The 86285-nt window shown below is 57.3% G+C and carries 74 protein-coding genes and 1 other RNA gene (1 of these 75 cut by a window edge); 11 read left to right on the plus strand and 64 right to left on the minus strand.

The window, feature by feature from the left end; genetic code table 11:
* The 19 genes from serS to leuC form a co-directional block, all read right to left on the minus strand.
* Positions 1-77 carry the beginning of a serine--tRNA ligase gene (serS, locus tag QZ534_RS03195; protein ID WP_296931372.1) on the minus strand. 1198 nt of this gene lie to the left of the window's left edge, so 77 of the gene's 1275 nt are visible here — the first part of the coding sequence; the start codon lies at positions 75-77; its stop codon lies beyond the left edge, outside the window.
* 87 nt (positions 78-164) lie between these two features.
* Positions 165-1502: a replication-associated recombination protein A gene (locus QZ534_RS03200; protein ID WP_296931374.1), complete on the minus strand. Its 1338-nt coding sequence runs from the start codon at positions 1500-1502 to the stop codon at positions 165-167.
* The gene (gene lolA / locus QZ534_RS03205) at positions 1502-2110 is read right to left on the minus strand and encodes an outer membrane lipoprotein chaperone LolA (RefSeq protein WP_296931492.1); all 609 of its coding nucleotides are present in this window, start codon (positions 2108-2110) and stop codon (positions 1502-1504) included. Before lolA ends, QZ534_RS03200 begins: the two co-directional genes overlap by 1 nt.
* 51 nt (positions 2111-2161) lie before the next feature.
* Complete coding sequence (locus tag QZ534_RS03210) at positions 2162-4744, minus strand: DNA translocase FtsK (protein WP_296931376.1); 2583 nt, start codon at positions 4742-4744, stop codon at positions 2162-2164.
* 6 nt (positions 4745-4750) lie between these two features.
* On the minus strand, positions 4751-5992 hold the full coding sequence (locus QZ534_RS03215) for an O-succinylhomoserine sulfhydrylase (RefSeq protein WP_296931378.1): 1242 nt from the start codon (positions 5990-5992) through the stop codon (positions 4751-4753).
* 27 nt (positions 5993-6019) lie between these two features.
* Positions 6020-7546, minus strand: a complete 1527-nt coding sequence (gene purF, locus QZ534_RS03220) for an amidophosphoribosyltransferase (RefSeq protein ID WP_296931380.1) — start codon at positions 7544-7546, stop codon at positions 6020-6022.
* A 34-nt stretch (positions 7547-7580) separates the two neighbouring features.
* Positions 7581-8150 (minus strand): CvpA family protein, encoded by a 570-nt coding sequence (locus tag QZ534_RS03225; protein ID WP_296931382.1) that lies wholly within the window; start codon positions 8148-8150, stop codon positions 7581-7583.
* A gap of 91 nt (positions 8151-8241) precedes the next feature.
* Complete coding sequence (locus QZ534_RS03230) at positions 8242-8913, minus strand: SPOR domain-containing protein (protein WP_296931384.1); 672 nt, start codon at positions 8911-8913, stop codon at positions 8242-8244.
* A 123-nt stretch (positions 8914-9036) separates the two neighbouring features.
* Positions 9037-10362 (minus strand): bifunctional tetrahydrofolate synthase/dihydrofolate synthase, encoded by a 1326-nt coding sequence (gene folC / locus QZ534_RS03235; RefSeq protein ID WP_296931386.1) that lies wholly within the window; start codon positions 10360-10362, stop codon positions 9037-9039.
* The gene (accD, locus tag QZ534_RS03240; protein ID WP_296931388.1) at positions 10346-11272 is read right to left on the minus strand and encodes an acetyl-CoA carboxylase, carboxyltransferase subunit beta; all 927 of its coding nucleotides are present in this window, start codon (positions 11270-11272) and stop codon (positions 10346-10348) included. The genes folC and accD overlap by 17 nt, the downstream gene beginning before the upstream one ends.
* Positions 11273-11317: 45 nt before the next feature.
* Entirely contained in the window at positions 11318-12130 is an 813-nt protein-coding gene (gene trpA, locus QZ534_RS03245; protein ID WP_296931389.1) for a tryptophan synthase subunit alpha, read from the minus strand.
* Between the two features lie 19 nt (positions 12131-12149).
* On the minus strand, positions 12150-13346 hold the full coding sequence (trpB, locus tag QZ534_RS03250) for a tryptophan synthase subunit beta (RefSeq protein WP_296931494.1): 1197 nt from the start codon (positions 13344-13346) through the stop codon (positions 12150-12152).
* A gap of 4 nt (positions 13347-13350) precedes the next feature.
* Positions 13351-13980 (minus strand): phosphoribosylanthranilate isomerase, encoded by a 630-nt coding sequence (locus QZ534_RS03255; protein ID WP_296931391.1) that lies wholly within the window; start codon positions 13978-13980, stop codon positions 13351-13353.
* Positions 13977-14885 (minus strand): tRNA pseudouridine(38-40) synthase TruA, encoded by a 909-nt coding sequence (gene truA, locus QZ534_RS03260; protein WP_296931393.1) that lies wholly within the window; start codon positions 14883-14885, stop codon positions 13977-13979. The genes QZ534_RS03255 and truA overlap by 4 nt, the downstream gene beginning before the upstream one ends.
* A 106-nt stretch (positions 14886-14991) precedes the next feature.
* On the minus strand, positions 14992-18294 hold the full coding sequence (locus tag QZ534_RS03265; RefSeq protein ID WP_296931395.1) for a FimV/HubP family polar landmark protein: 3303 nt from the start codon (positions 18292-18294) through the stop codon (positions 14992-14994).
* A gap of 314 nt (positions 18295-18608) precedes the next feature.
* A complete protein-coding gene (asd, locus tag QZ534_RS03270; protein WP_296931397.1) occupies positions 18609-19724 on the minus strand; it encodes an aspartate-semialdehyde dehydrogenase in 1116 nt (371 codons plus the stop codon).
* A gap of 129 nt (positions 19725-19853) precedes the next feature.
* A complete protein-coding gene (gene leuB / locus QZ534_RS03275; RefSeq protein ID WP_296931399.1) occupies positions 19854-20927 on the minus strand; it encodes a 3-isopropylmalate dehydrogenase in 1074 nt (357 codons plus the stop codon).
* Between the two features lie 125 nt (positions 20928-21052).
* Complete coding sequence (leuD, locus tag QZ534_RS03280; RefSeq protein ID WP_296931400.1) at positions 21053-21700, minus strand: 3-isopropylmalate dehydratase small subunit; 648 nt, start codon at positions 21698-21700, stop codon at positions 21053-21055.
* 16 nt (positions 21701-21716) lie between these two features.
* The gene (gene leuC / locus QZ534_RS03285) at positions 21717-23135 is read right to left on the minus strand and encodes a 3-isopropylmalate dehydratase large subunit (RefSeq protein ID WP_296931402.1); all 1419 of its coding nucleotides are present in this window, start codon (positions 23133-23135) and stop codon (positions 21717-21719) included.
* Between the two features lie 420 nt (positions 23136-23555).
* Between leuC and QZ534_RS03290 the strand changes: the two genes are divergently transcribed.
* Entirely contained in the window at positions 23556-24428 is an 873-nt protein-coding gene (locus tag QZ534_RS03290; protein WP_296931403.1) for a LysR family transcriptional regulator, read from the plus strand.
* 3 nt (positions 24429-24431) lie between these two features.
* Here QZ534_RS03290 and QZ534_RS03295 read toward each other — a convergent pair whose 3' ends face one another.
* The 10 genes from QZ534_RS03295 to QZ534_RS03340 all read right to left on the minus strand — a co-directional run bounded on the left by QZ534_RS03295 (position 24432) and on the right by QZ534_RS03340 (position 35755).
* Complete coding sequence (locus QZ534_RS03295) at positions 24432-25646, minus strand: MFS transporter (RefSeq protein WP_366935808.1); 1215 nt, start codon at positions 25644-25646, stop codon at positions 24432-24434.
* A gap of 269 nt (positions 25647-25915) precedes the next feature.
* Positions 25916-27010 carry a chorismate synthase gene (gene aroC, locus QZ534_RS03300; protein ID WP_296931405.1) on the minus strand — a complete coding sequence of 365 codons (1095 nt, stop codon included), beginning with the start codon at positions 27008-27010 and terminating at the stop codon, positions 25916-25918.
* Between the two features lie 37 nt (positions 27011-27047).
* A complete protein-coding gene (gene prmB / locus QZ534_RS03305) occupies positions 27048-27950 on the minus strand; it encodes a 50S ribosomal protein L3 N(5)-glutamine methyltransferase (protein WP_296931406.1) in 903 nt (300 codons plus the stop codon).
* Positions 27951-28045: 95 nt separating this feature from the next.
* The gene (locus QZ534_RS03310; protein ID WP_296931407.1) at positions 28046-29260 is read right to left on the minus strand and encodes a patatin-like phospholipase family protein; all 1215 of its coding nucleotides are present in this window, start codon (positions 29258-29260) and stop codon (positions 28046-28048) included.
* A 5-nt stretch (positions 29261-29265) separates the two neighbouring features.
* Positions 29266-30168 (minus strand): DUF4892 domain-containing protein, encoded by a 903-nt coding sequence (locus QZ534_RS03315; RefSeq protein WP_296931409.1) that lies wholly within the window; start codon positions 30166-30168, stop codon positions 29266-29268.
* 4 nt (positions 30169-30172) lie between these two features.
* Positions 30173-31123 carry an alpha/beta hydrolase gene (locus tag QZ534_RS03320; RefSeq protein ID WP_296931411.1) on the minus strand — a complete coding sequence of 317 codons (951 nt, stop codon included), beginning with the start codon at positions 31121-31123 and terminating at the stop codon, positions 30173-30175.
* A 13-nt stretch (positions 31124-31136) separates the two neighbouring features.
* Positions 31137-31487: a PilZ domain-containing protein gene (locus QZ534_RS03325; protein WP_008171779.1), complete on the minus strand. Its 351-nt coding sequence runs from the start codon at positions 31485-31487 to the stop codon at positions 31137-31139.
* 122 nt (positions 31488-31609) lie between these two features.
* Positions 31610-32641: a DNA polymerase III subunit delta' gene (gene holB, locus QZ534_RS03330; RefSeq protein WP_296931413.1), complete on the minus strand. Its 1032-nt coding sequence runs from the start codon at positions 32639-32641 to the stop codon at positions 31610-31612.
* Complete coding sequence (locus QZ534_RS03335) at positions 32634-34715, minus strand: DUF3488 and DUF4129 domain-containing transglutaminase family protein (RefSeq protein ID WP_296931497.1); 2082 nt, start codon at positions 34713-34715, stop codon at positions 32634-32636. The genes holB and QZ534_RS03335 overlap by 8 nt, the downstream gene beginning before the upstream one ends.
* Before the next feature lie 5 nt (positions 34716-34720).
* Positions 34721-35755 carry a DUF58 domain-containing protein gene (locus QZ534_RS03340; RefSeq protein ID WP_296931415.1) on the minus strand — a complete coding sequence of 345 codons (1035 nt, stop codon included), beginning with the start codon at positions 35753-35755 and terminating at the stop codon, positions 34721-34723.
* Positions 35756-35943: 188 nt separating this feature from the next.
* Here QZ534_RS03340 and QZ534_RS03345 point away from each other — a divergent pair, with 188 nt between their 5' ends.
* The gene (locus QZ534_RS03345; protein ID WP_296931416.1) at positions 35944-36561 is read left to right on the plus strand and encodes a hypothetical protein; all 618 of its coding nucleotides are present in this window, start codon (positions 35944-35946) and stop codon (positions 36559-36561) included.
* Positions 36562-36697: 136 nt separating this feature from the next.
* Here the strand turns inward: QZ534_RS03345 and QZ534_RS03350 are convergent, their stop codons facing one another.
* From QZ534_RS03350 to QZ534_RS03360, 3 genes are all read right to left on the minus strand, one after another.
* On the minus strand, positions 36698-37531 hold the full coding sequence (locus QZ534_RS03350) for a DUF6160 family protein (RefSeq protein ID WP_296931417.1): 834 nt from the start codon (positions 37529-37531) through the stop codon (positions 36698-36700).
* Between the two features lie 160 nt (positions 37532-37691).
* Positions 37692-38246: a hypothetical protein gene (locus tag QZ534_RS03355; protein ID WP_296931418.1), complete on the minus strand. Its 555-nt coding sequence runs from the start codon at positions 38244-38246 to the stop codon at positions 37692-37694.
* A gap of 197 nt (positions 38247-38443) precedes the next feature.
* On the minus strand, positions 38444-38719 hold the full coding sequence (locus QZ534_RS03360) for a hypothetical protein (RefSeq protein WP_296931502.1): 276 nt from the start codon (positions 38717-38719) through the stop codon (positions 38444-38446).
* Between QZ534_RS03360 and pabB the strand changes: the two genes are divergently transcribed.
* Positions 38684-39826 (plus strand): aminodeoxychorismate synthase component I, encoded by a 1143-nt coding sequence (gene pabB, locus QZ534_RS03365; RefSeq protein WP_296931499.1) that lies wholly within the window; start codon positions 38684-38686, stop codon positions 39824-39826. The genes QZ534_RS03360 and pabB overlap by 36 nt on opposite strands.
* Before the next feature lie 56 nt (positions 39827-39882).
* Here the strand turns inward: pabB and thrH are convergent, their stop codons facing one another.
* On the minus strand, positions 39883-40497 hold the full coding sequence (gene thrH / locus QZ534_RS03370; protein WP_366935807.1) for a bifunctional phosphoserine phosphatase/homoserine phosphotransferase ThrH: 615 nt from the start codon (positions 40495-40497) through the stop codon (positions 39883-39885).
* Positions 40498-40669: 172 nt separating this feature from the next.
* Here thrH and QZ534_RS03375 point away from each other — a divergent pair, with 172 nt between their 5' ends.
* Positions 40670-41452: a phosphoadenylyl-sulfate reductase gene (locus QZ534_RS03375; protein ID WP_296931419.1), complete on the plus strand. Its 783-nt coding sequence runs from the start codon at positions 40670-40672 to the stop codon at positions 41450-41452.
* 29 nt (positions 41453-41481) lie between these two features.
* Here QZ534_RS03375 and cysB read toward each other — a convergent pair whose 3' ends face one another.
* Complete coding sequence (gene cysB, locus QZ534_RS03380) at positions 41482-42459, minus strand: HTH-type transcriptional regulator CysB (RefSeq protein WP_296931420.1); 978 nt, start codon at positions 42457-42459, stop codon at positions 41482-41484.
* A gap of 246 nt (positions 42460-42705) precedes the next feature.
* Between cysB and QZ534_RS03385 the strand changes: the two genes are divergently transcribed.
* On the plus strand, positions 42706-45438 hold the full coding sequence (locus QZ534_RS03385) for a LuxR C-terminal-related transcriptional regulator (RefSeq protein ID WP_296931421.1): 2733 nt from the start codon (positions 42706-42708) through the stop codon (positions 45436-45438).
* Between the two features lie 269 nt (positions 45439-45707).
* Here QZ534_RS03385 and dinG read toward each other — a convergent pair whose 3' ends face one another.
* Genes dinG through QZ534_RS03410 form a run of 5 tightly spaced genes read right to left on the minus strand, consistent with a single transcriptional unit; the run spans position 45708 to position 52656 of the window.
* Positions 45708-47912 carry an ATP-dependent DNA helicase DinG gene (dinG, locus tag QZ534_RS03390; RefSeq protein ID WP_296931422.1) on the minus strand — a complete coding sequence of 735 codons (2205 nt, stop codon included), beginning with the start codon at positions 47910-47912 and terminating at the stop codon, positions 45708-45710.
* Positions 47912-48640, minus strand: coding sequence for a general secretion pathway protein GspB (locus QZ534_RS03395; protein WP_296931423.1), 729 nt, complete (start codon positions 48638-48640; stop codon positions 47912-47914). Before QZ534_RS03395 ends, dinG begins: the two co-directional genes overlap by 1 nt.
* Positions 48641-48642: 2 nt before the next feature.
* Positions 48643-50331, minus strand: coding sequence for an AAA family ATPase (locus QZ534_RS03400; protein ID WP_296931425.1), 1689 nt, complete (start codon positions 50329-50331; stop codon positions 48643-48645).
* 1 nt (position 50332) lies between these two features.
* Complete coding sequence (locus QZ534_RS03405; protein ID WP_296931427.1) at positions 50333-51820, minus strand: DUF3336 domain-containing protein; 1488 nt, start codon at positions 51818-51820, stop codon at positions 50333-50335.
* Between the two features lie 29 nt (positions 51821-51849).
* The gene (locus QZ534_RS03410; protein WP_296931429.1) at positions 51850-52656 is read right to left on the minus strand and encodes a VacJ family lipoprotein; all 807 of its coding nucleotides are present in this window, start codon (positions 52654-52656) and stop codon (positions 51850-51852) included.
* A gap of 89 nt (positions 52657-52745) precedes the next feature.
* Here QZ534_RS03410 and QZ534_RS03415 point away from each other — a divergent pair, with 89 nt between their 5' ends.
* The gene (locus QZ534_RS03415) at positions 52746-53153 is read left to right on the plus strand and encodes a thioesterase family protein (RefSeq protein ID WP_296931432.1); all 408 of its coding nucleotides are present in this window, start codon (positions 52746-52748) and stop codon (positions 53151-53153) included.
* Positions 53154-53165: 12 nt separating this feature from the next.
* Here the strand turns inward: QZ534_RS03415 and QZ534_RS03420 are convergent, their stop codons facing one another.
* The 3 genes from QZ534_RS03420 to QZ534_RS03430 form a co-directional block, all read right to left on the minus strand.
* Positions 53166-54287 carry a beta-ketoacyl-ACP synthase III gene (locus QZ534_RS03420; protein WP_296931435.1) on the minus strand — a complete coding sequence of 374 codons (1122 nt, stop codon included), beginning with the start codon at positions 54285-54287 and terminating at the stop codon, positions 53166-53168.
* A gap of 149 nt (positions 54288-54436) precedes the next feature.
* Positions 54437-58372, minus strand: coding sequence for an ATP-dependent RNA helicase HrpA (hrpA, locus tag QZ534_RS03425; protein WP_296931437.1), 3936 nt, complete (start codon positions 58370-58372; stop codon positions 54437-54439).
* A 123-nt stretch (positions 58373-58495) separates the two neighbouring features.
* On the minus strand, positions 58496-60172 hold the full coding sequence (locus tag QZ534_RS03430) for a long-chain fatty acid--CoA ligase (protein ID WP_296931439.1): 1677 nt from the start codon (positions 60170-60172) through the stop codon (positions 58496-58498).
* A 188-nt stretch (positions 60173-60360) separates the two neighbouring features.
* On the opposite strand from QZ534_RS03430, the gene QZ534_RS03435 reads away from it, so the two are divergent.
* Positions 60361-60846 (plus strand): MaoC/PaaZ C-terminal domain-containing protein, encoded by a 486-nt coding sequence (locus QZ534_RS03435; RefSeq protein WP_296931441.1) that lies wholly within the window; start codon positions 60361-60363, stop codon positions 60844-60846.
* Between the two features lie 44 nt (positions 60847-60890).
* Here QZ534_RS03435 and QZ534_RS03440 read toward each other — a convergent pair whose 3' ends face one another.
* The 21 genes from QZ534_RS03440 to QZ534_RS03540 all read right to left on the minus strand — a co-directional run bounded on the left by QZ534_RS03440 (position 60891) and on the right by QZ534_RS03540 (position 80066).
* Positions 60891-61883 (minus strand): AgmX/PglI C-terminal domain-containing protein, encoded by a 993-nt coding sequence (locus tag QZ534_RS03440; RefSeq protein ID WP_296931444.1) that lies wholly within the window; start codon positions 61881-61883, stop codon positions 60891-60893.
* Positions 61876-62364, minus strand: coding sequence for a biopolymer transporter ExbD (locus QZ534_RS03445; RefSeq protein WP_296931445.1), 489 nt, complete (start codon positions 62362-62364; stop codon positions 61876-61878). The genes QZ534_RS03440 and QZ534_RS03445 overlap by 8 nt, the downstream gene beginning before the upstream one ends.
* A complete protein-coding gene (locus QZ534_RS03450; protein WP_296931447.1) occupies positions 62361-62891 on the minus strand; it encodes a biopolymer transporter ExbD in 531 nt (176 codons plus the stop codon). The genes QZ534_RS03445 and QZ534_RS03450 overlap by 4 nt, the downstream gene beginning before the upstream one ends.
* Positions 62892-62900: 9 nt before the next feature.
* On the minus strand, positions 62901-63572 hold the full coding sequence (locus tag QZ534_RS03455) for a MotA/TolQ/ExbB proton channel family protein (protein ID WP_296931448.1): 672 nt from the start codon (positions 63570-63572) through the stop codon (positions 62901-62903).
* Positions 63573-63588: 16 nt separating this feature from the next.
* Positions 63589-63936, minus strand: coding sequence for a hypothetical protein (locus QZ534_RS03460; protein WP_296931452.1), 348 nt, complete (start codon positions 63934-63936; stop codon positions 63589-63591).
* Entirely contained in the window at positions 63937-64407 is a 471-nt protein-coding gene (locus tag QZ534_RS03465; RefSeq protein WP_296931454.1) for a tetratricopeptide repeat protein, read from the minus strand.
* 4 nt (positions 64408-64411) lie between these two features.
* Positions 64412-67219: an outer membrane protein assembly factor BamD gene (bamD, locus tag QZ534_RS03470; protein ID WP_296931456.1), complete on the minus strand. Its 2808-nt coding sequence runs from the start codon at positions 67217-67219 to the stop codon at positions 64412-64414.
* Complete coding sequence (locus QZ534_RS03475) at positions 67216-68631, minus strand: hypothetical protein (RefSeq protein ID WP_296931458.1); 1416 nt, start codon at positions 68629-68631, stop codon at positions 67216-67218. The genes bamD and QZ534_RS03475 overlap by 4 nt, the downstream gene beginning before the upstream one ends.
* A gap of 6 nt (positions 68632-68637) precedes the next feature.
* Positions 68638-69186, minus strand: coding sequence for an AraC family transcriptional regulator (locus QZ534_RS03480; protein ID WP_296931459.1), 549 nt, complete (start codon positions 69184-69186; stop codon positions 68638-68640).
* 345 nt (positions 69187-69531) lie between these two features.
* On the minus strand, positions 69532-70710 hold the full coding sequence (locus QZ534_RS03485; protein WP_296931462.1) for a VWA domain-containing protein: 1179 nt from the start codon (positions 70708-70710) through the stop codon (positions 69532-69534).
* 34 nt (positions 70711-70744) lie between these two features.
* Positions 70745-71587, minus strand: a complete 843-nt coding sequence (locus QZ534_RS03490; RefSeq protein ID WP_153637395.1) for a MoxR family ATPase — start codon at positions 71585-71587, stop codon at positions 70745-70747.
* 17 nt (positions 71588-71604) lie between these two features.
* Positions 71605-73740 carry a vWA domain-containing protein gene (locus QZ534_RS03495; protein WP_296931465.1) on the minus strand — a complete coding sequence of 712 codons (2136 nt, stop codon included), beginning with the start codon at positions 73738-73740 and terminating at the stop codon, positions 71605-71607.
* A gap of 25 nt (positions 73741-73765) precedes the next feature.
* Positions 73766-74110 (minus strand): hypothetical protein, encoded by a 345-nt coding sequence (locus tag QZ534_RS03500; protein WP_296931468.1) that lies wholly within the window; start codon positions 74108-74110, stop codon positions 73766-73768.
* A complete protein-coding gene (locus QZ534_RS03505) occupies positions 74110-74556 on the minus strand; it encodes a YcgN family cysteine cluster protein (protein ID WP_296931469.1) in 447 nt (148 codons plus the stop codon). Before QZ534_RS03505 ends, QZ534_RS03500 begins: the two co-directional genes overlap by 1 nt.
* On the minus strand, positions 74553-74846 hold the full coding sequence (locus tag QZ534_RS03510; RefSeq protein WP_296931471.1) for a YcgL domain-containing protein: 294 nt from the start codon (positions 74844-74846) through the stop codon (positions 74553-74555). Before QZ534_RS03510 ends, QZ534_RS03505 begins: the two co-directional genes overlap by 4 nt.
* The gene (locus tag QZ534_RS03515; RefSeq protein ID WP_296931473.1) at positions 74843-76000 is read right to left on the minus strand and encodes an HRDC domain-containing protein; all 1158 of its coding nucleotides are present in this window, start codon (positions 75998-76000) and stop codon (positions 74843-74845) included. Before QZ534_RS03515 ends, QZ534_RS03510 begins: the two co-directional genes overlap by 4 nt.
* Positions 76001-76031: 31 nt before the next feature.
* Positions 76032-76634 (minus strand): recombination mediator RecR, encoded by a 603-nt coding sequence (gene recR, locus QZ534_RS03520; protein WP_296931475.1) that lies wholly within the window; start codon positions 76632-76634, stop codon positions 76032-76034.
* 31 nt (positions 76635-76665) lie between these two features.
* A complete protein-coding gene (locus QZ534_RS03525; protein WP_053115401.1) occupies positions 76666-76989 on the minus strand; it encodes a YbaB/EbfC family nucleoid-associated protein in 324 nt (107 codons plus the stop codon).
* Between the two features lie 3 nt (positions 76990-76992).
* A complete protein-coding gene (gene dnaX, locus QZ534_RS03530; protein WP_296931477.1) occupies positions 76993-78945 on the minus strand; it encodes a DNA polymerase III subunit gamma/tau in 1953 nt (650 codons plus the stop codon).
* A gap of 167 nt (positions 78946-79112) precedes the next feature.
* Positions 79113-79209: signal recognition particle sRNA small type (ffs, locus tag QZ534_RS03535), an RNA gene on the minus strand.
* A gap of 107 nt (positions 79210-79316) precedes the next feature.
* Complete coding sequence (locus tag QZ534_RS03540; protein WP_296931479.1) at positions 79317-80066, minus strand: 2OG-Fe(II) oxygenase; 750 nt, start codon at positions 80064-80066, stop codon at positions 79317-79319.
* Positions 80067-80184: 118 nt separating this feature from the next.
* On the opposite strand from QZ534_RS03540, the gene QZ534_RS03545 reads away from it, so the two are divergent.
* The 3 genes from QZ534_RS03545 to QZ534_RS03555 are packed head-to-tail and all read left to right on the plus strand — an operon-like array spanning position 80185 to position 82867.
* Positions 80185-81108: a D-hexose-6-phosphate mutarotase gene (locus QZ534_RS03545; RefSeq protein ID WP_296931480.1), complete on the plus strand. Its 924-nt coding sequence runs from the start codon at positions 80185-80187 to the stop codon at positions 81106-81108.
* Entirely contained in the window at positions 81105-81920 is an 816-nt protein-coding gene (locus QZ534_RS03550; protein ID WP_296931481.1) for a lysophospholipid acyltransferase family protein, read from the plus strand. Before QZ534_RS03545 ends, QZ534_RS03550 begins: the two co-directional genes overlap by 4 nt.
* On the plus strand, positions 81920-82867 hold the full coding sequence (locus tag QZ534_RS03555) for an SDR family oxidoreductase (protein ID WP_296931482.1): 948 nt from the start codon (positions 81920-81922) through the stop codon (positions 82865-82867). The genes QZ534_RS03550 and QZ534_RS03555 overlap by 1 nt, the downstream gene beginning before the upstream one ends.
* A gap of 71 nt (positions 82868-82938) precedes the next feature.
* Here QZ534_RS03555 and QZ534_RS03560 read toward each other — a convergent pair whose 3' ends face one another.
* Positions 82939-83640, minus strand: a complete 702-nt coding sequence (locus tag QZ534_RS03560; RefSeq protein WP_296931483.1) for a PEP-CTERM sorting domain-containing protein — start codon at positions 83638-83640, stop codon at positions 82939-82941.
* Positions 83641-83892: 252 nt separating this feature from the next.
* Between QZ534_RS03560 and prsK the strand changes: the two genes are divergently transcribed.
* On the plus strand, positions 83893-86028 hold the full coding sequence (gene prsK, locus QZ534_RS03565; protein WP_296931484.1) for an XrtA/PEP-CTERM system histidine kinase PrsK: 2136 nt from the start codon (positions 83893-83895) through the stop codon (positions 86026-86028).
* The last annotated feature ends 257 nt before the right edge of the window (positions 86029-86285 follow it).

Here is an 86285-nt window from a genome sequence, read left to right on the forward strand (position 1 = left end):
TCGAATTTGAAATTCTTGATGGTCAGCCGACGGGCGATCTCTTCTGTCTGGGTGCGGACACGTTTGGGATCGAGCATGATTATCCTGAATCTTCCGGTTAGCGATGGTTTGAATGACTGGCCATTATACCTGCACTGGCGCTCGTGGCTACCGCAGCAAAAGGCTCAGGTGTAGCGTTTGCGGGGGCTTTCAGCGTTGCGGGAATCCAGACGCTGGCGCTTTTCCGCCAGTTTGATCTCAAGGCCTCGGTTTACGGGCTCATAATAGCGGCGCTGGTGAATGGCCTCGGGCAGGTAGGACTCCCCGGCCGCAAAGGCCTCGGGTTCATCGTGGGCGTACCGGTAGGTATCCCCGTGCCCCATGCTTTTCATCAGTTTGGTGGGCGCGTTACGCAAGTGCACCGGGACCTCGTAGTCCGGATCCTGGCGGATATCTGCCATGCACCGGTTGAAGGCGTTATAGACGGCGTTGCTCTTGGGAGCCAGCGCCAGGTAGGTCACCGCCTGGGCCAGGGCTAACTCCCCTTCGGGCGACCCCAGGCGTTCCTGGGCATCCCAGGCATCCATACTGAGCTGGAGGGCACGGGGGTCGGCATTGCCAATGTCTTCACTGGCAATGCGCACCAGACGCCGGGCCACATACAGCGGATCACAGCCACCGTCGAGCATCCGGCAAAGCCAGTACAGCGAGCCATCCGGATCGGAACCGCGAACGGATTTATGCAGCGCGGAGATCTGGTCGTAAAACACATCACCACCTTTATCGAACCGGCGCAGGCTGGTCTGCATCACCTGCTCGAGCTGATCGGCGGTAACGCGATCCGCTCCGGACTCATCCGGCTCAGCCAGATCGGCTGCCACTTCCAGGATATTCAGCGCACGGCGGGCGTCGCCACCAGACGCCGAGGCCATCATTGTCAGCACGTCCTCGTCAACCAGAAGCCGGCCACCAAAGCCCTCGTCAGCTTTCAGCGCACGGCGTAACAGCTGAAGGATGTCCTCTTCCTCAAGATTCTTGAGCACGTAGACCCGGGTCCGGGACAGCAAGGCGCTGTTCAGCTCAAAGGAAGGATTTTCAGTGGTAGCGCCCACGAAGATGAAGGTACCGTCTTCAATGTGGGGGAGAAACGCGTCCTGCTGGCTTTTATTGAAGCGATGCACCTCATCAACAAACAGCAGCGTGTCCCGGCCCTGGGACTGTTTCCGGTTGCGGGCCCGTTCCACAACAGCCCGAATTTCTTTTACACCGCTCAGTACCGCGGAGACCGTCTCGAAACTGAGGTCGCTGACGTTCGCCAGAAGCTGGGCAAAAGTGGTTTTACCGACTCCGGGAGGCCCCCAGAGGATCATGGAGTGAAGCTGGCCCTGCTCGACCGCCCGTCGCAGCGGTTTGCCAGGCCCGACGAGATGGGCCTGTCCGACATAGTCTTCCAGACTGGCCGGCCGCATCCTCGCGGCAAGCGGCCGGAAGCCGGCGGATTCCGAAAACAGGCTGTCCTGCATCAGGCCCCGTCCCGGATAATATCCACACCCTCCGGGTAGTCGAGAGTGAACGCGCCCGCTTCAACCGGTTCGTTCAGCCTGATCCGGTCAAAACTCAAGACGCTGAGCTGCGCCAGGGAATCCTGCATACGCATTTCCTGCAGCTCACCCTTGAAAAAGGTCAGCCTGAGCGACGTGAACAGCGAATCCGGGCTGCGCGGCTCCAGCGTAAATTCGCGGGTGTTGTCACCGATCTGCCGCCCGGAGACCTTGTAAGTCTCCTCAAGGTTGTCCACTTCCCCGCTCAGCAGAAGCGCTGGTGTCGATTGCACACGATCATCCAGATTGTGGATCGTGACCTGCTCCAGGTCGGGATCGTAGACCTCCACCTTTTCGCCATCACTGACAATAAACTGGGACAGGGGCGCGCTGGTCTCCCAGTAAAACAGCCCCGGCCGCTTGGCCTTGAGGGAGCCCCGGGTTTCCTGAACCTTGTTGCCGTTCTCGTTAACTACAATCTGGATAAAATCGGCCTGGTAGGACTCATAGCCCTTCAGCAACGAGGCCAACTCGTTCGCGCTCTCGCTCCCTTCATTGGCATTTACATGGCCAGCAATCAACACGGCCATTACCAGGGTGGCCAGGCCTTTCAAAAAAGATTGTCCCATTGCTTGTTACTCCTAATCTCTGGGTGGCGGCGGAGCCAGAACTTCCCGGGCACCGTTGTGGCCTGCAGCGCTTACCACGCCGGATGCTTCCATGGCATCAACCAGGTTTGCCGCCCGGTTGTACCCGATCTTGAATTTTCGCTGTACCGAGGAGATCGACACCCGTCGCCCTTCGGTAACGAAGGCAACCGCCTCATCGTAGAGCGCATCACCTTCGCTATCTCCACCGCCTTCTGAAAGGTTCGGTACCCCCGGCAGGCTTTCGCCTTCAGCGCCGTTGAGAACATCGTCCACATACACCGGTTCGCCCCGGGCTTTCCAGGCACTGACCACGCGATGGACCTCGTCGTCGTCAACAAACGCACCGTGCACACGTACCGGCAGGCCCGATCCAGGTGGCAGATAGAGCATGTCGCCATGCCCCAGGAGCTGCTCCGCACCGCCCTGGTCCAATACCGTCCGCGAGTCGATCTTGGACGACACCTGGAACGACATCCGGGTGGGAATATTGGCCTTGATCAGGCCGGTGATCACGTCCACCGAGGGCCGCTGGGTAGCAAGAATCAGGTGAATACCGGCTGCCCGCGCCTTCTGGGCAATCCGGGCAATCAGCTCCTCCACCTTTTTGCCGACAATCATCATCATGTCGGCAAATTCGTCAATCACCACCACGATGAACGGCAGGGTGTCGAGCTCGGGGCGCTCCTGTTCGTCGTTGGCGAGATACTCATCCGGCTTCCAGAACGGATCCAGCAGTGGTTCGCCTGCGGCCACAGCGTCTTTGATCTTGCGGTTGTAACCGGCAAGGTTGCGAACCCCGAGGTTGGCCATCAACTTGTACCGGCGCTCCATTTCAGCCACACACCAGCGCAACGCATTGGCAGCTTCCTTCATATCGGTGACTACCGGCGCCAGAAGGTGCGGAATGCCATCGTAGATGCTCAGTTCCAGCATTTTCGGGTCCACCATGATGAAGCGTACTTCTTCGGGGCCCGCTTTCAGCAACATGCTGAGCAGCATGGCGTTCACGCCGACGGATTTACCGGAACCGGTGGTACCGGCCACCAACAGGTGCGGCATTTTTGCCAGGTTGGCCACCATGGGGTTGCCACCAATGTCGTTACCCAACGCCAGGGTCAACGGGGAGCTGGACTCCTGGAACACCCGCGCGCCAAGCACCTCGCTGAGCCGGACCATCTCCCGTTCTTCATTGGGAATCTCGATACCGACCACAGACTTGCCGGGAATCACCTCGACGACGCGAACGCTCAGTACCGCCAGTGAGCGGGCCAGATCCTTGGCAAGGTTGGAAATCTTGCTGACTTTCACGCCCGGAGCGGGCTTGATCTCGAACCGGGTAATAACCGGGCCGGGATTCACCTCGACAACTTCAACAGAGACTCCGAAGTCGCCCAGCTTTTCCTCGAGCAGCCGGGACATATGTTCGAGGGACTCTTCGGAATAGCCTTTTTCCTTGTGCTCCTCCGGCGGGTCCAGCAGGGATATCGGCGGAATCGGGCTTTCAATATCTTCCAGTAACGAGGGCTGTTTGCTGCCCTTGTCTTTCGGCTGTGACGGCTGCTCATCTTTCTTGAACGGCGAGATCTTCAGCGACCGCCCGGCCGGCTGCGGAGCTGGCTCGGGTTTGGCGGCTCTACTGTCAGCAACCGGCGTATCGTCCCGCGAACTGAAACTTTCGAGCCTCGCCGGCTCCGGATCCACCTCGGCAGAGAGCCCATCCAGTGCCGGCTCCTTTCGCCCGGATTCCTGCTTGGGCGCAGCCTTCGGGGCTTTTGGCTTCTTCGGACCAAAGCCGGGAATTCGTTGCCACCAGCGAGGCTTGTCTGAACCGGCCTTCTTTTGTTTGCTGTTAACCGGCGGCACGCGATCCTTGATTACCGGTGGCTCAGCTTTCGGTTCCGGTTTGGGCTCCGGTTTTTCCGGTTTCGCATTGCCTTTGAAGAGGCTCTTGATGGCAAGACCTGTTCTGAGGGTCAGGCCACCCACCTGGTCCATCAACCAGAACCAGGACAGGCCGGTAGTGACGGTCAACGCAAAGAGGAAGATGGCAATCAGCAGCAGCGTGGTGGCCGGCAGGTTGAAGAACCGCACCATGGCATCGGCCACGGCCGTTCCGAGCACGCCGCCAGAGGAGGCTCCGAGACCAAACACGGAATACAGCGACAACAGGCTGGTTGCCGAGAGAAGGATCAGCAGGAAGCCACCGAAACGCATCATGAACAGCGGCCAGTGCAAATCCAGGGAATCGTTGCGCCGCCGGATGAGCATCAGAGCATAGCCGGCAATCATCACCGGAAACAGATAGGCGACGTGGCCGAAGAAATCCATGAACAGGCTGGCCAGCCACGCGCCGGTGCGGCCGGCATAATTCTGGACACTGGTGTCATGGCCAATGCTGGCCCAGCCGGGGTCTGAGGGGCTGAAGGTGACCAGGGCCATGGAAAGATAGATGCAGAGCGCTATCAGTGCGATAACGGCACCTTCCCGGGCGCCCTGGGCTGCCAGGCGGCGAAAGCGCAGCTGCTTCTCTGTCAGTTCCTGTGGTGCTTTCTTCGCTTTTGCAGATTCGGCCATGAATGCTCAGACGTTATCGGTGCTTGCGTTCCGAAGCGCCTGAAAGCCCCTTTCAAGATCGGTTTTCAGGTCTTCAACAGCTTCGATCCCCACGGAAATCCGGATCAGGTTTTCCGTGATCCCGGCCCGCGTCTTGTCCTCGGGTGATAGTCGCCCGTGAGTGGTCGTGGCCGGGTGTGTGATGGTGGTTTTGACATCACCAAGGTTTGCCGTGATGGAAATCATCCGGGTGCCATCAATGAAGGCCCAGGCCTCTTCCCTTGCACCCTTGAGCTGGAACGACAGCACTCCACCAAACCCGGATTGCTGTTTTTTAGCCAGCTCATGTTGGGGGTGACTCTGTAGCCCGGCATAAAAAACGCGTTCAACCGCCGGCTGTTGCTCCAGCCACAAGGCCAACTCTAACGCATTGTCACAGTGGGCGCGCATACGAATTGGTAAGGTTTCCAATCCCTTCTGGAACACCCAGGCGTTGAAGGGACTCATGGTAGGACCGGCGGACCTCAGGAAGCCGTATATCTCTTCCATCATCTTTTCGGAGCCGACCACAACGCCGCCCACACAGCGGCCCTGACCATCAAGGTATTTGGTGGCCGAGTGGATCACGATATCCGCGCCCTGCTCCAGTGGTCGCTGAAGCACAGGCGTACAGAAACAGTTGTCCACCACGAACAGCGCATCATTATCCCGGGCCAGTTGCCCAAGGGCCGCCATATCCGCTACTTCGCAAAGGGGATTGGACGGTGTTTCGATGAACAGCATTCGGGTTTCTGGACGCACCGACGCCTGCCATTCGTCCATATCCGTCAGACTGACAAACGTGGTTTCCACCCCGAAACGGGCCATGTATTTCTGGAACAACACGTTCGTGGTGCCGAACACACCCCGGGAGCAGATCACATGGTCGCCGCTCTGCAGCAGTGCCATACAGGTACTCAGGATCGCGGACATTCCCGAGGCTGTAGCGACAGCCCGCTCCCCACCTTCCATGGCGGCGATCCGGCCCTCGAAAGCCTGAACCGTCGGGTTGGTAAAGCGAGAATAGATGTTGCCCGGCTCGTCGCCTCCAAATCGCGCCGCTGCCTGGGCTGCGCTGCCATACACAAAGCTGGACGTGGGGAAGATGGCATCGCTGTGCTCGAGTTGCCCGGTGCGGATCTGCCCTGCCCTCACCGCCAGTGTGTCCACGGACATACCTTCAAGATCCGATTCCGGAATCCAGACAGTCTCTTCACGGCGAAAGGTCATCAATTACTCCTGCCTGATACGGCTGCTTCAGTCTTCGTCATTGTACAAATCAATAATACCGTTATCGCCGGATGTGGCGCCGGCGCTCTTGAACCGCTTGTCATCGTTGCGCATTTCTTCCAGGCGGTTCAGGTAGGCTGCATCGACATCGCCGGTCACGTAATTGCCGGTAAACACGGAACATTCCCAGCCCTCAATGTCGTCGTTGACATCACTGACACAGGTTACCAGATCCTCCAGATCCTGATAGAGCAACCAGTCGGCGCCAATCAGCTCCCGGATTTCTTCAACAGATCGGTCATGGGCGATCAGTTCGCTGGCCGAAGGCATATCGATCCCGTATACGTTCGGGTAGCGTACGGGGGGCGCCGCAGAGGAAAAATAGACCTTGCGGGCGCCAGCGTCCCGGGCCATCTGGACGATTTCCTTACAGGTGGTGCCACGAACAATGGAATCGTCCACCAGCATTACATTCTTGCCACGGAATTCCAGGTCGATCGGGTTAAGCTTCTGACGGACCGACTTCTTGCGCATTTTCTGGCCGGGCATAATGAAGGTTCGACCGATGTAGCGATTCTTGATGAAACCTTCGCGGAACTTCACACCCAGACGGTGTGCCATCTGCATGGCTGAGGTACGGCTGGTGTCAGGAATCGGCATCACTACGTCGATGTCATGATCCGGCGTCTCTCGCAGTACCTTCTCGGCCAGGGTCTCACCCATGCGCAGACGGGCCTTGTAGACCGACACCTTGTCAATAATGGAATCCGGGCGGGCGAAATACACGTGCTCAAAGATGCACGGGTACAGATGGGGCTGCTCTGCGCACTGCTGGGTGTAAAGGGTGCCGTCGGTTTCAATGTAGACTGCCTCACCCGGCGCAATGTCCCGCACGAGGGTGTAGCCTGCCGCATTCAGGGCAACGCTTTCCGAGGCAATCATATATTCCTTGCGGCCATCTTCGGCCGTGCGCTCACCGTAGCAGGCCGGCCGGATGCCATTCGGATCACGGAAGCCCACGATACCGTAACCGGTAATCATGGCAATAACGGCGTAGGCGCCCCGGCAACGCTTGTGAACGGCTCTGACTGCGGAAAAAATCTCGTCCTTGGTCGGGTCGAGCTTGCCGAGTTTCTGCAACTCGTGGGCAAACACGTTCAACAGAACTTCCGAGTCGGAGTTGGTGTTGATGTGGCGCAGGTCGGTGCGAAACAGGTCCTTGCTCAGATCATCGGCGTTTGTGAGGTTGCCGTTGTGAGCGAGGGTGATGCCGTACGGGCTGTTTACGTAAAACGGCTGGGCCTCAGCGGAGCTGGAGCTGCCCGCGGTTGGATAACGCACATGGCCGATGCCAACATTCCCCACCAGCCGGCGCATATGCCGGGTATGGAATACGTCCCGCACCAGGCCATTATCCTTGCGGAGGAAAAACCGATCATCCTGAAATGTCACAATGCCCGCCGCGTCCTGGCCCCGGTGCTGAAGTACAGTCAGCGCATCATAGAGCGACTGATTGACGTTGGAAGTACTGACGATGCCGACAATGCCACACATGGATAAGGGTATCTCCGAGTGTTAAAACTGAATGTTAGCGGGACGCGGACGCAGGTTCCACGCCTTCATGCTCTGTAACGGATTCCGGATCCGGCGCGTTTTCGGGTGCAGGCCCCAGGAAGCGCGCAAATTCATCGCCCAGGGTCCGTCTGGACCAGTCCTCTACCACAGCCAGGCGATCAATGATTATGGACGTTCGCCACCAGGTATCCTGCGCCAATGGCGTGTAACGGGTAAATGCAATGGCAACAATCACCACCACCACGCCCCGCAAAAGCCCGAATCCCATGCCAAGCACCCGATCAGTGGCGGACAGACCTGTGGCCCGAATCAGGTGGCCAATCATGTTATTGATGATGGCTCCGACGATGAGGGTTCCAAAGAAGAGTATGGCAAACGCGGCGATAAGCCGAACCAGAGGCGTTTCAACCGTGCTTTCCAGCAGGGACTGCATCTGGGGGTGGAAGGTTCTGGCCAGAATGAATGCCCCTACCCAGGTCACCAGAGACAGGGCTTCCCGTACAAAGCCCCGTTTCAGACTGATGAGGGTGGAAACTGTAATGAGGGCGATAATGACCCAGTCAATCCAGATCAGCGCTTCCATTGAAAACCCGGTGGAGAAAAGGAAGCGCGAATTCTATCAGGAAACCCTGGCTCGCCAAACCGCCGGAGACACATAAACCCGATCCCGACCGCTATTTTTCTCCGGAGGTGACCAGACTGTTCAGGCCAAAAGCGTCGTCCAGTGCTCTCTTGGCGGATTCGGCTTCGGATTTGGATGCGAAAGGCCCACTGAAGACGCGAGTCAGTGTCGTGTCACCGCGGACAACTTCCTGCAGATGGGACCCGTAGCCCTTCTCTCGCACCTGGTCCCTGAGTCGGCGGGCGTTATCGGAATTACCAAAGCTTCCCAGTTGCACCACCCAGGCGCCTTCGAGGGATCTCTCGTACTCGGCGGTTTCCGAAACTGGGCTCTCCGAGGCTTGATCTCCGGTTTCGACCGGCGCACTGGCCTGCTCCTGAGATGCATCATCCGGTTCCTGACCGGCCTCGGGTGATTCCGCCACATCAGAAGTGGTCTCTTGGCCCGGCGATTCCTCAAGAATGCGGTAGCCCGGGGAATCAGCACCACCCTGTTCGGCCGGTGGCGCAGCCAGAGTACTGTCACTGGATTCAGGACCATAGGAAGGCGGGGGCGCCAATTCGGATTCCGGCGCTTCAACTTCCGGGAACGGCGGCTCCTCGGGAATCTTGATGGTGGTGGAGGTACGCTCGGAATGCGGCTCATCAAAGAGCATGGGAACAAAGATAACCGCCAGGGAAACAAGGACCAGCGCCCCGATTATTCTCTGTTTCAGTCCATCCACGTTGCTTGGCTCCCAACTGTTGTGACTGCGCCCCGAGAGGCACCCATCCGCAGATACTAACTGCCCGGAAGCCGGAACTCAAAGTGCTACCCGCCGCCATGGACAAAGTTTAAGGCGGGCTATCTAGCGCCCTTCCGAATCCTGAGCGAGCAGAATTTCCCGGCCCTCGGCAACCGTGTAGAACGACCCGAAAACGACCACAAGATCGTTCAGTGCCGCCGCGGACAGCGCCGATCCGAGCGCCTCTGCTACTGATTCGAACGCCGGGGCATGATCGATACCAGCGTCGGCCAATCGTGCCTGCAACTGATGAGCCGCAAGCCCTCTCGGTACTTTCAGGCCGGCCAGGTACCAGGCATCAACCACGCCAGCCATTGCTTTTCCGACACCTTCCACATCCTTATCCGCCAGGGCACCGTAAACCGCATGGACGCGCCTTCCAGGCGATTTCAGGTTTTCCAGTTGCCCGGCCAACCATCCCGCCGCATGGGGGTTATGACCGACATCCAGAAAAATATCCGGCGAGGAACCCAGACGCTCGAATCGACCTGGCACGCTGATGCCTGAAAGAACCTGCTCAATAACAGCAACCGACAGGTCGGGTTCGAGCTGCCGCACGGCAATGACGGCCGCCGCAACGCTTTTAACCGGTAGAGGGCCGGCTGGCAGACGGATAGGCTGGTTCTGATAATTGAGTACCACCGACGCAAACCCGGACGCAGTCGCCGGTTCCCGCTTTAACTGATAGTCCTGCCCGAACAGTGCCATCCGAACCTTCTGGGCCGATGACTGCTGCAGCACCGAGCGTGGTGGCTCGGAATCCGCGTAGACCGCGGGAATACCCGGCCTGAGCACCCCTGCTTTCTCAAACCCGATGACTTCCCGGTTATCACCGAGAAAGGCAACGTGATCGATGTCCACCGATGTGAGTATGGCAAAATCGGCATCCAGAACATTCACTGCATCCAGTCGCCCGCCAAGACCAACCTCCAGGACCCAGTCCTCAAGGCCCGCGTCGGCAAAGGCTACAAAGGCTGCCAGGGTCCCGAATTCAAAATAGGTGAGCGAAACATTGCCACGGGCGGCCTCAACCGCCTCAAACGCCTTGACCAGCGCGTCATCGGAAATATCCTCACCGTTCAGGCGCACACGCTCGTTGTAGCGCTGGAGATGCGGTGAGGTATAGGCGCCGGTGCGACGGCCGGCGACTCTCAGAAGCGCTTCTACAGTAGCCACAGCGCTGCCTTTGCCGTTAGTACCTGCCACAGTAATGATCCGGGCTTGCGGCTTTCGCCGGAAAAGCCGGCGCAGAACTACCAGCACCCGATCCAGGCCGAGGTCAATCTCTGTTGGATGTATCGCTTCGAGGTAGGCAAGCCACTGGTCAACAGTGGCGCCAGCCCCCGGCGAAGCCGGAGGCTGGTCTGGATGATTACTCGGCGGGGGCATCGGTTTCAGGCTTTTCCGTTACTTCAAACTCGATAGGCTCTTCGGTTCCGGGACGCTCCTGGCCGGTGAACTTGGCCAATACGTGGGCAATGCGCTCACGCATCTGATGACGATGGAGAATCATGTCGATGGCACCGTGCTCCAACAGGAACTCACTGCGCTGGAAGCCCTCCGGCAGCTTTTCACGAACGGTTTGCTCGATGACCCTCGGGCCGGCGAAGCCAATCAATGCATTTGGCTCGGCGATATTGAGATCCCCCAGCATGGCAAGGCTGGCGGAAACACCACCAAACACGGGGTCTGTCATTACCGAAATGTAGGGAATCCCTTCAAGCTTCATGCGCTCAAGCACCGCGGCCGTTTTCGACATCTGCATCAACGACAGGATGGCTTCCTGCATACGGGCGCCGCCACTGGCAGAGAAACAGACCAGGGGAATTCGCTCTTTCAGGGCAACATTGGCAGCCTGAACGAATTTTTCACCTACAACCTGCCCCATGGAGCCGCCGAGAAAGCCAAATTCAAAGGAGCAGGCAACCAGAGGTACACCAAGCGTGGTGCCTTTCATGGCCACCAACGCGTCTTTCTCGCCCGTGCCTTTCTGGGCGTGGGACAAACGGTCCTTGTAGCGCTTGCTGTCCTTGAACTTGAGGCGATCCCAGGGCTCTAGCTCGGCGGCAATTTCTTCCCGTCCATCGGGATCCAGAAAAACGTCCAGCCGACGGCGGGCCGCAACCCTCAGGTGGTGGTTGCATTTGGGGCAAACATCCAGGTTCTTCTCAAGTTCCGGCTTGTAGAGAAAGGCGCCACATTTGGGGCACTTCTTCCATAACCCCTCGGGCACTCCGGTTCTCTGCTTGGATTCCGAGCGAATCTTGCTCGGCATGATCTTGTCCAGCCAGTTACTCATGATCTCATCCTGTCCTTTGACGCCTGTTTGCCCTCCTCCCCTTCATCAGGAGGCGAGACTGTCCAGTGCTTCACGCATCGGGTGGAGCAGATCCGTCAATGCCCGTTTGAGCTGGTCGGTATCTGCCTGATTTCTGGCTATTGTATCGACCAGGACGCTACCAACAATTACACCATCGGATACCCGACCCACGGCGGCAGCTGTTTCCGCATCGCGGATGCCAAAGCCAACACCAACGGGTAGCGCGGTCAGTTCGTGGATATGGCTCACTTTCTGCGCAACCTCATCCACGTTGATGGTGGCGGAACCTGTCACACCCTTGATAGAAACATAGTACACATAACCGGAAGAGTGTTGACTGATTGCCCGAATCCGGTCATCGGTCGTGGTCGGCGCCAGCAGGAAGATGGCGTCGAGATCTCGCTGGGTGAACAGCGGCGCGACCTCCTCGGCTTCTTCCGGCGGCAGATCCACTGTCAGGATTCCATCAACGCCGGCATCCTTGGCCGCATCGGCAAAAGTCTCGTAGCCCATGGCTTCCATCGGATTCAGATAGCCCATCAGCACCACGGGCGTGGCGTCATCGGTCTTACGGAATTCCTTGACCATGGCAATCACCTGTCTCAGGGAAGTGCCATGAACCAGTGCACGCTCGCAGGCCAACTGGATAACCGGGCCATCTGCCATGGGGTCGGAAAACGGAACCCCAAGCTCAATGATATCGGCGCCTGCATCCACAAGCGTGTGCATCAGATCCACCGTGTTATCGGGATGGGGGTCGCCGGCGGTAATGTAGGGAATAAGTGCCTTACGACCTTGTCCTTTCAGGGCCTTGAGGACCCCTTCGATTCGGCTCATGCCTGCTCCTGTTAATTCTTCAGATCTCGATGCCTTCAAGCTTGGCAACCGTGTTGATGTCCTTGTCGCCACGCCCGGAAACGTTGATAACGACGGTCTGGTCTTTGTTCATGGTGGCCGCCAGTTTAATGGCGTAAGCCACTGCGTGTGCGGTTTCGAGAGCGGGCATGATGCCCTCAACCCGGGTCAGCTTGCGGAAACCTTCCATGGCTTCATCATCTGTCACGGACACGTAATTCGCCCTGCCGATGTCCTTCAGCCATGCGTGCTCTGGGCCCACACCCGGATAATCGAGGCCGGCGCTCACCGAATGCGTACCCGCGATCTGACCATTCTCGTCTTCCATCAGGTAGGTTCGGTTGCCATGGAGCACACCGGGGCGCCCAGCACACAGGGGCGCTGCGTGTTTCCCGGTATCAATGCCAAGGCCGCCCGCTTCGACACCGTAGATTTGTACTGATTCATCAGCGAGGAAAGGATAGAACATGCCGATTGCGTTCGAACCACCACCAACACAGGCCACCAGCGCGTCCGGTAACTTGCCTGTCTTTTCCAGCGCCTGACGGCGGGTTTCCCGGCCTATCACCGACTGGAAATCCCGGACCAAGAGCGGGTAAGGATGCGGTCCGGCAACGGTTCCGATGATATAGAAAGTGTCATCCACATTCGCCACCCAGTCACGCATGGCGTCGTTCATGGCGTCTTTCAGGGTTTTGGAGCCGCTTTCAACGGCGTGCACTGTGGCACCCAGCAGCTTCATTCGGAATACATTCAAGGACTGGCGCTGGACATCTTCTGAGCCCATGAAGACATGACACTCAAGGCCAAGGCGCGCACAGACCGTGGCAGTAGCAACACCATGCTGACCGGCACCGGTTTCAGCAATGATACGCTTCTTGCCAAGGAAGCTTGCGAGCAGGGCCTGGCCAATGGTGTTGTTCACCTTATGAGCGCCGGTATGACAGAGATCTTCGCGCTTCAGCCAGATCTGGGCACCACCGGTTTCACGGCTGAGACGCTCGGCAAAGTACAATGGCGTCGGCCGGCCAACGTAATCTGCCAGCTCCTTGTCAAACCGCGCCTGAAACTCCGGATCCTTCTTCAGGCGGGCGTATTCTTTCTCGAGCGTCATCAGAGAGTCCATCAGAGTCTCGGAAACAAACCGCCCACCAAAGGCCCCGAAGTGACCCCGCGCGTCCGGCAGTGCGCTCAGCATTTCTTCAGTCAGTTTTACAGACACGGTGAACCTCTTTAATGAAATGAGAAATTTTCTGGATGTCCTTGATGCCTTTGTCCTGTTCAACGCCGCCACTGACGTCCACAGCCCAGGGTTTCACCTGCTTCACAGCGGCAAATACGTTATCAGATGACAACCCACCGGCCAATATGATCGGGAGCGGACGCCGGTCGGGGATCAGATCCCAGTTGAACGACTTTCCGGTTCCGCCATACCGGTCCGGATCCCAGGCGTCTACCAACAGGCCGGAGGCTTCCCGGAATTCGTCAAAGGCGGCTTCTATCTGACCGGCCTCACGTACCCGAATGGCCTTGATCCACCGGCGCCCGAACCCGGCACAAAAGCCGGCATCCTCATCGCCGTGGAATTGCAATAAATCAAGCGGCACCTGTTCCAGAACCCTTTCAACGTCCTGCTGGCTGGGGTTCACAAACAGTCCCACGACCGACACAAATGCCGGCACGCGTTTCGCCAGCTCCGCTGCCTGCTCTACCAACAAGGAACGGGGGCTGGGGCCGTAGAACACGAGGCCCAGTGCATCGGCGCCGCTCTGCACAGCCCCGTCGATATCCTCGGGACGGGTAAGGCCGCAAATTTTGACCCTTGCGTTCATTGGCTCGAGACCCGCTGTTTAACATGAATGTGTGTCGGAGAGACCGGACTGTTTTCGGCCCTGCTGAACCACGGTCGCAGAAATCCCGGCCCGCATTCAGCTGCTGGAATCCCGAGCTCATCCGGGTAGCCAACGTCGACCAGATACAGACCATGGGGAGGCGCGGTTACACCTGCAGCTGTCCGATCGCGGGCAACCAGTATCTCATGAATCCATTCCGGTCGCTGCTTTCCCGAACCAACCGCCATCAGGGCACCGGCAATGTTCCGGACCATATGATGCAAAAAGGCGTTGGCCTGCACGTCTATTACGACAAAGTCACGCTTCCGGGTTACCGATATGCGCTCGAGAAACCGGATAGGTGTTCGGGATTGGCACCCGGCGGCCCGGAAAGAGGAAAAGTCATGCTCCCCGGCCAGCGCCTGCGCCGCTTCATGCATGCGATCAGCATCCAGAGGCCGGAAAGTCCAGCTTACCTGGCCTCTTTGAATTCCGGGGCGCACGGGGTGGTTAAAGATTATGTAACGGTAGCGACGGTAGGTGGCGGAAAACCGCGCGTGGAAATCGCCGATGCCATTCCCGGCCCAATGCACAGAAATGTCTTCAGGCAGGGCCGTATTGATACCCATAACCCAGGAACGAAGATTACGGACAGAGGGGGTATCAAAATGGGCGATCTGATAACTGGCATGAACACCGGCGTCGGTTCGCCCTGCGCACACCAGATCCACCGGATGATTGGCAACCTTTGCCACGGCACGAGTCAGTTCCGACTCCACCGAGCGAACGCCCGATTTTTGCAACTGCCAACCATGAAAACTGCGCCCATCGTATTCAAACGCAAGCGCGACGCGCCCTGCCCCTATGGCGTTATCTGTGTTCAGTTGCTGGGTGTCGAGAAACAAGTGTGAATCCGGAAAGAGTGTTGCTGTAAAAACAAAGCGCCGGCTTTTAGCCGGGAGTTAACCCGGCAGCCGGCGCTTGCTGCCTGTCACTTTCGATTATAACGAATCAGGACAGATTTTTAAGGAGGTCTTGAGCCTCCGCCTTTTGATCTTCGTTTCCTTCCAATGCGACTTCCTCAAGGATATCCCTGGCTCCGTCGGCATCACCCATCTCGATGTATGCCCGCGCCAGGTCCAGCTTGGTCGCCGCTTCATCGGTTCCTGCCAGGAAGTCGAAGTCGTCTTCATCACCCAGCTCGCTTTCTTCTATGTCCGCGACCTGTGATTTACCTGATCCGTCGGAAACCTCATCAGAGGCTACTGGCAGATCGAGATCCTCTTCGGGCGCCTGTTCTTCACCGACTGGCGACTCCGGCTCTTCCAGCTCTTCAGTGATCCCCTGCTGCTCGAGCTCCTCGGCACCTTCCACAGTCTGCTCAGGATCCGCCACATCCGCGTCGCCCTCGCCAAGGGTGTCTTCAAGGCCAAGCTCTTCATCCAGAGACGCTTCTTCGGTCTCTTCAGGATTCGCCGAATCGGCCGAGTCGGAAAACTCTTCCATCAGGGCCAGGTCTTCATCCGAGACATCAAGTTCCAGATCGTCCAGCGAGGACTCTTCAATCTCGCTGCCGCCAAGCTCATCCTCTTCGCCTGCCACCTTGTCCAGCTCGGCATCAAGCTCATCCAGGAAGGATTCATCCAGGGAGTCAATGTCGGCGTCGGTATCCGGTTCAGCAAGCTCTTCAGACGGCGATTCCGGCTCGGCTGCTGGTTGATCTTCTGTCAGATCACCTTCAGCCAGATCACTTTCAGCAAGATCATCCTCATCCAGATCAAGATTCAGATCATCTTCTGACTCTTCAATCGCCTGCTCTTCAACGGGTGACTCTTCCGAGCCCTCCTCGAATTCCGACGAAAGATCCCAGTCACCAGACTCTTCCAGTTCCGAGGCGTCCTCGGTCAAATCCTTTTCTTCCTCAGATTCCATCTCGAGGCCCGAGAGATCATACTCGATCATGTCGTCTCGGCTATCGTCCTTGGCGCCTTCAGCCTCTTCACCGTCGGAAGACTCTGCTGTGGCTTCGCGCTCTTCAAATTCATCAAGCTCGAAATCGGACAGGTCCGTCTCTGCCAAGTCAGAGTCGAAGTCACCGAACTCATTCTCTGCTGGCTCTTCCTGCTCTGAATCGAACTGATCGGCCAGAAGCTCCTCGGATTCCGGCTTATCCTTCGCCTCGCCCTGCTCCTCAGCAGTCTCTTCGGTATCGTAAGAGGTCGCAAAGGAGTCTGAACGCAGTTGTGATTCCAGATCATCAATGCTGGGCATCGACTCTGCTTCTTCCAACCTGGCGCGCAGCTCGTTGGCCGACGTCAGTGCCTCTTCATCGTCCAGAGCCTCGATTTCACCAAACTGCTTCTCGAAGGAGTCGCGATCCTGGGTGTCCGCGTAGACACCCAGCAGCTTCAGGCGCAGATCCGTCCGACTGGGCTCCCGGGAGATCGCAGTCTCCAGGGTTTGTGCTGCCTGATCATGCTGGCCGTAAGCAATGTAGGAATCCGCTTCTGCAAGGGCATCGCCTGCGGCCGATTCCTGATCCTCCTCATCCAGGCTCAGGTCGAATGAATCGGCTCCTTCGTCAGCTTCACTGTTCAACTGCTCATAGAACGCCTTTTCCCGATTTGCATTGCGACGAGCAAGCAGCAGAAGCAGTAACAGAAGAAGAATCAAACCACCACCGAGGGCAACCTGATACATCGGATTACCGGTAATGGCGTCAATAACGTTACCAGGGAAGCCCTTGTCGGCTGCAGGCGCCTGGGGTGCCGGCTTGGGAGCAGCTTCCTCAGCCTGACCTGGCTCTGAAGCAGCAGGAGCGGCGGCAGACGTTTGTTCACCGGTTTCAGCAGCGTCGGAGCCAGCCGACTCTTTCGCATCGGCCATGCCTGTCTCTTCCGGCGCTTCGCCGGCATCAGCAACAAGCTGATCATCGGCTGTCTCACCAGACTCGGCCATTCCATCGGTTTCATCGACCGTGGCCTCGGAATCGGCCATGCCTGTGGGTTCCGAAACTTCAGTGTCTTCTGCTTCCGCGTCCGTCATGTCCGCATCAACGGCTACTGGCGTTTCAGCCTCAGCAACTTCGCCTGCTGCTGCCGCTTCTTCCGGAGCCAGGTCCTCGTCCGCTGCTGCTTCTGCAACTTCGCCATCAACGGGCGCGGCCTCTTCTGCCGGCTCCGCACCGCTTGCCTGCTGCATTTCAGCAAGCTGTGTATTCTTCAGCTCAAGTAGTCGCTGCAGGGTCTGCACCTGATCCTGGAGATCATTTACACGACTGTTCAGCTCATCGTTTTCGCGACGTGCACTTTCAAGCTCTTCCATCGCGACCGCTGTGCCCGCATCAACGCCGCCGGGCAGTTCGCTGTCACCGCCCGCAGAACCGCTTTCGCTCGACTCGGTACCGGTTTCCTCGGAAACCACCAGTTTCAGTTCACCGCCACCGGCAGCAGCCTCTTGCTGAGCCGCAGGCTCTGGCTGCCGCTCAGCGGTTGCATCCACCGTGCGCTGGGGAGCCTGGAATGCCTCGTTCTGCTGGGCGACCAAACGCGTAGCCTCAGCGCGGGTCCGACTCTGGATCTGATCGAGAGACGGAACGCGCAGGACTTCACCACGCTTGAGGCGGTTAATGTTGTTGCCAATGAAAGCGTCTGGATTGAGATCCTGAATTGCCAGCATGACCTGCTGCATGGAGACGCTGTTGTCAGGACGCATCTGGGAGGCAATGGTCCACAGCGTGTCAGACGGCCCTGTGGGCCCGAAGGTATCGGCCTGATATCCGGATCTGAGCGACCGCTCAGCCTGAGCCTGCCGGCGCACGGACTCGGCACTGCGAGTAGCAGGCGGCTGGCTGGTTGTCTGGGTAGTGGAGACTGTCGGGGTACTTACCTGCTCCTGCATACCGGACTCTTCCGCGTAAACAGGCGGATCTACAAGCACGGCGTATTCCCGCATCAACCGGCCGCTCGGCCAGGTCAATTCGAGCAGGAAGTTGAGGTACGGCTCCCTGAGTGGTTCACGGGAGGAAACATTGACAATGAGACTGCCATCGTTGCCGGTAACAACCTGGAACCGGAGTTTGCTGAGGAACTGGTTACGATCCAGCCCCACCCGCTCATACGCCTGTTCCGAAGCAATATTGACGAACACGTCCGCTGGATTGACGCCACGGCTTTGGGGCAGAACAATCTCTGCATCCAGTGGCTCGTTCAGATAGGACTGAAGTTCAATTTCACCCAGCCCCAGGGCCTGTGCGACGCCGGATCCGAGCCCTCCCGCCAGAGCCAGGGCAACCGCAAGCTTGCGTACCTTCATGCTTTTTCCTTTCCAGTCTCCGTTATTCGTTACTGCTCTCTTTCAAACAGAATCGGACGAGGTTGGATGACTTCCGTCTGGATAATTCTCGTTATTATGTGTTCTTTTTAATTTTCAGTCCGGCAAGTATTGTTGATAAAACCTCTTTTATCAATCAATCAGCCGCAATCCTTGTACCATTTTTTTATCTATCGCGCGGAACTGCCTAGCGCTCTTGAAAATAACAGGGGCGGAGACTGAAATCAGCCTCCGCCCCCTCACCGGTTTGCCGAAACCGGACACAGTTGGCATTTATTGCCTCTGTGTAACAATTTTTAACGCTCCTGAAGGATCCGGAGCATACGGCGCAGTGGCTCGGCAGCACCCCACAGCAGCTGATCACCCACGGTGAACGCGGAAATGTACTCCGGCCCCATGGTCAGCTTGCGGATACGGCCAATCGGCACGCTCAGGGTACCGGTAACCTTTGCCGGGGTCAGCTCCTCAATGGTCGCATCACGATCATTGGGGATCACTTTCACCCAGTCGTTTGCCTTCGCCAGGATGGATTCGATCTCGGAAACCGGCAGATCTTTCTTCAGTTTGATGGTCAGCGCCTGACTGTGTGAGCGCATGGCGCCAATCCGCACGCAGATGCCATCAATCGGAATCGGGTTGTCGGAACGACCCAGGATCTTGTTGGTCTCGACACCGGCCTTCCACTCTTCCTTGCTCATCCCGTTATCGAGCTGTTTGTCGATGAAGGGAATAAGACTACCCGCCAGGGGCACCTGGAAGTGTTCGGTCGGGAAGCCGTCCGACCGCATGCTTTCGGTGACCTTCCGATCAATTTCCAGAATTGCGGAGGACGGGTCGTCCAGCTCAGTCTTGACGCTCTTGTTGAGCTCGCCCATCTGATTGAGAAGCTCACGCATGTTCTGTGCGCCGGAGCCGGAAGCGGCCTGGTAGGTCATGGGGGACACCCACTCAATCAGATCCTGCTCCAACAGTCCGCCGAGGGCCAGCATCATCAGGCTCACGGTGCAGTTGCCACCGATATAGTCCTTGACGCCTTTCTCGAGCGCAGCATCAATCACGTTACGGTTGACCGGATCCAGAACAATCACGGAATGATCGACCATCCGCAGCGTAGAGGCAGCATCAATCCAGTAACCTTCCCAGCCTGCGTCACGGAGCTTCTGATAAACCGCTCCGGTGTAGTCGCCACCCTGACAGGTCACGATGACATCCATGGTTTTCAGAATCTCGACGTCAAACGCGTCCTGCAACGGCGGCACGCCCTCTTTACCAACGTCCGGCGCAGGCTTGCCGGCCTGGGACGTGGTGAAAAAGACCGGTTCGATATCGGCGAAATCGTTTTCTTCACGCATGCGTTGCATGAGGACAGAGCCCACCATGCCACGCCAACCTACAAGTCCAACTCGCTTCATGTGCGATCTTCAGACCTCGTGTTATGCCCGCCCTCTACCTCTATCGCTGGCAGGGACAGGATGGATGATCCCGCGGCAACTGCGTCCCGTTGCCGTCGGGTCTCAAATAAGCCAGTCAGGGCCTGACGTTTACAGCGCTGCCAGAACTGCCTCACCCATTTCACGGGTGGACACCTTCTTTGCGCCTTCGGACATGATGTCCGCTGTTCGCAGCCCCTGATCCAGAACTTTGCTGACTGCCGCCTCAATGGCCTCGGCGGCCTTCTCCTCATTCAGACTATACCGCAGCATCATGGCGGCACTGAGGATCGTGGCCAGCGGATTGGCGATACCCTGCCCGGCAATATCCGGCGCTGACCCGTGGCAGGGCTCATACATACCCTGCTTTTCGGAGTTCAGCGACGCCGATGGCAACATGCCAATGGAGCCGGTGAGCATAGCCGCTTCGTCGGAAAGAATATCACCAAACATGTTTCCAGTCACAATCACATCGAACTGCTTGGGCGCCCGGACTAGCTGCATGGCGGCATTATCCACATACATATGTGACAGCTCCACATCCGGATATTCCCGACGCAGATCGTTCATGATTTCCCGCCAAAGAACAGTCACTTCCAGCACATTGGCCTTGTCCACGGAGCACAGTTTCTTGCCCCGCTGCTGGGCGGCCTCAAAGGCGACCCGACCAATACGACGAATTTCCGATTCGGTGTAGGCGTAGGTGTTGTAACCCTGGCGCTCGCCGCTCTCAAGCTCACGAACACCGCGAGGCTGACCAAAATAGATACCGCCGGTCAGTTCCCGGACGATCATGATATCCAGACCGGAAACGACTTCCGGCTTAAGGGACGAGGCGGAGGCCAGTTGCGGGTACAAAATTGCCGGCCGCAGGTTGGCGAACAGTTCGAGGTTGGAGCGCAGGCCCAACAGGCCTTTTTCGGGGCGCTTGGCCATGGGCAGGCTGTCCCACTGGGGACCACCAACAGCGCCCAACAGGATGGCATCGGCCTTGGTCGCCTTCTCGAGCGTTTCGTCAGGCAGTGGCGTGTCGGCCTCATCAATCGCAGCGCCGCCCACGAGACCAGACTCGAAGCTCAGTCCCAGATTGAACTGATCGTTAGTCTTGTGAAGTACCTTTTCCGCTTCGGCAACGATTTCCGGGCCGATACCGTCGCCTGGGAGCATCAGGATTGTTCTGGACATGCTTGTTTCCTTGTTCTATTCCTCAATGTCGGATTACGCCTCCGGCTAATCCGACCTACATTTTCGGGTATTCCTGCGAGATGACAGGTAGGTCGGATTAGCGCCAGCGTAATCCGACACTAAAATCAGCTGCCAGCGCCAAACAACCAGGGCGCCGTCTTCCGCCGGCTTTCCTCGTAGGATCGGATCAACTCCGCATCTTCCAGAGTGACCCCGATATCGTCCAGGCCGTTCAGCAGACAATGACGACGGAAATCATCAACCTCGAACGTGAAGGTCTCACCAGACGGAGTAGTGACAGTCCTGGCCTCAAGATCCACCGCCAGCTGATAGCCTTCGCTCTGCTCAACTTCCTTGAACAGCTGATCGACCACTTCCTCAGAAAGAACAATGGGTAACAGGCCATTCTTAAAGCAATTATTGTAGAAGATATCGGCAAAACTCGGAGCAATAATCACCCGGAATCCGAAATCCTCCAACGCCCAGGGGGCGTGCTCGCGGCTCGAACCGCAGCCGAAATTACGCCGCGCCAACAGTACACTGGCGTTCTTGTACCGATCCTGGTTCAGGACAAAATCCGGATTGATTGGCCGGGTGGAGCAATCCTGGTCCGGCTTGCCTTCATCCATATAACGCAGTTCATCAAACAGGTTCGGGCCGAAGCCGGTACGCTTGATGGACTTCAGAAACTGCTTGGGAATAATCATGTCCGTATCCACGTTGGAACGGTCCATGGGGGCAACAACGCCCTGATGTTGCTTCAATGCGCGCATGGTTCTCTCCTGTGGATCAGTGCATCAGTTCACGGACATCAACGAAATGGCCGGTTACCGCAGCAGCGGCAGCCATGGCCGGACTCACCAGATGGGTGCGTCCACCAAAGCCCTGACGGCCTTCGAAGTTCCGGTTTGACGTGGAGGCACAGTGCTCACCCTGCCCCAGCTTGTCGGCGTTCATGGCCAGACACATGGAGCAGCCCGGATCACGCCATTCCAGACCCGCCTCGATAAAGATCTTGTCCAGACCTTCCTGCTCCGCCTGTGCTTTCACCAGCCCGGAACCCGGCACCACCATGGCCTGCTTCAGGATCGGAGAGACCTTCCGCCCTTTCACCACGGCAGCCGCTTCACGCAGGTCCTCGATCCGACTGTTGGTACAGGAACCAATGAACACCCGGTCCAGCTTGATATCGGTAATCGCCATATTCGGCTTCAGACCCATGTATTTCAGGGCCCGAACAATACCCTCACGCTTGATGGGATCGGCTTCCTGTTCTGGGTCAGGCACCTTGCCATCAATTCCGGCAACCATTTCCGGCGATGTGCCCCAACTTACCTGTGGCTGGATTTCGGAACCTTCCAGCTCGACAACCTTGTCGAACACGGCATCGCTATCGCTGTGCAGGGTCCGCCAGTATTCAACCGCAGCGTCCCACTGTTCTCCCTTGGGCCCGAACGGACGATTGCGGACGTACTCGATGGTGGTGTCATCCACCGCCACCATGCCAACCCTCGCACCGGCCTCGATGGACATGTTGCAAATGGTCATCCGGCCTTCCATGCTGAGGCCCTGAATAGCGTCGCCACCGAATTCGATGGCATAACCCGTGCCACCGGCCGTCCCGATCTTGCCAATGATGGCCAGCACCACATCCTTGCCGGTAACGCCGGGGCCAAGTTTGCCGTTCACCTTCACCAGCATGTTTTTCATCTTCTGCTGAACCAGGCACTGTGTGGCCAGCACATGCTCCACTTCACTGGTGCCAATACCATGAGCCAGGCAGCCAAACGCACCATGGGTAGACGTATGGGAATCCCCACACACAATGCTCATACCCGGTAAAGTTGCGCCCTGCTCAGGCCCGATCACGTGAACAATACCCTGGCGCTGATCCTTGATCTTGAACTCAAGAATCCCGAACTCATCGCAGTTCTTGTCCAGCGTTTCCACCTGAATCCGGGAAACCGGGTCAACAATGCCCTCAACACCACGGTCGCGGTCGGTAGTCGGAACGTTATGGTCCGGCGTCGCAATGTTGGCATCAATCCGCCAGGGCTTACGCCCAGCCAGACGCAGGCCTTCAAATGCCTGGGGTGATGTCACTTCGTGCAGCAACTGGCGATCGATGTAAATCAGCGCCGAGCCGTCATCGCGCTGTTTGACGAGATGGTCGTCCCACAATTTGTCGTATAAGGTCTTGCCCGCCATGGTTCTCTCTCACTCTCTGGGGGTTTCTGGTTCTGACGTTTGATGACGTTATCTTACCGCCTGGAGCCGGATAACCTCAATTCATGTTTTTTATCTTTGGCATCCGTTTTGGTTATACTTGGGTGGAGGTCGCGGGTTGGGAGGGCACTTTCAAAACACGCCGACAAGCACATCCATGTGGGCTCGAATCGGGCCATCCGTGGCCCTCTACGGTTTTGAAAGTGCCCTCCCAACCCGCTCCCCAGACAATTGAGCAGCCTGCAATAATGCCCGAGGCGCCTGGAGGGGCGAACCTCCCAAAACCGTGGAGCGCCAGGGATGGCGCGACCGAGCCCTACAGGGAGGTATTTACGGGCGTGTTTTGGGTGGTTTGCCACTCCTGGCAACCTGCTCCCAAGTTCCAGGCCATAGGAGCCTTTCGTGGACTCAAACGCATTAAAAGCTTTTCTGACAATCGTCGACCAGGGCTCCTTTTCGGAAGCCGCGGAAACCCTGCATCTGACGCAGCCGGCCATCTCCAAACGCCTGGCCGCCCTGGAAAACCAGCTTGGCACCAGCCTTATCGACCGGAGCCACCGCCAGATTCGGCTAACTGACTCCGGGAGCCGGTTACTGCCGCATGCGCGCCGGATCCTGGACGAAATCCATAATGCCCGGGTAGCCTTGTCGCCAGACTCCGCACAGGTAGAAGGCGAGCTACAGATTATCGCCAGCCACCACATCGGCCTGCACCACCTGCCGAACTGGCTGCGACGGTTCAAACGGGAATATCCCCAGGTATCCATCAACCTGCAATTCATGGAATCCGATGCCGCCTACGAGCAGATGCGCAAACGTAATGCGGAGCTGGCGTTCGTAACACTCAGCGACAGCATGGAACCCAGTTTTCACGTTTTTGCCCAGTGGCCGGACCCGATGGTGTTTGTGGCTGGCGCCGAGCATCCTCTGGCGTCGTTGAACAATCCCGGGCTGTCAGATCTCGCAGACCACCCTGCGCTTCTGCCGGACACCACCACCGCAACCTACCGGGTTGTCAGCCGACTGTTTCTGGAGGCGAACCTTCACCTGAATCCACAGATGCCCACGAACTACCTGGAAACCCTCAAAATGATGACCAGCGTTGGCCTGGGCTGGAGCGTTCTGCCTTTGCGCATGGTTGACGACAGCCTGAGACTACTGGAGGTGGGCAAGCCGGTTTCCCGGGTGCTTGGGGGAATTGGCCTCTCCGGCCGGCAGCTTAGCAACGCGGCCAAGGCGTTGCTGGGCATTGTTCAGGAAGAAGAGAGCGCCTGAGATTCAATCCTCACCATGCACAGGCGGCGGCCGCAGGCCCCGCCAGGTGATCACGATTGCAATGGCCATTGCGGCAGCACCACCCCAGAAGGCGGCAGAGGTACTGAAGCCATCCACCAGGAACCCCGACAGCCAGGCGCCCAACGCGCCACCGGCGCCGAAGGTGAGCCCACTGTACAGGGCCTGCCCCTGGCCATGGTGGTGTTTGCCGAAAAAGCCCTGAATGTACTGAACTGAAATCGCATGCAGCGCACCGTAGGATGCTGCGTGAAGCAGCTGCGCAAACAGCAGCACGGCAACAACGTCGGTTACCTCAGCAATCAGAATCCAGCGGATCATGGTTAAAGTCAGGGCCCCTATGGCGATCTGACGTACCGTGAGATGACGGGTTAATCGATGCATCACCAGAAACAGCGCGATCTCCGCAAACACACCCAGCGACCACAACAGACCGATGGACAGCTTGCTGTATCCGTGCTGCTCCAGATGAATACTGAAAAACGTGTAATAGGCGCCGTGGGATACCTGGAGCAGGAAGTTCATCAGGAAAAACGTCACCACCGCCGGGTGGGTGACAATGGCCTTCAAACTACCCTTCGGCGCCGGCGGCTTCCGCTCTCCCCGTTCTGCAGGCACCAGAAACGCTGATACTGCAATGCCTGCGAACACCGGCAGCAACAACCAGGGCAGATTCTGAATCGGTACCAGCTCCAGCAACCCACCAACCAGCGCCACCGCCCCGATAAACCCTACGGAGCCCCAGAGTCGAACTCGCCCGTATTTCTCTTTGTTCGTTCCCAGGGTGCGTAGTGTGATCACCTCATAAAGGGGCAGGATGGCATTCCAGAAAAACGTAAAGGCCAGCATCACCAACAGCAGGCCGTAGAATCCCGGCTCCATGAATACGCCGGCGAAGAACAGTGAACCGGTGATAGCGCCGAATCGGACCAGACGAACCCGCTGGCCGGTTTTGTCACCAAGCCAGCCCCAGACACTGGGAGCAATGATTTTGGTGAGTTGGATTGTCGCCATCAGTGTGGCGATTTGGAGATAGGAGAAGCCCTGGCCTTCGAGGTAAAGGGACCAATACGGCAGGAGACCGCCGAGGAGAGCGAAAAACCAGAAATAGAGGTTGGAAAGGCGCCAGTAGATAACGAAACCTCTTATCGGTAAAAAGAATCGTATTCGCGACGACAGAGCCTTGGCGTGTTGTCGGATTACGCCTTTGGCTAATCCGACCTACATTGACTGCGACAGAGCCGAGCGGAATTGTCGGATTACGCCCTTGGCTAATCCGACCTACGCCGGCTGTAACCTAACCCTCCAGGAGGGCATCGCTATAGTCTGGCTGCTTTGGCGGGCTCTATTGCCCAAAAATGTGGAGCGCCATGGATGGCGCGACCAAGCCCTACATGGACGTATTCACGGGCGTTTTTTGGGCAATAGAGCCCGCCAAAGCAGCTTCACCAAACCTTAAAAAAGCAAACTCAGAGCTGCCCAATCACCGGCGTAGAAACAGAAACATCCGCATTCTGCCCACGGTGCCTTAGATAATGGTCCATCAACACAATGGCCATCATCGCTTCAGCAATCGGTGTTGCTCGAATACCCACACAGGGATCGTGGCGCCCGGTGGTGATCACTTCACAGGGATCGCCGTTCACATCAATGCCACGGCCCGGCAAGCGCAAACTCGATGTGGGCTTCAGGGCAATACTGGCCACAATCGGCTGCCCCGAGGAAATACCACCCAGCACACCACCCGCATTGTTTGAGAGGAAGCCCTCCGGCGTCATCTCATCACGGTGCTCGGTGCCCTTCTGTTCGATGCAGTCGAAGCCGGCGCCAATCTCAACGCCCTTCACCGCATTGATACTCATCAATGCGTGGGCCAGATCCGCATCCAGACGATCGAAAATTGGCTCGCCCAGTCCCGGCGGCACGCCCTCGGCTACCACATTGATTCGGGCGCCGATGGAATCTCCCTCTTTCCGGAGTGCATCCATGTAGGCTTCCATCTCGGCAACCTTGTCGGCATCCGGGCAGAAAAACGGGTTCTGGTGAACCTGGTCCCAATCCAGCTTTTCAGCCTTGATTGGGCCAAGTTGGGAGAGATAGCCGCGAACCCGGATGCCCAGGCGCTGCTCAAGGAATTTCCTGGCAACCGCGCCGGCCGCCACCCGCATGGCAGTCTCGCGGGCCGACGAGCGACCGCCGCCGCGATAGTCGCGAACACCGTACTTGTGCATGTAGGTGTAGTCGGCGTGTGCTGGCCTGAATTGTTCGGAGATCTTGGAATAATCCTTCGAACGCTGGTCGGTGTTCTCGATCACCAGGCCGATCGGCGTGCCCGTGGTCTTGCCCTCAAAAACACCGGAAAGGATTCTTACCTCATCGGCTTCCCGGCGCTGGGTCGTGTGCCGGGAGGTGCCTGGTTTGCGCCTGTCCAGATCCCGTTGCATATCCGCTTCCGAGAGCTCCAGCCCCGGAGGACAGCCATCAATGATGCACCCCAGCGCAGGCCCGTGGCTCTCGCCGAATGAGGTGACCGTAAACAGTTTTCCGAAGGTATTTCCCGACATAATTCAGTATCTTGTTCAGCTTTTATGAGAATTCAGATTAACTGGAAGCCTGCCACTGACGCAGGTCCGGTTCGGTAATCAGAAAGACGCCATCGCCACCGTTCTCGAACTCGAGCCAGGTCAGCGGCAGATCCGGATAAGCCTCATCCATTGCCACCCAGCTATTACCCACTTCCACCACCAGAAGCCCGCCAGGGGTAAGATGATCAGCTGCGCTCGCAATGATCCTGTGGGCAATATCCAACCCGTCCTTGCCGGCGGCGAGGCCAAGTTCGGGCTCGTGGCGGTATTCGTCCGGCATGCTGGAGAGATCTTCCGCATCCACATAGGGCGGATTGCTCACGATGATGTCGTAACGGCCTTCAATGTTTTCAAAGACATCCGATTGTACGGTACGAACTCGTCCGCGGACTCCGTGAAGCTCGATATTGGATTCTGCCACCTCCAGTGCCTCTGGAGAAATGTCCGACAGATCCACTTCCGCTTCAGTAAAAACGGACGCCGCACCAATGCCAATACAGCCACTACCGGTGCAGAGGTCCAGTATGCGATCAACCGGCTTATCACCCAGCCAGGGCTGAAAACCATTTTCAATCAGTTCGCCAATGGGAGAGCGCGGCACCAGTACCCGCTCGTCCACATGGAACGGCATACCCATGAACCAGGCCTCCCCCAAGAGGTAGGCAAGAGGCACCCGTTCATTTACCCGGCGGCGGATTCTGTCCAGAACCAGTTCACGTTCCTCACGGGTAAGACGGGCATCCAGAAATACCGTGTTGTTCTCCAGGGGAAGATGCAGGCTGCGCATGACCAGTTGAACCGCCTCATCCCAGACATTATCCGTGCCGTGGCCGAAAAACAGGGGCGAAGCGGCAAACTGTGAGGAGGTGTAGCGAAGGTAATCCCGAACGCTTTGAAGGTCGTCAATGGGGCTGGTCACAAACGTAAATCCTGTGCGAGAGCGTGTCAGCGCCGGATTATACGCTGTTTATCCGCTCGGCTGCAGCCCACATGCAACAGCAGCTGCCGATTCGCTCAAATCGCCAGGGGGCCGGAGCTGTTACGGCTTTCCTCGAACCGGTCCAGAGCGGCTGCCATACGCTCCCTGCCCAGCTGGATCAGTTCCGGCGCCTTGTGGTAATCGTAGCTCCGACAGGCATTCTTCGGGATATTGACCAGCAAATCCGGTGGGTACCCGGCAATCTTGTACTGAACCAGGGCACTTTGCATGGTCTCGATGGTGAGGTTCATCACATCGAATTTACCGATACCAAGCTTGTCCCAGTCGATGGTTTCGTGTTCTTCCTGGCTCTTTTTGTCAGTCGGTTTTTTTTCGTGCTGCTTCTGATGCTCCTTTTTGTGCACCGCACGAGTGATTTTCTCTTCCGGGCTGTCTCCGTTGTCCGGTTTTCGGGCTGTCAGCGACTTCAAGGCGTCCCAGTCGAACCAGCGGGACGCCTTCTCGCGGATCGTATCCACCCATTCGTCCATGTCCGTGTGCTCATCCTCCACCGGTGAAAAAGCCGCATCCGGAATACGCCGTCTGCGGTCATCTTCACCGCTGAGATTGACCGCGACAATCATGTCGGCGTGGGAGGATATGGTCGGAATGATCGGCAGCGGGTTTAGCAAGGCGCCATCCACAAGAACACGGCCATTGAGAACCAGCGGAGTGACCACACTTGGAATCGCTACCGAAGCTCGGATGGCCTGATCCAGAGGGCCTTCCTGAAACCAGATTTCCTTGTGGGCAAGCAGATCGGTGGCCACGGCGGTAAAGGCGATGGGCAGGTTCTCAATCCGGGTATCCCCCAGCATTTCCCGGACCACCGAAAAAATCTTCTCGCCGCGAATGGCACCAACGGAATTGAAGGTAACGTCCAGCAGTTTCAGAACATCAAATTGGCCCAGGCCCGTGACCCAGTCCTTGTAGTCTTGCATCTTGCCGGCCCCGAACATACCCCCTATCAACGCCCCCATGGAGCAGCCAGAGATGGCAACGATGTCGTAGCCTCGCTCCACCAGCACTTCTATGGCGCCAATGTGCGCATAACCCCGGGCGCCGCCGCTTCCCAGCGTCAATGCAACGGTTTTACGTGGTCTGTTTCGGTCATCCCCCTTCTCCGGGTTGGCAGGGGCATGCGTAGCGGAAACATCCGAGCTTTTCAGGACCTTGGACACATTGTCCTGGGGATCTTTCTCTGAGGGCTTGTCCTTCTGGTTCTTATCCTCGTCCTTTGATGCGCCCATAATGATTACCTCGAAATTACGACCACTTCCACCCGATCGCCTTGCCTGTCCGGATCATTGAATACACCTGCTGGTCCAACAATGATGATTTCCTGCTGGTCGCGGGAAACTCCTGTCTTGGACAATACCTCCGCCAAAGACTCAGTGGCCTGACGAGCACGCTCCATGGCATCAGTGAACGATTCATCGGCCGCCAATTCAGAATAGCCCAGAAGTACAGCCACTGTTCCCTCTTCACGGGCCAGATCGGTTACCCGTCTGCGGTCCGTAGCCTGCCAGTCAAAACGATAAGTTATGCCTCCCTGCCAGGGAACGATGATGGGCCCATCGACACGGTTGGCAACACTACCAAACCCCGGAATCGTAGCTCCAGGCTCCACCCGCAGATGCTCCACCCAGACATATTCCCGCAGATTGCCCCTGGTAACTGTATAAACCAGGGTCAGCCAACGGGAACCATCCTCCGCAACGGCGCCCGCAATCAGATAATCCTGCGTGGCATCACGGCCATAGAGAACTGCCTGATTAAAGATCTGGTTTGCCCACACGTTGCTTCTCCCGCAACGAATGCTGGAACACTCGAAGAGAATCTGCGCATTTCTCTGGCGCAAAAGGCCAAGATAGTGGTCCCTCGCCTCTTCCCGGCTGGAGTCCCGGGCAATCCGATAAAGGCGCCCTTCTCCCGCTACCGGTAACCGGGCCAGGGATTCGGAACGGATCTCGTTGTTGACCTCTCGGACCGGGCTGAACAAAACGAGGTGGCCCGAAGACTCAATGGAGACCGTATCTTCCAGCGTCGACTGCTCAAACGCTTCGGGCATCTCCTCCGGAGCGGCTTGCAAAACCGACGACAGAGCCAGTAAACCAAGAATTGGGGCAAGGCGACGTGTGAACAGTGATTTCAGCAAGCGATTACTCATTTTCCAGGAATTGTCTGATGGCTGTTACAACCGGCCCGGTCTCTCCATCCAGATGGCAATGGTGACCTCCCGGCACATTCACGATCTGGAGGTTGGCAATAACTTCAGCGCGCTCATCCAGATCTTTTCTGTACGAAAGAAGTCCTTCATCGGCTCTGACAAAAAGCGCCGGGGTTTCTATCGCAGCCAGCGAGGCCAGTACCTGCTCTTCAGTCATCATCAGTGGTGAGGGGTGCCGCAGCCGGGGATCGGTCTGCCAGACGTATCCATCCCCCTCGGGCCTCATGTTTCGTGGAATGAGCGTCAGTGCGGCTTCAGGGCTGAGCGGGCTCAGTCCACCCTCCCGGGCTTTGGCCGCGGTGGCGATATCCGGGTAAACAACGTGCTTCCCGGACCCGGCAATGCGTTTCTTGATCGCCTTTCGGAGCTGGGGAATGGTCTCCTGTACCGGACGACTGAGTGCACCCAGGCTGTCGATCATTACCAGATTTTTTACCCGCTCAGGAAAAGCTGCCGCGTATAGGGCACCAACAATGCCACCGAGGGAGTGACCAACAAGGTTGATTTTGCCGTCCGGGGTTTCCTGGAAATAGCGCTCAACCAGCTCGGCCAGATCGGCAACATAATCCATCAACAGATAACTCTGGCCTTCCGGGCGATGTCCCGAATGACCATGGCCAGCAAAGTCCAGGGCATAAATCGGCCCGAGAGTAGTCAGTTCCGGTGCCAGTTTTACAAAGGTCAGGCTGTTATCCAGCCAGCCGTGCAGCATGATGATCGGGGTATTATCGTGGGCCTCGCTCGCAGGAGGCCAACTGAGACCGGCCAGGGTGATGTGCCGGAGCTTCCACTCGGACTCCCGGAATGCCGGAGCGGTTTCCTGGATGCCGCTACCGTCTGGTTGGCCGCAGGAAGCTTCCTTGGGAATCGCCATGTCGTTCATCCAGTTCCCGCCTCTACATTGTGTGGGTTGGGCGATCGGAACTCAGCGAACCTGCCAGATAGGATTCAATCTTGGTGCGGGCGGTTTCGTCGTCGCCGTTGAACTGGACACCGATTCCCGCCGCGCGGTTTCCCTGGGCCCCCTTGGGCGTTATCCAGATGACTTTGCCGGCAACCGGGATTTTTTCCGGCTCGTCCATCAGGTTAAGAAGCAGGAAAACCTCGTCGCCCAGTTGGTACTGTTTCTGGGTCGGGATAAACAGGCCACCCTGGCGGATATAAGGCATGTAGGCAGCGTAGAGTACTGCTTTATCCTTTATTGTCAGGGTGAGTATGCCACTGCGCGCACCAAATCCTGGCCCCATAACTGACACCTTTTGTCTTGGATCGTTTTGAACGTTTGTCGGGATCTGAAAATCCCTTTCATTCCGGAATCATAGCAGCTGTTGGCACCAAAGGCGCAATACTGCGGGCCATGCCCACCCGCCTATGCCGCCGGGCGTTTGACCGGCATCAACTTCTGCCAGGCGATAAGAAGCCGACTCGCCTCCAACTCCGGGCTTGCATTGTAAACGCCCGCCGCCCTCGAATCCTTTACCATATCGAGCAGTTCATGGGCCTGCCAGGCAGGGGTTGTTCGGGCCAGGAAACCCAGCATATCCGCGGCGTCGGTATCCCGTGCATTGCCACCCGCTATCTGGCGGGCCAGATCTGCAGCCCAGGTTTCAAACAACCAGAGGGTATCTTCCAGGCCCATCGCCTTGAAGGCCTTGGCGGCCTCACCCACCGGAATCTTCGATTTCATGAATCCCTTGAACCGCTCCAGAGCCGTATCACGGAGTTCGATGAAGTCTCCGGTTGCGTAATCCAGAGCGAGCCTCGGCGCGTTTCCGGCCAGCATTAACGCTTTGGCCAGAACCTCTGCAGACGGTTGGGCTTCTTCGGGCAGTTCCCGAACCCGACTCGCGAGCCACTGATTGGCCTCGTTGTTGGCGGGCACGGGAACAGTCAATGTCTGGCAGCGGGAACGAATGGTAGGCAGCACCGGACGCCCGCTTTCCTGTAGCAGGATCAGGGTTACATCAGGCAGCGGCTCTTCCAGAGTCTTGAGCAGCGCATTGGCCGCATTGATATTCAATTGGTCCGCACGATCGATGATCGCCACCTTGTGGTGGGCCACCTGAGGTGAAGCCACCGCAAAAGAAGACAGCGCCCTCACCTGATCAACCTTGACCATACGGGATTTCTCCGGCGCATAAACCCGGATATCAGGGTGGCTGGCAGCGGCCAGGAGTTCACACTGCTTACAGCTGCCACAGGCAACCGGCTGACCGGACTCCCGGTTCAGAGGCTTCTCACACAACAGTAATCCGCCAACAGCTTCGGCCCAGGCACGCTTACCCACGCCGCGCTCTCCCGCAAGGATTAGCGCATGTGGCAGCCTGTCTTCCGCCACCCGGCTCTGCACGGTTTGCCAGGCGCGGCCGAGCCAGGGCATGTCTTGGGCAATATCAGTCACTGGTTTTTCCTGTCCGGGTCCTGGATCTGCGCAGTTGGCGCTTCCGTAATTGACGCTTCATAGTGGCGAGCAGACGCCGCATTCGCCTGAGCTGCTCACCATTTTCCTCGTCTTGACCAGCGCTATAGTAATGGCTGTTAACCAAGCGGGCAAAAAGCCGGGCCGAATCTGCCGCAGCCGGTTCCGCTTTCGCCAGGCGTGACGCCAGCACCGATGGCGTTTCACCATGACGGACAGGCACCCCGGCATTGGCGCACAACCGGTGCCAGGTATCCACCACCCTCCGGAAGGCGTCACGTCGTTCTCCACGGCGCATCTGGAAAGCAGAAATTAACCCGGCAATCAGCAACCCGGCGCCAACGATACCGGCTGTCATATACCCCAGTTCGCGCATGCCAAAACCACCCGGCAGCCGGGACATCAGGTCCATCTGGCTCTGGCCCTGGTAACCGACAACCCATCGCTGCCACTGGTAATTGATGCGGTCCAACTGAAGGCTAACCCATTGGACCAGCGCAACATCCGCATAACGCTGGGGCGACGCCCAGTTGTCCTCCAGAAAGGATCCCTCTTCGGCAACGGCGTCTCTGAGACCGGACTCGATCCGGTCTGGCGCAATGGCTGCTGTGGGGTCGATCCTTACCCAGCCTCGTCCATCTAGGTAGGCTTCTACCCAGGCGTGGGCATCATACTGGCGCACGATCAGGTAATCACCACCGGCTCCGCTTTCACCACCCTGGTAACCGACCACAACGCGGGAAGGAATGCCGGCCGCCCGCAAAACAAACGTGGTTGCGCCCGCGTAGTGGGCGCAGAATCCGCGTTTTTCGTCGAAAAGCAGGGAATCTATGCCGTCATCCGGCATGGCCGGTGGCCTGAGCGTGTAGAAATATTCCTGCTCCCGAAAGCGCTCCATCAACGTTCGTATGATCTGCTCATCGCTCATACTGGTACGAAGCTCCCGCGCCAACTCCCGGGCACGGGGGTTACCTTCGCCTGGTAACTGAAGGTACTGCCGCAATTCAGCAAAGCTTTGCGCCTGGACCTCCGGGGCCTCTTCATCCAGAGCCAGGCGATAACGCACCGGGCTGTCAGCCGGCCGGCGAAAGCGGAAGAGATCGGCGCTGTCCTCGAAAACGTTGTCTGATACTGCCCTGGAATTTTCAAGAGCGAACGCCCAGCGCTGATCGGTCGGTTCGAGGAGGACGTCATACTGGTTTGCTTCGAGCTCTCCTATGCCTCCGTCAACCGCAACCCGTCCCAGCGGACGATAGCCTTCCCTCTGGCCTTGGCGCCAGGTTTCTCCATCCAGATAATCGAGGATCAGACCTCGCCAATAGCGGTCGCGATAGGCGGGCATCTCGCCACCAAACGTTACCCGAAAGGCCCGTTCACTGCTCTGGGCGAGGTTGGAGATATCACCCGGTCGCATGGTGTCACTGATACCCGTTCGAGCCTCACCGGAAACCAGCGGCACGCTCCACAACGGCGACATTCTGGGGAAAAACACAAACAACAGAACGACAATCGGTAACGTCTTCAGGAACATCGCGCCCAGTCTGCGCCAGCCAGACGTCATTCCACCAGGTAATTCAGGCGCATTCAGCACCTGCAGCCCGACCAGCAGCAACGCTATGCCTGCAAAATTCACCAACGCCCAGAGGATTTCCTGGTGAAACAGGAAGTTTACAGTGGCCAGGTAAACGAGGATAAAGAACAGGACATAGAAGTCCCTGACTGAACGGGTCTCAAGCCATTTGAGACCCACCGCAAGCACGAAGAACGAAGCGGCCGTGTCCACCGTAAACCGTCCCTGCACCGTGGCAATGTAAACACCAGTCAGAACCAGCATGATTCCGGTGCGCAACAGGCGGCCCGGGAGTCTTACGCGACCATATTGCGCAAGCCACCGCCAGGCCGCCAGCACCGCACAGGCCGCGATCAGCCACAAGGGCAAACGGTCCCACTGTGGTGTTAATAGCAAGGCAAAGCTGACAATCAGCCAGAGCAGAGCCCTGGACGGCAGATTGGTCGCTGCGACGTCATCCTGTTCCTTGCTTCTCAAGCGGTCCAGAAAACTCAAGCCTGCCCCTCCGCGACCCAATGGGGTGCTTTCTCTTTCAATTTTTTGCGCGTTCCGTGGGGCTCGGTCATCGCATCCCTGGGTCGCTCTTCGCCCCAGGTCGCCAGTATTCTGAGGCACCGGGATACGTGCGCCGGGCCAGAATCGGGCTCAATGATTTGCCCGGGAAGACTTAATCCAAACCGAACGCCATTGCGGCCCCGTTCGTTCACCAAAAACGCCAGATAACTGAGCCGCAACTCATGGTCTGCGCCAGGATAGGCGTTAAAATCCAGCCAGTGGGGACTGCCCTGTTCGCCCTCCCAGTCGGCCACCACCAGTTGCCCGGTTCGAGCAAACCGCTTCCAGAGTACTCGCTGGCTCAGGTCTCCCTCCCTCCAGGGTCGGATGTCGGCGTGGTCATTGCCGTCAACGGATCTTGCGTCGACTGATTCCTCACCATCTTCGACAGTACCGAATGCCTCGGGTGCGGGAATCGGCCTGGGAAAAACAACTCCGGCTGACACTGGCCGAACCCACGACCACGCCTTCAGAAGGCCAAAGGGAAAGCGGGTTTCAATACGGATCCGATCCGGCCTCAAATACCCTCGATGGGCGGAATGGACCGGCAAAGTAACATCCCGGGACTGTCCTGAGTGGACATGCACCGGTGCCAGGCCGGATTCATCGCAGGAGAGCAGGATTGCAATGGCGTCATCCCTGCCACCCTTGAGGCGAAACCGGAAAGGGATATCATCGCCGGCAAATCCCTCCCCCGGTTGAACCAGGGTGAGCTCGAGGCCAGACAGGTTTCGATGGGTCTGATGCATGGCGCCAACAAACACGGCGCCCAGCAAGAAGGTACTGAGATAGATCAGGCTGTTCTGATAGTTGATGCCAGTTAGCAGCATGATAAGCAGTAACAGACCAAAGACCACGCCAGCGCCCGTGGGCAAGATAAAGATGTTTTTCTGGCTGAAGGTCTGGAGATCGGACCGCGGAATCCGTCGGTTAATCCAGCGACTGAATCGGTTTCTGAACGGATTTTTCATAGTGTCACTGTGGCCCTGCAACGCCAAAAAAGTTCATGGTATTCGACCATGTTTTTGCTGTGATTAGTAACAGTACCGAAAAATCAAAGATTCTGATCACAATCCCGGATCTTCCAGCTTGAATTCCTGTCCTACAAACCGAATACTCGCTTCAGGGAGCGTATTTTTAAAACAAAAGAGGCCAGATTATGAAACGCGGACACCTGCTCACCACCGCCATCAGCGGTCTGGTTGTTGCTTTACCTGCCTTTGGTGGCGTTCAAACCATGACCTCGGACGAGATGGTAGAAACCTATGTGAAGGACTCTGCCGTTATTGTTGTGCCTAAAGAGCAGAAGAAATCCGACGCCGACCGGCAACGCATCCTGCGCTCCCTCACTATTTCTCCCGGGGAACCTGTTCTGACTGAAGCGGAAGAAGAAGCCTACCGGGACGCCTTGCAACGATACGTTGATGAGGGTAAGAGCGATGCCCTGGAAAACGCAGAAGAGGAATTTCTCCGGCGCGCCCTGCTCCTGCCCCAGGAAGAACTGGCGCGGGCACAGCCGCCAGCAGAATTCACCCCAACAATTCCACCGATAATCTTTGGGCAACAGGCAGAGATTCCGGAGGAACCTTTTACACAGACGTTTCTTAACGATCAACTGGGGATTGGCTTTGATGGCCAGAATCTGAACTTCAGTATCGGTAACCCGCCGGGGATTGATCAAATACAGGTACCGCAGGCCATTAATGAGGGACCGATTACGTTGACGCCGCGGCCTGGTGGTGGGTTTGATCTTTCTATTGCGGTGCCGGATCAGTAGCGCCGAATTCATTCATTCGATTAGAAAACGGCAGCCAGGGTTGGCTGCCGTTTTTTTTATTGGCTCGGGTTTTCTTCTGGCCAATAAAAACGCCCCGCGGAGCGGGGCGTTTCACCAACTTGGGTGTTAGGTCAGATTAGTGACCATAAACCTTCATGTTGGTATTGGTTACCGCCAGGTTGTCCATCTGGAACGAACCGATGGAGGCGCCACCAATTTCGACAGCACCGACGAGGATGTCGGCCTGGAAATTCGGGATAGCAATTTCCAGAGCATCATTGCCAGTCGCGGCAGAAACACCCTTACCAACAGTAATGGTGGCAAAAGCATACGCGTTAGACAGAGTGCTTGGATCCGCCGGATCTACAGCGCCGCCGCTTTCAAGGAAGTTGGCACCCATAACACGCATGTCACGGATATTCACGCCCAGAAAGTCAACATTCATATCCATGTCAGTCACGTTGAAACCAACGTTCATGATCAGGTCGTCAGTGGCGGTATCAACACGGATGTTAAGCTGCGCCAGACCACCTTCTATACCAATGTTACTGGCAAGGAGTGTGGAATCGCCACTTCCGTCGGTAGCGTTCAGTGACGCGGAACCAACACCAACAGCGAAGTCAATCGGAGCACCAGAAATGCTGTGGACATCAATGTAGGCGTCACCATCGGCCTCTACATCGATGTCAATCAACAGATCGTCCAGCAGACCAGACACACCAGTCACATTGCCGCTACCATCGCGCTCAACTGTTCCGCCACCGATGTAGATATCGTTGACCGACAGGTAACCTTCGTCGGTATAGCGGAACTCGCCGATGCTGACTTCGGTTTCCAGTTCAATAGACACACCAGCCTGACCGGTCACGTCACCCATTGCACTGTCATCCAGTGCCTTGAGGTCAGCGTGAGCTGCAAACGGTGCTGCAGCAACGGCTGTTGCCAGTGCGAGTTTCTTCAGGCCTTTCATAACGTTCTCCTTTACGGAACAAATTGTTGTTATTTCCATACATGCAGACTGTTTGGTTTACTTTTGTATCTGCACGGATACAGAGTACGTCAGAGGTTACAGAATGTTCCGTGAACACCTTCACACTAACCAATAATTAGATTGTTCGACACTAAAGAGCTCACTCCGCGGGCTCTTCATCGACCTTGATTTTGAATATCTGCTTTTCCATGTCGACAACGACCTGCTCTCCATAGGTTGCCTTGCCGCCTTTGATCGTAAATGGAACGAGCTGCGCCAGAGTTGGCCCAAAAATATGCTCCATCTCCACGACGAGGACCTTTTCAGCATTTGATTCTTTGTTTGGATTGTCAGCAGTGTAAAAAATCGCAGTGGCCCCAATCTTTCCCTTTTTGACAAGTGCTATTAGTGAGCGCCGGAGAACTGCAAGTGCCATTTCCGGCGGCATCTCTTCTGCCTGCCTGATACGAATCGCCTTTACGTTATCTCCTGTATCAGAAACCACTGCAAAAGGCTTCACACCTCCGGTCAGAACAATACGTTCTGAGAGGTTTTCAATTCCCTTCTCGTACATTCGTTCGAATTGCTTCTGAATCATCTGTTTTACTTCTTTGTCTGACTCATCAGCGCCCTGAGCAGCTACCAGAAAAGGGATACAGGCGAGAATCGCAAACAGTGCCACAAACTCCTTTCTGAGGTGTATAGGATTTTTCATCGGCAATCTCCGTTCTTTCCTCAGACACGTCAGTTATTCGCTCAAATGACGTGCCCTGATTTGTTTTTATGGTAAGAATGGTCGCTAAACTCAGTTAGAATAGCCACCGGTGTCCCGAATTGGCGGACAACAGGAACAGCCCACCATTAGAGCAGCGGCTCGGTAAACGCGACAACGCTCGTTTTGTGTTCTGTTTATCATTTTTCAAAGAATCCGGAGGAGTCTTGAACCCGGCAACCATGCGTGAACTTAATCAGGAGGCTTACCATCGCCTGCTCAGCCATGCCTGCCGGGAAGAGGATTTTGCCTATATCGGGAGTGTCGGTAACGGTCCGGCACGCGGCGTCTTGAGCGGTTTTTCCGCATGCGCACATGCCACCGAACTTCTCCACGCTCCTGTTCAAACGGATTTTTGTTCCGACCAGCTCGCTGTAAAAATGGAAAGCCTCGTCCGAAAATTCCAGATCGCACAACACGCAAATCCGGAATGCCTTTTCGGCGGATGGATTGGATTTCTTGGGTATGAGCTTGGGTATGTCAGAGAATCACGTCTCCGGGAACTCTGCCCGTCACTGGATGTACCCCTCATTTCGGCAGGATTCTACCTCTGGACGGCCAGTCATAATCGACAAACAGATCAATATTGGCTGTGGATTCATCCGGAGTGCCCGGATGCGACCCGGGCTACTCTGGAGCAGTGGTTGATCGATAGCGAGCAAGGCTCTACAAACGGGTGGGCTATGGTTTCCCGCTTCCAACCCAAGCAAACACCGGATGCCTTCAGGGAGAACGTAGAAAGGGTTCGCCAATACATTGAAGCCGGAGATTGTTACCAGGCCAATCTCTCGCAGGAATTTTCCGGAGAATTCGCGGGGGATCCCTGGCAAGCATTCCAGGCGCTTTCGGATGCCAATCCAACGCCCTACAGTGGCTTTATCCGCGCCGGAGACGCATCCATCCTCTCGGTCTCTCCCGAGCGGTTTCTCGAGATACACGACCGAACCGTCACCACCAGTCCCATCAAGGGCACCCGGCCGAGGGGTGGCACTCCGGAGAGCGATGCAGCGTTTGCAACTGAACTGGAAGAGTCCGAAAAGGACCTGGCTGAAAACCTGATGATCGTCGACCTGCTCCGCAATGATCTGGGCCTGAACGCAAAAGCTGGAAGCGTGAAAGTCGACAAGCTGTTTGCTCTTGAGTCCTACCGTAACGTTCATCACCTGGTCAGCCACATCCGCGCCGAGCTGGCAGACGGCATCACACCCATGAAGGCCCTGTTTGACGCTTTCCCGGGTGGTTCCATTACCGGAGCGCCGAAGATACGGGCGATGGAGATCATCCGGGAGCTGGAACCCCACTGGCGTGGCCCCTACTGCGGCTCGATTTTCTATCGCGGACTGGACGGCACGCTGGACAGCAATATTGCGATTCGAACCATGCTGTGCGATAGCGAGGGAACCATTCGCTGCTGGGGCGGTGGCGGTATTGTTGCAGATTCGGATCCCGAGGCTGAGTATCAGGAGACGCTCGCGAAAGTCGGGCCTTTGATGCGGTTTCTTGAAGAGTTGCTTATTGAGTAAAAGTGAACATGGGGTCAGAAGAAGGCTTTCTTCTGACCCCGGTTTCAGTCTTCCAATCAGGCGCTGTGAATAGCGCTGGCCTTGAGAAACTCCTGCCTGAGATCATCGAAGTTATGCACCGCAGGGAAATGCGGGAACTCATCGATCACGTTCTGCGGCGCATGGAACAGGATGCCGGCCTCGGCCTGCCCCAGCATGGTGGTGTCGTTGTAGGAATCACCGGCCGCAATCACACGGTAGTTCAGCAACTGGAATGCTCTCACCGACTGGCGCTTTGGATCACGCTGGCGCAGAAGGTAATTGGTAATCTGGCCGTCGTCTGCCACTTCCAGCTTGTGACAGAGCAGCGCCGGGTAACCCAGCTTCTTCATCAGGGGCATGGCGAATTCGTAGAAGGTGTCTGAAAGAATCACCACCTGGAACCGCTCACGCAGCCAATCCAGGAATTCCCGGGCGCCGGGCAGCGGGTCGAGCTCGCCGATCACTTCCTGGATCTGAGGCAACCCATAGCCGTGCTGGTCCAGCAGCTTCAGGCGCTGCTTCATCAGCACGTCGTAATCCGGAATATCGCGGGTGGTGGCCTTGAGCTCTTCAATGCCGGTCTTTTCGGCGAACGCGATCCAGATTTCCGGGATCAATACTCCTTCAAGGTCAAGGCATGCCAGTTCCACAACGATCTCCTGCTTCAATTGGTTAAGGGCGACGACGGTATGTCCGTCTGCCTCTATTCGGAGCGTATGATAAGAAAAACCGGGCGGGATTGCATCGTAGAAGTGTAAACCCTGGCTTTTACCCCGGGAATAACCATATAGATTGTCATTCCTTCAGGATATTAGGCGTTTAATGATAGCCTTTTCGTTCAGTTGGATTTCCTTGCACACCAAGATAAGGCAATGCCGGGCCATGACCGATATTCAAACCCTGCGGGAAGAGCTCGAAGGCCAGAGCCCCCGTTCGATTCTCAAAACTGCCCTGAAACAGTACGACAACATCGCTATCTCCTTCAGCGGCGCCGAAGATGTTGTGCTGATTGAAATGGCGCACAAGCTGACCGACAACCTGAAGGTTTTCACTCTGGATACGGCCCGCCTGCATCCGGAAACCTATGAGTTTGTGGAGCGGGTGCGCAAGCATTACGGCATCGAGATTGAAGTCCTGTTCCCGGATGCTCAGGAAGTTCAGGATCTGGTGAACAAGAAAGGCCTGTTCAGCTTCTACGAGGATGGGCACAGTGAATGCTGCGGCATTCGCAAGGTCAATCCCCTGCGCCGGAAGCTGGCGACGGTTGACGCCTGGATTACCGGGCAGCGCAAGGATCAGAGCCCGGGTACGCGCAATGACGTGCCGGTTGTCCAGGAGGACACTGCGTTCTCAACCGATGACAGACCCCTCGTTAAGTTCAATCCGCTGGCGAACTGGACATCAAAAGAGGTGTGGGATTACATCCGGATGTCCGAGGCGCCCTACAACAAGCTCCATGAGCAAGGCTTCGTGAGCATCGGCTGTCAGCCCTGCACTCGCCCGGTTCTCCCCGGACAGCACGAGCGAGAGGGCCGCTGGTGGTGGGAAGAGGCCACCCAGAAAGAATGTGGCCTTCATGCTGGCAACCTGATCGCCCGGGAATAACCGGGCGTCTGGACACCCTCTCTGCCCATTTAATAAGTGGGCAGTTCTATATCCTTGAATAACTCTTCGATTTCAGACCGGCTACCCTGGTGAGATACGGCTTCGTCCACCATTTCCTTGGTGAGATGGGGCGCAAACCGGTGAATAAAGTCGTACATGTAGCCCCGCAGGAAGGTGCCCTTCCGGAAGCCCAGCCGGGTTACGCTGGGTCTGAACAGTTTGCGCGCATCCAGGGCCACCAGGTCGGTATCCGTTTTGGGATCAAAAGCCATACTGGCAATAATGCCGACACCGAGCCCAAGCCGAACGTAGGTCTTGATTACGTCCGCGTCTGCGGCCGTGAAGACCACCTTTGGAGTGAGCCCTTGCGACTGGAACGCCTCATCGAGCTTTGAGCGCCCTGTGAAGCCAAACACGTAGGTAACGAGCGGGTATTCCGCCAGCTCCGGCAGCGTCAGTTCCGGGAGTTTTGCCAGGGGGTGATCCTTCGGCACGATCACGCAGCGATTCCATTTATAGCAGGGCATCATGATCAGATCGCTGAACAACTCCATGGCCTCTGTGGCGATGGCGAAGTCGACCGCCCCATTGGCCGCCATCTCGGAGATCTGCATGGGAGTACCCTGATGCATGTGCAGGGAAACGTCCGGGTACTCCTCAATGAAACCACTGATGATCGGTGGCAGCGCATACCGCGCCTGGGTGTGAGTCGTCGCAATACTCAGGTCGCCCTTGCGCTGGTTGCTGAATTCCTGGGCAATCTTCTTGATGCCCTCAACCCGTCGCAGGATCTCCCCCGCCTCCCGAATAATGATCTCGCCGCCCGGCGTGATACGGGTCAAATGCTTGCCGCTTCGTGCAAACACTTCCAGCCCCAGCTCGTCCTCAAGAAGGCGAATCTGTTTGGAGATCCCGGGCTGGGAGGTAAAGAGGCTTTGTGCGGTTGCGGACACATTCAGATCGTGATGCGCAACTTCCCAGATATAGCGCAACTGTTGTAGTTTCATTGAATCTGCTGCTCCCTGGAGACCGAAAGATCTTGTCGAAGAATACGCATAAAAATACAGGTTTTCATTCTTTTTTAATATAGGCAACTACTTTCACACAGTTTAGACCAAAATTGCATTTACGCAGCCCCTGATAAAACCCAAGCGTGGTTAAAGTGGCTTCATAGCCCTTGACTTGGTAATTACAAAGGACACAATCCCTTATGCCCTGCCTGGGCAATTCAACACTCGGTTTCCAGGGAATTCATGCTGCTCACCACCAAGTTTCTCAGACCAACGTCCGATTCGCGCGCCGTAAAGCGTGAGCGACTGAGCGACCTGCTGGAGCAGCAAAGCCCCAAACGGCTGAATCTGGTAATTGCGCCCGCCGGCTTTGGCAAGACAACCCTGGTGGCCCAGTGGTGCTCACGGGTTTCCTCACCCACGGCCTGGCTTTCCCTGGACGAACACGATGATGAACCCAGGCGATTCTGGCAGTACGTCATCGGCGCCTTCGAACAGGCCGGACTGACCGGTGCGGCGGAATTGCGGAAACAGCTGTCTCACCAATCCGATGAAACCTTTACCGAGGCCATCACCGGCCTGCTCAACATCCTGGCCCAGGATGGAAGTGAATGGGCCCTGGTGTTGGACGATTTCCACTTTATCGCAAACCCGGCGATCCACAGGCAGTTCGCCTATTTCATCGACTATCTGCCGCCAGGCATCCTGGTTACCCTGGCGTCTCGAACGGAGCCTCCCCTGCCGCTGGCACGCTGGCGCGTCCGCCGCTGGGTTCAGGACATCCATCCCGGCCTGCTGGCTTTCTCGGAAGAGGAATGCCGGCAGTTCTTCCGCGACACCATGGGCCTTGATATTGCTGAGGAAGATGTCCTCGCCATCTGCCGAAAAACCGAAGGTTGGGTGGCCGCCATGCAGCTTTCCGCGCTTTCTTCGACATTCTCCGGCAAAGATGCAGCTCAACAGGGAAGTCAGATCAGTCTGGATGAGCGCTACATCAGCGATTATGTGCTGAGCGAGGTTCTGGAACAGCAACCCCGGGATATTGCCGATTTCCTGCTTGAAACCGCCTGCTGTCCCCGGCTTTGCGCCTCCCTTTGTGACTCAATCCGTGAATCCGGCGACAGCCAGGAAATGCTCGAAACGCTTCTGAGCCAGAACCTGTTCCTGATCCCGCTGGATACCCGGAACGAGTGGTTCCGCTACCACGACCTGTTCCGGGATGCACTGCTGCTCAGGATCAGTCACACAGAGCCGGAAAAGGCAACGCGGCTCTGGCAACGCACCGTAACCTGGTTATTGGCCCATGGCCATGTTCAGGAAGCCATTGCCCAGATTGTTCGTCAGGAAGACTGGCCGTGGCTCGCTCGCGTGCTGGCCGAGCATGGCAACAATCTGATCCATGGAGGCTATCACCTCCCTGTACTGGACTGGCTCGAGGCCCTTCCACAGGATCTTATAACCGACAATCCGCAACTCCAGATGCTACGGATCTGGGGGCTGTTCTTTGCCAACCGGGTGGATACCCTGGAGCCGCTTTTATCAGCACTTGAGGATCTTCTGGACCGCCAGGTAGCCGATTCACACCCGGATGCAGAGGGGGCTCTCGGGCTACAGAGCGAAATCTCGCTGATGCGCTCATACCTGGCCCGGACCCGGAGTGATGACAAGAGCGCCGCCGACCTTACCCGCCAGGTGCTCAGGGAGATAGACCACACCCGCATTCCCCTGAAATCCGTAACCTATTACGGTTTGGGCCTGGACTACTATGGCGATGGCGAGCTAACCGAAGCCGAGGACGCGCTCCAGTCAGCCGTTCGTTACGGACAGGTCGAGCATAAACCCAGCACTGTACTCTCAAGTGGCGGTTTGCTGGCGTGGATTCAGTACAATCGCGGCGATATCGATCTGGCGCTGGAAACCTGCACCGACATCCGGCAATGGGTGGACAGGCACTATGCAGACCCCAGCCAACCACGGCTCATTTCCTGCTGGCAAAACAGCACCCTGTGTGAGATTCACCGGGAACGGAACCATCCCCAACTCGCCGCCACGCACCTGCAGCCCCTGCTCGAACATGTTGAGCGCGGCACCGAACCGGGACAACACGTGATCATTCAGTACGTTCGTGGTCACCTGGCCTTCAGCGAAGGAAGGCTCCAGGACGCGATTGAAGCCCTGGAAGACGCTTCCCAGACCGGCCGAAAGCGCCGTGAGCAGATTGTTTTCGAGCCACCTGCCAGCACTGCGCTTCTCGCCCGGTGCTATCTTGCTGCCGGTCACCCGGATAAAGCCCGCGCCTGCCTCGACGCCAGGGCCGATGCTCAGTTCACCAACCCGCTCCACCTGGAACAGAGCCGGATCAGCGAAGCCCGAGTGCTGGTGGCACTGGACCAGCCCGAACGCGCCCAGGAAATACTCAGCGCCCTGTTGAAACCCGCGGAACGCAACGCCCACAACCGTCACCTGGTTGAGATACTGCTCGTCTATGGCGAGGCCCTGGCAAAACAGGCCAGGCACAAAGAATCGGAACAGATGCTGACCCGGGCGGTAAACCTGGCCGCCGAGGCCGGATTCATGCGGCTGTTTGCCGAGGAAAGCCCGCAGCTTCGCGCCCTGCTGCTGGATCTGCCCGCGTTGCGAACCCCCGGCAGCTGGAACGCCAACGTAAGAAAGATGCTCACGGAGCAAATGGAATCGCGCCAGATGCATTCGGAAATCGGCGAAAGCCCAGCGCCCAATCCGATGGAGCAGCCAACAAACAAGGCGGCAGCACTACCCGAACCCTTAAGTCAGCGAGAGCTGGAAGTGCTGGCGTTGATCCATGAGGGCCACGCCAACAAGGAAATTGCAGCCAAATTGAAGGTCGCACCGGCTACCGTAAAGGCGCACATCCGCAACCTTTACGGCAAGCTGGGCGTCGGCCGCAGGACCGAGGCACTGGCCCGGGCCCGGGACCTGGGGCTGCTGGAAGGCTGATATCGGACTATCCGGAAACGTGACGCGCGTCACATTTTATGCGAGCAATCTAAGCCCGCTACGCCCTTTGGACGATCCGTCTACGCCCTCTAATCCCCTATTATTAACCCAACGGTGAGGGAAACCTCACCAGGAATTCTGAAACTTCAGGCCTTCAGATTTCTTGTTCCGCGTTGTTTCGACGCCCGGGTTCGAAAGAACCCATTTGATGAGAGCCAACCCTCACGGGCTGGCTCTTTTTTTATGGCTCAATGATCGGTGGCTGGAGTTCAGCGTTCGATAATCCGACGGAACGGCGGCAAGGCATCCAGCAACAGCTGTCCGTAGCGCCGGGTAATGATCCGCCGATCCAGAATGGTCACCCTGCCGGTGTCCTGCTCGGTTCGAAGCAGCCGCCCCACCGCCTGAACCAGCTTGATTGACGCATCCGGCACCGTGATCTCCATGAAAGGGTTGCCGCCCCGCTGGCTCACCCACTCTGCCAGGCTCGCTTCAATGGGGTCGTCCGGGACCGAGAACGGCAAACGGGTAATCACAACGTGGTGCAGGTATTTTCCGGGCAGGTCGATGCCTTCGGCAAAGCTGGCAACGCCAAACAGGACACTGGGCCGCCCCTCATCCACCCGGCTGCAATGCTGGCGAAGTACCTCACCCTTGGCCATATCGTCCTGAGTGATAATCAAATCTGGGTATTCCGGCGCCAGTGCGTCCCGGACCTGCTGCATCTGGCGGCGAGAAGTGAACAACACCAGGGTCGCTTTTTCGCCCGCCCACAGGTCTGGCAGTCGTTTGATCAGTTCATCAGCGAAACCGTCATCCGTGGGCATGGCCGACATCGCCGGCACCTCTACCGTCGCCATATCCCCATACCGGAAAGAACTGGGCACAACGAGGAACCGGCTGTCCTGGGGTAACCCCGCCCGGGCATTCAAGCGATCAAACCGTCCCAGTGCGGTCAGTGTGGCACTGGTAAGAACGGCCCCGTAGGCCCGGGACCAGAGCCTGGAGTACAACAGGTTGTCTGCCAATACCGGCGAACTGTACAGGGTGATGTCTTCCGCATGATCCCAGCGCTGACGCACCGCCCAGCGGGCTGGTGGCGGGCTTTTCTGGGTTTTTGGCCTGGCCTCGGCTTGCTCACCCTCGTCGGGGTCAGCCTCTGCTTCGCTGCGGGGTTTAGCGCCGCCCTGCTCGCACCAGGCCGTCCAAAGCCGCAGCTGATCCTCGGCCCGGGCGTGAAACGAACCAATCACCGGATACCAGGCTTCAGCGGTTTCCCTGTCAATCTCATGTTCCTTACGCTCGTCGAAGGCGCCCTGCAGTTCATCTGCCAGAACGCCAAGCTGACGGACCATATTCGCGGTCGCAATGCGGCTCTCTGCTGCCAGATCCGCCATGGCTTCTGGCAACTCTCCCTCCGGATAGCGCCATTGGGCCGTACGGCGCTCCTCGTTGAACTCCCAGCCCGTATTCTGCTCCGCTTCCTCGTAGACCCGGTTCAGCACCAGATCCACTTCCCTTGAGGCGGAACTGATCCGATCCAGCGACTTCGCGGCCTGGGTACCGGCCGCCAGGTAGGGCTGCATTTTGACCAGAGCCTGGGACAGCTGTTTCAGCCACTGCCGCGTGGCGTTCAGGGGAAGCGACGCGGCAAAGTGATTCAACGCCTTGTCCGGAAGATGGTGGGCCTCATCGAAAATATAGAGGGCGTTCTCCGGCTCCGGCAGTATCGCCCCGCCGCCCAGCGCCAGGTCCGCGAGCACCAGATCGTGGTTGGCTACCACAATATCCGCATCGTCGAGTTCTTTGCGGGCATCGAAAAAGGCACAACTGTCGAAGTAGCTGCAGTGGCGATTGGTGCACTGGCGATGGTCCGTGGTCACCTGTCGCCAGACATCGTCCGGGATCTGCTCCGGCCAGTGGTCACGATCACCATCCCATTCCCTGGAACCATAGCTGGCCAGCATCTCCTCAAAGAATGCCCGGGTACCGGGCTCTTCATTTTTCGGGCCATCCAGCAAGAACAGGGGCATGGTGTCACTGTCGGTATTGCCCTCATCGTGCAGGCGGGCTTCCAGCCGCGACATGCACAGGTAGCGACCCCGGCCTTTGGCCAGCGTCCAGTTGAAATCCATCTTGCTGTGCTTCTTCAGATCGGGGAGGTCCTTGAGCACGATCTGGTCCTGAAGGGCTACAGTTGCCGTGGAAATGACCAGGGTTTTGCCCAGGGCTTTTGCCACCGGTATCGCAGCGATCAGATAAGCCAGGGTCTTACCCGTCCCGGTCCCCGCCTCCACTACACAGGCCGAGGCCGGAGACGTTCGCTGGCCATCGTTTTCTGTGATGTCGCCCATGTACTTGGCAATTTCAGCAATCATCAGACGCTGGCCATAGCGGGCCCGAATGTCTTTGCCGGCCAGCACATCGCGATAACCTTGCTGGATGGATTGCTTGATCTCGTCAGTCAGTGCCATCAGCGGGGGCTCACCCAGTCCCGCACAACCCCAACCCGGAAGCGCCGCCCGTCACGGCTGAGCACGACGCCCTCTTCGGTGATGTCGTCCACCCGCAGGCCCTCAAAGGAGTCGCCCACTCTCAGGTAGGTGTTGTTGATCATCACCCGGCGGGATGCAGGAGACGAAGAGTATATGTGGCTGTTAAAGGTCAAATCGGGAACGCTCTTCTGGAATGAAAGCGGCAACTCTACCAGATGAGGGACTCTGCCTGCCTGCTCCTGTTCAACAACCGGGACCGCGGTTTCGGATATTGCGGATGAGGGCACGATAACCGTCGCCCGCTCCCTGGTCTCTGCTACCGGAGGTTCCGAAGCAGTGGGCGGAGAAGCTGCCTCGGAAGGATCGGTCTCCGGAATAGCGCCGGTTTCCGCGACTGCATCTTCGACTACCGGATCTGGTTCCGTTGGAGGCATCACGGGCGCGGGTTCAGGAACATTGCCGGCCCTATCCGACGCCTCGGACACCTCGGTTTGCACTCCGGAACTCCAGGGCAGCGGTGTTCCCGGCCAGAACACGAAGGCCAGGACTCCCGCGTTGAGCATCAATGCCAGTGCTACCCACAGCGCCGCAGAGCCCCGCTTTTTCTTCGGCCGATGAATCAACTGCACCTGCTGGCCAAGGTCCGGAACGCGACCCTGCCGCCGCTCGGTTTCGGATTTTCGCAATGCGTCAAGAATGTAAGACATGGTTACTCTCGACCTTCCGACTGCAGGGGCTTGAGGCGGGGAATGGAGGCCTCCAGGTCGTTGTTGATCTGGATGATGGTCATCGCGCCGGCAATGCCATCCACAGTGAGGCCCCGCAAGGCCTGATACCAGCGAATCTGCTCTTCGGCCTCCATACGTTTGACGCGGTCGCTCTCTGCCCGGGAACCGGCGTGCTTGTCTGCCAGGTCCATCATTCGTGCGCCAATCCAGAGTTGCTCACCGCCACCGTTGCCGTAGAAACCGTCTCCGGTCAGGTATTCCGGCAGGCGCCATAGTACCCGATACTCACCAAACCAGTGGCGCTCAATACTGGCAAAGGAAACCGTCTGATTGCCAGACGGCAAGGCCACCTCTGCCGTATCGCTATTGAGATGGCGGAGAACGACAAACCCCGTATTGCCGGCCTCATCCTGCAGCTGAAGCATCGCCGGGCGATCAAGAAACTCCAGGCTTCTGCGGCTACCCTGCCGACTCAGACATCCCAGTCCCTGTCCGCTGGCCCAGTCACAGGCTACAGGAGCGGCAGCAGGTTGGTAGTCCCGCCCCCAGATTCCGAAAAGCACCTGGAACGCCGAGACTGAATCCAGCAATTGATCCGGTACGGCCAGTTCGCCGGCTACTGAAGGCTCTTCAGGCAAGGGTTCTGACGTTTCCCCGGCCTCTACCAATGGCGGCTCCTCCGCCCTTTCAACCGCCCCCACCAGGGGCTCAGCCAATGATTGGCCGGTAGAAGCTGATTCGCCAGGAGTCCACCGGTCGAACAACCAGGCGGTGCCGATGATAGCCACCAGAATCGAGGCGGCAACAACCAGGTACTGGGATCTGTCAGGTGACCGGCCTGTACGTGAGGGCGCAGGACCAATCGAATGCCCGCGCACTTCCTTTGCCGCGTGGCGGATATGATCAGTGGTGATTTCATGCTCGCCTTCGGCATAGGCGCCCAACAAGGCCCGGTCACTGATCAGGTTGATCAGGCGGGGGATACCGTGGCTTTCGCGATAGAGACGATTAACTGCCCGCTGCGAGAAAATATCGCCTCGCATTCCGGCCACGCTGAGGCGGTAACGCAAATACGCAGGCAGCTCTTCCTTGCCAATGGCATCCAGGTGGTAGCGTGCGGTAACCCTCTGATTGAGCTGACGCAACTCCGGGAGCGCCAGCATCTCCTGCAATTCGGGCTGCCCGAGCAGGACGATCTGAAGCAGTTTCTTCTCTGCCGTCTCCAGGTTGGTCAGTAGCCGGAGCTGTTCCAGCACCTCTGCAGACAGGTTCTGGGCCTCATCGATCATCAGTACTTTGTGGCGCCCGGCCGCATGAGCCTTGAGCAGATCCTGGTTAATCAGGTCCACCAGCTCCTTTATCGTGGCGCTGATCTCGTGGGGGATCTCCAGTTCATCGCAGATGGAGGACAGCAACTCCCGCGCAGAGAGCCTGGGGTTCAGGATCAACGCGATATCCACATTATCCGGCACGTTCTCGATAAAACAGCGGGAAACCGTCGTTTTCCCGGTTCCCACTTCACCGGTTATCACGATGAAGCCGCCCTGCCCCTGAACCCCATACATCAGGTGCGCCAGCGCCTCCTTGTGGCGATCGCTCAGATACAGGTAACGGGGGTCGGGGGCAATGGAAAACGGCGGTTCGCGAAAGCCGAAGAAGTCGTAATACATATCAGGACGTACCGGAATCCGCGTTACTGATCAGCCTGAGCTCGGCGGTGCGCCGGTTCTGTTGCTTGAGCCGGCGCACACACCGCTCAAGGGTTTTCGAGATTCGTGCATGGGAACGGATCATGGAGATTTTCGGCCAGGTAGCGCGTTCGCCGGCCAGTATCATCTGCCGCACATAGGCCGGATCGGGGTTCGCCAACATCCTGCTGTAGTCCTTGATCGAATAGGAAGGCGCAATGGTGACGTCTCCGGAATACCGCTGTGCCATGATGGTGTACAACTGACCGGACATCTGCCGCAGAAGTTCCGGCCTGACCCGTTTGCGCAGGTAATCAAACACCCCCTGGCCATGAAACTGGATTTCCGATTTCAGCAAGTGCATGGGCAGGTTGCCGAGGGACAACTTTTCATCCCTTCCCCGCTGGCTCAGGAAGGGCACCACATGGGGGTTGGTCTGGCTCACAATGGTGTAATTCACATCGTACAGGTGCATTAGCCGCTCAATGGGCAGATCGCTCACCACGGAACCATCAACAAAGCGCAGTCGGGGCATGTAAGGCAGTGTATTGCCCTGTATGTCTTTCTTCATCAGGGTAACCGGCGGAAAGATGCCGGGCACCGCGGCGCTGGCCAGAACCGCACTCCAGACCATCAGGTACGGAGACGTATATCCGGATAGCAACCGAGCCTTCTGGTGAGCCTGCACCGGGGAAACACTCACGTTGATCGAACGGCCGGTACGCTGGTAGGCGTCTTCAAAGGTGTATTCACCGATGTTGCCGCGCAGGCAGTTGCGTAGTTCTTCCTGATCCATGAGCCCATCCCCACGCATTGCGCTGAGCAGGCCACGCCACTTCCAGGCTTTCAGATTGTGGTTTTCCGGCACCAGCATTTCAGGGATTTCCGCGTCGGTGTGAACACCGAGAATACCCGCGATGATGGCACCGATGCTTGAGCCGGCGATAACCTGAGGCAGGAGTCCTTTTTCCCAGAGCGCCTTGATCACGCCGAAGTGAAAAATACCAAGTGTGGCCCCGCCACTGAGCAACAATGCTGGCCGGCCATAGCTCGTGAGGGTATCGCGGAAGAACTGGAGTTTGTCTGCAACCGAAAAGTTGGGCACCGGTTGATCGCAGAGATAGTCCAGCGCCTCACAAACCTGGGTGATGTATTCTTCGATCAGATGCTTGGTGCCAACCCGCGACCGAGTATACAGTGCCGGGTTGCCCATATTACCCAGATCGTGGTGCAACCCCTCCCGCAGTGCGCGCTTCAGACGTTCTACATCGTTCTGCTGCCGATACTGTTTGAGGTTGCTCAGGCGGTCGTAAATCAGTTCATAGTGGTAGAGATCGGAGGCGAAATCCTCCTTCCACTCGGCGCTACCTTCCAGAAAATCCAGTTCCAGCGCAGCAGCCTTCCAGACTTCGTAGTTCGGCGCCTCGGCAAGCATCTTCCGGAATTTGGCTATTCTTGGATCCTTCAGCACCGCTGACCTCCTATCAATCCGGATGATGCTCAGAAATCCTCGAGCATCAGATCCTCATCGTCACCGCTGGCAAACGGATCGTTAACCACTTTCCCGTCATTAATCAGGAACTCCCGACGCTGCAGGAAAGCATTTCGGACAAATACATAGCTGTCGCCAGAGATAAAGCTCTCCGCGGGAATCAAGTCTGCCCGCCGGTCAACAATCTGCAGTCCCCGGGCATAGTATACTTCCGGGCTGTCCACCTCATCCCACGCTGAAGGTAGCGCAAAGCCGTCGGTCAAAAAACCGGTAAAGTGCCTGGGCGTGGAAGGGCCGAGAAAAGGTAGCATCAGATAAGGTCCGGAGCCGGCGCCCCAGTAGCCCAGCGTCTGGCCGAAATCTTCGGGGCGCTCCGGAAGATCAAAAGCGGTTGCCACATCGATCAGGCCACCCAGCCCAAAGGTGGTGTTGTATGTGAAGCGGCCGACGGCCACCACAGCTGACTCCCCCTTCAACTGCAATATACTGTTGGTGAAGTTCCTGAGCTCCGTCAGGTTGTTGAAGAAATTGGTAATGCCACGGTCCACAATGTTCGGAGTAAACGTCCGGTAGGCCTGCGCCACCGGCTTCAGGAACCACCGATCAATGGTCTCGTTGAAGGTGAACACCTTGCGGTTCCAGCTTTCCCAGGGGTCCTTGGGATCAACAGGAACAGACCCTTCGGGCGCCGGTTCCTGCATATTCTGGGCAACAGCCTGACCCGCTGGAACGAATACAGCCAGGGGAACGAATACAGCCAGGGACAGCAACATGGTGAGCGTAATCAACCGGCGCCGGATAAAAATGTGTTTCATCATCTGCTCTTGGGTTGTGTAATTTGTTTCAATTCGTCGAGAATACCGGCGCTATTTTTTATTATTAAACCGTTGTTCCGGAGAAACCGATGTCAGTACCGGGAAATCTTGTAAACACGATTACCATGCCGCTCCGCTGGGGAGACATGGATGCATACGGCCACGCCAATAATACAGTCTACTTCCGATTCTTTGAGGAAGCGCGCATTGTCTGGCTGGCTTCACTGGAGCTTGGCGGCCCCGAAGAGCCGACCGGCCCCGTTATTATAAAGACCAGTGCCACCTTTCTAAAGGAATTGAACCACCCGGCAACCGTTGAGGTGAAAACATACGCTGACAAGGCGGGTAAAACCAGCCTCGACACCTACCATTTGCTGACAGATGTCGATACCGGTGCTGTCTATGCGGAAGGCTATGCGAAAATCGTATGGTTCGACCGAAAAACGCGCTCATCGGCCCCGCTGCCAGACACCCTCAGAGCGCTGGCAACAACCTGATCCGAAGTGCGCCTATCGGCGGCGTACCACCACGCTGCCGATGGAATAACCTGCCCCGAACGAACAGATCACCCCGAGATCACCACTGACAAGATCCTCCTTGTGCTTGTGGAACGCGATAATCGAACCGGCGGAGCTGGTGTTGGCATATTCATCCAGAATTACCGGCGCCTCCTCCTCGGTCGCATCCCGCCCCAGCACCTTACGGGCAATCAGCTGGTTCATATTAAGATTGGCCTGGTGAAGCCACATGCGGCGGAGATCATCCGGCGTCAGAGACAGGCTTTGCAGCTGTTTCTGAATCGTCTCGGCAACCAGAGGTGACACTTCCTTGAACACCTTCCGGCCCTGCTGCACGAAGAGCTTGTCCGGTTTACCGACCCCGGAGTCGTCAGCACGGTTCAGAAACCCGAAGTTGTTCCGGATGTTATTCGAGAACTTGGTTTTCAGGCTTGTCCCGAGAATCTCGAAACCCTGGCCCTCAGTAGTATCTTCTTCGCGCTCAACCAATATGGCCGTGCAGGCGTCGCCAAAGATGAAATGGCTGTCCCGGTCACGGAAGTTCAGGTGGCCCGAACAAATCTCCGGGCTGACCACCAGAACAGAACGGGCGCTGCCATTCTCGACGGAATTGACCGCTGCCTGAAGGCCGAACGTGGCCGAGCTGCAGGCCACATTCATATCATAGGCGAAGCCGTCAATTCCCAGGGCATCCTGAACCTCGATAGAGACGGCCGGATAAGCTCGCTGGAGGTTGGAACAGGCAACGATCACCGCATCGACATCCTGTGCCGACTTGCCTGCCTGCTCAAGGGCCTCGCGGCAGGCTGTAACGGCCATATCGCATTGCACCGAGGGCTCTTCGTTGCTGCGATCGGGAATGTAGGGCTTCATGCGTTTGGGATCGAGAATGCCGTCCTTGTCGATCACGTGGCGACGCTTGATACCGGATGCTTTCTCGATAAACGAGGAAGACGATGGCTGCAGCGGCGTCACATCGCCGCTGGCGATGGCGTCTGCATTCTCGGCGTTGAACAGTTCAACATACTGATTGAAAGCTTCAACCAGTTCGTCATTATCAATGGTTGCTGGCGGTGTGTAGAGACCGGTCCCGCTAATAACGGCTTTAATCACGCTAACCCCACGTCATGATTGTGAAAACGGGATGATTGGCGTCCCGTCTGATTCGTTCGTTGACCTACTGCCAGAAATACTAACACAGTATCGGGGTTTTGCCCGTCGGCTATCAGTCAGCAGCACCGGATTGGTGCACACCCGTTTCCTCAGACTCTGGTTTTTTCCCACTGCCGGTCCAGACGTTTCACCGACACGGTCATCACCGTGCCAAGTTGCTGGGCAAAGAACGATACCCGGAACTCCTCCAGCATCCAGCGGTACAACACCAGTTCAGGATCCCGCACTCCCTGCCGCTGTTGTTCGTCCCGTTTGACCGCGTATCGGGACCACAGCGGTTCAATGGTATGAAGAAACTCTCTCTCCCTGCCCATTTCGCGTGGCATTTTTTCTAGACGAATCAAGGCGGCCTCGAAGTAACGGCCGAACTCAGCCAGCCACTCAGGCGGCGTTTCCACCAGAAACCCGGGGTACACCAGGTTCTGCAGCTGAAACTTGAGATCGGCCATGCTGTTGGCGAGCGCCAGGTTGATTTTGCCCTTCAACTGCTTTGCCACTTTCTGATAACCAGACATGGCCTGGTACAACCGCTCGTCTGCCTGCTCCAGCGCCGGAATGAAATCCCCACGGTGAGCGTCAAACACCCGGTCAAAGTCCTCCGAAGTCCTAGGAAAGCTCTCTGATAAAAAGTGCTGCATGGCTGTCGCCAACAAAAGATCGTCCAGCAACACTTTCGATTGCCCTACCGGAGCGAACATCAGTGCAGATTGCTTGAAACGGGGCAGTTTTCGCTCGAGATCATCAAGCGTCCTGCCGAACCTGTTCAGAATCAGACGGGCAATAGCCCTCCGGGTGGTATCTTCAGCGGTCAGCGGGTCCAGACAGCGAATCTGGCGCACGTGCTTGCCCATGTCCTCCAGCGCCGGGTACACGGTCACCTGCATGCCACCCTTCTCTGTCTGGACCTGTTCGGGCAATTTTCCGAACCGCCACTCTGTGTACTCGGCACTCGGCTCCGCCGACGAGTCATCCCTTGTCGCCGACTCAAGCGCCTGCTCGGCCTGCCCCTCAAGCTGGTGTTGCAGGTCAGCCGTGTCGCGACTCTCGGCAATAGTGCGCCCGCTGTCACCCATGACCCGCAGGTTCATTCGAAGATGCTTTGGCAATTCCGAGTCGGACCAGGCCTCGGGATCAATTTGCACGCCGGTCATCCGGCGCAACTGCTCGCCCAGCTGGAGCGTTAATGGCTCGTTGGAAGGCTGAAGATTCTCCAGGGCCGCATCAACGAAATCCGGTACCGGTACGAAGTTCCGTCGCAACGCCTTGGGCAGGGACTTTACCAGGGCAATGCACTTTTCCCGCAACAGCCCCGGTACCAGCCATTCCAGCCGACGGGACGGAATCTGTTTAAGAGCCATCAGCGGAACCTGAAGCGTGACACCATCCTTTTCACTGGTGGGTTCGAACTCGTAACTCAGCGGGTAACGCACGCCCTGCCATTCGAGAAAGTCGGGGTACAGGTCGGCGGCCTGGGAATCCACCGGCCGTTGCAGAATGTCCGCTTCGGTCAGCTCCAGTTCTTTCAACTGCTCAACGGAGAGCGCCTTCCACCAGGTCTCGAAATGCCGGCCACTGATGATGTCTGCAGGCAGGCGTTCATCGTAGAAGGCTACCAGCACTTCATCGTCAACCAGCAGATCCCGGCGGCGGGTCTTTTTCTCAAGGTTCTCAACCGTGTCGAGCATCTCCCGGTTACGGGCAATAAACGGCGCCCTGGACCGGTAATCGCCCTCTACCAGCGCACGGCGAATAAACAAATTACGGCATTCCGCCGGATCCACCTTGGCGTAGGGAATCCGGCGCTTGGCAACAATGTCCAGACCGTACAGGGTGACCTTCTCATAACCCATCACCTGGGCCCGCTTCTGCTCCCAGTGAGGCTCAAAATAGTGATGCTTGACAATATGACCGGCCAGCGGCTCAATCCACTCCGGTTGAATGGAGGCCACCACCCGGGCAAATACCCGACTGGTTTCCACAATTTCGGTGGCCACGATCCACTTTGGGCCAGTCTTTGCCACCTTGGAGCCGGGAAAGATCAGCACCTTCCGGTTTCGCGTTGCCAGGTATTCCTTCTTCTCCACTTTCACCGCCACCTGGCCCAGGAGTCCGGCCAGTATCGCCTTGTGCAGGGCCTCGTAACTGGCGGCATCCCTGTTGACCGGCAGCTTCTGCTCCCGGCAGATGAGAGTGAGCTGGCGATGGATATCCCGCCATTCCCGCATTCGCATCCAACTCAGAAAGCTCTTCTGACAGACCTTCTTGAGCTGATTCTGGGACAGTTCCTGGCGCTGTTCTTCGTAGAAGTTCCAGATGTTCAACAGGGTGACGAAATCCGATTCCTTGTCATTGAACGGCGCATGGGCCTGATCCGCGGCCTGTTGTTTGTCCTGGGGGCGTTCCCGTGGGTCCTGGATACTCAGCCCGGCAATGATCACCAGGGTTTCTGACAGACTGCCAAGCTCCGCGGCCGTGACCAGCATTCTGGCCAGGCGCGGATCAAGAGGCAGCCGGGCCATGGTTCGACCAAGGCGGGTAACCCGGCGCTTTTCGTCCACGGCACCCAACTCTTCCAGAAGTTTGTAGCCATCGTTGACCTGGCGCTTGTCCGGCGCTTCGAGGAACGGAAACTGGCGGATTTCGCCAAGCCCCGACGTGGCCATTTGCAGAATGACGGAGGCCAGGTTGGTACGCAGAATTTCCGGATCGGTGTATTCCGGGCGGTTGATGAAATCTGTCTCATCGTACAGGCGGAAACAGATACCCGGCGCTACCCGGCCACACCGGCCTGCCCTCTGGTTGGCGCTGGCCTGGGAGATGGGCTCCACCGGCAACCGCTGGATCTTCGAGCGCACACTGTAGCGGCTGATCCGGGCAACGCCGGTATCGATCACATAACGGATACCCGGAACCGTCAGCGACGTTTCCGCCACGTTGGTGGAGAGCACGATCCGTCGCCCCTTGTGGGACTGGAACACCCTGTTCTGCTCGGCATTGCTCAGCCGGGAATACAGTGGCAACACTTCAGTGTGCCGCAGGTCCACATGGCGCAAAAACTTGCTGAGATTGCGGATCTCCCGCTCCCCGGGCAGGAACACCAGAACGTCGCCCGGTGGCTGCTTCTGACTCCGCTCATGCTGTTCGATTTCATCAAGGGCACCCAGCACACCATCCGTCCAGCCCTGGTCCCGATCATCCTCATCGCCGGTCAGCGGCCGGTAGCGCACATCCACCGGATAGGTACGGCCACTCACCTCAATCACCGGTGCCTTGTCGAAGAACTCACTGAATCGCTCAACCTCAATGGTCGCCGAGGTGATGATCACCTTCAGATCGGGACGCTTGGGCAGCAGCTGGCGCAGGTAACCGAGCAGGAAATCGATATTCAGACTGCGCTCGTGGGCCTCGTCGATGATGATTGTGTCATAGCGATCCAGAAACCGGTCGTGCTGAACCTCCGCCAGCAGGATGCCGTCGGTCATCACCTTTACCCGGGACTGCTCGGAGGTGTTGTCGGTGAAGCGAACCTGATACCCGATCTGCTGGCCGGTCTGCTCACCGATTTCCTCGGCAATGCGGGCTGCAACGCTACGCGCCGCGATGCGCCGGGGCTGGGTATGACCAATCAGGCCACGGATCCCCCGGCCGCTGTTCATGCAGATCTTGGGAATTTGCGTGGTTTTACCGGAACCGGTTTCCCCGGCAATGATTACCACCTGATGGTTTTCGATGGCCTCACGAATGTCGTCCACCCGCTCGGACACCGGCAATCCCTCGGGAAAGCTTGCCGGTTTGTGCAGGGCGTGGCGTTGCTGAACCTTTTCCAGGCCACGCTCCAGCCACCTGGCCATTTTCTCCAGGTCTTTCTGGCCCGGCTTGCCCTTGGTGCGGGCAACGGTTTTTACAATGCGGGCGGCTTCCTGCTGGTTGCAGGCGTCCAGCTGCTCCATCATGGCCTTAACGGCAGCCTCGCCGTCCGGCTTCGGTTTGGGTGTTCTGGAAGTAGAAGAAACAGTGTCTGTCATTTAATTGCCGGAATAGCGCTCACTCGGAATCGAATGGGCGACAGTCTATCGGGAAAGTCGATCGCTTAAAAACGGAAAAACCCCGCCGAAGCAGGGTTCTCCTTGAACAACTATCGGAAAGGCTTACTTGTTGTTCGCCTCGTCACGAAGTTCACGGCGCAGGATCTTGCCCACGTTAGTCTTGGGCAGTTCGTCACGGAACTCGAATTGCTTGGGCACTTTGTAAGCGGTGAGCCGCTCACGACAGAATTCCTTGAGCTCGTTTTCTGTCACACCTTCAGCCGTGGGTACCAGGTAAACCTTGACCGCCTCACCGCTCTTGGCATCAGGCACACCAACGGCGGCACACTCAACAACCTTCGGATGGCTGCTGACCACATCCTCAATCTCGTTCGGGAACACATTGAAGCCCGAGACAATAATCATGTCTTTCTTGCGATCAACAATGCGGATGTAGCCGTCTTCCTGAATCAGGGCGATATCGCCGGTGCGCAGGTACCCATCCTCGGTGAAGGATTTCTGGGTATCCTCCGGGCGCTGCCAGTAGCCGCGCATAACCTGCGGGCCTTTCACGCATAGTTCACCGGGCTCGCCAAGAGGCGTCTCATTGCCCTCTTCGTCAATGGTTTTGACCTGCGTGGACGGAATCGGAAGGCCGATGGTGCCGATCTGAATGGCGCTGTGCGGATTGAAGGTCACCACCGGTGAGGTTTCAGTCATGCCGAAGCCTTCGCAAATCTCACAACCGGTCACCCGCTCCCACATTTTTGCGGTGTCACTGGTCAGCGCCATGCCGCCTGAGGAAGTCAGTTTCAGGCTGCTGAAGTCCAGATCCTGGAACTCTTCGTTGTTGCAAAGCGCAACAAACAACGTGTTCAGACCGAGGAACGCGGTGAACTTGTGGTTCTTCAGCTCTTTCACAAACCCCGGGATGTCACGCGGGTTCGGAATCAACACGTTGTGGGCGCCCGCCTCGAGCATGATCCCGCAGTTCAGCGTAAAGGAATAAATATGGTAAAGCGGCAGCGGCGCAATCACCACTTCCTGCCCTTCTACCACCATGTCTTCCATCATCGGACGGGTCTGCAGCAGGTTGGCAACCAGGTTACCGTGGGTCAGCATTGCGCCTTTTGCCACACCGGTGGTACCACCGGTGTACTGGAGCACCGCAATGTCGTCCTGCTTGCACTCGACCGGAGTGAATGTCTCACGGGCGCCGGCGCTCAGGACAGCCGGGAGTTTGTGCGCCTGCGGCAGATTGAACGGCGGCACCATTTTCTTGACGTGCTTGACCACGGCATTCATCAGGGTGCGCTTGATCGGCGAGTGCATATCCGCGATTTCGGTAACAATCACGTGCTCGATGCCGGTATGTGGCAGCACCTTCTCGGCGTTCTCGGCCATGTTGGCCAGAACAACCAGGGCCTTGGCACCGGAATCATTGAACTGGTGCTCCATTTCCCGAGTGGTGTACAGGGGGTTGGTATTCACCACAATCATGCCCGCACGCATGGCGCCGAACACAACCACCGGGTATTGGCTGACGTTAGGCATTTGCACAGCAATACGGTCGCCAGGTTTCAAATCTGTCTTGTTCTGGAGCCAGGCCGCGAAATTACGGCTCTGGGTGTCGAGGTCACGGTAAGTGAGCGTTGCGCCAACAGCACTGAATGCAGGACGGTCGGCAAACTTTTTGACCGACTGTTCGAATACATCCACCATGCTTTTGTACTTGTTCAGGTCCACCTCGCGGGGTACGCCTGCGGGGTATTTATCCTGATAGAACTGCTCAAAATCCATCACCATCTCCTGTTTGGCGCTTTTGATTGTAATGATTTACCGATGTCAGGTTGCTCAAAAAATCAACCCTACAAAAGTATCAGCCTCAAAAAAGTGGGGAGAGAATAGCAGTTTTGTAACCGATGAGGTAGTTTTCGAGACTCTGTCCCGAACACCTGTACTCAAATGCCAACAGCACGGAGCATGCGATGAGCGATACCCTTGATACCCTGGAAAATATCACCTACGACGAGCTAAATGAGGGTGACACCGCCACGTTTACGCGCACCCTTACCGAGGATGAGCTGGTGCTGTTTGCCGCGGTTTCCGGTGATGTAAACCCGGTACACCTGGACTCCGAATTTGCAGCCGGCTCCATGTTCAAGGAACGGATTGCCCATGGTATGTGGAGCGGTTCCCTGATCTCGGCAGCGCTGGCGACGGTAATGCCTGGTCCTGGCACCATTTACCTGGAGCAGAGCCTGTCTTTCAAGCGGCCGGTGAAGCTGGACGACACGCTCACCGTGAAGCTGAAAGTCCTCAGGAAAGAACCGAAAGGCCGGGTCGTGGTCGAATGCGACGTTCGCAACCAGAACGATCAGCAGGTTGTCATCGGGGAAGCGAAGGTAATCGCGCCATCGGAGAAAGTGTCTCTGCACAAGCCCCGCTTGCCCAAGATCACGATCGAAAGCTGAGAGCACTCACCGGGCAGTTGTTACTGACGGCCCGGTGAGCCCGTTCACCCGGGCAGGAAATCAATCGGGAATCGAACCTTGCGGGCTTCAACCTTATCAGCCCCAAAGTTGAACAAACGTACCCGCATGGCAATCCGCTGCTCGAGCTTGGGATGCTCAAGCTCCGAGCTGACCACCTCACAGGCGGAGACTGAGCCATCAGGCTCGATCACCAGTTCCAGCAAAACCTTGCCCTCCAGGGTCGGGTCCTGCCGCAGTTCCCGGCGGTACATGGAGTAGAGCGCCGTCTTCTGGGCATCGAAGACTTTCCGGATATTGCTCATTGCCCGCTCGCCAACCGATGGCTCAGCCTTTGCCGGTTTGGCGGCCACTCGGGATTCCTCCACCGGGGCGTCAACCGTTTTCACCTCGTGCCCGGCCACGGCTACGTTGGTCTCCGGGGCGGCAGAGTCTTCAACCCCACCACTGCCACTCAAGACCTGCTCAGTCTTATCGGGCGATCTGGTTTGCTCGGCTGCGTTTGTCTGAGTATTGACCGCAAACTCCCTCTCTAGCGTGGGCTCGGGAGACCTGAGTGAAGCGAGCTTGTCTCTCATCGCCAGCAAACCGGAGCGGGACGCCTTCTCTCTAGCTTGCTCGGCGGTCTGTTTCGGCTTCGGCTCGGATACGGCCTGAGGCCTGGATTCCGGTTTCGGGGCAGGCACAGGATCTGGCTCAACCTTGGCCACCTCCGGTTCCGGCTGCTCTGGTTTCTCCTTCACCACTTCTGGTTCGGGCTCGGGTTCAGGTTCCGGCTGGACCGGCTCCGGTGGCACCACCGGTTCTGGCTTCTCCACCAGGCGCGCCAGCCGGGGAGGAACCTTCTCGGCCTCGCTGCGCTCAATCTCCGGCACTTCCAGCATAGGAACCAGGAATGCCGGTGGCAGAAACAGCGCCAGCATCACCACCAGGATTACCGTGAATCTTCGACGCTCGCCGAGATCACGGCTCCATGGCAGGCCCGAACCAGCCAAAGGGGAATTTACGTCATCAGCCATTGCGGACCTCCCCTTCCACAGCCAGCCGCACCTGTCGATATTGTTCATCCACACAGGTCTGCATCACCTTGCGAAGCAACCGGTAATCGGTATCCCGCCCGGCCATAATGGTCACCTCAAGCCCCTCTTCCGGGATTTCGGACCAGCGATTGCGGCGCCAGGAAAGCTCTTCCGAAAGACCGGCGATGTAGGTGTCACCGCTCTCGATACCCTCCAGTCTTGCCACTTCGCTACCCTGGACCAGAATAGCGTTGCCTGTTACCTGAACGGTCAGGCTCTCAACAGCCTCCTGTTGCGCCGTCGACTTCGGCAGTGGCACGTCTGCGGTGTTCTGCATCACTTTTACATCCGAGGAATTCACCATCAGGAAAAAAACCAGGATGGTGAAGATGTCCATCAGCGACACCAGGTTCAGGCCCCCGGGCTTGTGCATCCGACCGTAATGCCGACGAATTCTTTTCGCCTTACGGGACGTCTTCATGCCCCCTCCCCTGATTCGGCACTGGCGTTTGCCGCAAGCTGTCTGTCCTCGGGCGCATCCATCAGCGAGACATCAGGAAACAGCTCGCCCTCGATCACGCTGGCCGCAACGACGGCGGGATACGAGCGAACGGTGTCCATTGCCGTAACCAGTGTCTGGTAATCGATGTCCGGTCCAACTTCCAGCACCAGGTCGGTTTTATCCGGTACACGGGTTTTTATCTGCCGAAGTACCTGACGAAGGTTCCCGAAATCCTGCCCTTCCTGTCCCACGGGCAGCACCCGGATCAGGCCGCGGTCGCTGTCGGCGATCTCGATACCCTCCGGAATCAGGGTAACCACGAGCCGGAACTCCTCTGGCTCCGGCGCCTGCCCGGCGTCCATGCCCGGAAAATTCAGCTCGATCATCCGGATCTGGCTGAACACCATGCCAAGCAAAAGGACGGGCACCAGCACAATCATGAGATTGAGAAAGGCGGTAATATCCAGCTCCGGCGATGTACTTAACCTGCGGTGACGGCGTCTCATGGCTTGCCCTCAGGCAACGGCCGGCCGGGCAGCATCACCCGCCACGGGGTCTGAACCGGGATCAGAAACAATGTTCAGCAGCTTCACCCCGGCCATTTCGAAACTGTCCACGATCTCGTTGGTACGGGTCTGCAGCACCGCGTGGAACATCAACAGCGGGATGGCCGACATCAGGCCGAAGGCCGTGGTGTTCATGGCTACGGAAATACTTTCCGAGAGCAGGCTGGCTTTCTGGGAGGGATCTGCCGCCGCCACGGCGGTAAACGCCGCGATAAGACCAATGATGGTTCCCAGCAGACCAAGCAGAGTGGCGATATTGGCCAGGGTCGCAAGGTATTGGGTGCGTTTCTCCAGGCGCGGTAGTACTTCCATCAAGCCTTCTTCCATGGCGTATTCAATATCCTCTCGCCGGCTGTTACTGAGCAACCGGCCAATGCCCGCCCCCATGATTGATGCAATGGCGCTGTCGGAGTTGGTTGCCGCTTTCATGGCCCGCTGATAGTCCCGTTTTCTGAGTAGCGGCAGGATGCCTCGCTCAAAGGCAATCCGGTTGCGCCGCCTCACCGCCGAGAGATAAAAGAACCGCTCCAGAGTGATGGCCAGCCCCAACGCCAATACGATGGCAATGGGGTACATGAAAGGCCCGCCTTCCTGGAAAAAACGTACGATGGTGTCCAGCATGATTGTTCTCCCGTTATTACTGCACAGTCACTGCCGAGTCTCCGAGGGGACTCAGGATCAGAGGGTTGAGGTTTTCGCGAAACAGACGGTGGCGCTCCAGGGCGACCGGATCAGCCGGACGGACCAGTTCCGGCGCTTCGTCATTCAGATCGGCCCTTGGTCGTCTTGGCAGGCTCGGCGCCTGCCAGGGCAATATGTAAAGCACCCGGGGCTCATCTTCGCCAAGACTTGCAGACAGCCCCTCAACGCTGAGCCTGACAGTATCATCCTGATCGGCCAGCGCCTGGTTGAAGAACAGCACCTGAAGGCCTGCCAAAAGCAGCGCATTGAAGAGGCTTTTAACGGGTTTCCTGAAAGTCATCATTTATTCGAGCCTCCTTTCCAGGTCCGCAATCCATCCGGACACCTCCTGGTCCTCTGCTTTCGAAAGCTCCCGGTAACGGTTGTAGTGCTCAAGGGCCGTTTCCAGATCCAGCAGATAGAGCTCGGCGATCACCGCCAGATTGAAATGCAGCTCCGCCACCTCCGGTGAATGGGCAATGCCTGTTTCCAGCAATCTGACCGCTTCGGTGAACCGGTACTGATCCTTCAGAACCAGCGCCAGATTATTCACGGTCACGGCATTAGTGGGATCCAACTCCACGGCTTTCTGCCATGCTTGCACCGCTGCACCTTTCCGACCTTCTTCGAACGCCTTGCGCCCTTCCTTTGCAAAGTTTGCCGCCTTTTCCGGATCGGATTTCACCGCCTCCTCAGGTGGCCGAACTTCCTGACCAGCACACCCGGCGAGAAACACCATCAGCAGGAATGCCCAGAGCACGCCTGCGCTACGCAACGGATTACACCCCATCGTTAGACCCCATGTTCCAGCTGAACCATTTGACACTCCGCTCATATCGTCCCGGATGCAGTTCTGCAAGAACGCCGAGACTCCGACCAATCCAGGCGTCATAGCCCTGCGATGTGATCCGGCGGTGGTTTTCAGTGTGCAGTTGAATGGCCTTTTCTTCGAAGGGATACGCCTCCTCCTCCAGCAGCATCTGGTACTGCATGGTCTCGAGCTCATTCAGGTCCGAAGGCACGGCCGAGGCCATCAGGTCTCTGGCCAGGCCCCGATAAAGCTCCGCCCTTCGGAACAACGACTCGGACAGAACCCGCTCGCCGCCAAGAGCTTCGGCATCCAGGAACCTCTGGCGCGCCGTTTCCAGGGCTTTCTGCTTGCGGTCCAGAGATTGTTCCAGCGGCTGGCTCAGACTGATGCTGGTAAACGCGGCAGCCGCACGGGCGCCAAGCACCAGAGACGCCCGGGATGCCCATTCAAGGGTGTTGGTACTATGGAAGGCGCTGTTGAGTTCTGACTGGACCAGCGCTTCCCGCCAGTAATCCGGATCGTCTCCGGTTTCTACCAGTCGATAACGGAACGTCTGGAGGCGCTCATGTTCCGAACCATCGCCAGCCTTCGGGCCGGTCGCCAGATAATCCCTGTAAAGAGCATTCCGTTCCGCGACATTCCCGGCTTCATTCAACAACTCGGCAGCCCGCAGCCGCAGTTCCCAGGGCTTGACGCTATTTTCGGCAGCCCGGAGTAATTCCGATGCCGCCCGGGTCGGTCTATCGGACTGAATCCAGGCGTGTACCAGCTTGTCACTGATACCCGAAGCCAGCTCATGTTGTGGATGGTCAGCCCGAAATGCCTGCAGGTCGACAACCGCAGCGGTCCAGTCTGATGCCCTGAGCAGGGTATTGGCGGCGTCATACCTTGCCCGGATGGCGATTTCCGAGCCCGGCAACACCGATTCAACCCGCCGGAAGTGGCCCACAGCCTCTTCGAGTCTGCCCTGGGTTGCTGCCACCTCTCCCTGGCGGTACACGGCGGTCGCCAGTTGCCTGCGAACGGCCACCAACTCATCGACGGTTACATCCGTGAGCTGACTGGCCTCCGCAAGATCCAGCGCCTGACCCCAGGCACGTTCCGCCAATCCATAATCGCCCTGTTTCTGGCGAATCCGGGCCGTTACCTGCCAGCTCGCGTATCGCTCTGCAGGCGATGCCCCGGCTGCAGTTAGTACCTGCGACGCATAATGCAATCCCCGCTCATGATCGCCGGCAGCAAGCCAACGGGCCGCTAGATCCGCCATCAGACCGGAAGTCCGGCTGTCATCCGCGAACCGCTTGTCAAAGTGATCGGCTTCGTCTGAGAGATCCTGCAGCACAGGTCTGAATGTCGCAGTTCCCGGCTGCTGGTCGACGCCGTCTCTCAACAGTGTGACGGCGGCCCAGGCAGCATCAGCCGCCTCCCCATAACCGGGCGCTTCGTAGCCAGCCTTGCGAAAGTTCGCCAGCGCCCTGGTAGAGTGGCCTGCCTGCAGTCGGGCATCCCCGGCAAGGCGCAAAACCTCGCCGCTTCGATCAACCCTGGGCGCCAGACCTTCATAGTATGTGGCGGCCTGTGCAAAGGCAGACTCAGAGTTTGCAACTTGCCCCTGACCTGCCGAGCGGGCGCCCACATCATAGTGATAGTCCGCCAGCCGTCTGCTGTAACTCCGCCACTTGTCCTGCTGGCTCTCATTGAGCTCGGTAAAGGCAGAATCCCCGCTATAACTCTCAACGAATCGGGACCGGGCAACGCGAACCTTCTGCGTGTCGCCCGTCGCCTGCCAGACATCCACCACCTGTAACCGGAAGGCGGGAACAGCGTGGTGATTTGGGGCGTACTCGATAAAAGCCCGATTGGCAGCGACGCTTGATTGGGTCTGGCCCTTAATGGCGTAGTAGTCCGCAAGCCGGTCAAACAACAGGTGCTCCCAGGGACGCGGGCGCTCCCTATCCAGCCAGGAAATGAGCGTGTTCGGGCCACCTTTTCGGGCCGCCATCAATGCCAGTACCCGGAATGTATCGTCGATGGTATCCACGCTGGACTCACTGACTGACTCGAGGCTCTGTCTGCGCGGCAGAAACTCATCCAGAACCTCGACAAAGGTTGCTGCTGCCCTGTTCCAGGCCGAAGGCCCCTGTTTGAACTGGCTCCAGCCAAGCATGTATCTGGCCTTGTTGCTGAACTCCTCACTGTCACCGGATTCAATCAGTTGCCGGTACCCGGTTTCCGCCTCCGCGTACTGGCCCGCTGCAAAGGCGGATTCCGCCAACCGGAAACGGGCCTCCGGTACCAGAGGGGAATCCGGGTAGAGCCCGACCAACTGTTTCAGTCTCTGGATCGACGCATCCTGCTGTCCTGTCAGTGCATGGGCCTTGGCCATCTGGTAAAGCAGTTCGTCCAGCCGCCCACCATAAGAGCCTCGCGCCAGAATGGACTCATAACTGCTGATTGCTTCGCTGTAGACCTTTTCCTCTTCGGCCGGAGAGAAGCCTATGTCTTCACCTGAACGGTCCCGGATATTGCTCAGGCGGTTCAGGGCATCAATCCGGACCTCCGGCTCATCAGACGTCCGGAAAAGGCGATGATAACGGCGGGCAACCTCCGACGGTGAGATCGCCGGCATCGGCCTGCTTTCAAAGGTCAGGAACACCGGACGCATATCGCCAATGGTCTCGCCGTCCCGCCCGAGTTCCACACGAAAGGACTCCTGGGCCAGGGCCGGCGCAACCACGAGAAGACAAAGACAAAAGAGCTGGATCGACCGACTCATGGCTGGGTCTCCTCCAGGTTCTGAAGGGCGAGATATTCATAGAGGTGAGCAATCTGCTGTTCGGTTTTGTCCAGCGCGAAGGCCATCTGCTGGTCCCGGGCGTCGACATAGTCGAGAGCCAGTTCATCCAATGCCTTTTCCGATGCTTCGAGCAACTGGCGAACAGACGATGCCAGCAATTCATTGCGCTCTCCCAGCGCCAGCGCTGAGCGACGTAAACGCTCCAGGACTTCCGGATGCCCCGACACCTTGCTCCGGACCTGTCTCAATCGGGTCTGGGCATCCGCCAGGGTCTTCCGAAGCGCCTTGATACGGGCTTGATCACCAGGACCTGCGTTGCTGGCGAGGCGTGACAACTGCGCTTCCAGCTTTTCTCCCTGCGAAGAAAGGGTGTCGGTGCTTTGCCTGGTATCCTGCTGATGAATGCCGTCCAGCTGGTCAGTCAGCGCTCCCTGAAACACCTCTAGATCGTGACCGTAACGTTCAAGTTTTACCGCCATTGAACGAAGCGCTGCCACCCGCCCCGCGGCTTTCTGAACATTCGGGTCTGCCATGAAGCCCAGAAGGTAGGCCATCCGCGGCTGAGTCAGTGTACGGTTATCGGCCAGAAACCAGTCGACCCCGGTTTCACGGGCATCTTCCACCAGGGTTTTATAGGCGCCCTGTTCCCGAATTTTGTCGGCCAGTTTGCGAAGGGTTACCCGTTCACTCTCGAACGCAGCATTGGCGGCCAGGTAGGCTTCACCGGCCTGCCCAAGATAGCCGGAAAGATCGTAGCCGCGCCCCATGCCAATCCAGGCGTCAGCAACCCCGGGATACGCCAGAGGATATTTCCGGGCCCGATGCCAGCTCTGCATGGCAGCCCGGTGATTGCCCTTTTCTGCCAGGGCCAGACCATGAATGTAAAGGGCCCGCGGCGTGTTAAAACTATCGAGATCGACCTTTTCCAGAAAGCTGATGGCCTTCTCGAAGTCGCCGTGCTGGTAGGCAAGGTAGCCCGCCCGAACCAGCAGATTATTTTTCAGGTGCTGACTGCGCCCGGAATTGGTATCACCGTCGGACATGGCCAACGCCACCCGCAGGGCGACCAGTGCCCTGGCCGGATTCAGATCGGTTTTTGCGTAATCGCTGGCAAGATTGAGATAACCCAGAGCCGCCCAGTAGCCCTCTTTCATACCGGCCAGGATCTGCCCGGCCTCATCAGTACGGCCTGCGGTTCGCGCCTTTTCCGCGGATTCATAAAACGCTTGCTGGCGTCCATCCCCAAGATCAACGCCGACTTCGCCTGCCTGCCGGAATTGCTTGAGACCAGAAAGGACATCCTCCGGCATAACCGGCGTAGCCGCCACGGAAACACCGGAAACACCGGAAACGGTCAGTGCTGACAGAACCAGCAGGAGCCGCAAGATCATGGCGCCCTACTCCCACTCCACGAATGAAACCCGAGGTTCGTAATCAGGCGCCCGGGCCTCCAGACTCATCTGCAAACGGAGCACGCCGGGGCGTTTTCTGAACCGGTGAGTGGATTCCCGACGCACAAAATCATCATCCGCTGAGCGGGCGGTAATCACGGTCTTCAGCTCGTGCTCGCCATTCTTCAGATTGCCGGTGAATAGCTGCTGGATTCCACCGCGTTCAAGGGATGCCCGTTCTCTCTCGGAATACAGGTGGGACGCCACAGGTTTGCCATTCACAAACAGTTCCACGGAATCCAGATCCAGGGCATCCCGACTTTGAAGTGTCAGAAAAACTGCCAGTCGGGTATTGGCTGGATGCAGGACCTTTTGCTCGAGGGCAAATACGCGTTCGGAATGACTGGCTACCTCGGCACCAAGGCGCTCGAGCTCCTCGTCAAGACCAGCCGCACCAGACGCAGGAGCAGCCAGCAATGCCAGAACCACTGACGCGATGGTGACTATCCTTTGGTGTGCTATCCGGCGCTTTTGTGTTTGTTTTGTGCCGAACATAAGCCTCCTGCCCCTGTAGCCCGTGTAGCGCATGCAAACTTCTGTAACAGATCGGCAGAAAGCGTAACACTTGGTAACCGCCAAGAACGGTATCCAGATCACCAAATGAGAAACGCACATCTGAAGCTGAAAGGGCGGGGAAAGTGTCGAGTTATTTGACAGAGTCAGGGAGGAGATGGAAGCGCAAAGGAGCTCAGGCGGACAAGTTGAATTTTAAACGACTGTTTTAACAGCCTTTAATCCAACTGGCCCTGTATTTGCTCCCTGAAAAGCGGCGGGAGTGCCCTCAGGCAACCCCGCTTGATATGCCGAGCTTTGCCGATGCCCTCAACCGCATCGGCTTTTTTATTTGCTCAGTTGCTTCATGGCCGATTCGAGGCCTTCGACGGTCAACGGGTACATGTGATCATTCACCAGCTGTTTGGTCATGCCCAACGAACCGCCATTGCCCCAGTAACTCTCCGGGAGCGGATTGATCCAGACAACCTTGCGGAAGTGCTCGGTGATACGCTGGAACCAGGTGGCTCCTGCTTCTTCGTTCCAGTGTTCGATCGAGCCACCGGGATGGGAGATCTCATAAGGCGCCATGGTCGCGTCACCCACAAAGATCACTTTGTAGTCGGGCGTGTACTTGTGAAGGATGTCCCAGGTGCTGGTGGTTTCATTCATCCGGCGAATATTGTTCTTCCAGACACTTTCGTAGATGAAATTGTGGAAGTAGAAATATTCCATGTGCTTGAACTCCAGCCGCGCGGCCGAGAACAACTCCTCGCACACACGAACGTGAGGGTCCATGGAGCCGCCCACATCGAAGAAGATCAGCACTTTCACCGCGTTGTGCCGTTCAGGCACCATTTTCAGATCCAGATAGCCGGCATTGCGAGCCGTGGAACGAATGGTATCGTCCATATCCAGCTGGTCCGCCGCACCCTGGCGAGCGAATTTCCGTAACCGGCGCAGCGCCACCTTGATGTTCCGGATGCCCAGGGTCACGCTGTCGTCCAGATCCTTGAACTCGCGCTTTTCCCAGACCTTCACGGCCCTGCCGTGGCGACCGTTTTTCTGGCCGATCCGGAAGCCCTCCGGGTTGTATCCGTTGGCGCCGAATGGTGAGGTGCCACCGGTGCCGATCCATTTGTTGCCGCCGGCGTGGCGCTCTTCCTGCTCTTCCATGCGTTTCTTGAAAGTTTCGATCAGCTCCTCAAGGCCTCCGAGGGAATCGATCTTCGCCTTCTCTTCCTCGGACAGGTGCTTCTCGAACTCTGCCCTCAACCAGTCGTCCGGAATCAGGGCTTCCAGCAGGTCGTCGAGATTCTCGATGCCCTCAAAGTAAGCCTGGAACGCGCGGTCAAACTTGTCGAAGTGGCGCTCATCCTTGACCAGGCAAAGACGGGACAGATAATAGAACTCCTCCATATCCGCAAAGGCCAGCCGTTTCTGCAGAGCTTCCAGAAGATCCAGAAACTCTCTCAGACTGGCAGGTACCCTTGCGCGCCGGACTTCAAGAAAAAAATCAATCAACATAAAACATGACTCTTGCCAATGGGCTTGCCGAGAATCAGCTGCGGCGACGGGCCATAAAGGCGAGCTTCTGCAACAGATGCACATCCTGCTCGTTCTTCACTAGCGCCCCGTACAGAGGTGGCAACGCCGAGCTGGTATCCTTTTCCTGCAGCATTTTTGCGGACAGCTCGTCTGCCATCAGCAGTTTCAGCCAGTCGATCAGTTCGGAGGTAGACGGCTTTTTCTTCAGCCCCGGGACCTTGCGCACATCGAAGAAGACTTCCAGGGCATCACGAACGATTTCCTGCTGCAAGCCCGGGAAATGCACATCCACGATATTCTGCATGGTGTCATGGTCCGGGAAGCTGATGTAGTGGAAGAAACACCGGCGCAAGAAGGCGTCCGGCAATTCCTTCTCGTTGTTACTGGTGATCACCACGATCGGACGCTTTTTCGCCTTTACAGACTGCTGGGTCTCGTAGACGAAGAACTCCATCCGGTCGAGTTCCAGCAACAGGTCGTTGGGGAATTCGATATCGGCCTTGTCGATCTCGTCGATCAGCAGCACCACCTGCTCGTCAGCCTCGAAGGCCTCCCAGAGCTTTCCTTTCACGATGTAGTTGCTGATGTCCTTGACCTTTTCATCGCCCAGCTGGGAGTCCCGCAGACGGGAAACCGCGTCGTATTCGTACAGCCCTTGCTGGGCCTTGGTGGTGGACTTGATGTGCCAGGGAATCAGCCTCATACCCAGACCGGCGGCCATTTCCTCCGCCAGCAGGGTTTTCCCGGTGCCCGGCTCGCCCTTGATCAACAGCGGACGCTGGAGCGCAATTGCTGCGTTGACGGCCATTTGCAGGTCATCGGTGGCTACGTACTTCTCGGTACCGGTAAACTTCATGCTCTGGTTCCTGTTGGTTACTTTTTCTGGTCTTTCTGATCGGGTTTCTTCTTCGGATCATCCTCGGGCAATCCGGACTCGTCCTGATCATAATCGGGTAGATCGTCAAATTCGGAAAGATCAAAATCCTCCAGCCCGAACTCTTCCTCGTCGTCTTCTTCCGGCGCATCAGCGTCCGAGGGATCGGCAACATCTTCCAGCTCCGGGATATCCTCGTCCAGCTCCGGTGGATCTTCCTCCACGGGCGTGTCCGCTACCGGGATGTCGTCTTCCTGCTCCTCGGCCGGTTCAACCTCGGGTTCCGAAAGCTCTTCATCTTCCGCCTTCAGAGCCGCCTCATGCTCATCAATCACGGCCTCCAGTTCAGCCATGTCATCTTCTGGCGCTTCCTCGGTGACCTCCGGAATCTCATCCGGTTCGGGCTCCGCGGTTTCCTCTGGTTCCGCCTCTGGCTCTCGTTCTGGCTCCGGCTCCTCCTCCAGATCTTCCAGCGTTTCCCGCTCGGCGGCGGCTTGCGCCTGCTCTTCCTGGCGTTGCTTCCGCTGGCGCAGTGCAAACCACACCAGGCCGCCAATCACCACCAGGCCACCGCCTGCCGCGCCGACCATCCACAAAGGTACGGCGAAGCCGGTTTCCGCTTCTTCCGGCTCCTCTGGTGCCGGTTCAGGTTGTTGTTCAGCCGGCGCTACTGGCCCTTCTGCCTGGCTCACGTCGATGGGCGATGCAATCTCCGGTTCGGGCTCGGGTTGCGCCGGCTCAGAGACTGAAGGTGAAGGCTCAGGTTCAGACGGTCCAGTTGTGGGCGCCGGCTCGGTTTCCTCCGTTGCCATCGACTCTCCCGGCAAATCAGCAGGCTCTGCCCCTTCAGGCATCGTGAACCCGACGGTAGCACTGAACTTGCGGCTGAAAGTCTGGCCGTCGGCAACCACATCAACCGTGTAAAGGCCCGCAGCGGGCAAACGGCTCACGGTATCCCGATAGGTGCCGTCTTCCGGCGGCTGCTCACCGGACAATACCTTTGTTCCGCTTCTGCCATCCTCCGAGGTGATACTGAGGCTAACCTCGATCACACTCAGGAAGTCCGGATTGGTGATCTTTTCCTGCTCCTCGAAAAAGCCAACCCGGAGCTCCAGTGGTTTGTCCGCAGTGAACGTAGTTGGCAGGGGATTAACGACCATCCTGAGGTCGCTGACCACCGTTATCCGGCTGCCCTCACCCAACTCACCGTTGATACGCCACTTCCCGGCCAACGGCTCATTGACGGTGATCAGGTCGTAGCCGGCTTCCCTTGCCCAGCGGACGTTATCGGGGAATTCGGAGAGATTCACGGTCTGCTCATCCGGGCGAACCAGGGCAAGCTCCCGTGTTGCGGAGGTCTCCGACTCACCCCAGAAAATCAGGGCGGTAAATTCACTAACGCCCTCATCTACGGTGAAGCCGTTGCCCTCAATCGGAATCTGCTCCTGGGGCACCGCGGTGTTCAGAGCCTGAAGAAACGCCAGGTTCAGTGCGTCTGCGGTATCGGCCACCTGGAAACGGCCGCCGGATTCCGTCGCCAACGCCTTCAGAAAGTCAGTATCGGCAGCCTCAGAAAGGGCCACCGGATGGAACGTGGCGCCCCGTTCGATGAGATCCGCCACAATCGTGCTCAGAATCCGCTGTTCCTCGGCCGTATTGGCAGCGGCATCGTCGGAGATATCGACCTTGCCATCAGTCAGCAAAATGAAGTGAGTCCGGCTCAGATCGCCGTCCGTGAAATAGTCGTCGCTTGCCGTTTCAATCGCCGCACCAAGGTTGGTTCTGAGAGCGACAGAATTGATCTGCGCCGAGCGCTGGATGGCCATGTCGCGCCACGCGTCCGTGACTTCCCGGTGCGGCACCAGCATGTTGACGTACTGCCCAAAGGTCCAGACACCGGCGGTGGTTCCCTCCGGCAACAGCCGGGCGAGCAGGCGAACCGCCGGCTGGCGGAGATTTTCCGGGTCCGTGTCTTTCATGGAACCCGAGATATCGACAATGATTCGCACGTCCGACTGCTCTGGCAGTTGAACGTCATCGCTCTGCTGGGCATTAACCGCGACAGGCAAGCTGAGTGCGAGGCAAACAGCGAACAGAGCAAACCAGCGCGATGCAATCTCTCTCAAGGCATCCATCCTTTTCTTCTTCTAGTTTTACACGTTATTTGCGAACAAGACGGTAGCGAACCAGATCCAGCACCCAGACCAGCAACATTACCAGTCCTGCCAGACCAAGGTTAAACAGGGCCCTGCCTGAAGCGTCCGCATCGCCAAGAATCATCTCGTAGCCGCCATAAAGCCAGGCCGGAATCCACCAACCGGGCAGATCCGGCGATTCAACCGGCGTAAGCAGTAACGCCACCAGAGCAGCAAGAATCAGGGTCCGCACCCCATAAAAAGGAAGGAAGCGGATCAGGCTCTTCATCATGTAAAAAAATACGACAAAGGCAATGGCGTAGGCGGCCCAGAAAATCCCGTAGGCCAGTTGTGCATCGGTATCAATCATTACAGGATCCAGTGAATGATGTGTTCTTCCCAATCTTCTTCCGGCACGCGGTCCTCTGAAATCACCTTGTGACGGATCGAAACGCCTGCCTCGTGCACCGAGTCCCGATCTCCGCTTCGCAGAGGATGCCAGTCGGCCAGTGGCCGGTCTTCAGCCAGGGTCCGGTAAGCGCAGGTGTAAGGTAGCCAATGGTAGTCGTTGACCGTGCCCGGTGTCAGCACCGTACAGCCAGGCACTTTCTGCAGCCGTTCTTCGTAAACGGTACACTGGCAGTTTTCCTCGTCCATGTAACGACACACCAGATCGGTGTGGTAAACCTCACCCGTGTCTTCGTCTTCCAGTTTGTTCAGGCAACACTTCCCGCAACCGTCGCATAGAGACTCCCATTCAGCTGGCGTCATCTCATGCAGGCGTTTACGCTGCCAGAACGGCACCTGGGCAATCATGGATTGCGCTGCTCCAGCTTGCGCTTGAAGTCCACCACGTAAGACTCCTGTTCTTCCGGCATCTGCAGAAAAAAGTCTTTCTCGGCGATGGCGTCCAGGACCTGTTTCCCCGTGGTTCGTGCCAGCTTCCTGTCCGGTGTCAGCACCAGGTCCATGGAATGAACCGGCTGGCCAAAAATTCCGCGAAGGCTTTCGGGTAGCTCTTCCCACTCCTGTCCCCGTCGAACAAACAGGTAAGTGTCATTCTTCTTGCTGCTCCGGAAAACAGAGACAAATTCACGCTCTTTCATGATTTCAGCAATTCCTCGATATCAGCGCGTACCGGCGCGAGAATCTGCGCCCGCCAGCCCTGAAAAAATTCGTGTTGCGCAAGATCGGGATGCTGCACAACCTTCTCAAGTCGCTTTCTTGGAGCCAGTAATTCCATCGGAATATCAGCATCTTCCGACGCCTTTCTAAAAAGACGCTTCAATTGCTTGAAGAAGCCCTGCTGGTCCCGGCCCAGCGGTGGCGAAATCCGTTCAAGGGATGAATTATCCGCGGTCGATCCCTTGCTAACAAGTTCAAGGATGGTATCGCCGTACCGACGAACTGCGCCTGAGGGTACGCCCTGAATATTGGAAAGTTCCCTCAGAGACCCTGGCAGCCTTTCTGCAATGGCAATCAATAGTGCATCCGCAAGCACACGATTCCGGGGACGGTCCCGTCGCTGGCACTCCAGTTCACGCCAACGCACCAGTTCCCTGAGAACCCCCTGTTGCTGGGCTGAAAGCGTCCAGCCGCCCCGCAGTTTCAGGTAGTGGTTGTCAGGATCTTCCTGCCCCGCCAGCTCATCGGCAAAACGAGCCGATTCCTCAACCAGGGCGGCTTCCAGTCCGCGATCCCTTAATAATTTGCTGACCCACTGGTACATCGGTTCCAGAAAACGGATGTCTTCTATGGCGTAGCGTTGCTGAGCCTCGCTAAGCGGTCTTGCCAGCCAGTCGGAGCGAGTGGCTGACTTGTCCAGGGTCTCTCCGAACAGGGTTTCCACCAGTCTGGCGTAACCGAGGGAAAACCCTGCGCCAGCCATTGCGGCGCCGATTTGAAGGTCAATGACACCGGCAGGCTCAATGTTGAGCCACTGACGAAACAGTTCCAGATCTTCGCTCATTGCATACAGGAGCTTTGGGGTATCCGGGTCGGCCAGCAGCTCGCGGAAACGCCGGGATTGTTCGGCAACAGAGGGATCCACCAGGCAGAATTCACCGTCGAGGCCCAGTTGAACCAGGCCCGGAATCGGATAAAAGGTGTTTACCCGTTCAAATTCGGTGTCCAGAGCCAGGGGCTTGCCCGGCGCGCGATTCAGCCATTGGTCCAGTGCCTCCGGCTCCCGGACCCAATGAATACTGGCCGGAGCCGGGGGAACGTCAACAGCCGCAGCGGCCTGGGCATTAATATCCATAAAAGTGCCTGGTAGGGTTATTCGGTCTGGCTCAATCGGAGAGTGGTTTTCGGCCCCGGAATGCGTGAGTCAGCGTAAATCCGTCAACATAACCCAGCTCGCCACCCACGGGAATGCCATGAGCCAGCCGGGTAATCAGGATTTCCTGACCATCAAGACGATCGGCTATGTAGTGGGCCGTGGCTTCGCCTTCGACGGTGGGGTTGGTCGCCAGGATCAGTTCAGTCACGCCCTCATCCCGGATCCGCTTCAGCAGCCGCTCGATACCGATTTCTTCCGGCCCCACTCCGTCGATGGGTGACAGGTGCCCCATCAGAACGAAATAGCCGCCCCGGTAATCACCGGCCTGTTCGATGGCCAGCAGATCCGAGGGACTTTCCACCACACACAGAGTGCCGGTGCGACGCTGGGGATTTTCACAGATGCCGCAAATCTCGGTGTCGGCAAAGTTCTGGCAGCTGTCGCAGCGACGGACGCCGTTCATGGCCTGGCTCAAAGCCTCGGAGAGCCGGGTGCCACCGGAACGGCCACGCTCCAGTAAATGGAATGCCATGCGCTGGGCCGTTTTCTGGCCAACGCCGGGCAGGCAACGAAGGGATTCTACGAGCTCATCAACCAGGGGGCTGAACGCCATGAAAGATCCTCAAACGACGGCGGGATGAAATTCAGAACGGCATCTTGAAACCGGGCGGGAGGCCCATGCCCGACATCATACCGGACATCTTTTCTTTCTGGTTTTCCTCAACGCGCCGAACAGCATCGTTCACCGCTGCAGCCAGGAGATCTTCCAGAATGTCCTTTTCCTCAGACATCAGAGACGAGTCGATGTCCACTTTACGAACGTCGTGGCGGCCATTCATGGTGACCTTGACCAGACCGGCACCGGCTTCGCCAGTGACCTCGGCCTTGGCGATTTCTTCCTGGGCCTTCTGCATCTCTTCCTGCATTTTCTGGGCTTTTTTCATCATATCGCCCATATTATTCATCATCACTTATCTCCTGCTTGTTTCTGGCCGAGTCTCGGCCGGCCGGATACTCTCTTCGACTACCCGGGCTTCGAATCGTTCAACAATAGACTTTACGACCGGGTCCTGGCGAATGGACGCCTCGGCTGCTTCCTGGCGCGCCTTTCGCTGGCGCTCCTCATAGGCTGCCGGCGTATGTGGCCCCGGATCGCCCTGAGCTGTACGTAGTTGAATGGAGTCTCCGAAGCGGTTTCTCAAGGCAGCGAGAATCTTTTCCTCGTGCCTGCTGTTCAACAGCCTGGCGTGGCCCTCATCAATGGTGAGGGTTATCACATCGCCGTCCCGCGACATGGCGCCGTGACTGGCCAGGTTGCCGGGCATCCCAACAATGCCAAGACTCCGGAAATCCCGGTGCCAGACAAACTCCCCCTCAGCCCCGGGAACAGCTTGGGCCGCTGGCTCAGGCTCTGCAAAAGCAGGCTCTGGAGCCGGGGCCGGCTGATCAACCGGCTCGGCGGCCACTTCAGGGGCTGGCTCTTCGGTAACGGGAGCTTCGTCGCTTAAAGGATAGCTTTCCTCATACTCACCAGCCGCCTCGGCCTGGGCATCCAGACTGGCCAGCCAGGATGCATCCTCATCCGAAACGGGCGGAGCGGCCGGCATCTCGGGTTCAGGTTCAGGCTCAGGCGTGGGTTCGGGTTCCGGCTGTGCAGGGACTTCGCTAGCCTCTTGAACCGGCTCTGCGGCCACTTCCGCTACCGGCCGGGAAACCTCCGGCTGCGGTTCCGGCTGTTTTTGCGCTACCTGTGGGGTCGGCGCCGGGTCGGGCTCATCCCGTGGCTCAGAGGCGGAGGACTGACCGCCGGAGCTTAGTGCGGGCGGCTCTCGCCGGTCAGCGCCGGGCCGGAAGGCAAGCATCCGGAGCAGGGTCATCTCGAAACCCATGCGAGCATCGGGCGTAATGGTAAGGTCTTTCCGGCCAATCAGGGCTGACTGATAGAAAAGCTGGGCGTCCTCGGCACTGAGCTTGCGAGCCAGGGCCTGGACCTGCTCAGCATCACCGAGGGCGTTGTCGGCACTGCCCGGAACCACCTGTTCCATGGTGACCCGGTGAAAGAGCGACAGCAGATCCGCGAGGATCACACTGTAATCCGGCGCAAAATCGGAAATCCGGCTGATTTCCGAGAGCAAGGCCGGGCCGTCGCCTTCTACCAGGGCATCAACGATGCGCTCGATATCCCGCTGATCAATGGTCCCCAGCATGTTGCTGACATCACTGGCGGACAGCTTCTGGTTACCAAAGGCGATCGCCTGATCGGTCAGGCTCAGGGCATCGCGCATACTGCCATCGGCAGCCCGGGCGAGAAGCCACAGGGCGGGTTCCTCAAACGGGATCTCCTCGGCACCGAGTACATGGCGGAGGTGGCCTGCAATGTGCTCCGGGGTCATGCGCTTGAGATTGAACTGCAGACACCGGGATAGCACGGTAACTGGTAGCTTCTGGGGATCCGTCGTCGCCAGCAGGAACTTGACGTGTTCCGGTGGCTCTTCGAGGGTCTTCAGGAAGGCGTTAAATGACTGATTCGTCAGCATGTGCACCTCGTCAATGAGGTACACCTTGTAGCGGCCGCGAGTGGGCGCGTACTGGACGTTATCGGTCAGTTCCCGCATATCATCGACGCCGGTACGGGAGGCGGCGTCAATCTCGATCAAATCCACAAACCGGCCTTCCTGGATCTCCTGGCAACTGGAGCATTCACCGCAGGGATTGGGCGTGACGCCGGTTTCGCAGTTCAGGCAGCGGGCGAGCAGACGACCAATGGTGGTCTTGCCTACCCCACGGGTCCCCGTGAACAGATAGGCGTGATGAAGACGCTGGCTTTCCAGAGCGTGAATCAACGCCTGGAGCACGTGTTCCTGGCCCACCATATCCTCGAAGGTGCGTGGGCGCCATTTACGGGCAAGTACCTGGTAGCTCATGTTCCGCCAACTGCAGTTAAAAACGGCTCTAACCTTAGCACGGACGAAGATTCAGAAGAAGCAAACTTGGTCTCGGAAACGCGCACGCCAGGTCCGCACATAAGTTCATGGCAATCAAGGATAATCCGAAGGATAAAAACGAGAGAGGGAGAGAAAACTGGGGGTGACTCCACCAGCGACACCCCGGCACACAATTCCACCGCTGCGGCTGCTCCCTTCCGGGCCTGACCGGGTTCACGGTTTCATGTTGCGGAGGCACCAATGGAGCCACCATAACGGCGTTTCAGGACAATTCCCTGAGAGCGGCGCGCATATTAGCAAAAGGGTTTGCACACTACAATGACAAATCGGCGCGCCAGTCGGCATCCACCTTATAAAGGCAGGGGCACCTCGTCCTGGCGGAACCAGCAGGCCAGACTGTAACGGGTGCGGTTTGCCGGCAACACCTCGTGGGGAATCTCTTCACTCATGAACAGCGCCATGCGTCCCGCCTCGGGCAACACGGTTCCGCACACTTCGTGCTCGTTGTCGCGATTGAACACCTGAAGGGCTCCGCCGTCGGCTGCCTGCCAGTCTTCGTTCAGATACAGCACCAGGCTGACCACCCGGGACGCCCTGCCCCGGAAGCTGTCCAGGTGTTGCTTGTAGAAATCACCGGCGTGGTAGGTGGCGTAATGAGTTTCGAATCGCTTCAGCCCCAGAAACAGCCTCTGGTTCAGGCCCTGGCGAATAGACTCGAAGAATTCGAACAGCGCCGCCTGGGGCGCAGTAACGCCCTGCAGCCAGGCAATCTTATCCCGGCGGACCGATCGGTCACGCACCAGATCATTGCCGCGGCCAATGCCGGCTTTCTTCATGGCATCGGTGCGATCCAGAATCTGCACTTCCTGTTTCAATGCTGCCAACAGGTTCATTCCCAGCCGTGACCGGACGTCAACCGACATCCAGCCATACTCGCTCAGCCCCGAAGCCAGTTCATCCAGCCAGTCCTCAGATACCGGTTCACGACGATCCGTCCCAAGATCTATAGGCTGAACATCACTGCCTGCGACGGCCTCCTGAGCGCTGTGCAAAGGCGTGTTCAGGGGATCGTGAATCGGGGTGACTACCGGCGTTTCCATCAGCGGGCCTCGTGCGAAATTTGAGCGTATTTTAGGCGCATTTCTCGCCGGAGCGGCAGTTTTAATTTACTCTCTGTGTAGGCAAATACACTTAACAGGCTTCACTCAGTAACTAACCATGTCAGAAAGCAGTAACAGGCCACCGCTCTCACTCTCTCCGGGCCAATGGTCCTTCACGCGCTGGAAAACAATCGGGCAGCTGGAAGCCCTCGAGGTACACCACCCCTTGTTCCAGGCCACCCTGTTTCTCCAGGGCGCCCACTTGGCAAGCTTCCAGCCCCAGGACGAATCTGACTGGCTGTGGATGAGCCCAACGGCCCGATACGAACCTGGCCGCGCCATCCGGGGTGGCATTCCGGTCTGCTGGCCGTGGTTCGGCGATCCTGCCCGCAATGCGCCTGAGGTTCGCAAAAGGATCAAGACCGACAAAGCCCACGGCTTTGCCCGCACCGCACTCTGGAAGCTGGAGGACGTCCGGGAAAACGCCCACGAGGTAGAGATCAGCCTGTCCCTGGATGCCAATGAAGATTTCAATGATGTCTGGATCGGCCACGCACTCGCGCTTCTGACTTTCAGCTTTTCCATCCGAGGCTGCCAGCTGGCGCTGACCACGACAAACCTGGGCAACGATCCCCTCGCCTTTACCCAGGCACTCCATACCTATCTACCCACCAGCGACATCACCCGCACTCGGGTACTTGGCCTTGGAAACAGCCAGTACATCGACACCCTGGATAACTGGGAATACCGCACCCAGGAAGGGCCGGTATATTTTGAAGGGGAAACTGACCGGATCTACGAGAGCGGCGAGCCGCTCACGATCGTAACACCCCGAACCGGCCGCAAACTCTCGGCCGTGGGCAGCGACTCGACCGTCGTCTGGAACCCGGGGCCGGCGAAAGCGGCAACACTGTCGGACTTTCCGGATACGGCCTGGCAGTCCATGCTGTGCGTCGAAACCGCCAATGCCGCCAGCGATTATAGGGTTCTTAATAAAGGGCAGAGCCACACATTAGGCGTATTCATCGGAAGGAAATCATGAGCCTGGCATCGTTTCTCAAATCCCGACTGGTTCCCGCGGAACTGGACGAGCATATCAACCGCATCCGCAAACCCATCGGGAGCCTGGGTTACGACCCCTGGGGCTACAACAACGAAGCCATTAAATACGGGCTTTCGCTAACCAAACAGATTTACGAGAAATACTTCCGGGTTCAGGCCCAGGGCGTCGAAAACATTCCCGCCGAAGGCCCGGTTCTGATTATCGCCAACCACAGCGGGCAGTTGCCCATCGATGGCCTGCTGATTGGCTATGCCCTCGCCTCCCGGGAAAAAGATCCGCGCATTCCAAGAGCAATGATTGAGCGTTTTTTCCCGACAGTGCCCTGGCTGGGGAACCTGCTCAATGAAGTGGGGGCTGTGCTGGGCGACCCGGTAAACTGCGCCAAGATGCTCGCCAACAACGAAGCCGTGATCGTATTCCCCGAGGGCATACGCGGTTCCGGCAAGCTCTACCATGACCGCTACCAGCTCAAACGGTTTGGCAACGGCTTCATGCATCTGGCCATGAAGTACAAGGCGCCGATCGTGCCCGTCGGCGTGGTGGGCTGCGAGGAAACCATTCCCGCCATCGCCAACATCAAGCCCCTGGCAAAGGCCCTGGGCATCCCCTACGCGCCAGTCGCCATGCCCGTCGTGCTACCGGCAAAGGTACACCTGAATTTCGGAGCCCCCATGTACTTTGACGACCTGGAAATTCCCGAAGAGCAGGTCACAGAACGGGTTGAGAAGGTCAAGGCGGAAATCAGCCGGCTGATCGACAAGGGACTGAGCGAAAGGAAAAGGCTTTTCTGATGACCGAACAACGCAGACCACACATTCTGATTACCGGTGCCGCCGGCGCCCTTGCCCAACAGGTCATCGAGCAACTCCGGGATACCTGCGACCTCGTCGCCGTCGATTTCCGCGAACAGGTCTACCTGGGCGACGACATCCCCAGCTACTGCATTGATTTCAACAAGCGGGTATTCGAGGATCTGTTCCGGCGCTACCAGTTTGATGGCGTGATCCACATGGGCCGGATCATGTCGAGCCAGCTCACCCGAATGCGGCGCTACAACGCCAACGTGCTGGGTACCCAAAAGCTCCTTGATCTGAGCCACAAGTACGGTATCAAACGGGTGGTGGTACTCTCCACGTTCCACGTATACGGCGCCGTGGCCTACAACCCCGCACTCATTGATGAGTCCGCGCCACTCAAGAGCGCAGGGCTCAGCGCCGACCTGATTGACTCCGTGGAACTGGAGAACCTGGCCAACATCTACCTGTGGCGCTACCCGGAGCTGAACATCACCATCCTGCGGCCCTGCAATATCGTGGGCCCCGGTGTGCGCAACACCATCAGCACCCTGCTTGCCAGCGAGCGGGCACCGGTGCTGGCAGGCTTCTCGCCCATGATGCAGTTCATCCATATTGATGACATGGCGGACGCCATTGTCCTTGCGTATAAAAAACCGACACGTGGCGTTTACAACGTCGCTCCGCAGGACTGGGTGGCCTATCAACACGCGCTCAAGCTCTGTGGCTGCAAGCGGATTCAGGTGCCCTCCATCCCGCCGATGGTTCCAAAAATGATACTCGGAACACTGAAACTGAAGAGTTTTCCGTCTTACCTGATGGCGTTCTTCAAGTATCCGGTGGTGATTGACGGGCGGGCGTTTGTGAAGGAGTTTGGGTTTGAGCCCAAGCGGCCGCTGAAAGAGATTTTTCGGTTTTATCGGGAGAATAAGAGGCCGGTATAAAACCTGATAGTCCTGCAACGCTAGAAACGAAAGGGGCGCCAATCGGTGCCCCCGTGTCAGACCAGTTCCTATTACTGAGTTCTACGCCGTCTTAAACCAATTGCCGCTATACCAACACCCAGGAGCGCCAGAGTACCCGGTTCAGAGACCTTGATTGAAGGCTTGGGACTCATCACCAACAGATCTTGAGAATAGTCTGAATCCAGCACGTAGAAATCGAATCCTCGGACATCGCTAGCCAGGTTATCGAGCCAGATCTCTGCCTGGCTTTCAACGCTTCCAAAGCTCCAGGATTTAAAATCACCCGAGTCCAAGCTGTAGCCGCTCTGCCCCTCGTTGACAATCTCCCACAGTGCCAACTGAAATGCAGCGGAGGAAGCCCCGGAATTTACGCCACTCTCGACGTCTCCATAGAGTCTATCAATGTCATTCAATGCTGAAGAATCGAAGTAGTCTATGGCACTCTTCAAGGTGTAACTGACCCACTGGCCCTCCTTGAGATAGGTGGCGGTGTCCACACAGTACGCGTCAAGGGTCTCGGACCAGGACAAATACTCATTTTCAATGCCATCACGAACACTGAAATTGAACATCCCGGCTCTGACACCACCAGCACCACTGATGCCGCCTGATTTATAGCCCGAGTCGCCAGGGCCGGAATAAGAGAACCCGTTATAGTAGAGATCGACTGTAACAGGAGCTGCATTTGAAACTCCTGCTCCTCCCGCAAGTAGTGCTCCGGCGATAGCAACTGAAAACAACCTGTTAGACATACAACCCTCCAATCCACAACTCAGCTGTTGGTGATTAGACACAGCAGAAAAGGTGCCAATGAACACCTTTTAATATTATTTTCATAAGGTTAGTGTAATCAGAAAATATCGGCGGGATATCAGAACAGTTAGACTGTAAAAGAAACGGACACCCAGGAATTCGACAAAACACATCTATTCTGTGGTCTATACTCTTAACGTTCCGTCAAACCAGACGAATACAAACTAACATGTCGGGTTGCATAACATCGGATGTTTGAAGATTTCAGTCTAATTAGTTACGCGGCGGCGGCGCTCACCTTTGGTCTGCTCAGCATTCTCGTTGCCACTCGCTATCTGCGACGAGATGAGGACCGTGCACTGCTTCTTGCCGCTGTGGTAACTACGTTGTGGTCATCCGCCGTGGTTGCTCAAAGTCTCTGGGAATTTCCGAGCTTCTTCATTAGATACCTTCTTGAACTTCTGAGAGACGCGGCGTGGATAACGCTTCTTTTCACGATGCTTCGGGACTCGCTTCGGCAGGGCAGCCTCACCAATCAGTTAAAGCGGATTCTCGGTGTTTCGACCATTCTCTTGGTGCTGCTTCTGCTGACTTTTGGCGTGTTTGAGTACTTCCTGGGCTTATCCATCCTTGACGGCAAGACCAAGGTCCTCGGGCAGATTGCCCTTTCATTGATGGGTCTTTCGCTAGTCGAGCAGATCTGGCGCAACTCCCCCGCGTTTGGCCGCTCAAGCATGAAATATCTTTGTATCGGTGTTGCCACCGTATTCGCATTCGACTTCTTCATGTACGCCGATGCCTTACTTTTTGGCCACGTTGCGGACTCGTTCTGGAACGCGCGAGGATTCGTGAATGCGTTACTAGTACCTTTATTTGCGATTAACGTTATTAACACTCGCAAGCAGCCGGTAGATTTCCAGCTATCACGCTCTGCTGTTTTCCATGCAGGCACCTTAACATTCGCGGGCGCTTACCTTCTTTTCCTAGCTATTGGAGGGTATTACGTTCGAGTTCTAGGCGGAACCTGGGGAGATTCTCTTCGAGTTCTTTTCCTGGCAATAGCAGTAACATTCCTTGTTACGCTTCTTCTCTCCCGACGCTTACGCGCAAAACTTATGGTTCTGATCAGTCAGAACTTTTTCGACTACAAGTATGATTACCGCGAGGAATGGCTGAGGTTGACCCGGGAGTTGGCTGACCTGAGCGATGATCCGCCTCTGCCCGAAAGAGTTATACGAATACTCTCCGGGTTGGTTGAAAGCAACGCCGGGGTCATCTGGGTGAAAGGCGAACAGGGAGTTTACGTTCTTAAGAGCTGCATCAATATGACTACTCCCAAATTTACGCTTATTGATGCCGATTCGGAGTTGGTGCATTTTTTCAAAGAGCGCGAGTGGATCGTGGATCTGCATGAATACCGTACCGATCCGGTAAGCTATAACCTCTTGGAGATACCCGATGCAATTGCCAAGACTCCGGAAGCGTGGCTCGTAATCCCACTTTATCTTGGAAATGAGCTTTACGGCATAGCGATGATCGGCAATCCCTACGCCCGGGTCGAGCTCAACTGGGAGAACTTTGACCTTATCAAGGTCGTTGCAAGACAGACCTGTAACCTTCTGGCCCAGTCCGATGCTCAGAATCGTTTGTCACGAGCCATGCAATTTGAGGCCGTCAGTAAAGCATCTGCGTTTATGGTCCATGATCTGAAAACCGTCATAGCGCAGCTTTCATTGTTGGTGAGAAATGCCCCAAAACACAGGAACAACCCGGCTTTTATTGACGATATGATCAACACTACCGACCACGCGGTTCGAAAAATGTCGAACCTCGTTGACCATATTCGGAAACCTTCGACAGACACGACCAGTGAGTGTCGCACAATCGATCTGACAGCTCTGGTGGGGGAACTCGTCGATCACTACGCTGGCCGACCACCGGCACCACACCTTGAAGGCAAACCGCCGCAAACGATGATTAATGCCGACTCGGAACAATTAAAAAGCGTATTGGGGCATCTGATTCAGAATGCACAGGATGCAACGCCTCAGGACGGAGAAGTAATTCTTACTTTAAAAAATGCGAAAGGTAACGTGGTTCTGTTTATCCAGGATACGGGGTGCGGTATGACAGAAGAATTCATTAGCACCCAACTATTCAAACCTTTCGAGAGTACCAAGGGCCTCACAGGCATGGGAATTGGAGCGTATCAGGCCCGAGACTATATTCAGAAGTTGGGCGGCAGTATTGATGTTACGAGTGAGCCCGGAATAGGGTCCTGTTTTTCTGTAAGAATTCCACTCGCGGAACCGCAGCCGAGAAAATTGCACGCTCTAAAGAATCAGTCAGCCATCGTTGTCGCAGGCGCCCAGGAGGGTGCCAAATAATCGTCGTTTTTGGGGTGGAGAGAAAACCCCCATTGCAAAGTGCCAACGTTCGGTTAAAAATCAGGTACGAGGAAATACTCCAAAAAAGGATTTACAGCAGTTGTGAGTAGACGACTTCTTATAGTAGAGGATGATCCCGGCCTCCAGAGTCAAATGCGCTGGTGTTTCAGTGAAGACCTGGACGTATCGGTAGCGACTGACCAGGATTCCGCCCTTGCTGCGCTGAGACGTATAGAACCTGAAGTGATTACCCTGGA

This window comes from uncultured Marinobacter sp. (genome assembly GCF_913055835.1).
GTDB lineage: Bacteria > Pseudomonadota > Gammaproteobacteria > Pseudomonadales > Oleiphilaceae > Marinobacter.

Excerpts from the sequence above, each read along its gene's own strand:
- QZ534_RS03355 (WP_296931418.1), bottom strand. The coding sequence starts at position 38,246 with ATGAAAAATCCTATACACCTCAGAAAGGAGTTTGTGGCACTGTTTGCG.
- dnaX (WP_296931477.1), bottom strand. The coding sequence starts at position 78,945 with ATGAGCTACCAGGTACTTGCCCGTAAATGGCGCCCACGCACCTTCGAG.
- QZ534_RS03460 (WP_296931452.1), bottom strand. The coding sequence starts at position 63,936 with ATGATGACTTTCAGGAAACCCGTTAAAAGCCTCTTCAATGCGCTGCTT.
- QZ534_RS03210 (WP_296931376.1), bottom strand. The coding sequence starts at position 4,744 with ATGGCCGAATCTGCAAAAGCGAAGAAAGCACCACAGGAACTGACAGAG.
- QZ534_RS03525 (WP_053115401.1), bottom strand. The coding sequence starts at position 76,989 with ATGATGAATAATATGGGCGATATGATGAAAAAAGCCCAGAAAATGCAG.
- QZ534_RS03340 (WP_296931415.1), bottom strand. The coding sequence starts at position 35,755 with ATGAAAAATCCGTTCAGAAACCGATTCAGTCGCTGGATTAACCGACGG.
- trpA (WP_296931389.1), bottom strand. The coding sequence starts at position 12,130 with ATGAGCCGAATCGAAGGGGTCCTCAAGGCCCTGAAAGGACAAGGTCGT.
- purF (WP_296931380.1), bottom strand. The coding sequence starts at position 7,546 with ATGTGTGGCATTGTCGGCATCGTCAGTACTTCCAACGTCAATCAGTCG.
- QZ534_RS03550 (WP_296931481.1), top strand. The coding sequence starts at position 81,105 with ATGAGCCTGGCATCGTTTCTCAAATCCCGACTGGTTCCCGCGGAACTG.
- QZ534_RS03540 (WP_296931479.1), bottom strand. The coding sequence starts at position 80,066 with ATGGAAACGCCGGTAGTCACCCCGATTCACGATCCCCTGAACACGCCT.
- QZ534_RS03400 (WP_296931425.1), bottom strand. The coding sequence starts at position 50,331 with ATGTATTACGACTTCTTCGGCTTTCGCGAACCGCCGTTTTCCATTGCC.
- QZ534_RS03415 (WP_296931432.1), top strand. The coding sequence starts at position 52,746 with ATGTCAGTACCGGGAAATCTTGTAAACACGATTACCATGCCGCTCCGC.
- QZ534_RS03475 (WP_296931458.1), bottom strand. The coding sequence starts at position 68,631 with ATGATCTTGCGGCTCCTGCTGGTTCTGTCAGCACTGACCGTTTCCGGT.
- QZ534_RS03445 (WP_296931445.1), bottom strand. The coding sequence starts at position 62,364 with ATGAAGACGTCCCGTAAGGCGAAAAGAATTCGTCGGCATTACGGTCGG.
- recR (WP_296931475.1), bottom strand. The coding sequence starts at position 76,634 with ATGGCGTTCAGCCCCCTGGTTGATGAGCTCGTAGAATCCCTTCGTTGC.
- folC (WP_296931386.1), bottom strand. The coding sequence starts at position 10,362 with ATGCCCCCGCCGAGTAATCATCCAGACCAGCCTCCGGCTTCGCCGGGG.
- QZ534_RS03510 (WP_296931471.1), bottom strand. The coding sequence starts at position 74,846 with ATGAAAGAGCGTGAATTTGTCTCTGTTTTCCGGAGCAGCAAGAAGAAT.
- QZ534_RS03320 (WP_296931411.1), bottom strand. The coding sequence starts at position 31,123 with ATGAACGACATGGCGATTCCCAAGGAAGCTTCCTGCGGCCAACCAGAC.
- QZ534_RS03450 (WP_296931447.1), bottom strand. The coding sequence starts at position 62,891 with ATGAGACGCCGTCACCGCAGGTTAAGTACATCGCCGGAGCTGGATATT.
- leuD (WP_296931400.1), bottom strand. The coding sequence starts at position 21,700 with ATGCGCGCATTGAAGCAACATCAGGGCGTTGTTGCCCCCATGGACCGT.
- QZ534_RS03375 (WP_296931419.1), top strand. The coding sequence starts at position 40,670 with ATGATAGCCTTTTCGTTCAGTTGGATTTCCTTGCACACCAAGATAAGG.
- dinG (WP_296931422.1), bottom strand. The coding sequence starts at position 47,912 with ATGGCACTGACTGACGAGATCAAGCAATCCATCCAGCAAGGTTATCGC.
- QZ534_RS03430 (WP_296931439.1), bottom strand. The coding sequence starts at position 60,172 with ATGGATTTTGAGCAGTTCTATCAGGATAAATACCCCGCAGGCGTACCC.
- leuC (WP_296931402.1), bottom strand. The coding sequence starts at position 23,135 with ATGGCGGGCAAGACCTTATACGACAAATTGTGGGACGACCATCTCGTC.
- QZ534_RS03255 (WP_296931391.1), bottom strand. The coding sequence starts at position 13,980 with ATGAACGCAAGGGTCAAAATTTGCGGCCTTACCCGTCCCGAGGATATC.
- trpB (WP_296931494.1), bottom strand. The coding sequence starts at position 13,346 with ATGCTGAGCGCACTGCCGGACGCGCGGGGTCACTTCGGGGCCTTTGGT.
- QZ534_RS03440 (WP_296931444.1), bottom strand. The coding sequence starts at position 61,883 with ATGGCTGATGACGTAAATTCCCCTTTGGCTGGTTCGGGCCTGCCATGG.
- aroC (WP_296931405.1), bottom strand. The coding sequence starts at position 27,010 with ATGTCGGGAAATACCTTCGGAAAACTGTTTACGGTCACCTCATTCGGC.
- QZ534_RS03490 (WP_153637395.1), bottom strand. The coding sequence starts at position 71,587 with ATGAAGTTTACCGGTACCGAGAAGTACGTAGCCACCGATGACCTGCAA.
- QZ534_RS03495 (WP_296931465.1), bottom strand. The coding sequence starts at position 73,740 with ATGGATGCCTTGAGAGAGATTGCATCGCGCTGGTTTGCTCTGTTCGCT.
- pabB (WP_296931499.1), top strand. The coding sequence starts at position 38,684 with ATGGAAAGCCTCGTCCGAAAATTCCAGATCGCACAACACGCAAATCCG.
- bamD (WP_296931456.1), bottom strand. The coding sequence starts at position 67,219 with ATGAGTCGGTCGATCCAGCTCTTTTGTCTTTGTCTTCTCGTGGTTGCG.
- QZ534_RS03350 (WP_296931417.1), bottom strand. The coding sequence starts at position 37,531 with ATGAAAGGCCTGAAGAAACTCGCACTGGCAACAGCCGTTGCTGCAGCA.
- QZ534_RS03560 (WP_296931483.1), bottom strand. The coding sequence starts at position 83,640 with ATGTCTAACAGGTTGTTTTCAGTTGCTATCGCCGGAGCACTACTTGCG.
- QZ534_RS03215 (WP_296931378.1), bottom strand. The coding sequence starts at position 5,992 with ATGACCTTTCGCCGTGAAGAGACTGTCTGGATTCCGGAATCGGATCTT.
- QZ534_RS03485 (WP_296931462.1), bottom strand. The coding sequence starts at position 70,710 with ATGTTGATTGATTTTTTTCTTGAAGTCCGGCGCGCAAGGGTACCTGCC.
- QZ534_RS03385 (WP_296931421.1), top strand. The coding sequence starts at position 42,706 with ATGCTGCTCACCACCAAGTTTCTCAGACCAACGTCCGATTCGCGCGCC.
- accD (WP_296931388.1), bottom strand. The coding sequence starts at position 11,272 with ATGAGTAACTGGCTGGACAAGATCATGCCGAGCAAGATTCGCTCGGAA.
- asd (WP_296931397.1), bottom strand. The coding sequence starts at position 19,724 with ATGAAGCGAGTTGGACTTGTAGGTTGGCGTGGCATGGTGGGCTCTGTC.
- cysB (WP_296931420.1), bottom strand. The coding sequence starts at position 42,459 with ATGAAACTACAACAGTTGCGCTATATCTGGGAAGTTGCGCATCACGAT.
- QZ534_RS03480 (WP_296931459.1), bottom strand. The coding sequence starts at position 69,186 with ATGTTCGGCACAAAACAAACACAAAAGCGCCGGATAGCACACCAAAGG.
- QZ534_RS03200 (WP_296931374.1), bottom strand. The coding sequence starts at position 1,502 with ATGCAGGACAGCCTGTTTTCGGAATCCGCCGGCTTCCGGCCGCTTGCC.
- QZ534_RS03545 (WP_296931480.1), top strand. The coding sequence starts at position 80,185 with ATGTCAGAAAGCAGTAACAGGCCACCGCTCTCACTCTCTCCGGGCCAA.
- leuB (WP_296931399.1), bottom strand. The coding sequence starts at position 20,927 with ATGTCCAGAACAATCCTGATGCTCCCAGGCGACGGTATCGGCCCGGAA.
- hrpA (WP_296931437.1), bottom strand. The coding sequence starts at position 58,372 with ATGACAGACACTGTTTCTTCTACTTCCAGAACACCCAAACCGAAGCCG.
- QZ534_RS03345 (WP_296931416.1), top strand. The coding sequence starts at position 35,944 with ATGAAACGCGGACACCTGCTCACCACCGCCATCAGCGGTCTGGTTGTT.
- QZ534_RS03395 (WP_296931423.1), bottom strand. The coding sequence starts at position 48,640 with ATGTCTTACATTCTTGACGCATTGCGAAAATCCGAAACCGAGCGGCGG.
- QZ534_RS03225 (WP_296931382.1), bottom strand. The coding sequence starts at position 8,150 with ATGGAAGCGCTGATCTGGATTGACTGGGTCATTATCGCCCTCATTACA.
- QZ534_RS03310 (WP_296931407.1), bottom strand. The coding sequence starts at position 29,260 with ATGGGCGCATCAAAGGACGAGGATAAGAACCAGAAGGACAAGCCCTCA.
- lolA (WP_296931492.1), bottom strand. The coding sequence starts at position 2,110 with ATGGCCGTGTTGATTGCTGGCCATGTAAATGCCAATGAAGGGAGCGAG.
- QZ534_RS03325 (WP_008171779.1), bottom strand. The coding sequence starts at position 31,487 with ATGGGGCCAGGATTTGGTGCGCGCAGTGGCATACTCACCCTGACAATA.
- prsK (WP_296931484.1), top strand. The coding sequence starts at position 83,893 with ATGTTTGAAGATTTCAGTCTAATTAGTTACGCGGCGGCGGCGCTCACC.
- QZ534_RS03265 (WP_296931395.1), bottom strand. The coding sequence starts at position 18,294 with ATGAAGGTACGCAAGCTTGCGGTTGCCCTGGCTCTGGCGGGAGGGCTC.
- QZ534_RS03555 (WP_296931482.1), top strand. The coding sequence starts at position 81,920 with ATGACCGAACAACGCAGACCACACATTCTGATTACCGGTGCCGCCGGC.
- QZ534_RS03455 (WP_296931448.1), bottom strand. The coding sequence starts at position 63,572 with ATGCTGGACACCATCGTACGTTTTTTCCAGGAAGGCGGGCCTTTCATG.
- QZ534_RS03515 (WP_296931473.1), bottom strand. The coding sequence starts at position 76,000 with ATGGATATTAATGCCCAGGCCGCTGCGGCTGTTGACGTTCCCCCGGCT.
- QZ534_RS03435 (WP_296931441.1), top strand. The coding sequence starts at position 60,361 with ATGAGCGATACCCTTGATACCCTGGAAAATATCACCTACGACGAGCTA.
- QZ534_RS03410 (WP_296931429.1), bottom strand. The coding sequence starts at position 52,656 with ATGAAACACATTTTTATCCGGCGCCGGTTGATTACGCTCACCATGTTG.
- QZ534_RS03500 (WP_296931468.1), bottom strand. The coding sequence starts at position 74,110 with ATGATTGATACCGATGCACAACTGGCCTACGGGATTTTCTGGGCCGCC.
- QZ534_RS03505 (WP_296931469.1), bottom strand. The coding sequence starts at position 74,556 with ATGATTGCCCAGGTGCCGTTCTGGCAGCGTAAACGCCTGCATGAGATG.